The following is a 111690-nucleotide window of genomic DNA, read 5'->3' as shown; positions in this document are numbered from 1 at the left end:
TCGTCTCCGGTGAAAGCCCCGTCGCCATTCTTGTCGAAGGTCTGGATCAGCCAGTCGGAAACGGTCGGATCGAAAGTCCAGCTTTCGCCGATATGGGTGACCTTGCCGCTCTCCATGCCGACGAGCAGGCGGATCAGGATTTCGTCTTCCGGGTGCGCTGCGGACAATCCCGGCGCGAGCCCGATCAGGGCGGCGAGGGCGAAAGCGGCATGGCGGAGTGCGGCGCGGCGGATCATGGCTGAAAATCCGGTTTTTTGCTGCCGGGCGGGGCGGCGGGCGGTGGCGCGCCGAAGCTGGGGAAAGCATCGGCCTCGGGCACGGCGGCATCTGCGGCGGGCGCGTTCTCGGAGGCCGCGGTCGAGGGATCGGCATTCTTGGGCTTCAGCTTGCCGCCCATCAGCGCGACCCCGCCATAGAGCAGTCCGATCGCGACCAGCCAGCTGCCGACGATCCGGCCCGCGATCTCGAACCAGCGCGCCTGCCAGCTGCGCAGCACCAGATAGACCGCACCGATCAGCCAGACGCCCAGCCCGACCCCGGCGAAGAAGACCCACGGTTTGCCGCCATAGCTCGGGTCGGACAGCTTCACCGAGAGCGCATACATCACCCCCAGGACAAAGCCCGCAGGCACGATCAACGCGGGCCGCGACCACCGCCCCAGTGCGAGCGTCGCACCAATGGCGATGGCCGAGATCGGCATGGTCAGGAAGTGATGCGTGATCGCGCCGGGGAGTTGTTGCAACGCGGCCATCAGCTCGATGCGGAAGGTGAAGCCGAGCGCGATCCCGATGGCCCAAAGGAGCGCCGCGATCAGCGCCGCGCGCCGCCCGACCAAGGCCAGCGCGATCCCGAAGCCAAACAGAGGGAACAGCCGCTCGATCGCGACCGCGTCGCGTATCAGCCATGCGCCGGTCTCGCCGCGGTCCGCGGGCGGGATCACCGCCAGCACGATCAGGGCCGTCAGCCCGGCCAGCACCCAGAGGTGACGCAGCCAGCCGAGGCCGGAACGGTTATGCGATAAATCAATGGCCAAAGAGGCTTAGCCCACCTTGCAGGAACCCGAGCTGAGATTGCAGGTAACCTAGCGCCAATGCAAGGAAGCCGAGCCCGACCACTGCGATGATCGCACCCAGCCCGCGCGAGAGCTGCCCGCCCCGGATCGGCTCGAGCAGGAGCCCCACGCCGACGCCGATCACGTGGATCATCCCGGTCGCCAAGACGAAGCCGATCGCGAAATCCGCCGGGTCGGCGGCCAGCGGCAGTTCCGCGCCATGCGCATAGCCGTGATAGAGCGCGAAGACCGAGATGATCGCCAGCGCCACCCATTCGTAGGGTTTCCACCCGGCGGCGATGGCGAGGCCGAGGACCACGATCGACAGCGCGATCCCGATCTCGATCCCCGGCAGCGGCAGGCCGAGAATGCCGATCACGCCGCCCACGACCATGATCAGCGGAAAGGTCACCGGCAATTGCCAGACCTGCCGCCCGCCCATCTGCGCGCCCCAGAGGCCCACGGCGAACATCGCGAGGAAATGGTCATAGCCCGAGAGAGGATGCTCGAACCCCGCGGTGAACCCGCCCGAGCCGGTCGCGGTGATATGGGCGGCGGCGACCTGCGGCAGCATCAGGGCAACGAGGCCCGCGAGGGCGGCAAGGCGGCGATGGATCATGCGATGGTTCTCTGTCCCGTGATTGTTGGGCGGCATCTTCCGGATCGGGACGCGAAACTCAAGGCGGCAAATGGCTCACCGCGCCTCACCATCGATTGAAGGGGCTTGGCTGGAGGCTCAGCCCGCGCCGAGCAGCGCGGAAATCTGATAGGTCGCGAAGGCTGCGAGATAGGCCAGCGCGAACATGTAGACCACGGCGACCCACATCCATTTCGCCGAGCCTGCCTCGCGCCGGATCACCGCCAGCGTGGAGATGCATTGCGGCGCGAAGATATACCAGGCCAGCAGCGCCAGCGCGGTGCCGAGGCTCCATTGATCGGAGAGCGTGTGGATCAGTCCGTTCTCGCCGCCTACCGCGTAGACCGTCGCGAGCCCGGCCACGGCGACTTCGCGCGCGGCCATGCCCGGCACCAGCGCCACCGCGATATGCCAGTCGAAGCCTAGCGGATGCAGGATCGGGGCGACGAAATGGCCGATGATCGCGGCGAAGGAGTAGTTTATTGCGGGCTCCGTCGCGCCTTCTGGGGCCATCGGGAAGGTCGACAGGAACCAGATCACGACCATCGCCCAGAAGATCACCGTGCCCGCGCGGCGCAGGAAGACCCGCGCACGCTGGTAAAGCCCTAGCGCGATATTGCGCAGGATCGGCGTTTTGTAGTCGGGCAGGTCAAGCATCAGCGGGGCCGACCGCTCTTCGCGTGCGAAAAGGTAGCGCGCGACGAAAGCCACCGCGAGGACCGAGAAGACGCCCGCCGCATAGAGGCCGAACATCACCAGCCCCTGCAGGCTCAGCCCGCCGAGGACTTTCGTGTTCGGGATGAAGGCTGCGATGATCAGCGTATAGACGGGAATGCGCGCCGAGCAGGTCATCAGGGGCGCCACGAGGATCGTCGTCAGCCGGTCGCGTTTGTTGTCGATCACCCGCGCCGCCATGATGCCGGGGATCGCGCAGGCGAAGCTCGATAGAAGCGGGATGAAGGCGCGCCCGTTCAGCCCGGCGCGGCCCATGATCCGGTCCATCAGGAAGGCCGCTCGCGCCATGTAGCCGAAATCTTCCAGCAGCAGGATGAAGAGGAAGGTGAACAGGATCTGCGGCAGGAAGATGATGACCGAGCCGATGCCCGCGATCAGCCCGTCCGCGATGAAGCTCTGGATCAGCCCGTCCGGCAGCAGCTGCGTCACCGCCGCGCCAACGGAGGTAAACGCCCAGTCGATCGCATCCATGAACGGCGCGGCCCAGGAGAAGACTGCCTGAAACATCACGAAGAGGATTGCGAGCAGGATGATCGGCCCGGCGATCGGGTGCAGCACGACGCGGTCGATCTTGGCGGAGACCGTGTCCGGCTCTGGCGGCTGGATCACATGGGTCTTCACCAGCCGTTCCGCCTCGCGCATCGACACCCGCATGTCATGGGTGCTCGGCACAGCCCAGCTTGACGGTTGCGGTGCGTCGAGACCGGCTTCCAGCATCGGGTCCACGGCGGACCACAGCTCGTCCAGCCCGCCGCGGCGCACGGCGGTCGCGGGGATCACCGGGATGCCCAGCTCCTCGCTCAGCGCCACATGGTCGATCTGCAAGCCGCGATGGCGCGCGATATCGATCATGTTGAGGATCATCACGATCGGCAGGCCGATCTTCTTGAGCTCCGAGACCAGACGCAGCGCACCGCGCAGGTTGGTCGCGTCGCCCACGGCGAGGATCATGTCGGGGACACGCTCGCCCGGCCGCTGGCCCAGCAGTACGTCGCGGGTCACTTCCTCATCGGGGGAGCGGGCGCGCAAGGAATGGGTGCCGGGCAGGTCGATCAGTGCGAACTTGCGCCCCGCAGGCGTGGTGGCCACGCCGACTTTGCGCTCCACGGTCACGCCGGAATAATTTCCGACCTTCTGCGTCGCGCCGGTCATCGCGTTGAACAGTGCCGTCTTGCCGCAATTCGGCGCACCGACGAGCGCGGCCTCGATCGGCTGGGCGTCGGGGTCGGTCTGGGCTGCTTTGGGCTGGTTTATGGCAGGTGCCGACGTCATTCCGCGAGGATGGCCATCGCCTCGGCACGCCGCAGAGCGACGGTGGTGTCGTTCACGCGCACCGCAATCGGATCGTGTCCGAACGGCCCTTCGTGAAGGATGTGGACCGAAGCGCCCTCGATGAAGCCAAGCTCCAGCAGGCGCAGTTCCAACTCGTCCGCGTCATAGCCGTCATTCCCGGCGAGCGGGCAGACCGATACCAGAGTGCCCCGGAACCCACGACGGCACTGGCCAAGCGGCAGCGCGCATTTGCAGGTTTCGTTCTCGATAGGGCTGGCCTTCATGAGGGCACCTCCGTGATGGGTCGCGAGTTGGTCTTCGCTTCCTACAGATTGGAGATAGTCTGGAAATTGATCTCTGACAAATGAAGTCTGGTATTTTCCCGCCTTCGTGATCGATTATTTTAGTCAGGAATTTAGAAGGACTCTAAATTGTAGGATAAGTGTCTGAAAAGATTGTTTTCATATGGAAAGGCGCCGCCCCCTTGGGAGCGACGCCTTCAGGCCGGTTTTCCGCCGGATCGACCCCTCAATGCTCGCGGAAAGCGCGGTTCATCGAATCCACTACCGGTTTCGCGATGTATTGGGCGAAGGTTCGCGACGCGGTCTGGATCATCACTTCGACCGGCATCCCGGGCATCGGCGCGAAGCCCGGCACGCGGCGCAACTCCGAGGCGGGCAGGCGGATGCGGGCGATATAGACCTCGCGCGGATGCTCGCCCGAGCGCTCCACGATCGCGTCGGCGGAGATGTAATAGACCTCCCCGATCAGGATCGGCGTCGTGCGCTGGTTGAGCGCCGAAAGCCGCACCGAGGCCTCCTGTCCAACCTTGATCGCGTCGATATCGGTGCGTGCGATCATCGTCTCGATGATGAGCGGGGCTTCCGAGGGCAGAATCTCGGCGATCACCTTGCCCGCCTCGATCACGCCGCCCGCGCCGGAATAGTTCAGCCGCACCACGGTGCCCGAGACGGGGCTGTCGATCACGACGCGCTTCAGGATGGAGGTGGCCTTGCGCTCTTGTTCGCGCACGGAATCCAGCTCCGCCTGCACGGTCTCCAACTCGTCGAGCGCGGCCTGCTTGTGGGTTTCGATCGTCTGCGTGGTCTGCGCCTGATATTTCGCGCGCATCTCCTCGCTCTCGCCGATCTCCGCCTTGAGGCGTCCGATCTGCCCTTCCGCATCGGCCAGAGCGCGCAGAAGGGCGTTCAGTTCGGTCCGCCGGATCAGGCCGCTCTCGTAGAGTTTCGCCTTGCTCTCATGGTCCTGGGCCAGCAGGTCGCGCTGGGCCTCCGTGGCGGTCAGCTGCGCGCGATAGCCTTCCGCGCGGCTTTCCATGGCGGCGATATTGCGGGCCAGAAGGTCCAGCTCGCTCTGTACTTTCGCCCGTGTCACCTCGAAGGCGAGGCGCTGCGAGTCCATCATCGCGGCGATCTCCGCATCGCGCCGGGCCTCTTGAAGCCATTCCGGGAAGACCAGTTCGCGCCAGCCGTCATATTCGGCCTGAATCCGGGCCTCCATCGAAGTCAGTCGCGCACGGCGCAGAAACAGCGCGCGTTCATTGGCCAGAGCCGAGGTCTCGTCGAGGCGCAGGAGCGGTTGTCCCGCCGTGACGAAATCGCCCTCGGAGACGTTGATCTCCTTGATGATCCCGCCCTCGAGGTGCTGGATCATCTTGTTGCGGCCCGTGGCCACGAACGAGCCGGGTGCCATCACGGCCGCCGCGAGCGGCGCACTGAAGGCCCAGACGCCGAAGCCCCCGAAGGCCATCGCGAAGATCGTCAGGCCGATGATGACGAGCGTCTTGATGTTGCGCGGAACCTCGGTCGACCAGTCGCGGGTTTCGGCAGATTGGATCGGGTTGGTCAGAAGGAGTGTCATGCCGGCGCTCCTTGCATGGGTGCGTTGGCGGCGGTGGTGGCGGGTTGGGCCGCTGCGCGCTGTTGCTGGACCTGTTGAGTCTTGGCCTGCTTGCGCCGCTCCAGTTCCGCCAGCATCTGATCGCGCCAGCCGAACATCGCTATATTGCCGTCATTGAGCAGCATGATCTTGTCGACCGCGCTGAGCAGCGAGGGTTTTTGCGTGACCACGACCACCGTGATCCCGTTCGCCTTCGCATGGCCGAGCGCGCGCACGAGAGCCGCATCGCCTTGGGTGTCGAGGTTCGAGTTCGGCTCGTCCAGCACCACGAATTTCGGATCGCCGAAGAAGGCACGCGCCAGACCGATCCGCTGTTTCTGTCCGCCCGAGAGCGGCGAGCCATCCGAGGCCACGACCGTCTCGTAGCCCTGCGGCAGCGAGGCGATCATCTCATGCACATCGGCGAGCGCGGCGGCGCGGTGGATTGCGGCGTCGCTCGCATCCTCGCGCATCCGGGCGATGTTCTGCTTGATCGTGCCCGGGAACAGCTGCACGTCCTGCGGCAGATAGCCGATGCATTCCCCGAATTGCCGCGGGTCCCAGTTGCGGATGTCCATCAGATCCAGCCGCACAGCCCCCGAGGTCGGCAGAACCGATCCCACCAGCATCTTGCCGAGCGTCGTCTTGCCCGCGCCCGAATTGCCGATGATCGCCAGCTGATCGCCCGGCGCGAGCGAGAAGGTCAGCGCGTTGAGTACGACATGTTTGGTGCCCTGCGGGACATAGAGGAGACGCTCGATATCGAGCCGCCCCTCGACCTTGGGCAGGCGCAGTTTGTCGTTACGGGTCTTGGCCGAAGCCAGAAGCTGGCCGACGCGGTCATAGGCGCCGCGTGCCAGCAGAAACGAGTTCCAGCCCTCGATTGCCCCTTCGATCGGCGCGAGCGCGCGGCCCGCCACGATCGAGGCGGCGATCACCATACCGCCGGTGATCTGCCCGTCGAGCGCGAGATAGGCGCCCCAGCCGAGCATCCCGATCTGGGTGAACAGGCGGAACATCCGCGAGGCGGAGGCGGTGAAGACGTTGCGGTCCTGCGCCTCGGTCTGTGCGCGCAGCGAGGCGGCGGTATCGCGGCCCCAGATCGACACGGCCTCGGGGATCATCGCCATCGCGTTGATGATCTGGCTGTTGCGCGACATCGACTCGAGATGAAGGTTCGCCTTGGTCTGCGCGATATTGGCGCGGCGGAAGCCTTCCGAGGTGATCTTCTGGTTGATCCAGGCGAAGACCATCAGGATCAGCGCGGTGATCACCACGATCGTGCCGAGATGCGGGTGGATCAGGAAAACCGCGAGCACGAAGATCGGTGTGAAGGGCACGTCCAGAAAGGACAGAAGCGTGCCAGATACGAGGAAGCTCCGCAGCGCGTTGAGATCGCCCAGAACCTGATATTCGCGCCCGTTGGAATGCAGCGAGGCCTGCGCCGCCGCCGACAGAACCGGCGCGCCCAGACGGGCAGCCACATCCACCGCCGAGCGCATCAGCACCAACCTGCGCACTGCGTCGAGCAGCGTCTGCACCACGATCGCCCCAACGATCACGATGGTCAGCATCACCAGCGTATCGGTCGAGCGCGAGGTGAAGACCCGGTCGGAAATCTGGAACAGGTAGATCGGCACCGCGAGGATCAAGATGTTCGTGGCGCAGGTCATCAAAGCAACGAAGGCAATGTTCGCGCGCAGGCGCTTCTTCATGTCATGCAGCGTGCGGGTGAAATCCACCGGACCGAGGCGCTTGTGAAAGGTTGGAGTGGAGGGTGGCGCCGGTGGGGAGCCGGAGGCATTTTGCGCGGGGACACGACCCGCCTCCTTTTGGGTGTCAGCACCACCCTCCGTCCGGGCGGCGACTGTTTCGACAGTCCCCTCCGCGCCGGTCTCTTCGGCTTGCGTCTCCGCCTCGGGACCGTCTCCCGTGGTGGCTTCCGCCTGCCGTTTGTCTGTCGGATCGACCTCTGGCCGGTCCTCGTTCTGAGCCATCGCGTCATGACCATCTTGGCGGTGCGCCTGCCCCCCGGCGGCGTCGTCAGTCCTGTCTTTCATCGAAGTTCCCCTAGTATGTGTAGTTCCGCGCCCCCGTCAGGCCAGAACCGTGTGCAATGCATCGAGCGACCCGCTTCCCCCGTGGGAGCCCGGATGCACCTGGAATTCCTCATCGTCGTAATTCGGCGTGTTCTCGATCATCCCGTCCGCGAGGAAGGCGACCGCCTCCGAGGCGAGCGCCCCTTCGCTGGAACTCGTCGGACCCAGAGGATCACCGCTCCCGTCATCCATCATGCCCGCCTGCCAGATCACCGCGTCGGAATAGACGCCATCGGCGGCCATGATCGTGCTGTCGACGCCCGCGACGGTCAGCGACGCGACATTGCCAAGCGTGTTGCCGCCAGCCTCGACGCCGAACTCGCCCGGCCCGTCGATCGAAATCAGGTCGGCGTCATCGAGAATGTTGATCTGGGTGAAGTTGTCCCGGATGACGAGGTCGCCCTCGATATAGAGCACCCGCAGCGCCATCTGGCCGCCCAGAAGCTCATCGCCCAGAAGCCCTTCGACCGCGTCGAAGGCCGCGCCCGGAGGCATCGAACCGTCTTCGCCCGCGTTCGGACCGAGGCCGCCGTAAATCTTGGCAAGCTGATCGAGGACGCTCTGATATTGCGCGTCCATCTCCATGTACTGGTCGATGCCCACCTTGGTCAGATGCGCCTCGTTCCACAGCAAGTTATCCTCGCTCGACACATGGCCCGCGCCGCCATGCCCGACGCCGCCAGATCCGCTCATCACCAGATCGTCGTCGAGCAGCACGTTGATCTGCTCGAGCTGCGCGATCTCGTACATGTTGCCGCCGATCATGATCAGATCGAACTGCGAACCGATTTCCAGCAACAGCTGCAAGTTGACGGTCGAGTTGTCGCCCATCACGATCTCGGCGGAATAGGAGCCGAATTCGAAGCTCACCAGATCCCCGTCGGAGACCGCGTTCACCTGAGTCGTATGGTTATCGATGATCAGGTCGCCGCGAATTGCCGTCATTGCGATCAGGCTGCTGCCAGCAGGCATGACGAGATTGAGGAAGTTCGCGGGATTGGCCTCTTGGGTGTAGACTGCGACGTTGTGAGCCTGTGAGGCGAGCGGGTCATAGCCCCCCGCGTTTCCGAGGCCGTTCCCGCCAGCGCTGTTTCCGGTGCCGTGATGGCCCAGTCCGAGCTTCATATCCACGTCGCGCAGCACGTTGACCTGCGAGATCACCGAGAGCGAGGTCATAGAGCCGCCCACTGCGATGACCGGCGCATCGAGCCAGTCATGCACCGCCTGCGACTGGTTCAGCAGAAGGTTGTTGCCGGTGCTCAGGCTCTGCACGATTTCCAGCGCCAAGCCAGCCGGATCAACGGGCATGTCGGGGCTTTGGACCAGCCCGGCCGCACCGTCTTCGCCGCCGATCCCGTCGATCTCGACCTCGACCACACCTTCGCCAAACGGTGCGTCCTCGTCCTCAGACGGATCGCGCGCTTCCAGCCGCAGCGTCAGCGTCTCGGGCATCTCGTCCATGAGCTGCCCGTCGAACACCACTTGGCCGGAGAAGGCGGGCGGAAGGGGGGAGGAGGCCTCCGCTTCACCGCCCTCGAGGCTTTCGTTTTCCAGCTCGGTCATGGTTTCAGGATCGGAAGCGCCCGCTCCTGCTTCGTCTTCCACATCGGTGTCGGTGGGCGCGGCGAAGATCGTCTCGCTGCGGAACATCGCAGCCGTTGCGCCGCCGGGCACGGCCTCGGGATCGAGCGCGTCGATCTGGGCCATCAGCGTCTCTGTCTGCGCTTCGATGGTCGTGCCCACAGGCGCGGTGCTCACCGTCAGCGCATCGGCATAATCGGCCAGCGCCATCAGCTTCGACGCGGAGGCTTCAGGGCCGTATTCGTCCATCAGCTCCGCCGGCATCATGAAGGGCTTGTCGTAGAGCACGTCATGATCGTTCAGCGTGTTGATCTGCGAGGTGATGTGGAGCACCGACGAGGGCGGGGCCATTCCGAGGAACACCTGAAACGGCACCGGAACTGGCGGAAAATCATAGGGCGGGATCGCGAACTGGCCGGGCGGTAACCCGGGCGGTGCGATGTCGCGCAACTGGTAATCGTCGACGAAGGGCAGCCAGGGCGCGCCGGGCGGCGGCGCCAGTGGCAGTCTCAGCTGCAGCGACGGATCGAAATCTCCGAGCAGGTAATTCGAGTCGACGTTGACGGTGACGGAGAGCAAAACCCCCGGAGCAGGCGTGGAGGCCTGCAGCGCGCGGAAAGCGTCGTATTCCTGTCGGGCGACATAGGTCTCGGTCGTCTGATTGAAGGCACCGATGAAATGGGCGATGATTTCGGTCTGCCGGTCAAGCATCTTACTTCCCCCCTTCATGACGCTGGAGACCCGCGCTTGGATGCGGGTCGTCAGACTGTCGGTTCATCGCATCGGGCGGGCGAACGCCGCCGAGGTCAGGTCCGGGCGTGATGCGATGTGAAACGCCGGGAACGAGATGCGGCGCGCCTCCGGGAGAGGCGCGCCGCTTGAGCTATTAGGCCGTGGTGTCGTCGTCGCCGATATAGGTCGAGGACAGCGAGCCACCGACCACGGTGGTATCGACGGCGTTGCCGAGGATGTTCGCACCCATCACGATCGACTGGTTGAACGCGGTGGTGTCGATTGCACCGCTCGCATCGGCGTAGGACTGGCCGGTGACGATACCATCATCGCCATTGCCCGAACCCCAGTTGCCGAGGCTGCCGCCATTGCCGCCGCCGCCTGCGGTGACGTCGCCACCGCCGTTACCGCCGCCAGCGTAGCCGCCCGTCGCCCAGGAACCGCCGCCCGAGGCGTGCGAACCGGTCGAGGACCAGCCGTAGCCGTCGCCGCCAGCACCGCCGTTGCCGCCTTCACCGGCGCCGAGGCCCATACCATGGCCGACACCCATCGAGCCTGCGGTCGCGCCGCCGAACTCCATCGCACCGGCATCGCCGCCCGTCGCCAGTTCCGGCGAAATGATCGGAAGGATGTCCAGGCTGCCCGTGTCGCCGCCGCCAGCGATCGCACCGGCGCCGCCGTCTTGCGCTGCGGCACCCGAGGCGCCCACACCCAGCCCGACGCCGAGACCGAAGCCTGCGCCACCGTCACCGCCGTCATCGCCTTCACCCTCGGTGTCCGAGGCCGCGATCGACACGCCGCCGCCCGACAGGGCGATACCGCCACCGGCAAGTGCAGCGCCACCGGTCGAGCCGACATTTTCGGCACCGTCGCCGCCTTCGGAGGCCGCGTCGATCCCGTCATCCGCCTCTGCCGAATTGTCCTTGATCGTGGCGTCGACCTGGAAAGTCGAGTGGTTGGAAACGCTCGGATTGCTCAGCGTGTCGTTGTCGTTCAGGCTGTTCGACTGCGCGTTGATGAGCATGTTGTCGTTACCCGTGCCGTTGAGCACGTCGGTAAAGTTCATGTCATCGCCGGGATCATAGGCGTAGTTCATGTTGCCATCGGCCATCAGAACATCGCCGATGCTCGAAGATCCGCTCAGATCGAAATCGGCAAAGTCGTCATCGGACGGCTCGTAGCCGTCGAGGTTCAGACCGACCTGAACATCGACCGCAGTCAGGTTGGCGTTGAGGTTCGCATTGGCGTTGAGGTTGCCGTTGCCGTTCATATTCGTGTTGTCGCTGGAGCTATGAGCGCCAGCCCCTGCATGCGAACCGCTATGCGAGCCGGAATCGCTGTTCGAGCCGGAGCCCGCATGCGCACCGGCACCTGCTCCCGACATCGCGCCCGAACCCGCAAGGCTGCCAGCGCCCGATCCCGCCAGCGAACCGGAGTCGCTGCTGTTCTCGGTGGTCGAGTGCTGATACTGGCCCTGGCCCTGGCCCTGACCCTGCATTTCGGCCTGCGCCTGGCCCTGAGCTTCGGTCTGGCCCTGATTTTGACCCTGAACCTGGATGCTCGGGTCGAACCAGTTGTTCTTAAAGCTTCCCATTTTCTTACTCCCAGTTGATCGGTCCGGGATCCGTCACTCTGTCTAAAACGGATATGGTCGGACCTTCGTGATTAAGGGCTTTCGCCCCGGTGAATGTCCGCTTCCCCAACCGCTCGGCACCCCGATCCCGATCCCCGAATCGAGCGATTCGCAGGTGGGTCACCCTTTCCGGGCGGAGTGTGGAAACAGACGAGTCACAGCCCCCAGCTGCGACACCAACATCCTGCGCCCCGTGATCCTGAGGACCTAGCTAGCAAATGGGTCTAGCCGGTCGGGGCATCTTATTAACCGCCTGAAACGCATCCATTTTCTAAAATTCCGCGCGCAGAGGGCTGCGGAATCCCGGAGGAACGCGGTGATGTTCACAAAGCCGTTGCAAATGCAGAAATTGGGACAAGGTCTAGTGGCGAAGCCAATGCGCGCTACCACTTGAGCGCGCCAGTAAGTGCCGCAGCGCAGAAATCCCACCACTCGCGCGCCGATTCGAGTAAGATTACGCTACGTAAGAGAATCCTTACCATCGGGTAAACACTTCGGGTAACGCTGATCTCACTGGTCCGTGATATGGTTGATGCGGGCGGTATGACGTGGGGTTAACCGTCCGCATATTGAGTTCAGGGTAGGAGGAGGGGGCCGCCATGAATGCGTTGTATAAGAGTGAACCCGCGGGGAAACGTGTAATGCCGTCTTGCCGCAAACAGGATGCTGCGATCTGTTTTCTGGGCGCGTCGCAGATTTTTTCCGATACCGTATTGAGAACCGTCGATGCCGAGGTGGCACCGGCGACATGTCTGCGTCTGGATGATTTCGAAACGTTGCTCGAGGCGTTGCGGTCCGACGGTTGGATCGAGGATCACGGTGCGCTATGTTCCCTTATCGTCGATGAGGACCACGCTGATGGTCTTGTCGCGCTGGCCGAACGACGTGAGCCGCTTCTGTCGCGCGTGAAGCTGATCGTCGCGATCGAAGACGAGGCCTATGCGCAAGATTTGATGACGCGCCATAGCGCTGCGGTTCTGTCCCATCACATCAGTCTGCTGCCGATGAACGTCAATCTGACGACGTGGCTCTTAATCCTGCGGATGATCGTCTCGGGGGGGCACTATATCCCGCCCGCGCTTCTGCGCTGCCGTCCGGCAGATCCACCGATCTCGGCGCTGAACGGATCGGCTGCAGCCAACGCGTCGCATGCGATCGACGTATCGGGGCTGACGCCGCGCGAAACCGAGGTGCTCGAGATGCTTGCCTCGGGGCAGCCGAACAAGATCATCGCGGGGCAGCTGAACCTCTCCGAACATACGGTGAAGCTGCATATCCACCGCATCATCGGGAAGCTCGGCGTCACCAACCGCACCGAGGCGGCGATCTGGTATCACCGAAACCGAAGTGCCTAAAGATCCGCCCACGCCGACGGAGATGCGCCCGCCGGATTTCGATCAGTTCCTGATGCAGATCGGGCGCATCAACTACGCGTGGACCAATACCGAGAGCCTGCTGATCCATCTGATCGCGGGGCTCGCCGGGACCGACAAGGGCGTCGCGACGATTATCCATTTGACGCTGAACACGACGCGGGCGCGGCTCGATCTGGTGGATCGGCTGGCCAAGCGCGACGACTGCCCCTGTGCGCCGAAGGCCTGCGAACGGGTGCTGGCGGTGTCCGCGCGGATGAAGAAGGTCTCGGGGCTGCGTAATCATTTCAACCATTGCCTCTACGCCTTCGACGAGGGCGGAGGGCCGGTGCGCGCAATCCAGATGCGGATCGCGGATCGCAAGACCAGTCTGAGGATTGGAGAGGAAAGCGTTCTGGACCGCGCGACGCTTGCCGAGTTGGAAGCCGCGCTTGTGGAAATGCAGGCGATCAATGCAGAGATCTGGGCGATCGCCAAGGACTATGGAATGCCGCTGTAAAGCGGGCAGGGGGCGGCAGAAGATACGCCACGCCGAAGCTCAGTTGCGCATCTGGCGTCCCAGCGCTTCGGCCAGTTCCCACGGGTTCGTCGGCTTCGAGAAGACGGGAATTTCCGGCATGATCGACTGGAAGGCGAGCGGCAGCGGCTCGGCCGTGTTCACCACCAAGGGCACTTCGCGTTTCCACAGCTCAACGATCAGGGCTTCCGCCGATCCGTCGAGCAGGTTCATGTCGAGGATCGCGCCATCGACGTTCATCGAGCCGTCGGACAACGCGGCACGCGCGCGTGCCAAGGTCGCGAAGGGCCCGGCAACCTGACCGCCCGCCTCCTCGACCGAGAAGGCGATGTCGTAGGCAATGAATAATTCGTCTTCGACCACGAGGACATTGCTGCCCTCGAGGCAAGTCATACTGCTCTGTAACATGGGCTACACTACCCTTTTATCAGGTCCATTGGCACGGTCATGCGAGCTTGGAACCCGTCGGGAACCCATTCGGTTCCATAGGTTCCCCGCAATTGGCCCTGAATGGTCAGGTCGATGAGCTTGGATCCGAAGCCGCTGTTGCTTGGCTGCACCAGTTCTTCGGGATAGCCGCTTTCTCGCCAGTCGAGTTCGAGCTGGTCGGATGTGTCGCGCCAGGTCAGTTCCAGCAGTCCCGCATCATGCGAAAGCGCCCCGTATTTCACGGCGTTAGTCGCCAATTCGTGGATCACCAGCGCGAGGTTGGTCGACCCCGCATGGTTCAGCGCGACAGGAGGGCCGCTGAGGATCAGGCGCGGATCGTCGAGATTGGTGTAGGGCGAAAGCACGCCCAGCAACAATTCGCGCAACTCGACCATGCCGCGGAAATCGCGCTCGGGCGTGGCGGTCGGATTGATCAGCTCATGGGCGCGGGCCAGCGCGCCGATCCGCTCGCGCAGACCCCGCGCCATTTCGTCCGGCGTCTTCGCATGGCGCGCGGTCATGCCGACCAGTCCCGACATCATCGCGAAGGCGTTCTTGACCCGGTGGTTGAGTTCGCGCGTCAGCGTGTCGCGCGCTTTCGCGATCTGCCGCTCCTCGGTCACGTCGCGGAGATAGGCGAGGATCGCGCCGTGCTCGGGATAAAGGCGTGCCTCCAGAATGCGGCCGTCTCGCCCGTCCTGATCGGTGACCGTCGGGACGCCTGTGCGGCGGGCCTCTTCCAGAGCTTTTTCGAAATTGCTTCCGATCAGATGGGGCGCGGTCTCCCAAAGCGACCGCCCGACCGCCTGTGCTTCCGCCTCGGCTCCGACCGCGTCGCGGATGCGGGCGCGCATGACCGAATTGGCGAACCGGATTTTGTCTTCGCTATCGAGTTCGACAATCGCGTCGAAGGTGATTTCGTGAAAATGCGCGAGCCGCCGGTCGACTTCGGCCGCATGTTCGCGCGCCGCGTTCAGATCGGAAATATCGAGCGCGGTGGCCACGGCCACGGGCGGTTCGCTTTCGACCCGCTGCGCCGAGACCAGCAAATTGCGTTCCGGCCCGTCGTGGCGCACGCAGCGCAATTCCATATGGCTGATCGTCTCTTCGTTGCGCGCCGCGCGCACGATCGGAAACTCGCTCAGGCTGAGCTTGCGCCCTTCTGGTGTGTAAGCGTCGAAGGCGAGCTGCTTGGTCACGTCGCCGTCCGTCACGCCGAACATCTCGATCGCGGTGGCATTCAGATCGATAAGCCGACCGGTGCCCAGCTCGGCCACACCGACGCCGATCGGCATCTGATCGAGAACGGCGCGGAACCGGTTTTCCTCACGATGGGCGACGTTGATCTGGCGCCGAAGACGGATTTCCGCCTCGACCCCGGCGGCGATGTCGGACAGCGCCTCGTATTCTTCCTCGGTCCACTGCCTTGCCTCGCGGTCGATCAGGCAGAACGCCCCCAGCGGCTGCCCGTCGATCGTGCGCAGCGGCACCCCGAGATAGGCGGTCACGCCCAGATCGCGCACGGCACCATTGTCGCGCAGCACCGTGTCCTCGCGCGCATCGGGCACGTTCAGCGGCGCATCGGATTCGACGACATAGCGGCAGAAGGAATGGCTGAGCGGCGTCTCCGAAGGGGCAGCGGCGTCCAGTCCGGTTTGCGCCACGAAGACCTGCCGGTTCTCATCGACCATGGAAACCAACGAGACAGGCACGCCGGTCACCCGCGTGGCGAGCCGTGTCGCGCGCTCGAAGATTTCCGCAGGCGCACTCTCCAAAAGACCGGTCTCGCGCAACGCCCGAAGGCGCGCCGGATCGGCGAGTCTGGACCGTTCTTCACCGGTCAGCGGAGGGGGCATAGAGGTATTCATGCGCAGGCTCTCATAATTCCACCTATGCCCCGAAGAAACCCATTTCGCCCAGTGTCATATGACACGGTTGCGATCACGATTTCCGCCAAACACGATTTTCTTCAGCGTTTTTCGTGATGCGGTTGCGGTGTCGACGAATCGCAGAGCCAAGAGGTCGCGATCACCCGCATTCCGAAGGCGTCTTATGCTGAATTCGTAACGTGTTCTAATGGGTGACGTTAGGTAAGGATTCGCGCAGGTTTCAGCGAACCGGCAGGAACTGGCCGAGGCGCGCGACGAAGGCCCGTTCAGCAAGCGGTGGCGGGCGTCATCGTGCGTTGGTCGAGCAGGAAGTCGGTCACCATCGCGCCGATCCACATGCAGAACAGCGCCAGCCATGCGGTGCCTGCCAGAACCGAGGTGCCCGTCACGCCGTTGCCGATGGCGCAGCCGCCTGCAAGCATCGCACCGAAGCCCATGAAGATCGCACCGATCATCGAGCGCCGCATCACCGGCATCGAGTCGAAGCCCTGCCATGCGAACTGGCGCGAGAAAAGCGAGCTCAGGAAAGCGCCCAGAACCACGCCGGGCACGAGGCCCACGTCGAATTCCAGCACCGAGTTGCGGTCGAGGAAGAACATCAGCGTATTGGCCGAGGGGCCCGAGAAGGTGACCGAATTCACCGGCACCGGATCGAAAGCGACCTGGCTCAGCATGAAGGTCAGCACCCAGCCCACCGCGACGGCGAAACCGACGCCGGAGGCGAAGATCCACGTCTTCACGCCGATCTCGTTGCGCTTGGCCAGATACATGCCCGCGATGGCGAAGACGATGCCGACGGCCAGCCCGGTCCAGTTGGGCAGATGCAGCGCGTCGAGGATATTCACATTCTGCGCACCGGTGATCCAGAGGCTCGCCAGCCGGTCACGCAGTGGCGCGAGGATGCCCTTGAGGCTCATCGTGGCGGTCACCGCGAAGATCAGCCCCGAGACGACCGAGCGCAGGTTGCCCGTCGCCGCCAGCACGAGAAGCCGTCCCGAACAGCCGCGCGACAGCACCATGCCGACACCGAAGATCAGCCCGCCGATGATCGCGCCCGACCACGAGCCGGGCACCGACATCATCCGGCTGTCGGCCTGCCGGAACAGGTCCAGAAGCTGCGCGGCCTGCACCCAGACAAGCGCGGTCGAGAAGGTCAGGAACCACACCGCGACCTTGCCGCCCAGCTTGCCGCGGGCGAACTCCACCGTCGCGGCTCGCAGGCAGAAGTTGGATTTCTGCGCGGCCACGCCGAAGATAAGCCCGGTGATCACCCCGAAAAGCGCCGCCGTAGGGCCTTCGCCGATCCGCTCGATGAGTGCGATGATGTCCATGATACGATCTCCCGTTCGCGCACGGGTTCTGCCAGAAACCGCAGAAACGCACATTGATCTGAGTCAGGTTGCACCTTTTGCAGACTTGCCGCAGGCGCTGCCGTCGCGTCTAAGGAAGGCATGATGAAGTTCCGATCCGTCCCTCTCGACGAGGCCCACGAGCTGCCGCGCTGGCGCAGACCCGAGGCGCTGCTCTACGTCATGGCCACCGCCATGCCGATCTCCTTCGCCACCTGGTCGGCGCTGCTGAATAACTTCGTTATCGACGTGGTGAATTTCGACGGCGTCGATATCGGCTGGCTGCAGAGCTTTCGCGAAGTGCCGGGATTCCTCGCGATCGGGGTGATCGTCGTGCTCTGGGTGATGCGCGAGCAGACGCTGGCCATTCTGTCGCTGCTGCTTCTGGGCGGGGCGACGGCGGTGACCGCGCTGTTCCCGAGCTTCGCCGGGCTGATCATCGTGACGCTCCTGTCCTCGATCGGGTTTCACTATTTCCAGACGGTGAACCAGTCGCTGCAATTGCAGTGGATCGACAAGGCCAAGGCGCCGCAGACGCTGGGCCGGATCGTGGCCATCGGCTCGGGTGCCTCGCTCGCGGCCTATGCGCTGCTGGTGCTGACCTGGAAGACGTTCAACCTCAGCTACGAATTCGTCTACGCCACCGCCGGGATCGCGACGATGGTGATGATGGCGGCCGCGGCGCTGATCTATCCGCAGTTCCACACCCGCGAGCCGCAATCGAAGAAGTTCGTGCTGCGTCGTCGCTACTGGCTCTATTACGCGATCACCTTCATGGCGGGTGCGCGGCGGCAGATTTTCGTGGTCTTCGCCGCCTTCATGATGGTCGAGCGCTTCGGGCTGCGCGTGGATGAGATCACCGCGCTCTTCCTGATCAACTTCGCGGTCAACATGGCCGCCGCGCCTGCAATGGGCCGCTTTGTGCATCGCTTCGGTGAACGCCGGGCGCTGATCTTCGAATATGTCGGGCTGACGCTGCTGTTCCTCGCCTATGGCGGCATCTACTGGTTCGGCTGGGGTATTTGGCTGGCCTGCGCGCTTTACGTGGTCGATCATCTGCTGTTCGCTCTGGCCTTCGCGCAGAAGACCTATTTCCAGAAGATCTGCGACCCCGAGGACATCGCGCCCACCGCCGCTGTCGCCTTCACGATCAACCATATCGCGGCTGTCTTCCTGCCGGTGACGCTGGGCTATCTGTGGATGGTCTCGCCCGGTGCGGTCTTCGGGCTGGCGGCCTCGATGGCGGTGATCTCGCTGGGGCTTGCGCTCTTGGTGCCGCGTCACCCCTCGAAAGGCTACGAGACGGTGCTGCAAGGCCTCGGTCCGGTGCCCGCTTGAACTGGAAATTCCGCCGCTCCGCGCCTATCTGAGAGGGGCGCGAAAGGGAGATTTACCATGCTGTTCGGAAAACCCGCCACCATTCCCACCAAAGCCGACGCCCTGCCGGGGCGTGACGAAGCGATGCCTCTGGCAGAGCCGCATTTCCTCTGGGGCCGTGACCTGCGCTCGCCCGTGCCCGAGGGCATGGAAGAGGCGATGTTCGGCATGGGCTGCTTCTGGGGCGTCGAGCGCATGTTCTGGAACACCGACGGCGTCTGGCTGACCATGGTCGGCTATGCCGGGGGCCCCACGCCCAACCCGACTTATCGCGAGGTCTGCACCGGCATGACCGGCCATAACGAGGTCGTTCGCGTGCTCTACGACCCCGCCAAGGTCAGCTACGAAGACCTGCTGCGCGTCTTCTGGGAGGGCCACGACCCGACCCAAGGTATGCGTCAGGGCAATGACCGCGGCACGCAGTATCGTTCGGGCATCTACACCTACACGGATGCGCAGAAAGAGGCCGCCGAAGCCTCGCGCGACGCCTATGCCGAGCGCCTGCAGGCGGCGGGCTATGGCACGATCACGACCGAGATCATCGACGCGCCGCCCTTCTACTATGCCGAGGATTATCACCAGCAATATCTGGAGAAGAACCCCGGCGGCTATTGCGGCATCGGCGGCACCGGTGTGACCTGCCCGATCGGGCTGAACGCGTGATCTGATGCGTGTGCGCGCCGCTTGACGGCTCGCGCCCGCGGCCCTAAGCCCGGGCGCAACCATCCCGAGGAGCGCGCCCATGACCACCTTCACCGCCTTTACCACGCTGGCCGATCGCGAGGCCGCCGAGGCGCTGTCCGAACGTCTCGAAGAACTCGATCCCGGCCCCTACGGTACCGGCGTGTTCGAGATCGAGGACGGGTCGGGCCGTTACGAGGTTTCGGGCTATTTCCTCGAGGCCCCCGACGATGTGGCGCTGGACCTGCTGGCGATCTCGCATGGGGCGCAGCCCTTCGTTGTCTCGGAAATCCCGGAAACCGATTGGGTCGCCCATGTGCGGCGCGAACTGGCCCCGGTGCGCGCGGGCCGCTTCTTCCTCTATGGCAGCCATGACGAGGACAAGATCCCCGCCGATGCGATCGCGCTGCGGATCGATGCGGCGATGGCCTTCGGGACGGGCCATCACGGCACCACCTCGGGCTGCTTGACCGCGCTCGACGATCTGGCGAACGAGGGTCACACCTTCCACAACGTCGCCGATATCGGTTGCGGCACCGCCGTTCTGGCGATGGCGGCGGCGAAGCTCTGGCCCGAGCCGGTGCTGGCCTCCGATATCGATCCGGTCGCGGTAGAGACGGCGGCGGCGAATGTCGCGGTGAACGATCTTGAGGGCCGTGTGATCTGCATCGAGGCCGCCGGCTTCGGCGATCCGCGCCTGAAAGAGGCCGCGCCCTTCGATCTGATCTTCGCCAATATCCTCAAAGGCCCGCTCGTCGCGCTCGCCCCCGAAATGGGCCGCAACTGCGCCGAATCGGGCTTCGTGATCCTCAGCGGAATCCTCAATGAACAGGCCGATGAAGTGGTCGCCGCCTATCAGGCGCAGGGCTTTGTTTCCCATTCGCGTAAGGAATTCGGCGAATGGACGACATTGGCCATGCAGCGCGCCTAATCCGCCACAAATCCGCTCTGATTGCGGTAAGGATTGCTTTACCCTGACCTGAGAAATTGCCTTTGGGGGCATCGCAGTTAACGGGGTTTGCCATGCGCGATCCACAAATAGAGTCTTTTGAAAAGCGCCTGCATCGGATCGACCAGATCCATCAAGCAGGCGGTGCATTCGAGGCGTCCGGTGCATTGGGGCGCAGCTATTTCGATTCCATGCGCCCGAAATCGCGCCGCAGTATTCCGCTGCGCGGGGTGGCGCTGATCTTTGCCGGTATTCTGCTGGTGAAGGGCGCGATGCTGGCGCAGGTGGGCCAGGAGAGCTACGAGGCGCGTGTCGCAAGCCTCGCGGGTGGGTCGCAATTCGAACGGGTGGGGGCCTGGATCATGCATGCCGACCCGATCACCCGCAAGATCGCCGGGCTGCTCGCGCCGTATATCGGCTGAACGCCAAAGCCATTACGACATAAAGAAAGGGCTGCGCCGTTGCCGGGGCAGCCCTTTTCGCATGACCTGTCGGTTGCGTTAGCGCAGGCGCGCCACGTCGAGCCGGGTCAGGCCGATATCGTCCAGCGCGCGGTCGCTGAGCTTCATCAGAGCTTTGCGGGTGACGCGTGCGTCGTTCCAGTCGTGCAGGGCTGCGATCAGCGAGGTAAAGACGCTCGGTCGGGCGCTGCGGCTCATGCGGGTGTTGATATCCATCGAAGCCATGGGGAGGATCCTTCAGTTCACAAACTGCTCAAGTTTCGGGCATTACATCTTCTGAAGCGCAGATAAGACTGGCAGGGTGCGAAAACAATCTCAGTTTTGGCAGCCCCGCCATGCAGGAATCGCATGTGATATGAGGCCGGTTTTTGCATGCCCTCTGGCCGATGTTCCCTTTTCGTGCTAGTTCTTGCGAAACAACACGAGAACGAGGCAGGGCAAATGCGGGTGATCGGGATCGATCCGGGGTTACGCAATCTCGGATGGGGCGTGATCGAGATGGACGGATCGCGACTCAGGCATGTCGCGAACGGGATTCTCCACTCCGAAGGTAAGGATTTGGCAAAGCGCCTGCTGGTGCTGCACGAAGGGCTGAGCGCGGTCATCGCGACCCACGCACCCGAGGCGGCCGCGGTAGAGCAGACCTTCGTCAACAAGGACGCGGTGGCGACGCTGAAACTGGGGCAGGCGCGCGGCATTGCGCTTCTGGCCCCGGCGCAGGCCGGGCTCGAGGTTGGCGAATATGCCCCCAACGCGATCAAGAAAACCGTCGTCGGCGTCGGCCATGCCGACAAGACGCAGGTGCAGCACATGGTGCGTCATCAATTGCCCGGCGTGCAGTTCGAAGGGGCCGATGCGGCCGATGCGCTCGCCATCGCGATCTGCCACGCCTTCCACTTGCAATCGGCGGCTCGGATGAACGCGGCGCAACTTTCCCGCGATGCCTTGGGCACGACGCAACGGAGGCGCGCATGATCGGTCGCATCGCAGGAGTCATCATCCACCGCGCGCTCGACCACGTCATGATCGACGTGCGCGGCGTGGGCTATGTCGTCCATGTCAGCCAGCGCACCGCGCAATCGCTGCCGCCCGTGGGCGAGGCCTGCGCGCTCTATACCGACCTGCTGGTGCGCGAGGACCTGCTCCAGCTCTTCGGCTTCCCGACACTGCTGGAGAAGGAATGGCACCGGCTGCTGACCTCGGTGCAGGGGATCGGCGCGAAAGCTTCGCTCGCGATCCTCGGCACGCTCGGCGCGGACGGGCTGGGCCGCGCGATCGCACTGGGCGACTGGTCGGCGGTGAAATCCGCCCCCGGCGTCGGCCCGAAACTCGCGCAGCGCGTCGTGCTTGAGCTGAAGGAGAAAGCGCCGACCGTCATGGCGATGGGGGCGGAGTTCACCGTTGATGCCACCCCCGAGGTGATCGAGGACACGCCGGCCAAGAAGCCCGCAAAGAAAGCAGCCCCGGCCGCGACGCCGAAGGTAAACTTCACCGCCGAGGCAATCTCCGCGCTCACCAATCTCGGTTATGCGCCCTCGGACGCGGCCGGTGCCGTGGCGCAGGCCAATGACGACCCGGAGGTCACCGACACGGCCACGCTGATCCGCGCGGCGCTAAGGCTCCTGGCCCCGAAGGATTGACCTCTTCCTTTTGGGATAAATATCCCGGGGTGCGGGGCAGCGCCCCGCTTGCTCCCCTCCGCCAAAGGCGCGACAGTAAATGACGATGAGCGAACCTGATCCCACCCTGCGGCCCGACCGCCTGCCCGAAGACGCCGACCGCGCCCTGCGCCCACAGGCGCTGGAGGAATTTACGGGCCAAGCCGAAGCCCGCGCCAACCTGCGCGTCTTCATCGAAAGCGCGAAGATGCGCAGCCAGGCGATGGATCACACGCTGTTCCACGGCCCGCCCGGTCTGGGCAAGACGACGCTGGCGCAGATCATGGCGCGCGAGCTCGGTGTGAACTTCAAGATGACCTCCGGACCGGTGCTCGCCAAGGCGGGCGATCTGGCCGCGATCCTGACCAATCTCGAAGCGCGCGACGTGCTCTTCATCGACGAGATTCACCGGATGAACCCGGCGGTGGAGGAAGTGCTCTATCCCGCGATGGAGGATTTCGAGCTCGATCTGGTGATCGGCGAGGGGCCTGCCGCGCGCACTGTGCGGATCGAGTTGCAGCCCTTCACTCTGGTCGGCGCGACCACGCGGCTCGGCCTGCTGACGACGCCCCTGCGCGACCGCTTCGGCATCCCGACGCGGTTGCAATTCTACACCGAGGACGAGCTGGACCTGATCGTGACACGCGGGTCGCGGCTCTTGGGTATCCCGTCCGACCCCGCGGGCACCCGCGAGATCGCCAAGCGCGCGCGTGGCACCCCGCGCATCGCAGGTCGCCTGCTGCGCCGAGTCGTCGATTTCGCGCTGGTCGAGGGCGAGGGGCGGCTGACCCGCGAGATCGCGGACCGCGCGCTGACGCGGCTCGGTGTCGACAATCTCGGTCTCGACGGGGCGGACCGGCGCTACATGATGCTGATGGCCGATCATTATGGCGGCGGCCCGGTGGGGGTGGAGACGCTCTCGGCCGCGCTGTCAGAAAGTCGCGACGCGATCGAAGAAGTCATCGAACCCTACCTGTTGCAACAGGGCCTGATCAGCCGCACCCCGCGTGGTCGGATGCTGGGCGCGCGGGCGTGGCGGCATCTGGGGCTCGAGGCACCGAAACCCGCCACCCCGCAGACGGACCTCTTTGGCGATGGCTGACCCCTTGGCACGTTTCGAGATCACCGAGGCGGAGATCGACCGCGTCGTGGCGCGCTTCTACGAGCGCGTGCGCAGCCACGCGATGCTCGGTCCGGTCTTTGCGGTGCATGTCACCGACTGGCCCACCCATGAGGACAAGGTCGCGCGGTTCTGGAAGAACGCGATCCTGCGCAAACCGGGCTATGATGGCTCGCCCATGCAGGTCCACCGCGCGGCAGGCAATGTGCGCCCGGGAATGTTTTCAACCTGGCTCGCGGAATTCGACAAGGTGCTGATCGAGGAACTGTCGCCCGAACAGGCGGCGGGTTGGTCGGCGCTCGCCCATCGCATCGGCATGAGCCTGCGGCAGGGCGTGGTCGAGCGTGAGACGCTTCCGGGCGGGATTCCGAAGCTGAAATAGGCGAGGGGGCTCTGCCCCCGCTCCTTCGGAGCCCGCCGGGATACTTCTGCCAAGAGGAAGAGGCTCAGTCCTCTTTCTTCCCGAACACGCCCGTCAGAGACCGGCCGATCAGATTGGTCACGCGCGGCTTTTGCAGCTTCCGGAAGGGCATCGGGCGGCAGACCTCCAGCGCGGCGATCCCGACCCGGGCGGTGAGTGCCCCGTTGATCACGCCTTCGCCGAAGCGGCGCGAGAGTTTCGAGACCAGATGACCGCCGGTGACCGTCTCGATCAGATCGTCGCCCGCCGCCACCGCACCGGTCGCGACGAGATGGGTCATCACCGTGCGCGCCAGCCGGATCGAGCCGAGCGTGCCCGAGCGCCCGCCATAGATTTCCGCGATGCGCCGGATCATCCGGAGGTTTGCGGTGAGCGCGGTGAAGACGTCGGCCAGCGCCAGCGGCACGACGGCGGTCACCGTGGCGACGGTGCGCGCGGCAGCTTCGATCTCGAGCCGGGCGGCGGCGTCCAGCGGGCCCATCAGTTCAGTTTCTGCCAGTCCCATCAGCGTGTCGGTGTCGAGCACCTCGCCCGTTTGCTCGGCCAGCCGCTTGCGCGCCCAGTCCATCTCGGGCTGCGCGGCATAGAGGCCCGAGACATGCGCCGTGACTTTCCGCGCGCGGCTTAGGTCATCTTCGCTCAGCGCTTCCGACACTTCCTTATGGACCTTGTCGAGGCGGGCCAGCCTTGAAAACGCGGCGATTTCTCGTCCGGTGATCAGCAGCGCGCCAAGCGCGAAGGCCGCGACCAGCGCGGTTCCGATCCAGCCGAGGATCGGATGGGTGGCGAACAGCCCGTCGATGAAGCGCCAGAGCGCGACGGAGATTAGGAAGCCCATCAACGCCACGCTGGCGCGCCAGAAGAATCGTACGATGGGCGAGGTGCGGCGCGCCCCCAGCCGGGTCGCGATCTGCATGGCGCGGCCTTCCAGCCGCTCCTCGGTCGCGCTCGGCATATCCTCGATCGGCGCGGCCTCGGCGGGCGAGGGCGCGTCCTCGATCTCGATCATCACCGGTTTTTTCATAGCTTGTCCCCGATCAGGAAATCGGCCGCGCGGTCGAGCCGGATATGCGGCGGGCCTTCGCCGGGTCGCAAGATCACCGGGGCCGGGGCGAAGTTCATGATCGAATAATCCTCGTCGAGCCATGCGGAGGCCCCTTGCGCCGCGGGCGAGAGAAGCTGCGCTGGGTCGGCGGGCAATTCGCCGGGATAGAGCGCGACCGACTTGCCGTTCTCCAGCCGCCCGCGCACGGCCTGCAATTCCGCCCCGTCATGCGAGAGGGTTTCTTCCGTGGTGCTGCGCAGCGCCGCGATCGACAGCGCGAGAGTCTTCGCGCCCGCGAAATCGGCACGGTCCTTGGCCTCGCGCAGCAGTGCGCCGGTGATCGAGGTCAGGCGGGCGTGTTGCGTATGGTGCAGGTGATCCGCCTTGGTCGCGGCGAAGAGGATTTTCTCGACCCGCTTGCCGCCGATCAGCGAGGTCAGCCAGCTTGCGCGGCCCGGACGGAAGGCCGCCAGAATATCGGCCATCGCCTGACGCAGATCGTCGAGCGCGGCGGGCCCCGAATGGATCGCGCCCAATACGTCGACCAGCACCACCTGTCGGTCGATCTTGGCGAAATGATCGCGGAAGAAGGGGCGCACGACCTCGCGTTTGTAGGCGTCGTAGCGGCGCTCCATCTCGCGCCGAAGCGAGCCGCGCGGGGCGTCGCCCGCGGGCAGCGGCGCGAAGGTCAGGGCGGGCGATCCGGCCATCTCGCCGGGCAGCAGGAAGCGCCCCGGCGTGCAGTCAGAGAACCCCGCATCGCGCGCCTCGGTGAGGTATCGGGTGAAGCCCGCCGCCAGCGCCTTGGCTTGCGGCTCGGTGAATTCCGCGGTGCCGTCCGCCGCCTCGGATTGCGTCAGATATTCCGCGCCTTGCGGACGGTTCGGCAGACGCGCCAGCGCCTCTGCCGACCACTCGGCATAGCTTTTGTCCATAAGCCCGAGGTCGAGCAGCCACTCGCCGGGGTAATCCACGATATCGAGATGCACGACGCGCGGACCCCGCACCGCGCCCAGCATCCCGCGCGGCTGGATGCGGAAGGACAGCCGCAGCTCCGAGACGGCGCGCGTGCCCTCGGGCCAATGCGGCGAAGGGCCGGTCAGCGCGGCAAGGTGGCTCTCAAAGTCGAAGCGCGGCACGGTGTCGTCGGGCTGCGGCTGCAGATAGGCGGCGGTGATATCCGACGCCGATCCCAGCGCAGGCATCCGCCCGCGATCCAGCAGGTTCGCGACTAGCGAGGTGATGAACACGGTCTTGCCCGCGCGCGACAGACCCGTCACGCCGAGCCGGATCACCGGTTCGAACAGCGCCTCCGAGACCGAATGGCCCATGCCCTCGATCCCGCGCGTGATCCCGTCCGCAATGTCGGAAATGCCCAAAGCCCGGCCCCTCATTCTCATTCACGGACAAGATAAGCAGCGGTGAGTATTAATGAAAGAGAGGGCGGACACGCGGCCCGCCCTCTGAACTGTCCTTTCGCCTCGGCTCGGTCTCAGACCGCGAGACAGATATATTTCATCTCGAGATAATCCTCGACGCCGTGATGCGACCCTTCGCGGCCCAGACCCGATTGCTTTACGCCGCCGAAGGGCGCGACCTCGGTTGAGATCAGGCCGGTGTTCACGCCGACGATCCCGTATTCCAGACCTTCCTGAACGCGGGTGATGCGGCCCACGTCGCGGGCGTAGAAATAGCTCGCAAGGCCGAAGATTGTGTCATTGGCCTTGGCGATCGCCTCCTGCTCGGTCTCGAACTTGAAGAGCGGGGCGACGGGGCCGAAGGTCTCCTCATGCGAGACCTTGGCCTCCTGCGTGACCCCGGTCAGCACGGTCGGCTGGAAGAAGGTGCCGCCCATCTCGTGCCGCTCGCCTCCGGTGACGATCGAGCCGCCATGATCGAGCACGTCCTGAATATGCTCCTGCACCTTCTTGACCGCGTCCTCGTTGATCAGCGGGCCAGCCTCGACGCCTTCCTTGAGGCCGTCGCCCACCTTGAGGGCGTTGACGGCCTTGGCCAGCTTCTCGGCAAAGGCGTCATAGACCCCGGACTGGACGTAGATGCGGTTGGCGCAGACGCAGGTCTGACCGTTATTGCGGAATTTCGACGCCATCGCGCCTTCGACCGCGGCGTCGAGATCGGCGTCGTCGAACACGATGAAGGGCGCGTTGCCGCCCAGTTCCATCGAGCATTTCATCACCTGATCCGCCGCCTGACGCAGCAGGATACGGCCCACCTCGGTCGAGCCGGTGAAGGTCAGCTTGCGCACGGTGTGGTTCTCGCAGAACTCCTTGCCGATATCGGAGGCTTTCGCGGAGGTGATGACCGAGAGGATGCCTTTGGGCAGGCCCGCGCGTTCGCCCAGCACCGCCATCGCCAGCGCCGAGAGGGGCGTCTCGGAGGCCGGGCGGCAGACGAAACCGCAGCCCACCGCGAGCGCCGGGCCCGCCTTGCGCGCGATCATCGCGTTGGGGAAGTTCCACGGCGTGATCGAGGCTGCGACCCCGATCGGCTGCTTGATTACTGTGATCCGCTTGTCGCGCTGATGGCCCGGGATCGTCTCGCCATAGACCCGCTTGGCCTCTTCGCCGAACCACTCGATGAAGCCTGCGCCATAGGCGATCTCGCCCCTCGCCTCGGCGAGCGGCTTGCCCATCTCGGCGGTAAGGATCGCGCCCAGATCGTCCTGGTTCTCCATCATCAGGTCGTACCATTTGCGCATGATCTGCGCGCGTTCCTTGCCGGTGCGCGCGGCCCAGTCCTTCATCGCCTCCTCGGCGGCAGCGATGGCGCGGGCGGTCTCGGCGCGGCCCAGATCGGGCACGGTGCAGATCACGTCGCCCCGCGCGGGGTTGGTCACGTCGAAGGTGGTGCCGTCATCGGCATCGACCCATTCGCCCGCGACGAAGGCCTTTGTCGCCAGAAGCGAGGGATCCTTTAGGATGGATTTGAGGTCGGTCTTGTCGTCGAGCATGATGTCCTCCGAAGGGCTGGATGGGTCGTCCGGTCAATGCGCCGGGCTTTTTGATGTTCCGTAACGGCTGCGCCAGCAGGGCTGCAGATCGCCGGGTTGTTCTTTGGCTTCATAGATGGCGCGGGCGATGGCGCGGGCAAGCACGCAAGACGCCGCATGGCCAAGCTGGAACGGGTCGCGGACCGGATCGGCCAAGGGCTTCTCGCCGGTCGCGGCGGCGAAGATCAAATCGCCATCGAGCGGGGTATGCGACGGCACGATGGCGCGCGCCATGCCGTCATGGGCCGCCGTGGCCATGCGTTGCGCCTGCGCTTGGGTGAGGGCGGCATCGGTCGCGACGATGGCGATGGTGGTGGCTTCGCCCTGGCGTTTCATCGGTTCGGGCATCGCGCTCGGATCATGTTGGGGCGCAGGGCCGAAACCGCCGAACTCGCCCGCGATTTCCCAAGGCGCGGCCCAGAAATGCGGCCCCTCGCCGACGGTTACCGAACCGAGCGCATTCACCGCCACCAGCGCGCCCACGGTGAAGCCGCTCTCCAAGACCGCCGAAGCCGAGCCAAGCCCGCCTTTAAAAGTCCCGGTCATCGCGCCGAAGCCCGCCCCGGCGCTGCCGATCTCGAACCGCTCCGTGGCCGCCTCGAGCGCCGCGCGCCCAAGCCCGGGATAGGGCGTCTCCGCCCAACTCTTGTCACCGCCATTGAGCAGATCGAACAGGATCGCGCCGGGCACGATCGGCACGCGCTGATCGCCCACCGCGAAACCGCGCCCCTGCGCGCGCAGCCCTGCCATCACCCCGTCGCAGGCGCCAAGCCCGAAGGCCGAGCCGCCCGAGAGCACCAGCGCATCGACCTCCTGCACTAGCTTGTCCGGCGCGAGCAGGTCTGTCTCCCGCGTCCCCGGCGCGCCGCCAATTACCTGTACCGCCGCTGTGAAGGGGCGCGCGCCCAGCAGCACGCTCACACCCGAGCGCGGCCCCGCATCCTCGGCATTGCCCACGCGCAGCCCGGCGATATCGGTGATCAGATTGTTCGGCCCTGCCTTCATCTTCCTCTTGGTCCAAATATCCTGGGGGTTTGGGGGCAACGCCCCCAATTCAGCGCCCTGCGTTCAGATACAACGCCCGCCGTCGACCTCCATCGCGACGCCGGTGATCATGCTCGCCTCGTCCGAGCACAAAAACAGCGCCGCGTTCGCCATGTCCTCGGGCGTCGAGAACCGCCCCAGCGGGATGGTCGAGAGAAACTTCGCGCGGATTTCCGGCGTGTCCTCGCCCATGAAGCTTTTCAGAAGCGGGGTCTCCCCGGCGACCGGGTTGATCGCGTTGACGCGGACCCCGGAGGGCGCAAGCTCCACCGCCATCGCGCGGGTCGCGGTGATCATCCAGCCCTTCGAGGCATTGTACCAGCTCAGGTTCGGCCGCGGGCTGACGCCGGCGGTGGAGGCCACGTTCAGGATCGCGCCCGCGCCGCGGGCCTTCATCCCCGGCACGATATGGCGCGCGGTCAGATAGACCGATTTCGCGTTCACGGTGAGGACGCGGTCGAACTCCTCCTCGGTCACCTCCTCCATCGGCTTGGGCAGATGGGTGGTCCCTGCATTGTTCACCAGAATGTCGATCTGCCCGAACGCCGCGCGCGCCGCCTGCGCCAGTGCCGCGACATCCGCATCGCGGCTGACATCCACGGTGCAGGCCACGCCGCCGATCTCGTCCGCGATGGCCTGCGCGGCCTCGGCGTTGAGATCCGCGACCAGAACCCGCGCGCCCTCGGCGGCGAAGCGGCGCGCGATCCCCGCGCCGAAGCCCGAGCCCGCGCCGGTGACGATCGCGCTTTTGCCTTCCAGTCTCATCGGTGCTCCTCCTCGGGGCCTACTGTTGTCGCAGGACACATCGGGTGCAAGGGGGCTCTGCCCCCCGGTCTGCCGGCCCTTCGCTTGCGCTTCGGGCGTTCGTCGGGGCGTCCTTCCACTGGAAGGCCGCTGATCCCGCCTCACCCCCGGGATATTTCCGCCAAGCCGAAACCCTCAGCCATGCCAAGCGGCGACGGTTTTCAGGGTGGAGAAGCCGTAGAGCGCCTCGAACCCTTTTTCGCGCCCGTGCCCGGATTTGCCGATGCCGCCGAAGGGCAGCTCCACGCCGCCGCCCGCGCCGTAATTGTTCAGGAAGACCTGTCCTGCGCGCAGCCTCCGTGCGAGCCGCATCGTTCGTCCGCCATTCTCCGACCAGACAGACGCGACGAGCCCGTATTCCGTGCCATTCGCGATGGCGACGGCCTCTTCCTCGTCCTCGAAGGGAATGACGATCTGCGCCGGGCCGAAGATTTCCTCCTGCGCGAGCCGATGCGCACCGTGGCCGCCACCGATCAGGGTCGGCGCGACGTAATGGCCGCCTGCGGGGACATCCTCGGCGATCTGGCCTTGCGCCGCGATAGTGAGGTCGGAGGCGAGCGCCAGATAGCCCTCGACGATCTGTTTCTGCCGCCCCGAGATCAGCGGGCCGAGGTCGTGATCGCCAAGCGCGGGCCCCGCCGTCAGGCCGCGATAGCGCGCGGCCATTTTCTCCAGCACCTCGACATAGCGCGAGCGCTGCACGAGGATGCGCGATGAGGCCGAACAGGTCTGCCCGGCGTTCTGGATGCCTGCATTCACGAGGAAGGGTAGCGCGCGGTCGAGATCGGCATCGTCGAAGACGAGCTGCGGGGACTTGCCGCCAAGCTCCAGCGTGACGGGCACGGCATTCGCCGCGGCGGCGGCCTGAATGCGCTGGCCGACCGCGACCGACCCGGTGAAGGAGATATGCTGGATGCCGGGATGGGCCGAGAGCGCGGCCCCGGCCTCCTCTCCCAGACCCGGCACGATATTGAGCGCACCGGCTGGCATCCCCGCTTCTTGCGCGATCCGCCCGAAGGCCAGCGCGGTGAGCGAGGCTTCCTCGGCAGGTTTCACGACCGCCGCGTTGCCCATCGCCAGCGCCGCCGCGACAGAGCGCCCGATGATCTGCATCGGGTAGTTCCACGGCACGATATGCGCGGTCACGCCATGCGGCTCGCGCAGCGTGTAGGCGGTGTAGCCATTGAGATAGGGGATCGTCTCGCCCATCACCTTGTCGGCGGCCCCGCCATAGAATTCCAGATAACGCGCCAGTGCCGTCACATCGGCACGCGCCTGCGTCAACGGTTTGCCGACATCGAGCGCCTCGATCACGGCCAGGTCCTCGGCATGAGCCAGTACGAGGCCGGACATCTTCAGCAAGAGCCGCCCGCGTTCCGCTGCGCTCAGCCGTCCCCAGACGCCTGCAAGCGCCGCCTGTGCGGCCTCGACCGCCGCGTCGATCTCCGGCTTGCCGCCCCGGGCGATCTGCGCCATCTCGCGCCCATCCGAGGGGCATTCCACGGAAAGGCGCGCATCGGGCTTGCGCCAGACGCCTCCGATCAACATCTCCTCGGGGTCGAACCAAAGCGGCAAATTCATGCGCGGCACCTCCTCTTGTCACGCGATTTTGCAGCACGCTCCGCCCGCACGGGCGGAAAATCAAGGGGGCAGGAATCTGCCGGAGGCGGTCTGATCACATTCATGTGAGTGTGAGTGGAGGGAACTTTCCCCTATCTAGCCCCTTGAATGACGGAACCGGGCCGAAGGCCCACCGGAAAAAGAGACAGGAAAATTGCAAGTGACCGCGAGTTATTCGACGCTCAAACGCGCAATCCGCCCGGCCATGCTCTTCGGGCTGGCTGGCATCTTGGCAGCCTGCGCGAGTGCGCCGGAACAGCGCTATGCGCAACCGACCCAGTCGACGAAGGCCGTGCCCGCCGAATATCAGGCGCGCGAAGATGACGGGAAAACCATCCCGGCGATCAGTCCGAAATATCTGGTGGAGCGCAACCGCCGCCAGGTCGTGCCCTATCACGGGCCCGAGGCTGTCGGGACGATCGTCGTCGATCCCTATGCGCGTTTCCTCTACTACATCACCGAGCCGGGCAAGGCAGAACGCTACGGCGTCGCAGTCGGTCGCGACGGCAAGACCTTCTCGGGGGATGCCACGATCAAGCGCAAGCAGGAATATCCGAGCTGGACGCCGACGCAGAACATGATCCAGGAAGATCCCGACCTCTACGGGCCGCTGAAAGACGGTCTGCCGGGCGGTCTGGACAACCCGCTGGGCGCGCGTGCGCTCTATCTCTATCAGGGTAACCGGGATACCTATTACCGCATCCACGGTACGATGGATCCGTCCTCGATCGGGCGTGCGACGTCGGCTGGCTGTATCCGCCTGTTCAATCAGGACATCATCGACCTGTTCTCGAAAGTGCCGAAGGGCACGCCGGTGAAGGTGCGCAGCCGCGCCGAGAGCCTCGAGATGGAAGGCCCGGTCGTGCAGCTGCATTCGGGCTATGTGGTCTCCGCCTATAATCAGGTGGCGATCAACGAGGACGAGGCCGCGTGGAAAGCGGGCCAGATCCCCGATCAGCAAAAGGTCGAAGAAGAGCAGCATCAGGCTTCGGTCGCGATGGCCCAGGAAGTCGGCGGCTCGGGCGAGACCGCCAGCTCCACTGTCGATTGCGGCTATTCCGGCACCGGCACCTGCGTCGATACCACCAACTGATCGAGCCGATTTTCGAGATGACGATCACGGCGCGGGGGCAACCTCGCGCCGTTTTTCATGCGCTACGGCCTCTTCGGAACCGGGCCAAATCGCGCGATACGCGCCCCGATGCCGCAGCGTTTGCGCGTTCACGTCTTTCCTTGCGGGCCGGGTGACGCTAGGACTCGCGCGCAAGCAGATCAGGAGGATGCCATGAGCGTCACCGGAACCACGCGGCAGAAAATGCCCGCAGATATTCTCGCGATGAAGGGCGGCGCGCCGATCGTTTGCCTGACCGCCTACACCACGCCGATTGCGAAGCTGGTCGACAGCCATTGCGATCTCGTGCTGGTCGGCGACTCGGTGGGCATGGTGCTCCACGGGCTGCCCTCGACGCTGGGCGTGACGATGGAGATGATGATCCTCCACGGCCAAGCGGTCGCACGCGGCCTCTCGAATGCGCTGATGGTGATCGACATGCCGTTCGGGTCGTATGAGGAAAGCCCGGCGCAGGCGTTCCGCAATGCCTCGCGTCTGATGGCCGAGACCGGCGCGGGGGCGGTGAAGCTCGAAGGCGGGGCGCATATGGCCGAGACCATCGCGTTTCTGACCGCGCGCGGTATCCCGGTGCAGGCCCATATCGGGCTGACCCCGCAATCGGTGAACACGCTGGGCGGCTACAAGGTGCAGGGCCGCGGCGATAGCCGGGCGCGTCTGGTCAAGGATGCGAAAGCGGTGGCCGACGCGGGGGCCTTCTCGGTGGTGCTGGAAAAAGTGCCTCAGGGGCTGGCCGACGAGATCACCGCGATGGTCGCTATCCCCACCGTCGGCATCGGCGCAGGCGCGGGCTGCGACGGGCAGGTGCTGGTGGTCGATGACATGCTGGGCCTCTTCACCGATTTCAAACCCAAATTCGTCAAGCGTTTCGGCCAGCTCGGTCAGGAAGCCGAAGCCGCCGTCGCCGATTACGCAGCCGAAGTGCGCGACCGCAGCTTCCCGGCAGCCGAGCACAGCTTCGCCGACGAGGTGAAGAAATGACGCAGGTGATCCGCAAGGCCGCTGAACTGCGCGACAAGGTGGCGGCATGGAAACGCTCGGGGATGCTGGTCGGCGTGGTGCCGACGATGGGCGCGCTGCATGACGGCCACCTCAGCCTCGCTCGCGCCGCGCGCAAACAATCGGACCGCGTGATCGTGACGGTCTTCGTGAACCCGATGCAGTTCAACAACGCCTCGGATCTCGACAAATACCCGCGCGACGAGGCGCAGGATCTGGCGCTGCTGGAAGCGGAAGGGGTCGATGTGCTCTTTGCGCCGGGCGTGGACGAGGTCTATCCCGACGGCTTCGCCACCACCGTGTCCGTCGCGGGCATCACCGAGCCGCTGGAAGGCGCGTTCCGGCCCGGCCATTTCGATGGCGTGGCGACGGTCTGCTCGAAGCTCTTCGGCATGACGCAGGCGGGGCGCGCGTTCTTCGGCGAGAAGGACTGGCAGCAATTGCAGGTGGTCCAGCAGCTCACCCGCGATCTCAACATGCCGATCCGCATAATCGGCTGCCCCACGATCCGTGAAGAAGACGGTCTGGCGATGTCCTCGCGCAATGTGCGGCTGACGGAAGCCGAGCGCGCATTGGCGCCGCGCCTGCATTCGGTGATGCAGGAAGCGGCCGCTAAGATCCGCGACGGCGTACCGGTCGAAGGCGCGCTCAACGATGCGAAAACCGAGCTGAAAGTCGCGGGTTTCGGGACGCTCGATTATCTGGAGCTGCGCACGGTCGACGGGCTGAAACCCGCGACGGACCTGTCGCAACCGGCGCGGATGCTGGCCGCGATCTGGCTGGGCGATGTGCGCCTGATCGACAATATCGCAGTCTGATCTCTCGAGGGGGCGCTGCCCCCGCGACTGCGTCGCCCCCCGGGATATTTCGACAAGAGCGAAGAAGGAGGGAATGCTCCTTCCCCTTGGTCCAAATATCCCGGGGTGAGGCGCGGTACGCGCTGAGGGGCAGCGCCCCTAAGACCCCAGCAGTTCCGCCAGAACCAGCGCCATGACCTTCGCGCTGTCGGCCATATCCTCGATGCCGACCCATTCGTCGGGTTGATGGGCGAGCTCCAGTAGCCCCGGACCGTAGGCGATGCAATTCTGCAGCCGCCCGATCCGGTCGATATGTTTCTGGTCATAGGTGCCGGGCGAGACGACATAAGCCGCCTCCCGGCCCAGCACCGCCTCGATCGCCGCGGCGGTGGAGCGCACGATCGGCGCGCCCTTGTCGGTCATCGTGGGCTGCACCTCGAACAGGTCGCGGATTTCATAGCGGAAGCTCGGACGCTGGGCTTTCACGCGCTCCATCAGGTCGATGATCTCGGTCTTCACCTCGGCGAGGTCTTCCTCGATCAGAAAGCGCCGGTCGATCACGATGCGGCAGCGATCGGCGACGCAGGGCGTGGGCAGGCCTGTGTAATCGGCCCCTTCTTCCGGCGCGCCGCCATGGATCGAATTGACGTTCAGCGTCGAGGCCCGCGCGCCTTCGGGGATCACGGGCATCTCGGTCTGCTTGCCCAGAAGGAGCGGGTAGAGCGTCTCCTCCATCTCGCTGAGAACGGCGCTCATATGGCGGATCGCGCTGTCGCCGAGAAACGGCATCGAGCCATGCGCGATACGGCCATGGGTCTCTACCTCGGCCCACCAGACGCCGCGATGACCGAGGCAGATCTGGTCCTTGTGCAGCGGCTCGGGGATGATGACATGCTGCACGCGGGTCGGATCGAAGCGGCCCTGCTCGGCCAGATAGGCCACGCCGCCATAGCCGCCCGATTCCTCGTCGGCGGTGGCGGAAATCTCGATGCTGCCAGCGAAATCGGGGCAGGTGTCGAGGAACGCCTCCGCCGCGATCACTGAGGCCGCGAGCCCGCCCTTCATGTCGCAGGCGCCGCGCCCGTAGATGCGGTCTCCGTCGATCTCGGCCCCGAACGGATCGCGGGTCCAGCCATGGCCGATCTCGACCACGTCGTGATGCGAGTTGAAATGCACGCAGTCGCCGGGGCGCGTGCCCTCGATGCGGGCGACGAGGTTCCAGCGCGGATAGGTCTCGCTGTCGCCGGGCGCGCCATGGGCGCGGATCAGTTCGGTCGTGAAGCCGCGTTCGGAGAGATAGGCGGCGAGAAAATCGCAGACCTCGCGGTAATTGCGCCCCGGCGGGTTCAGCGTCGGAATGCGTATCAGTGCCTGCGTCAGCGCGATCAGATCATCGCGGCGCGCGTCGATGGCGGATTTCAGGCGAGTGGCGAGGTCCATACCCAAGGCTAGCGCCGGGCGCTGCCGCCGGCCAAGCGAAAACGCACGGTTTGAAAACACATGGCTTTTAGCACCCGCGCGCGCTATTGCGGTGCAAATTCCTACGGAGGGACCGGATGAACCTGTTCTTGGCCTTCGCGCTCGTGCTTTGCATTGCGGTCGGAGGGTGGCTGTCGAAATACGACTGGGCGAAGCTTTTGGCGCTGGTGCCCGTCGCGATGATCGTGCCTGCATTCTACATGACCGGCACCGCCTGCGGTGCGGGCTTCGTGCTGCATTTCTTCTCCGACACGGCGAGCTGCTCGAACGGCTATGTGCCGCGCCAGATGTTCGCTGCGACCTATGTGCTCGCGCTGATCCCGGTCGCGGCTTCGGCCATCGTGATCAAGCTGATCCGGATCGGCATGGCGCGCCGGAAGGGCTGATCTGGTCAACCGCGCCGCCGCGGCCTAGGCTTGCGACAGCGAGGGGCAAGGAGGGCGCGCGATGCTGGCCTTCATTCGACTGGCGATCTTCGGGCTGATCGTGCTGACGGTCCTGTTCTGGCTGGTGCGTCTCTATGCCCGGTCGGTCCGGCGCGAGGCGCTGGAAGAGGATTGGAACGAGGCCGCCGCCGAGGGCCGTGCCGAGACCACGCGCGATACCTTCGTCGAGGCCGGGATGCGGGACTATGAGAAAAGCCTGCTGCGCAAGCTGATCTGGCTGGTCTATGTCCTGCCGATCATCGTGGTGGGGCTCATTATCTATCTGATGAATTACAGGTGAGAATCCGATGCGTTACGTGAAATGGGGCTTCTGGCTGGTCGTGATCGGCTTCGTCGCGGTGTTCCTGCATTACAACCTGCCGCGCCATGACATCGTGCGGATCGTCGGCACAGAGGTGCGCCGCGTCGATTTCGGCGAGAACTCGATCTTCTGGGCCGCGCCTGACGTCGGCACCGCGAGTGCGACCAGCCGAGATGTGCGTTTCATCAACTCTGTGCGTCCCAACGGCAAGACGCTGGTCTTCCGCAACGAGGATACCGGCTGGGGCTGGCCGCCTTATTTCAAGCTCGACAGTTCGGACCTTCAGGCGCAGGCGGAGTCGCTGATCTCGACCTCGGCCGATCCGATCTGGGTGTCGGTGACGCGCTATGGCTGGCGCTCGCGCTGGCTGACGATCTACCCCAACGCGGTCGGGCTGAAGGTCGTGCCGGGGCCGGATACGCGGATCATTCCCTGGGGCAGCATCATCATCCTGACGCTTCTGGTGATCGTCTTGCTGACGATCCGGGCGATGTGGCGGCAGTTCCGCCAACGCTCGATCGATCCGCTATTCGAGGATGCGAGTGAGGCCTGGGACGACGCCGAAGAGGGCGCGAAGGGCTGGTTCGACCGCTTCATCGGGCGCAAGTGAGACGCGGTTGCCGGGCCGCGCCCAACTCGGACCGACGCTGAAACGCAAAAGCCCCGCCACTGGAGGGCGGGGCTTTCGATAATCAGGTGATCTGCGCTTATGCGTTCGCGGCGCGGATCTGCTCGGCGGCGTCCTTGTTGAAGCTCACGCCCTTGGTCTCGAACAGCTGATCCAGCTCGCCCGAGAGGGTCATCTCGGTAATGATGTCGCAGCCGCCGACGAATTCGCCTTTGACGTAGAGCTGCGGGATGGTCGGCCAGTCCGAATAGTCCTTGATGCCCTGGCGGATGTCCTGATCCGCGAGCACGTTGACGTCCTTGTAGGTCACGCCCATGAAGTTGAGCACGCCCGCGACGCGGCTCGAAAACCCGCATTGCGGCATGTCCTTGGTGCCCTTCATGAAGAGAACGACGTCATTCTCAGAGATTTGCTGGGCGATTTGGTCTTGCGCGTTCATCGCTAAATCCTTTCTCCGTCCCGCTTGGAGACGTGTGTGAAATCATTCGGGCGCTTTGGTGGTCAAAGCGAGCGCGTGCAGCACTCCGTTCGGCCCGTCCATCGCCCCTTTGAGCGCGGCATAGACCGCGCGCTGTTGCTGGACGCGGTTCTTGCCGCGGAAGCTCTCGTCGATGACCTCCGCTGCCCAATGATTCCCGTCCCCGGCGAGATCGGTGATCGTGATCTTGGCATCGGGGAATTCCGCCCGGATCAGGGCTTCGATGTCATGGGCTTCCATTGCCATAAATAGGGCTCCTCGTCCTTTGCCGCAAACTTAAGTGGCGCGGCGGCTGGCTGCAAGGGGATGCGCGGGGGCGCGGACCTATGCGGTGGCCGCTGGCGGGTGCAATCGCGACAGGAAAAACATGAGCGTCGCGATGGCGACGCTGCCGATGAACATCGCGGCGGCTCCGGCGGCCGTTACGGGCAGGGAGTGGCCCGGCGCGCCGATCTCTCCGGCGAGCAGGAAGCACATGTTGATGTCGATCCCCATCAGCGTGGTCCGAGGATGGGCGCGCAGCAGCGCACCGCCCGCGATGAAGGCGAAGGCGAGGATCAGAAGCTCGGTCTGATCGCCGCCCGACAAATGCGTGAGCCCGCGATAGGCGACCGCGGCGAGCACCCCAAGCGCGACACCGGGCACAAGGAAGCGCACGGCAGGGCGCGGATTCGGCATGGAGCCCAGCACCGAGGAGAAGACGATCACCGAAAGCGCGGCAGCGGTCGCTGCGGGGTGGGTGAAATGGGCGTCGATCAGCGTGGCCCCGCCCGTGAGGACCGCCACGGCGGCCATGCGCAGCCAAAGCTGCTGCACGAAATGCGGGTTCGGGCGCGGCGGCATTGGCGCGCGACGGGCGGGCGTGAAGAGCCAGTTCACCGCCGTCACCGAGATGACGCCCAGAAGCGTGCAGGCGACCCGGTCAAGCGCGAGCGGGATCGCATCCGCCCCCATCCCCAGCGCGGGCATCACCACCACGCCGATCGTGATCGCCATCAGCGTGAAGCCATAGGCCCAATGCGTCCCGATCCGATAGGCGATACCGACGCCGAGGGCCGCCGTGAGTGCCACGGTCAGCGCGATTCCCGGCACCGGAATCCATGTCAGAGCCGCGATCCCGATACCGGCACCGACCAAGGTGCCTGCGACCCGCAGCACCGCGCGCAGCGCCATGTCTTCGCGATGGGGTTGGATCACGACCCAGACGGGCATGGCCGCCCAATAGATATTGGTCAGGCCCAGTAGCCGGGCGGCAGTCAGGGCAAGCGTCGCGGCGAGGAACAGCCGGGCGGCATAGGCGAGGGTGGAACTGGTCAAAGCGGGAACCTGAAATCGGTGGATCGCCGCGACATTAGCTTGTGCGCGGGCGGTAAAAAACCGCCCGGCGCGCATGTCCGCCCTGCGTCAGGTCACAGAACTCAGGCGTCGATCGCCGCTTTGAAGGCCGTGCGATAGAGGTTCGACAGCTCCTCCAGCGGGGCGCTGTCCGAACCGAAGCCGACCGTGTCGCCGCCGAAGCGACCCACGGTGTAAAGCGGCACCTCGGCCTTGCGGGCGGCGACCATCAGCGCCTCCGCCTGGTCGAAGGAGCAGGCCACGAGGTAGCGGCCCTGATCCTCGCCGAAGAGCGTCGCGATGTCGTCAGCCTCGAGCGTGACGCCCAGACCGGCTTCTTCCGCCATCTCGAAAGCTGCGAGCGCGAGCCCGCCATCCGACAGATCGCTTGCGCCTTTGACCAGCGCGCGGTTCTCGCGCAGGAACTCGCCATTGCGTTTCTCGACGTCGAGATCGACCTCGGGCGCGTCGCCGGACTCGAGCCCGAAGGCCTCAAATGCCAGCGCGGATTGATCGAGGTGACCCTTGGTCTCGCCGATCACCATCGCCACGTCGCCCGCCGTCGGCAGGCCCGCGATCAGCTCGTCGAGCGAGCTCAGCAGACCGACCGCGCCGATGGTCGGCGTGGGCAGGATGCCGGTGCCGTCGGTCTCGTTATAAAGCGAGACGTTGCCCGACACGATCGGCATGTCGAGCGCGCGCACCGCGGCGTCGATACCTTTGATGGCGCCCACGAACTGGCCCATGATTTCGGGCTTTTCGGGATTGCCGAAGTTCAGGTTGTCGGTGGAGGCCAGCGGCTTGGCGCCCACGGCACTCAGGTTGCGATAGGCCTCGGCCACGGCCTGCTTACCGCCCTCGAACGGGTTCGCCTTGACGTAGCGCGGGGTCACGTCGGCGGTGAAGGCCAGCGCCTTGTCGGTGCCGTGCACGCGCACGACGCCCGCGCCGAGACCCGGACGGCGCACCGTGTCGCCCATCACCTGCGTGTCGTATTGCTCGTAGACCCAGGACTTATGCGCATAGTTCGGCGAGCCGATCAGCGCCTTGAGCGCGTCGATCGCACCGATCTCGGGCAGCGCCTCGCCAGCCGTCGCAACGGGCGTTTCGACCCAGGGGCGATCGTATTCGGGCGCTTCCGAGGACAGCTTCGACAGCGGCACGTCGGCTTTCACCTCGTTGCCATGCATGATCAGGAAGCGGTCTTCCGCGATAGTCTCGCCGACGATGGCGAAGTCGAGATCCCATTTCACGAAGATCTCGCGCGCGATGTCTTCCTTCTCGGGGTTGAGGACCATGAGCATCCGCTCCTGGCTCTCTGACAGCATCATCTCGTAGGCGGTCATCGCAGCTTCGCGCTGCGGCACCGCATTGAGGTTGAGCTTCACGCCCAACCCGCCCTTGTCGCCCATCTCGACCGCCGAACAGGTGAGGCCCGCGGCCCCCATGTCCTGAATCGAGATCACCGCGCCGGTTTGCATCAGTTCGAGGCAGGCTTCCATCAGGCATTTCTCGGTGAAGGGGTCGCCGACCTGAACGGTGGGGCGCTTTTCCTCGATCGTGTCGTCGAATTCGGCCGAGGCCATGGTCGCGCCGCCGACGCCGTCGCGGCCCGTCTTCGCGCCGAGATAGACGACCGGCATGCCGATGCCGGAGGCGGCGGAGTAGAAGATCTTGTCGGCATCCGCGAGGCCCGCCGCGAAGGCGTTCACGAGGCAGTTGCCGTTATAGGAAGGGTGGAAGCGCACTTCACCGCCCACATTCGGCACGCCGAAGCAGTTGCCGTAGCTGCCCACGCCCTCGACCACGCCTTTCACGACATGGGAGGTTTTCGGGTGGTCGGGCATGCCGAAGCTCAGGCTGTCCATCGCGGCCACCGGGCGCGCGCCCATGGTGAACACGTCGCGCAGGATGCCGCCCACGCCGGTCGCGGCGCCTTGGTGCGGTTCGATATAGGAGGGGTGGTTGTGGCTCTCCATCTTGAAGACCACGGCCTGCCCGTCGCCGATATCGACAACGCCCGCATTCTCGCCCGGACCGCAGATGACCTGATCGCCCTCGGTGTGCAGCGTGCGCAGCCATTTCTTCGACGACTTGTAGGAGCAGTGCTCGTTCCACATCGCCGAAAAGATCCCGAGCTCGGTGAAAGTCGGCTCGCGTCCGATGATCTCGAGGATCCGGTCGTACTCGTCGGGTTTCAGGCCATGGGCTGCGATGAGATCAGGCGTGATCTGCGGCTCGTTCATGAGGATCCTCCGGCATCGGCTTTGCCGCCCCTATTAGGCGAATATGTGCAGGGGGAAAAGAGAGGCCGGACGTTGCGGAAAGAAAAAACGCGAGGCCCGAAGGCCCCGCGTCGCAAAAGCGCGTATCAGGTGTCGCCCGGATTACGAGCGCATGTCCACCTGCGTCTCGAGATTGGTCAGCAGTTCCGACACGGTCCAGCCGAGTTTAACCTGACCATTGGCGGCTGCGCCTTTCGGCACGTTGATCTTGAAGAGCGACACGGTGGTGTCGAGCTTCGGCGAGGTGCGGATATAGACGGTGTCGTAGCCGTCATTCGCCTCGACCTTCTCGATCATGCCGATGATGTTGCCATCGACGCTCATTGCCTTGTCTTCGGCATTGGCGGCGGTCTTCATGCCCGTGATGCCGGCTTCGTCGGTCAGCTGGCGCTGCGCGGGGATCATTTCCTCCCCCATCGAGGTGCTGTCGAACATCGCGGTGCCGGTCTTCACGTCGGTGATGCCGTACTGGTCGGTCGACTCGAAGGTGTTCGAGGAGGTCACCGCGGGCGGCGTGCCCGTCGAGGTTTCCTGACCCGGCACCGCGCCAACACGATAGTCGGCGATGCCGTAATACTGGCCGTCACCATTGTTCGTGGAGGGCACTTTCGACAGGTCGAGGGCCGAAGCCGAACCTGCGATGGTCATCGCGCCAAGAAGAGCGGTCGAAGCGGCAAAGATGTTTTTCGCGGTAGTCATAACAGTATCCTTTCAACTGGTTACTCAAGTGCTGCGCCGTTGCTGGCGTCGGGAAAGGAACGGGCTGAGCTGCCGAAAGTTCACTGAAATTTTTGTGAACGAGATCGTGGAATTTTAAATGAACCTAAGGGGATAGTTGCGCGTAGGGCGGGGTTTGCGCGGTCGCGAGTGCGTGAGATTCCGTGAGTTCGGGGCTGTTGGGAGGGGCTCTCGCGCCCTGCGTGAAAGCCGCATCTGGGCGTTGGACAAAAAAAAGGCCGAGCAAAGCTCGGCCAAAGTCCAACAGGGAGGTAGAAGGTGCTGCGCCTTTCGGCACGGCCAACCCTTCTGAGCCTCATTTATGGGCAGTTTGTTAACGCATCAAGGGAAAACATGCTGCGGGCGCATCATGGCCGGTATGCGTTGCGGTAAAGTCGCGGTGCAACCCTAGGTTGAATCGCCCGCCTGGAAGCGCCGGTAGTTGGTGATTTCTTCCTGAATGAAGTCGCGGAAAGCGGTCACACGGCGCGAAGAGCGCAGCTCTTCCGGGTAAGCGAGGAAGATCGGGATCTCGACCGATTCCAGATCGGGCAGCACCCGCTGCAGGTCGTTGAAATCGGCGGTCAGGTAGTCGGGCAGGATGCCGATCCCGATATGGTTCAGCACCGCCTGCAGCACGCCGAAGTAGTTGTTCACCGTCAGCGTCGAGCTTTGATCGAAGGCCAGAACCTGACGCGCGAGCTGCGCGCCCGCCTGTACCTGCGGGGTGCGCGGGGTCTGACAGATCAGGCGATGCTTGCGCAGATCCTCGATCTTTTCGGGCGAGCCCCATTTCGCGAGATACTCGGATGTCGCGTAGAGCCGCATCCGGATGTTCAGCAGGCGCTTACGGATCAGGTCGGCCTGCGCGGGCTCTTTCATGCGCACGGCGACGTCGGCCTCGCGCATCGGCAGGTCGAGAACACGCTCCTCCAGCATGAGGTCGATCTTCAGGTCGGGATACTTCTCGTAAAGCTTGGTCAGGCGCGGCGCGAGCCACAGCGTGCCGAAGCCCGTCGTGGTGGTCACGCGCAGCTCGCCGAACACTTCTTCTTCGCTGTCACGAATGCGTGCGGAGGCGCTATCGAGCTTTTTCGCCATCGACGAGGTGGCCTCGAACAGCAATTCGCCCTGCTCGGTGAGAATCAGTCCGCGGGCGTGACGGTGAAAAAGAGTCGTTCCGAGGGCCTCTTCGAGCGCCCGGATCTGTCTGCTCACGGCAGATTGAGACAGATGCAGTGCGTCGCCGGCATGAGTCAAAGACCCTGCATCGGCCACTGCGTGGAAGATTCTGAGCTTGTCCCAATCCATCAAGGTCACTTTCGCTTTATCATCTGCTGTTCCGCGCAAGTTTCTTTACATTAATCTCGAGGATTTACGAAACCGCTAAGTAACAATTTTCCGCTTTCTAGGTCAGATATTATGACCTACCATGTCTCCATGCCCAGTTAGCAAGGGGAGGTGCTTAATGGGAAGGCAAGAAATATCCCTAGCGGATCGGTTCGACCTTACGAAATCTCCGGTTTTGCTGAACGGGACGCAGGCTTTGGTGCGTCTCGTTCTGGCTCAGGCCGCGCGCGACAAGGCGGCGGGACTGCATACGGCCGGCTATGTGACAGGCTATCGCGGTTCGCCGCTCGGCGCTGTCGATTTGCAGATGGCGCGCGCCAAAACCGTTCTGGAAGAGAGCGATGTTCGCTTCGAGCCGGGCCTGAACGAAGACCTCGCGGCCACCGCGCTGTGGGGCTCGCAGCAGGCGGAATTGCGCGGCGAAGGCAAGTATGACGGCGTTTTCGGCCTCTGGTACGGCAAAGGACCGGGCGTCGATCGCTCTGGCGATGTGATGCGCCACGCCAATATGGCGGGCACGTCGAAACATGGCGGCGTCCTCATGGCGATGGGCGACGATCACACCGGCGAATCCTCGACCGTGCTGCATCAGTCCGACTGGGCGATGGTCGATGCCTATATGCCGGTGCTGTCGCCCGCGGGCGTTCAGGAAATCCTCGATTTCGGGCTTTACGGCTATGCGCTGAGCCGCTTCGCCGGGGTCTGGGTGGGTTTGAAGACGATGAAGGATACGGTCGAAGCGACGGCAGTTGTCGACGGCGACCCCTTCCGTCAAGATTTCGTGATCCCTGACTTCAAGATGCCCGAAAGCGGGCTGAACATCCGTCTCGGTGATACGCCGGTGGCTCAAGAAGCGCGGATGATCGACTTCAAACGTTACGCGGCCGAGGCATTCGCCCGTGCGAACCGCATCGACAATCGCATCTGGGGCAAGCCCGGGGCGAAGATCGGTCTGGTGGCGGCAGGCAAGAACTGGCTCGACCTGACCCATGCGCTCTCACTTCTGGGAATCGACGAGGCCGAGGCCGAACGGCTCGGCATCACGACCTACAAGATCGGCCAGACCTTCCCGCTCGACATGACCTCGTTCCATGAATGGGCCGAGGGGCTGGAGCTGATCATCGTCGTCGAGGAAAAGCGCAAGCTGATCGAGGTGCAGGTCAAGGAGGCGATTTTCGACGACCGTCGTGGTCGCCGCGTCTATGGCTGGCACAAGGGCGACACCTGGGAGAATGGCCGTCAGGTGGAGCTGTTCCCCACGCGCTACGCGCTCGACCCGGTGATGATCGCGCGCAAGCTGGGCGACATCTTCATCGAAGAGGGCCGCGGCACGGATGCGATCAAGGCGGGTATCGAGAAGATCGAAGCCGCCCAACGCGCCGACAACGCGCCGGAGATCGCGACCCGAACGCCGTGGTATTGCTCGGGCTGCCCGCATAACAGCTCGACCAAGGTCCCCGAGGGCGAGCGCGCCTATGCCGGGATCGGCTGTCACTACATGGTGCAGTGGATGGGCCGGAACACCGAAGGCTTCACCCATATGGGCGGCGAGGGCGTGAACTGGGTCGGCGAGGCCCCGTTCTCCACGCGCGAGCACATGTTCCAGAACCTCGGCGACGGCACCTACAACCACTCCGGCGCACAGGCGATCCGGGCGGCTTTGGCGGCCGACACCAACATCACCTACAAGATCCTGTTCAACGATGCGGTCGCGATGACTGGCGGGCAGGAGAACGAGGGCGGGCTGACCGCGCAACAGATCGCGTCGGAGATCGTGGCGATGGGCGTGAAGCCGGTCGTGGTGGTCTATGACGAGAAGGAAGAGCTGGACCTGTCCACCTTCCCGGCGGGCGTCGAGAAGGTCGAACGGGCCGAATTGATGGCCGTGCAGAAGCGTCTGGCGAAGACGAAAGGCGTCTCGGCGCTGATCTATGTCCAGACCTGCGCCGCCGAGAAGCGCCGCCGCCGCAAGCGCGGCAAGTTCCCCGATCCGGACAAGCGCGTCTTCATCAACACGGATGTCTGCGAAGGCTGCGGCGATTGCGGGGTGCAGTCGAACTGCGTCTCCATCGTGCCGGAGGAGACCGAACTGGGCACCAAACGCGCGATCGATCAGTCCTCGTGCAACAAGGACTTCCGATGCCTCGACGGGTTCTGCCCGAGCTTCGTGACGCTGCACGGCGCGAAGGTGAAAAAGGCGGAAGCGCAGGCGCTCGATCTGCCGGACCTGCCCGAGCCCACGCTGCCCGCGATCGACGGCACCCATAACGTGGTGATCACCGGGGTCGGCGGCACGGGCGTCGTGACCATCGGCGCGGTGTTGGCGATGGCCGCGCATATCGACGGCAAGGGCGCGGGCATGATGGAGATGGCCGGTCTCGCTCAGAAGGGCGGGGCGGTGCATATCCACCTGCGCATCGCGAACAAGCCCGAAGATATCTCGGCGATCCGTGTCGCCGTGGGCGAGGCCGATTGCGTGATCGGCGGCGATCTGGTGGTCTCCGCCGGAGCCAAGACGCTGGGGCTGATGACGACGGGCCGTACCGGTGCCGTCATCAACAGCCACGAGATTGTCACCGGCGAGTTCACCCGCAATCGTGACTTCCGCCTGCCGGGCGAACAGCTTCGGCTGAGCCTCGAGGCGCGGTTGAAGGATCGCGTGGCCTTTGCCGATACGTCGGAACTGGCGCGGCAGATGCTGGGCGACTCGATCTACTCGAACATGGTCGTTCTGGGGGCTGCGTGGCAGCAAGGCTACGTGCCGCTGACCCTCGAGGCGATCTTCGAGGCGATCGACCTGAACGGTGCCAAACCGGCCGAGAACAAACGCGCCTTCGATCTGGGGCGCTGGGCGATGGCCTATCCGGCGGAAGCCGCGAAAGCGATGGCTGCTGAAGTGATGAAGGTCCCGGTCGATCCGGTCGAGTTCCGGGCTTCGCACCTCGTCGATTACCAGAATGCGCGTCTCGCGAAGCGTTTCCGCAAGCTCGTGGACGAGGCGCCGTCGGAGCTGCGTGAAGCGGTCGCGAAGGGCTATCACAAGCTTCTGGCCTACAAGGACGAATACGAGGTCGCGCGGCTGCATCTGTCCACGGCAGAGAAGGCGCGGGCCGAGTTCGAGGGCGATTTCGAGATGCACTTCCATCTCGCCCCGCCGATCCTGTCCAAGGAAGGCTCGGACGGTCGCCCGAAGAAGCGTGAATTCGGCCCCGGCATGGAGCGCAACTTCCGTCTTCTTGCGAAGCTGAAAGGGCTGCGTGGCACGCCGTTCGATCCCTTCGGCTATGCCGCCGAGCGCAAGATGGAGCGGGCGCTGATCAAGCAATACGAGGCCGACATGGCCGAAGTGCTGCCCAAGGTCACGCCAGACACGATGGAGATCGCGCGCGAACTGGTCGAGCTGCCGCTGACCATCCGGGGCTTCGGCCCGGTCAAGGCACAGGCCGAGCAAATGGCGGCGAAGCGGCGCGAGGAATTGCTCGCCGCTTTCCGCGCAGGCGGTACTCCGCAGAAAATGGCTGCCGAGTGAGGGCTGTCATCTGAGTGTCGTACCTTCGTGACATGGCGCTGGCATAGTGAAGCCAGCCCATGTTGCGGAGGTTCGAGATGACCGCCACCCCGATGCCCCCCCGGACGCCTGTCCGCCAGGCCACACAGGAAATATCCTATGCTTGGTCCGCGCGCTCGAAAGGCGCGCGGGTTCTGATCCGCGCGATGGAGAACGCGACCGGACGGATCGGGTTGATCCGGCGAGCACGCGGCTACGAGCACGACATCGCGCAAGGCGCGGATTTCTGGCAGGTGATGGCCGAGCGCTACGGGCTGCAGATCGACGTGACCCGCGGCGCGCTGGCCAATATCCCGCAGACCGGGCCGCTGGTGCTGATCGCCAACCACCCTTACGGCATTCTCGACGGGCTGATCATGGGCCTGCTGCTGTCGCGCATCCGCGGCGACTTTCGCATCCTCGCGCACAACGTTTTCAAGCGCGCCGAAGAGATCGACCGGATCATCCTGCCGGTGGATTTCTCCGAAACCAAAGAAGCCATGAAGGCCAATCTGCGCACCCGTTCGGACGCACTGCGCTACCTCCGCGATGGCGGTGCGATCGGAGTGTTTCCGGGCGGCACGGTCTCGACTGCGGCCAAGCCCTTCGGTGCGCCGATGGATCCGGGCTGGCGCAATTTCACCGCCAAGATGATCGCGAAATCCGATGCGACCGTGGTGCCGGTTTTCTTCGAGGGTCATAACAGCCGTCTGTTCCAGCTGGCGAGCCATCTGCATTACAGCCTGCGCATGGGGCTGATGATCCGTGAGTTCAAACGCCACGCCAATCGCCCGGTGCGGCTCTGCGTCGGTGAGCCGATCCCGCAGGTCGATCTCGCACCGCTGCGTGAGAGCCCGAAACAGATGATGGATTTCCTGCGCCGTGCGACGTATGACTTGTCGCCGACTCCCTTGAAGTCTTACGGCTATGGCTTCGAGTTCGAGGCGAAATATAGAAACTGACCGGCGCCCGATGCGGCCCGGACGGGCGAGGGGCGCGAGCATGGCAATAGGCGTTTTCGATTCAGGTCTGGGCGGGCTGACGGTCTATGATGCCTGCGCCAAGCGGCTGCCGGACATGGCCTTTTGCTATTACGGCGACAACGCCCATGCGCCTTACGGGGTGCGCGATGCCGATGACATCTTCAACCTGACCTGCGCGGGCGTCGAACGGCTCTGGGAGGAAGGCTGTGATCTGGTGATCCTCGCCTGTAACACCGCCTCTGCCGCCGCGTTGAAACGGATGCAGGAGACCTGGATCCCCGAGGGCAAGCGCGTGCTGGGGGTGTTCGTGCCGATGATCGAGGCGCTGACCGAACGCAAATGGGGCGACAACTCCCCGCCGCGCGAAGTGGCGGTGAAACATGTGGCGCTGTTTGCGACACCCGCGACGGTGGCGAGCCGCGCGTTCCAGCGCGAACTGGCCTTCCGCGCGATTGGCGTCGATGTCGAGGCGCAACCCTGCGGCGGCGTGGTCGATGCGATCGAGACCGGCGACGAAATTCTCGCCGAAGCGCTGGTGAAATCCCATGTCGAGGCGCTCAAGCGGCGGATGCCGAAGCCCGAGGCCGCGATCCTTGGCTGCACCCATTACCCGCTGATGCAGAAGACCTTCCAGGACGCGCTGGGCCCGAGCGTGGACGTCTACAGCCAAGCCAATCTGGTGGCCGAAAGCCTCGCGGATTACCTCGAGCGTCGCCCCGAATTCAGAGGCACGGGCACGGACTCGAAATTCCTGACCACCGGCGATCCAGCCTCGGTGTCGAGCCACGCGACGCAATTCCTGCGCTACGCGATCCGGTTCGAGGCGGCCTGAGCCGCCGCGCCTCAGGGGTCAGCCGAAACGGTTTTCGCCGTATGTGCCCCTGAGCAGCATGAAGACGAAGAGCATGATGCCCCAAACCAGCATCACAATGGCCCAGAGCATCGTCAGCATTCCCATCGACGCGAGAATGGCGTCCGGGTCTCGGATGCCCGAGGAGATGGCGAGGAAGGCGATCACGAAGCCCCCCAGGAAGCTCATCAGGATGTAAAGCCCGAACCACCAGCCAGAGCGGTTCGTGTCATGTAGTCGGCGCACCGTTACCGAGACCGAGGGCAGGAAGGTCGCGATGGAGATCACCGCGCTGATTGCGGCCCCGTCCTGACCCATCGAGGCCTCCGCAAAGCCGCCCGCGAACCCCGCCAGCGTGACGAACAGCACGAACCACCAATATTCCGACCGGCTCGCCCGGCCTTTGAAGGTCACGTATTTCCGGAAGCAGACCTTGATCGCCTCGAAGAAGCCGCGCGCAGGCGCCCCGGCATACATCCCGTCCGAGCCAATCCCGCGCTTCGCGCGCTCGCGTTCGATCGAGGCATCGGCATAGGCGCGGGGATCGGCGGAGGAGAGCTTGCCCTCCTGCTGATGGCGCTGCGCAATGCGGGCCGCGTAATTCGTCGCGCCGCTATGCGGGTCGGCGCCCGTGGCCGCAGTGTCCCGGGCTCGCCGGAAGAAGTGATCGCCCGCAGGCTCCCATCCTTCCATTCCGTCTTGCCAAACCATCGTTTCGGGCTTGATACGACCTGCCCGCACCATATCCATCATATGTTCTGCGGGGAACGGACCGACGGGATCTTTCCCATCGGCGTAATACCATTGCTCTGCCACGGCCTGCCTCGTTCACTGTCGGTCGTCACTCCGGTTCACACGGAGTTTATTTGAGTGTGAGCTTAGGGTAAGGGAGAGCCGAGCGACAAGCGCGGAGGTTGATATGACGAAGAAAATCGCGATTCTGGGCGCGTCGGGCTACACCGGCGCCGAACTCGTCCGGCTGATCGCCACCCATCCGAATATGGAAATCGTGGCCCTCTCGGGCGAGCGAAAGGCCGGTATGGCGATGGGCGACGTGTTCCCGCATCTGCGCCATCTGGGCCTCCCCGATCTGGTGAAGATCGAAGAGATCGACTTCTCGAATGTCGATCTGGCCTTCTGCGCGCTGCCGCATGCGACCTCGCAGGCGGTGATCAAGGAGCTGCCGCGCGATCTGAAGATCGTGGACCTCTCGGCCGATTTCCGGCTGCGCGATCCGGCCGAATACGAGAAGTGGTATGGCAAGCCCCATGCCGCGGTCGAGCTGCAGAAAGAGGCTGTCTACGGGCTGACCGAGTTCTACCGCGATGCGATTCGCGACGCGCGGCTGGTGGCAGGCACGGGCTGTAACGCCGCTGCGGGCCAATTCGCGATCCGTCCGCTGATCGAAGCCGGGGTGATCGACCTCGACGACATCATCCTCGATCTTAAGAACGGCGTGTCGGGCGCGGGCCGCTCGCTGAAGGAAAATCTGCTGCACGCAGAGCTGTCGGGCGGTGTCGCGCCCTATTCGCAAGGCGGAAAGCACCGTCACCTAGGCGAATTCGATCAGGAATTCAGCGCCTTGGCGCGCCGCCCCGTGATGGTGCAGTTCACCCCGCATCTGGCACCCTTCAACCGTGGCATCCTCGCCTCTGCCTATGTGAAGGGCGAGCCCGAGGCCGTCTACAAGGCACTGGCAGATCGCTACGCGGACGAAATCTTCATGGAGATGCTACCTTTCGGCGCAGTTCCGTCCACTAGGTCTGTAACTGGCTCCAATTATGCCCATATTGGTGTATCAGGAGACAGGATCCCCGGGCGCGCGCTCGTGGTCGTGGCCATCGACAACCTCTGCAAGGGGTCGTCGGGACAAGCGATCCAGAACGCGAACCTCATGCTCGGGCTGGAGGAAAGCGAAGGGCTGATGCTCGCCCCCGTCTTCCCTTGATCCGCGTCAATGGCACGGCCGGCGCGGTAAGGTAGACGAAGCGGCATCTGAGGAGGCGAAGAGATGAAGAGTCTGAAGAAGAAACGTCGTATCCAGGTGCTCAGCGTGGCCGCGCTGGCCTTGGTGATCGCGACCGGCACGATCGGGTACTCGATGCGCAGTGGCATCAACTTCTTCCGTGCGCCTTCGCAGCTTGCCACCGAACCGCCGCAGCCCGGCGAGGTGTTCCGCCTTGGCGGGCTTGTCGAGAAAGGCTCGCTCAAGCGCGGTCAGGGCGAGGTCATCGAATTCAAGGTCACCGATGGCGGCGCGACCGTCCCGGTGAAATTCGCGGGCGTCCTGCCGGACCTCTTCAAAGAGGGTCAGGGCATGATCGGTACGGGCAAGATGGAAGGCGACACGTTCGTCGCCTCCGAGATTCTCGCCAAGCACGACGAGAATTACATGCCCAAGGAAGTCGTCGATGCGCTGAAGGAACAGGGCGTCTACGAGGGCCCGTCCTCCTGATCGCAACCCCGGCGAACGCTCTCTTTTTGCCCTCTTAATCGCACGGCCCGAGCCTGCCTGACGTTGTCATCAACGGAGGCAGGCCATGAAATCGGTCACCCAGATCGCGGCGGAGATCGTCGCGCGCGAAGGCGGTTATGTCGATGATCCGGACGATCCGGGCGGTGCGACCAAGCACGGCGTCACGCTCGGAACCCTGCGCCGGTTGGGGCGCGATCTGACCGGTGATGGCCGGGTGGACGAGATGGATGTCCGCGCGCTCGACACCGCACAGGCCGCCGAGATTTTCATCGAGCATTACTACAAGAACCCGCACATCGACCGGCTGCCGCCCTCGGTGCAGACCTCGGTCTTCGACATGTATGTGAACGCAGGCGGCAATGCGGTCGTCATCCTGCAGCGTCTGTTGGGCGACATGGGCCAGCGAGTCGTGGTGGACGGGATCATCGGCCCGCAGACCATCGCCGCCGCCGAACTCGCCGATGCAGCCGCGCCCGGCTACTTCGCCGATGCCTACGGAATCGCGCGGCGCAACTACTACTACCGCATCGCCGATGCACGGCCGGCCAGCCGCAAATACGCAACGACGCGCGCGGGCGCGAAGGGCGGCTGGATCCGCCGCGCCGAGGAGTTCATCTCACCACGCTTTCACCTCACCGAGGGCGAGCATCGCAAGCGGGTGGCGAAATGGGCATGATCGAGAAACTGCTCGGCGGTGCGGGCACGGTGAAGGCGGCGGGCGAGGCGGCCAGCTCGGTGGCGGAGGTCTTCGTGCCCAATGCCACGAAGAAACTCGAGGCCGCGCAGGCCGCCTATATTGCGGCCCTTCAGGAGCACGGGGCCGAGTTCGAATATATCCGACCCGGTCGCTTCGATCGGATCGTGAACGGCCTCAATCGCCTGCCGCGCCCGGTGCTCGCCTTCGGGATCGTGGGGCTTTTCGTCTATGCGATGCTCGACCCGGTCGCCTTCGCGCAACGCATGGTCGGGCTGAGCTACGTCCCGGAGCCGCTCTGGTGGCTTCTGGGCGCGGTGGTCAGCTTCTATTTCGGCGCGCGCGAGGCGCATTACTTCCGGATGAAGACGGCTCTGCCGAAGCCGCCTGACGCTCTCGCGACGCCTCCGGTCGAGGAAAACGCGGCGCTCTCCGCTTGGCGGTCGCTCAAGAAACAGGACGAGTAGGGGGCTCTGCCCCCGCTCCCTGTGGGAGCCCCCCGGGATATTTCGAAAGAGCGAAGAAACGCGCGGGGGCTGTCTTCGCTCTTGGTCAAATATCCCGGGGTGAATTCGCGAAAGCGAAGAGGGGCAGAGCCCCTGATGCGTCTCAGTCGCGGGTGCCTGCGAAGCGTTCCTGCCACTCTTCGCGCTCGTCATCCGTGATCTTGCGGAAGAGCACCTCGGGCGTGGTGAAGGCGTGGCCTGCGGGCAGCGCTTCGAGCGCCGTTTTCACATCGCCCGGCCAGCCGCGATCCTCGTCGCCCATCGCCTCGAGCATGATCTTCGCCGCGTCGGGAATGAAGGGGGCCGAGAGCACCGCATAGATCGGGATCAGGTTGAGCGCGAGCCGTGCGATGGCCGCTGCCTGATCGGGATCGGTCTTGAACACAGACCACGGTGCCGATGCCTGCAGGTATTCGTTGCCCGCGACCCAGATTCCGCGAAGCTCCATCGCCGCCTTGCGGATATCCTTCTCTTCCATATGCGTCTCGTAGGCGCGGATGCGGGTGGTCAGATCCTCGATCAGGGCCGCTTCCTGCGCGCCCCAGCTGCCGCCTTCCGGGATCGCCTCGCCGAATTTCGAGCGGGTGAACTTGGTGATCCGGCTGACGAAGTTGCCCAGCACATCGGCGAGGTCCTTGTTCGCCGAGACCTGGAAGTTCTCCCAGGTGAATTCGGCATCCGCGCTTTCCGGCGCGTGGGACAGAAGCCACCAGCGCCAGTAATCGGCGGGCAGAAGCTCCAGCGCCTGATCCATGAAGACGCCGCGACCGCGCGAGGTCGAGAACTGGCCGCCATCGTAGTTCAGGTAGTTGAACGACTTGATGTAATCCACGAGCTTCCACGGCTCGCCCGAGCCGAGGATCGTCGCGGGGAACGAGAGCGTGTGGAAGGGCACGTTATCCTTGCCCATGAACTGGGTGTAGGTGACGTCGTCGGCGCCCTTGTCGGTGCGCCACCAGCGCTCCCAGTCGCCGCCGGTCTTCTCGGTCCATTCCTCGGTCGCGGCGATATATTCGATCGGCGCGTCGAACCAGACGTAGAAGACCTTGCCTTCCATGCCCGACCACGGCGCACCCTCGAATTGCGCGGGCACGCCCCAGCTGAGGTCGCGGGTGATGCCGCGGTCCTGCAGCCCGTCGCCGTCATGGAGCCATTTCTTCGCGATCGAGGTGGTCAGCACCGGCCAGTCGGACTTGCTGTCGATCCACGCATCCAGCCGATCCTTCATAGCCGACTGGCGCAGGAACAGGTGCTTGGTCCCGCGCATCTCCAGATCGGTCGAGCCGGAAATCGTGGAATGCGGGTTGATCAGGTCCACCGGGTCGAGCTGCTTGGTGCAGTTGTCGCATTGATCGCCGCGCGCGCTCTCGAAACCGCAATTGGGGCAGGTGCCCTCGATATAGCGGTCGGGCAGGAAGCGCCCGTCGGCCTTGGAATACATCTGGGTTTCCGAGACTTCGCGGATCAGCCCCGCCTCGGCCAGCTTCACCGCGAAATGCTGCGTCAGGCGATGGTTCTGCGGGCTGGACGAGCGCCCGAAGTGATCGAAGCTGAGCCGGAAGCCTTCCGCGATCTTCGCCTGCACCTCATGCATCTCCGCGCAATACTCGGCGACCGGCTTGCCCGCTTTCGCGGCGGCCAGTTCGGCGGGGGTGCCGTGCTCGTCGGTGGCGCAGATGAACATCACCTCGTTGCCCCGCGCGCGCTGGTAGCGGGCGAAGAGATCAGCCGGCAGCTGCGAGCCCACGAGATTGCCGAGGTGCTTGATGCCGTTGATATAGGGAATGGCCGAGGTAATGAGATGGCGCGCCATGTAGGACCCTCTTGCTGTGGAGCGTTTGAGCGCGGGTTTACTAGGGAATCATGGGAAGGGCTAGGGGGGAGCGCCGAGACGCACCGCTTGCGGCCTTGCGATCAGTCGAGCGTGTAGACCTTGCCGATCGCACCGTCGGTTTCACGCCATGTCTCGAAGCCCGCTTGGCCGTAATAGGCAAGCGCGGCGGCGTTCTCTGCGCCGATATAGGCTTCGATCTTCACAAGGCCTGCGCCGCGTGCCGCGCTGAGGCTCCAGGCCCACAATCGGCGCCCGACACCGCGCCGCGCGGCTGAGGGGCGTACATGCGTGCCGATGATGCCCCAGCCTTCCGGTGTGCCGTAGGGATTGCCCGCACGCGCATGTTTGAGCGATTGAAGGCCGAGGGCCTGGCCGTCTTCATCCTCGCAGATCGCGCAGCGGATGAGGTCGGGATGTTCCAGATAATGCGAGCGCACGAATTCCGCGTCGCTGGCTTTGCTGCGCTGGCCCGAGCTCACCAGCTCTTCGAGCACGTCGGCCAAGGCGGCGGCATCTGCGGGCGTGGCGTTTCGGGTTCTCACGGGCGGCTCCTATCAATTGACTGAAATCGCGCGTGACTGTGGAAGCGGGGCCTTTCGGGGGCAAATCACGAAACGAGGCGCCACGCGCCACGCCTCCAAGACTTGCTTTTGCGCGGGTGGCGTCGATAGTCGGGGCGAGGCGGAGCGAGCGTAGGGGGCAAGCGGTGCTGATACATGCCGGAGACGATCGGAGCGTTTCGATCGACCTCGCGCTGGCGGTCTGGCTGGCGCTGGTCGCGGGTGCGGTGAATGCGGCCGGGTTCCGGGCGCTCGGCTATTTCTCGGCCAATATGACCGGGAATGTCTCGACCGCGACCGACCTGCTCGCGCTGGGGCGGTTCGGCACGGCGATCTGGTTCCTGCTGCTGCTTCTGGCCTTCGTCTTCGGAGCCTTCGCCTCCGGGGTGCTGATCGATGTCGGGCAGCGCCGGAGGTTGCACGGGATCTACGCGCTGTCGATCCTGCTGGAGGCCGCGCTGCTGATCGTACTGACGATCCTCGACATGGTTTGGGCCGCGGCGATGAGCGAGCATCTGATGATGATCGGGCTCAGCTTCCTGATGGGGCTGCAGAACGCAGCGAGCACGAAAATCTCGGACGGGCGGGTGCGCACAAGCCATGTGTCCGGCATCGCGACCGATCTGGGGCTGGAGCTTGCGGCGCTTTTGCCGGGCGCACGCGATGCCGAGGCCAGGCAGGTGCTTCGCTCGCGGCTCCTGCTGCATGTCGCGACGCTGTGCTCCTTCTTCGCGGGCGGGATTGCAGGCGTGCTGGGATATGAGCGCATCGGCCCGATGGTCTTCGCGCTGGCGGCGGCGCTGCTGATCGTCATCGCCGTGCCGGAGCTGCGCAAGGTCTATCGCGGGGGGCGGTGAGCCTTGCCGCTGTGAGCGCAGGGGCGCGCATGAAAAAGGGCGCCCGCGAGGCGCCCTTTTCCGTAACAGTCATGCAGCTCAGGCTCAGAAGCCGAGGCCGGCATACTTGTTCTTGAACTTCGACACGCGACCACCGGTGTCCATGAGGCGCGACGAACCACCGTTCCACGCCGGGTGCGAGGTCGGGTCGATGTCGAGGGTGAGGGTGTCGCCCTCGGAGCCCCAGGTCGAGCGGGTCTGATACTCGGTCCCGTCGGTCATCTTGACGGTGATCGTGTGGTAGTCGGGATGGGTTTCGGCTTTCATCGTCCCGCTCCTTATTTCGCAGCTTTGGGCTTGTAGTGGGTGTCTTCGGCGATACGAGCCGACTTACCGCGACGAGCGCGCAGGTAGTACAGCTTGGCGCGACGCACGCGGCCACGGCGGACCACTTCGATCGAGTCGATGTTGGTCGAATAGAGCGGGAACACACGCTCCACGCCTTCGCCGAAGGAGATCTTACGCACGGTGAACGAAGCCGCCAGCGTGTCGCCGCCCTTGCGCGAGATGCAGACGCCTTCATAGGCCTGCACGCGCGAACGGGTGCCTTCGGTCACTTTGTAGCCGACGCGAATGGTGTCACCGGCTTTGAAATCCGGGATGGTCTTGTTGAGCTCGGCGATTTGTTCCGCCTCGAGCTGTGCGATCAGGTTCATCGCAACGTCCTTTCACATGCTCACGGTTTGTCCCGTGAAGGTTTCGCCGCCTCAGAGCTCCGCGTCTTCATCGGGTCCGGTCGCCTTTTCAGGTTCGCGCCCGCGGGAGGTTTCAGGTCGTCTTTCGCTTTTTGCGCCCTTCGCCGGTGCCGTGTCGCGGACCGAAGAAGGCTCCGCCGGGCAACAGAAAAAGGGTCCGAGGGCCGATTCCGGCTCCGGACCCGCGCGTATTACGGGGAAATGGGTAACGGATCAAGGGGGAAGTGGGGGTGGACGATGACTTGCCTTTAAGACGCCAACGTTTGCAAGACTGAAGTCACTCCCACGCTTTGGTCATTTCGTGCCATCGTTTCACATAGATTTTCAAGTCCTGCCGAGCCAGTCGCTCATGGGGTTTGTTGTGGTGGAAGATTTCAGTCAACAAGTCATAGCATCTATCAATTAAATTCTGAGCGTCATCCATTTGAAACCGAACGTCGAAGGCATCTGAAAGCGAATGAGCTACGATTTTATCTCTGACATTTTTTAGTTTACCTAAAAGCTCGGCTCTCATTAATTCATTTAATTTTATTTTGAGATCTTCGTTGAGAGCTATTGCGTCGTTGCCTAGGATGTTAGGTATCGAAATGCGTTCTGATTTACTTCCCTTCTTGTCAAATAGTCGAGCAAGCCCAAGTACAAGCATGTCTTTCAGTGCCTGCTCTTGAACTTCAAGGTTCACGCGCAATTCGTTGGGCAGCTGTGTTCTGTTAGAAAGGCGTATCGAGACGACACGTAACTGCATCAAAGATAAATCGGCATAAACGAGATTTTCTCTCAGCTTGCCAAAATATTCTTCCATTTCCATATTATGCGATGAATTATCCCTCTTCATTTTTCGAATTCCATAGGCCGCCGCTTCACTTTACAAAACTTTGAGAAATTGCAGTTTACAATCCTGCATGTTCTACTCCCCACGCTTCTCCCACAAATCCGGCCGCCGCTCCTGCGTGAGCTTTTCGCTCATCTCGCGGCGCCAGTCTTCGATCTTCTTGTGGTTGCCCGAGGTGAGCACTTCGGGGATCGAACGGCCTTCCCATTCGGCGGGGCGGGTGTATTGGGGATGCTCCAGCAGCCCGCTGGAATGGCTTTCCTCGACAGCGCTCTCGGCATTGCCCAGAACGCCCGGCAGCAGCCGCACGGTGGCGTCGATCAGCACTTGGGCGGCCACCTCGCCACCCGTCAGGACGAAATCGCCGATCGAGACTTCCTCGACGCCGAAATGTTCCAGCACGCGCTCGTCCACGCCTTCGAACCGCCCGCAGAGAAGCGTCATGCCGTCGGCCTCGGCAAAGCGGCGCGCCATCTCCTGCGTCAGCGGCTTGCCGCGCGGCGAGAGATAGACGACCGGCCAGCGCGCGCGGTCATCCGGCGTGCCGTGGGCGGCCTGCTTGAGCGCCTCGCCCACAACATCGGCGCGCAGCACCATGCCCGCGCCGCCGCCGGCGGGGGTGTCGTCGACGTTGCGGTGCTTGCCGATGCCGAAGGGGCGCAGGTCGATCGTCTCCAGCGCCCAGAGGCCCAGATCGCGGGCGCGGCCCAGAAGGCTCAGGCCCAGCGTGCCGGGGAAGGCTTCGGGGAATAGCGTGACGATCTTCGCGGTCCACGCGCCTTTCAGCCGCGGTGGCTCGTCCATAAGCGAACTGGGCTTGCGCGTCGGCGAGATCGTCAGGCGGCCATGCGACTTGGTCGCGAGCTTGGGTTTGTCGTCACTCATCGGATTTCGCCTCTGCCTCTTCGCGCCATGCTGCCCGCAATATGGCGCGCTTTTTCTCTTTTGTGGCCTCGCGCGGCAACCCTTCCGCGTTGATTGCGGCGAGTTGGTCGGCCAGCGCCGCCCGGTCCACGCTCCGGGGGCGCGCATTGGCCGTAATCCCGAGGCCCAGCGACGCGCGCACCTCTAGGGGGACGCCCATCAGATCGAGGAGCGGCGTCAGCGGGCCGTGGGGATTGTCGCGGGCTTCGTCGAGCATCACCCATGTCACCGGGGCGGGGTCCACAGTGCTCACGATCTCGCGCAGAACGGGGGCGAGGTCGAAGCCCGACAGCCGGGTGCGGAAGCTGTCGAGCGTGTCCGTCAACATGCCGCTGCGCACATGCTGCCAATGCAGGCTCTCGATCCACGCAGTCTTTTCGCGGGTGGTCAGAAACAGCTGCAACTCCAGCGCATCTTCGTATTTCGCGTGGAAGACTTCAGCCAAGGCGCCCATCAGTTCCGGCGTTGCCGAATAGTCCAGCACGCCATCGCGGCCCGGCATGTGGCCTGCGAGCCCTTCGATGGAAATCACAGCCTGCGTGGTGTCTTCGGGGAGAGCGTCGGCCCAACTGGCCAGCGCGGCCTGATAGAGCCCTAATTCGAACGGATCGCGGGTCAGTGAAAAGGCGCGGGCTGCGGCGGCTGCGTCGGGAATATCTTCGCGGAGCGCAATCGCCCAATCTGGCAGATGGGCGCTGACTTCGCGCAGTCCGGTCTGGATCGTGGAGGTGCCGGTCTTGTGAAAGCCCGGATGGACGATCACACGCATCCGCTCACAGATCCTCGGGCGGGTCGGCGACGATACGCTGCGCGGCGAGGTCCACGGTCGGCACGATGGCCTTGGTGAAGGGCAGTAGCAGCGCCTGTTTGCGCCCGGGCGCGAAAATTTCGAGAATGTCGCCCGCGCCGTGATTGTGGACCGCGCGCACGGTGCCGATCTTGGTGCCGCCGGTATCGACCACCGTCAGCCCGATCAGGTCGGCATGGTAGAATTCGTCGTCAGGAAGCGAGGGCAGCTTGTCGCGGTCGGCCCAGAGGGTCACGCCGCGCAGCGCATCGGCCTCTTCCTTGGTGGCCACACCCGACAGCCGTGCGCCAAGCCCGTTCTTCAGGCCCCGCGTCAGCGTCACGTCGAACTGGCGCGCGCCGTCTTCGGTATAAAGCGGGGCGTAGCCCACGATATCCTCGGGTTCGGCGCAGAAACTCTTGAGGCGCACTTCGCCCTGCACGCCGAAAGCTCCGGCAATGGCACCCACGCAGACGCGTTCGGGTTGGGTCATGATGCGATCCTCTGTGCTAGATCGGATGGGGCAGGGGCCGGGCACATATCGCGCCCGGCCCGCCAGCCATCCATAGCTGCCGATTATTCTTCGGCGGGTGCTTCTTCAGCGGCGTTCGCCTCGGCGGCCTTGGCGGCACGCTGTTCGGCGCGCTCCTGGGCTTTCTTGCCCGGAACGGCTTTCTTCATGTTGGCGCGGGTCGGCTTGCTGCGCTCGCCAGCGGCTTCGAGGAAGCGCGCGATGCGATCGGTCGGCTGCGCGCCCTGGTCGAGCCAGTACTTCACGCGCTCAATGTTCATCTTCACGCGGTCTTCGCTGTCTTTCGGCAGCAGCGGGTTGTAGGTGCCCAGCTTCTCGAGGAAGCGGCCGTCACGCGGCATGCGCGAGTCGGTAGCGACGATCGAATAGAACGGACGCTTCTTGGAACCCCCACGAGCGAGGCGGATTTTCATAGCCATGTCAGTTGTCTCCTTTGGATGGCTGGTGATGGGCCGGATGGCCCGTCATTTCTGGAATTTCTCGTGATGCCGGATCACTTCCGAAATCACGAAATTGAGGAACTTCTTCGCGAATTCCGGGTCGAGCCCGGAATCGCTCGCCAGCTTTTCGAGCCGGGCGATCTGCTTGGCCTCCCGATCGGGATCGGAGGGCGGAAGGTCGTGCTCTGCCTTCAGCTTGCCGACGGCCTGCGTCTGGGCAAAGCGTTCGGCCAGCGTGTAGATCATCACCGCATCGAGCCGGTCGATGCTGTCGCGATGCTCTTTCAGCAACTCAGCGGCACGGGTGGTTGAATCGCTCATGCGGCGGCCTCCTTCGGTGCGGGGTGACGCCAGACGACGATCGGCGGCTCCCCGGGATAGGCGGCCTGCGGGTCGGGGCGCGCGCCCAGACGCTCGGCCAACGCGGTCGAACGGGTGTTGTTCGGATCGATATAGCTGACCGCGGTCGACCAGTTCAGGGCGCCAAACGCATGCGCGATCACCGCGCGCGCGGCCTCGGCCACGTAGCCCTTGCCTTCGGCGTCCTGCGACCAGACCGACCAGGCGATCTCGGCCTCGGGCCAGCTCTCGGGCATCCAGGGGCCAAGCGCCCCGAAACCCTGATCCGAGCCGCGCTCGGTCATCACGAACATGCCCCAGCCGCGCAGAACCCAATGGCCGGTGATCGCAGCAAAACTGCGCCATGCGGCTTCCGGAGTCGGCTCCTTCACCGGGCGGAACCAGTGGCTGCGCTCGGACATGTAGAAATCGCGCCATGCTTCCCAGTCCGCAGCCTTCGGGGCGCGGAGCACGAGACGCTCGGTCTCGAGAACAGGGGTGGGGGAGAGCGCGACGGTCATCGGATCACTTCTTCTTGCCGAAACCCGACAGGCCCGGCGGCAGCGCGCCGCCCAGACCGGGCATGCCGCCCTTGGGCATCTTGCCGCCCATCGCCTTCGCCGCGGCTTCGACCTCGGCGGGATCCATGTTGGCCAGATCCGGCGCACCGCCGCCCTTGCCGCCCATCATCTTCATCGCCTGTTTCATCATGCCGCCCTTGCCCATCTTCGAGAGCTTCTTCATCGAGTCGGACATCTGGCGGTGCATCTTCAGCAGCTTGTTGAGGTCGGACACCTCAAGGCCTGCGCCCGCCGCGATGCGCTTCTTGCGGCTCGCCTGAAGGATCTGCGGGTTGGCGCGCTCTTTCTTGGTCATCGAGTTGATGAGTGCGATCTGGTGGGTGATCGTCTTGTCGTTCAGGCCCGCATCTTCGGCCTGCTTGGCGTATTTCGACATGCCCGGCATCATCCCCATGACGCCCTGCATCCCGCCCATCTTGATCATCTGCTCAAGCTGGTTCTTCATGTCGTTCATGTTGAACAGGCCCTTCTGGAAGCGCTTGGCCATGCGCTCCGCCTGTTCCTGTTCCAGCGTTTCCTGCGCGCGCTCCACGAGGGCGACGATATCGCCCATGCCGAGGATGCGGCCCGCGATGCGCTCGGCCTCGAAGGTCTCGAGCGCGTCCATCTTCTCGCCCAGGCCCACGAAGCGGATCGGCTTGCCGGTGACCGCGCGCATCGAGAGCGCCGCACCGCCGCGACCGTCGCCGTCCATCCGGGTCAGAACGACGCCCGAGACGCCGACCTTCTCGTCGAACTCGGTCGCGACGTTCACCGCGTCCTGACCGGTCAGGCCATCGACAACGAGGAGGGTCTCACGCGGGTTCGCGACATCGCGCACCGCCTGAACCTCGTCCATCAGCACTTCGTCGATATGCAGACGGCCCGCGGTGTCGAGCATGTAGACGTCATAGCCGCCGAGTGTCGCCTGCTGCTTCGCGCGCTTGGCGATCTGCACGGCGCTTTCGCCCTTCACGATCGGCAGCGTGTCGACGCCGATCTGGGTGCCGAGGATCTGCAGCTGCTCCATTGCGGCGGGGCGGTTGGTGTCGAGCGAGGCCATCAGCACGCGCTTGCCTTCGCGGTCCTTGAGACGCTTGGCGAGCTTGGCGGTCGTGGTGGTCTTACCCGAGCCCTGCAGACCGACCATCAGGATCGGCGCGGGCGGGTTGTCGATCTTCAGCGCATCGGCGGCCTCTTCGCCCGCGAGCATCTTGATCAGCTCGTCATGGACGATCTTGACGACCTGCTGGCCCGGCGTGACCGATTTGGTGACCGCAGCGCCGGTGGCCTTGCCCTCGACCGACTTGATGAACTGGCGGGCGACCGGAAGCGAAACGTCGGCTTCGAGAAGCGCGACGCGCACTTCGCGCATGGCCGTTTTCACGTCATCGGCGGAAAGCGCACCTTGTTTGGTCAGCCGGTCGAAGACGCCACCTAGGCGCTCTGATAGACTTTCGAACATGGGCCACCCTCCTGTGATTGGGGCCGGGACAAACGACAAGCGCACCAGTGGGCGCAACGCGCTGACTGGTGGCGATCCCGACCTCATGCCGGGACCGGAGGGATTCGTCCTCCGGGGAAATCTCGCGTGAACTATGACAAAGGCCCCGCGGAGTCAACCACGGGGCCAGTCGGGGGAGGTAGGGACGTCTTTGCAGACTGGAGATCAGGCTGCGAGTTCGATGATCTGGGTCTCGGCCTTGGCGATCGCCGCATCTTCGTCGAGGTTCACGCCCTCGGCTGCCACCACGGTCACGTCGGTGATGCCGATGAAGCCCAGAACCTGCTTGATGTAGGGCGTTGCGAAATCGAAGGCGGAGCCCTGCGGCACGCCGCCCGAGGAGTAGGCGATGACAACGCGCTTCGGACCGGCGAGGCCCTCGGGGCCAGCCTCGGTGTAGCGGAAGGTCTCGCCCACGCGGCAGACCATGTCGATCCAGTGCTTGAGCGGGCCGGTGACGCCGAAGTTGTAGACGCCGCAACCGATGACGATCGTGTCGGCGGCTTTCACTTCCGCGATCAGCTCGTCGGACAGGGCGAGCAGCTCTTTCTGCTCGTCGCTGCGCTGGTCGGCGGGGGTGTAGGCTGCGCCGATCCATGCTCCGTCGATGGTGGGAATGGTGGTCGCATCGCGGGTGGTGACGTCGCCGCCGAGACGCTCGACGATCTTGTCGGTGAGGCGTTTGGAGATCGACGCGTCGCCCTTGATGGAGCTGTCGATACGCAGGGTCTTGGTCATGGGGAGGACTCCGTAAAACGTGTTCGATGTGGGGTCGTGAATTTCGTTCTGCACCTTACTTGTCTCTTGCAATCCAGAACGCAACGGGCATGATCGAGCAGATTATGTTCACGGATGCACAGCATGAGCTTTGACAGTTGGGATGAAATTCGCACCGCTTTCCATGTGGCGCGGATCGGCACGGTTTCGGGCGCGGCCGAAGTCTTGGGGGTTCACCACGCGACGGTGATCCGCCATGTCGATGCCTTGGAAGACAAGCTGGGCACGAAGTTGTTCCAGCGCCATCCGCGTGGCTACACGCCGACCGAAGCGGGGCAGCAATTGCTCTCGGTCGGGCAGGCGACCGAGGACCAGTTCAGCCAGCTCGCCGCCCGGATCGCGGGCGCGGGCGACGAAGTCACGGGCGAATTGATCGTGACGTCGCTGACCGCGGTTTCGGTGCTTGTTCTGCCCGCGATGGAAAAGCTCTTGGGCGAATATTCCGGGCTGCGTCTGCGCTATCTCACCGATCAGCGCGTGTTCCGGCTGGAATATGGCGAGGCGCATGTCGCGATCCGCGCCGGTAACCGCCCGACCGAGCCTGACAACGTGGTGCAGTCGCTGGGCCGGATGCAGAACGCGCTCTACGCGAGCCACGCCTATGTCGAGCGCTTCGGGATTCCGCGCTCCAAGGAAGAGCTCGCCAAGCATCGCTTCGTCTCGAACGACAACCGCGACAGCCGCGCGCCGTTCTATCGCTGGCTGCGCGACAATGTGCCGGACGAGCAGGTCGTGTTCCGCGCGAACGAGCATGAAAGCCAGGTCGACGCGATCAAGGCGGGGCTTGGTTTGGGTTTCCTGACCGTGCCGATGGGCCGTGCCGATCCGACGCTCGAAGAGGTGGTGAAGCCCTACGATACCTGGGATACCAACCTGTGGCTGGTGACCCATGTCGACCTGCACCGGACGCCGAAGGTTCAGGCCGCCGTGAAGGCGATCAAGGAGCAGGCCGCACGTTCGGACGGTCTGATCCTGAGTTGACTTCAGAACTGAGCTATTCGGCTGCGTGCAGCCGTACGGGGGCCGGTGCGGGCTCCGCCTCTTCGCGCGCCTTCCGACGTCGCGCCACGGCCTTCGCGCCGAAATTGTCGCGCCCGTAGGCGAAGGCGAATTGCAGCGCGAGCCCGCCGAAGATCAGCAGCGTATCCTGCCAGAACCCGCCCGGATGCACCTGCTTCACCGTCTGGCCCGCGATTGCCAGCACCGTGCCGAGTGCGAAGATTGGCAGCGAGTGGCGTCCCAGCATCCGGATCGGCTCCAACACGCGCGCCTCGGCGATGCGCGGGATGAACCCCGGCAGCGACAGGATGTAGGCGAGCGCCAGCAGGTGCGACAGGCGAGGAAGCGACACGAAGGTCTTGTCGAAACCCGCGATGAAGAAGGGCACGTTCCACTGGCGCAACTGCCAGACCGCGTGGCCGAAATTCTTCAGCATCCAGCCGTTGTGAATCCAGACGAAGGTCAGCGCCAGCCAGCCCGCCGCGAGGGCGATGATCCAGCTTTTCACCGGCACGAGCCGCTTGCCTTGGCGCAGCGACAGCCCGGTCAGGATGCCGAGGCTGAACACGAGTTGCCACGCCAGCGGATTGAAGAACCAGCCGCCCTCCATCGGGTAGTTCGGCAGGTTCAGCCGGAACAGCCCCGTTGCCACCCAAAGCCCGACCGAGGTCGCCAGCAGCGCCAATTTGCTGCGCTGTCCGATCCGGATCAGCGCGGGCGCCATCAACAGGAGCGCCATATACATCGGTAGGATGTTCACATAGCCCAGCTGGTGGCCCAGCGTGGCAATCCCGATCAGGAAGCCGAACGGGTCGGTGCCATAGATCTTCATCGCGTTCTTGGACAGCATCGCCTCGTTGCCCCAGAACTGCACGGCGGCCGAGACGATCGCGATCGCCCAGACGGCGGTCAGGATATGCACGAGGTAGAGAAGCCACGCCCGGCCCCAGAGCCGCGAGGTGCCTTCCCAGCTCAGTCCCTTCGCCAGCGCCGGACCGTAAGCCAGCGCGGCGGCAAGGCCGGACATGAAGACGAAGCCCTCCGCCGCATCCGAGAAGCCCAGATTGCGGGAGGTGAAGTTCTCGTAGAGATTGCCCGGGATGTGATCGATATAGATCATCACCAGCGCGAGGCCGCGGAACAGGTCGATCCGCAGGTCGCGCCCGGGTTTCATCAGCGCGATGTTACGCATGTGCGGGGCTCCGGTGAGGGGCGTCCGCGAAACCGGCGCGGTCGCCCTCGGGGGCCGGGAAAGCGTTTTCCCAGCGGGTGAAGATCGCATCGTGCAGACGCAGGATGCGCGGCGTGTCGATTTCGCTGGGCACTAGCATCAGCTGCGAGCGCGACGGCTGCGACGACCACGAGATCAGCCACGGTGCGGCGATCATCGGCAGCCCCACCGGCAGCAGCCAGAACAGCAGACCCGGCGCGAGCCACCATGTGACGGCAAGGCCCGCAGCACCGATCGCCACGATCCACCACGCCGCGGTGAACCCGTCGGCCACGCTCAGCCGTCCGTCGCCGCGGTTGTTGGTGGGCCAGCCGCCATCCGCGCCGAAAAGCACTTGAAAGACCGAGCGCGTGGCAAAGGCCAGCAGCACCGGAGCCGTGAGCGAGGAGAACAGCAATTCGCTCAGCGTCGAAGCGAAGGCGATGTTGCCGCCGCCGAAACCGCGCGCTGTGCCGTTCATCGCGGCGCGCCCTGCGATCAGCAGTTTCGGCACCAGCAGAAGCCCGAAGATGCCGATGGCGAGGCCGATCGCTTTCGAGGCCTCCGACGGCGGGAAATAGGGGAAGGGCCAATAGGGCTCGGGGAAGTAATCCGGCGGCGGCATGAACAATGGCGCCGCGACCGAGGCCACGAGAAAGCCCAGCCAGAACAGCGGCGCGATATAGGCCATGATGCCCTGCGCAAAGACGAACCGCGACCAGCCGCGCAGCCCCGGTGCGCCGATGATGCGAGCATGTTGCAGGTTGCCCTGACACCAGCGGCGGTCGCGCTTGGCATGATCGACGATATTCTCGGGGCCTTCCTCGAACGAGCCCTCCAGATCGTCGTCGAGCCGCACGAGCCAGCCGTTGCGCGCCAGAAGTGCCGCCTCGACATAGTCGTGGCTCATCACATGCCCACCGAAAGGCGGCTGGCCCTTCAGCGCGGGCAGGCCGCAGCTTTCGGCAAAGGCGCGGGTGCGCACGATGGCGTTGTGGCCCCAGAACGGGCCGGTCTTGCCCTGCAGCATCGCAAGGCCACGCGCGAAAACGGGCGAGAAGAAGCTGGCCGAGAATTGCATCGCACGGGCGAAGCGCGAGCTTCCCCGCACCACTTTCGGCAGGGTCTGCAACAGGCCTAGGCGCGGTTCGGCCTCGATCCGGCGGATCATCTGCAGGATCGTTTCGCCTTCCATCAGGCTGTCGGCATCGAGGATCAGTGCGAAATCATAGGCCGCGCCGGAGCGGGTGATGAAATCCTCGATATTGCCGGCCTTCTTGCCCACGTTGTTGGTGCGGCGGCGATAGAAGAACCGGCCAAGCGCGTCACGCTCTTCGACGAGATGGGCGAAGACCTGCACCTCGCGCTGGGCGATGTCGTCCTTGCGGGTGTCCGAGAGGATCGCGAAATGCACCTCCGCGTCGTCGCCGGTCGCGGCGAGCGAGGCATCCATCGCGGCCACGCGCGAGAAGGTGGAGACCGGGTCCTCGTTATAGACCGGCACCAACACGACCGTACGGCCTTGGATGCGCGCATGCGGGTCCACGCGCGGCGGCGGCTCGGCGCGCGAGGTCAGCCCGATCAGCGCCTGCACCGCGCCCCAGGCGAGCCAGAGCGTCGAGATCAGGATCAGAAGCGCGCGCACAACGTCGAGCGTCTGCAAGCCGTCGGCCTGGCCGAACTGAATGAACAGAACGAAGGCGCCGATACCCGCAAGCGCAGCGAGCCCGAGCGCCAGAGCGCGCAGGCCGATCAGCAATGCGCCGCGAGGACGCGCGAGCGCGGACATGTCAGGTGCCTTCCCCGACCGGGCGGCGGGTCAGCATCCGGGCGAGCCGGGTACTCAGCCGAAGATCGGGTTCGATCTGTTGCGCAGGCATGGCCATCGGGGCCACCGGCAGCGCGGCGGGCCCGGCAACGAGGTCTTCGGGCGACAGCCGGCGCTGGGCGCGCGGCTGGTCGGTCAGCGCCGGCACTTCCGGCAGCGTCAAATGTGAAATCATGTTTTGGTCCACTGGTAGAGCCAGGTCTCGGAGAGGTTCCGTCCAAAACCAGCAAGAGTGGCAGAGAGTTCCACGGGCGCGTCGCCATCGGCGGAAATATCCAGAACGAGACGCCAGACATTGTCCTGTTCGACCTTCGAAAGGGTCTGCGTTTCGATCTTGCCCTTGTTCGCGTGGGTGACCGGTTTGATTTCGTCGACGGCCGAAGCCGGCAGGCGCGAAATCTCTCCGCCCTTGAAATCAATGACGAATTTCCGGGTGCCCTTGGTGTTTTCGACGCCCGAGACACCGCCGGTCCCGGCCCATGTCTGGTCCACATAGGCGCGCTGATCGCTCGGATCGGGGGGCAGATCGCCCCATTCCAGCCGATAGGCGAATTCCAGCGCATCGCCTGCTTTTGCCGGAGCTTCGGGCACCCAGAAGGCGACGATATTGTCGTTCACCTCGAGTTTCGAGGGGATCTCGACCAGCCGAACCATGCCCTTGCCCCAGTCGCCTTGTGGCGTCACGCGGACCGAGGGGCGGCGCTCGTAGCGGGCCGAGGCGTCCTGATAGTGATCGAATTCGCGCTCGCGCTGATAGAGGCCGAAGCTCTGCGGCGCGCTCTCGGCGAAATAGGAGGAGGCGAGCTTGTTCGGGTTCTGCAGCGGGCGCCACAGCTTGTCGCCATCGGCCTGTTCGATCGCCAGCCCGTCGCTGTCATGCACGCGCGGGCGGTAGTCGTCGAAATTATGCCGGTTGCGCGGTCCGTAGAGGAACATTGAGGTCAGCGGCGCGACGCCGAGCTGCTGGATATCCTCGCGGATGAAGAGCCGCGCGGTCACGTCGACCGAGGTCGCCTCGCCCGGGGTGATGACGAATTTGTAGGCCCCCGTCAGCGAGGCGGAGTGCATCTCGGCGAAGACGGTGATCGAGGTCGCGCCCGAGGTCGGCGTCTCGACCCAGAACTGGGTGAAACGCGGAAATTCTTCGGCGACTGAGACGCCGGTGTTCACGGCCAGCCCGCGGGCCGAAAGGCCATAGGCCGAACCCCGGCCGAGCGCGCGGAAATAGGACGCGCCCTGAAACGCGATCAGCTCGTCCATGACATCGGGGCGATTGAGCGGCGTGTTCAGCCGGAAGCCCGCGATGCCCGGCAGATCGGCATGTTCGGGCACGATCTTGCGGGCTTTGCTCTGGTAGATGAAATCGTCGGTCGAGAAATTCATCGGGCTCGCTTGCCCGTTCTCGACGCTGGAGAGATGCACCGGCTCTTTGAACAGCCAGCCCAGATGGAAGGCCTGCAACTCGAAGCGCGTGTCCTCGATATCCTCGAAGCGCGACTTGTCCGGATCGAAGCGGATCATCCGATAGCTGTCGTAGTCCAGCTTGCTCAGGAAATCGGCCGAGCTGGTCTCGGGCGGCACGGCGTCTCCCTTCGCGGCCTTCTGCATCCGTGCCGCGAGATCGTCGAAAGAAAACGGCGATTGCTGCGGTGCGGCGGGGGTCGGGGCGGGAGCGGTGGCGGGTTCGGCCGGGGCGGCGCTATCTTGCGCGAGCGCATGACCGGGCCAGCCTCCCGCGGCGGCGAACGCGCCAAAAGCGGAACCGGCGGCGAGGAGCTGCCGGCGGGAGAATTGGGGCACTTGCACAGTGCGGGGATTAGGCATCTGTTTCCCTGCGATTACAGTCGCTTCGCACGGAGAAAAACCGCCGTGCTGCAATTTGCATAGCCACATGCCCGGAAAAACTGCAAGAGGGTATGCGAGGCCCATCGGGCGGACAGGGCCGAGCCATGCGATTCTCGCATAACATCGCCCATCCATGCATCGAAAAGCGCGATTTCCCGCCGATTCAGCGACATTTGTGCCGCAGAATGCCGCATGTGCAAAATGGCGGGAGAAGGGTCGATCGCTGCCGCTTTGAGGCGGCCTCCGCACAATGCCTTGCGATTCTACTCAGGAAACGCCGTCGCGAAGCTTGACAGACATGCCCCCTGTGCGCAGGTAAAGTAATGCTTGCGCGGGGGGAGAGTGCGGTCGCATCCATCGCCCCAAGGCCCGCCAAAGAACGGACCGGAGAGAAGATGTCGCCTGCCTTGATCGCCGCTTTGCCCTTCCTGGGCGCAGCCATGCCGTCGATCCTTATCCGCACCGGACGCACCAATGCCGCCGCGGTTTCGGCCCTGTTCACGGGGCTGGCGCTGCTCGGGTTGTTGCTGAACCTGCCGACCGTGATGGCGGGTGGTGTCGTCGAGACCAAGATCGACTGGCTGCCCTGGCTGGGCCTGAACGTGAATTTTTGGATCGACGGTCTGGGGATGCTGTTCGCGACGCTGATCCTCGGGATCGGGCTGCTGATCATCCTCTACGCGCGGTTCTACCTGTCGAACAAGGACCCGGTCGGTCAGTTCTACACCTATCTGCTGCTGTTCCAGGGCGCGATGGTGGGCATCGTGCTGTCCGACAACATCCTGCTATTGCTGATCTTCTGGGAGCTGACCTCGCTTAGCTCCTTCCTGCTCATCGGCTATTGGAAGCACCTGCCTGCGGGCCGTCAGGGCGCGCGCATGGCGTTGACCGTGACCGGTCTGGGCGGTCTGTCGATGATCGCGGGGATGCTGATCCTCGGCAATATCGCGGGCAGCTACGACATCTCGGAGATCCTGCAGCACAAGGACGCCATTCAGGCGAGCCCCTATTACATCCCGGCGCTGCTGCTGATCCTCGGCGGCGCTTTCACCAAATCCGCGCAGTTCCCGTTCCATTTCTGGCTGCCGCACGCGATGGCGGCGCCGACGCCGGTCTCGGCCTATCTGCACTCCGCCACGATGGTGAAGGCGGGGCTGTTCCTGATGGCGCGGATGTGGCCGGTGCTCTCGGGCACGCCGGAATGGTTCTATATCGTGGCGAGCGTTGGCCTGATCACCATGCTGATCGCCGCGAAGATCGCGATCTTCAAACACGACATGAAGGCGCTGCTGGCCTTCTCGACCGTCTCGCATCTGGGGCTCATCACCTTCATGCTGGGACTAGGGACCGAGGCCGGGGCGCTGGCCGCCGTGTTCCACATCATCAACCACGCGACCTTCAAGGCGGCGCTCTTCATGTCGGCGGGCATCGTCGATCACGAGGCGGGCACGCGTGACCTGACCCGCGTCTCGGGGCTGCGCAAGCTGATGCCGATCACCTTCGTGATCGCGACCATCGCGGCGTTGTCGATGGCGGGCATTCCCTTCTTCAACGGCTTCCTGTCGAAAGAGATGATGCTGGAAGCCGCGGCCCATACGAAATGGCTCGACAATAGCTGGCTGATCCCGGTGCTGGCCACCATCGCGGCGCTGTTCTCGGCCACCTATGCCTTCCGCTTCATCAGCCACGGTTTCTTCGGCCCGCCGCCGCAGGATCTGCCGAAGACCCCGCATGATCCGCCCTTCGGCATGTGGATCAGCCCGGCCTTCCTCGCCTTCCTCGTGATCGCGATCGGTCTGTTCCCGATGGCGGTGGCGGGCGGCTATGTCCAGATGGCGACCAATGCAGTCGTCGGTGGCGGCTATCACATGCACGAGCTGAAGATCTGGCACGGCGTCACGCCCGCGCTGATCATGTCGGCCATTGCCGTCACCGGCGGTATCGCTCTGCTCGCCGCGCATCGCCCGTTCCAGCGCCTCTGGGACGCCACCCCGCGCCCCGAGGCCAAGGCGATGTTCGACTGGGTGGTCGTGAAGGTGCAGAGCCTTGCGGCCTGGATCACCCAAGGGCTGCATACCGGCGCGATGGCGCGTTACCTGATGCTGTTCACGATCACCGCGGTCGGGGTGGGGCTCTACGCCTTCATGAGCGGCACGCTGGGGCCGCAGACCCGCGCGCTGACGCCGGTGAACGGCGCGGCGGTGACCTCGTGGCTGCTGCTGCTGACCGCCACGATGTGTATCGTCGCCTTCCATCACAACCGCATCCTCGCGCTGGTGCTGATCGGGATCGTCGGCCTGACCGTCTCGATCTCCTTCATTTTCCTTTCCGCGCCCGACCTCGCGCTGACGCAGATCTCGGTCGAGATCGTGACGACGGTGCTGATGCTTCTCGCGCTGAACTTCCTGCCCAAGATCACCTCGATCGAATCCAGCCGGATGAAGATCGGCTTTGACGTCGGGCTTTCGGTCGCGGCGGGCGTCGCGGTCTCGGGGCTGATCTACGCGCTGCTGACCCGCGATTTCGCCTTCCCGACGATGTCCGGCTACATGCTCGACAACAGCTACAACCTTGCGGGCGGGGACAACGTGGTGAACGTGATCCTCGTGGACTTCCGTGGCTACGATACGTTCGGCGAGATCACGGTGCTGGGCATCGCCGCGCTGGTGATCTTCGCGCTGACCGAGGCGCTGCTGCAGGGCGCGTCCTCGCGCAAGCTGATCGCGTGGCGCCCCGACGTGCCGCGTGGCGGCGACAAGCACCCGCTGATGCTGCTGATCGTGACGCGGGTGATGATGCCGATCGCGCTGGTCGTGGGGCTCTATATCTTCTTGCGCGGCCACAATGCGCCCGGCGGCGGCTTCATCGCCGGTCTCGTGGTCGCGATCGCGCTGGTGACGCAATACATGGCCTCGGGCTTTGCGTGGACGCAGGCGCGCCAGAAGGTCTATTATCACGTGCTGATCGCGTCGGGCGTGCTGGTCGCAGGGATCACCGGGGCCGGGGCCTTCTTCAACGACATGCCCTTCCTCACCTCCGATTTCGGCTATGTGAAACTGCCCGGTCTCGACAAGTTCGAGCTGGCGACCGCTGCGGGCTTCGACCTCGGCGTGTTCCTCGGCGTCGTGGGCTCGGTGATGCTGGCGCTTGGCGGGCTGAGCCGCCTCGCGCGCCGCGCCGCAATGGGCGAGGAAGGCGGCGAGGAGGGCGCGCATATCGCGGCCGAGAAGCCGGAGGCCCGCGTGCTCGCGCCGCTCTCGGCCGGGCCCTATCCGCCCGAAGCCAAAGTGCCGCGCCGCTGGTGGAAGACCGCCCGCGCCGCGCGCGAAGCCACCCAGAACGAGCGTGACACCGTGCACGAGAACAAGAAGACCAACGGGGGCGATCACTGATGGAAGTGCTCGTTGCATCGGCCATCGGCGTGCTGACCGCCGCCGGCATCTACATGATCCTGCGTCTGCGCACCTTCCCCGTGGTGGTGGGCATGTCGCTGCTGTCCTACGCGGTGAACGTGTTCCTGTTCGCCACGGGCCGTCTGGTGATCAACCAGCCGCCGATCCTGCGCGACGGCGTGACCTCCTATACAGACCCGATCCCGCAGGCGCTGGTCCTGACCGCGATCGTGATCTCCTTCGGGATGACCGCGGTCGTGGTGATGCTCGCGCTTGGCGCCTTCATCGAGGCGGGCAATGACCGCATCGACCTCGAGGAAGAGGAGGACGGCCAATGATGGAGCATTGGATCATCGCGCCCGTCCTGATCCCGGCGATGCTCGCGCCGCTGATCGTGCTGTGGATGCGCTACGATCTGGTCACGCAGCGCGTGGCCTCGATCCTCGGCATGTCGGCGCTTCTGGTGCTGGCCATCGTGCTGATGGTGTCGGCGTCGATGGGCCCGCCCGAGGTCTATCGCCTCGGCAACTGGGAGCCGCCCTACGGCATCGTGCTGGTCCTCGACCGGCTGTCCGCGCTGATGCTGCTGCTGACCTCGATCCTCGGCCTCGTGATCGTGCTTTATGCGATCGGCTCGGGCTGGGACAAACGTGGCTGGCATTTCCACTCGCTGATGCAGTTCCAGATGATGGGGATTAACGGCGCCTTCCTTACGGGCGACGCGTTCAACCTGTTCGTCTTCTTCGAGGTTCTGCTGATCGCCTCCTACGGTCTGATGATCCATGGCGGCGGGCGCGCGCGGCTGAAATCGGGCGTACAATATGTGGTCTATAACCTCGCAGGCTCCACGCTGTTCCTCTTCGCGCTGGGGACCATCTACGCGACGGCAGGCACGCTCAACATGGCGGATCTGGCGGTGAAGGTGGCCGAGATGCCGACCGAGCAGACGGCGCTGATCAAGGTCGGTGCGGCGCTTCTGATGTTGGTCTTCGCGGTCAAGGCCGCGCTGGTGCCGCTGCAATTCTGGCTGCCCGCGACCTACACGAACGCGCCCGGCCCGGTGGCAGCGCTGTTTGCAATCATGACCAAGGTCGGCACCTACGCAATCGTCCGCGTCTATACGCTGATCTTCCCGATCACCGGCACGATCGGCACGCTTGCCCATGACATCCTGCTGCCTTCGGCCTTCCTGACGATCGCGATCGGGATGATCGGCATTCTCGGAGCTCGCGATATGGGCCGCACGGTCGCCTATGCGGTGATCGGCTCGGTCGGGACGATGATGCTGGCATTTGCGCAATTCACCCAAGGCGCCACTTCGGCGGGCCTTTACTACATGATCCACTCGACGCTGACCGCCGGCGCGATGTTCCTGATCGCCGATCTCGTGCGCGAGCGGCGCGGGCGTTGGGGGCTCGGCTTTACCGATGCGCCGCTGATGAAGAACCACGGGCTGATGGCGGGCATGTTCTTCATGGGCGCAATCGCGATGGCCGGGATGCCGCCGCTCTCGGGCTTCCTTGGCAAGCTGATGATCCTGGATGCGACGCGCGGCCAATGGGCGCTTTGGGCCACGGTTCTGGTGACCTCGCTGATCGCCATCGTGGGCTATGCCCGTGCGGGTAGTCAGGTGTTCTGGCGCTCCTACGCGGTCGAGGCCGAGGAGGACGATCTGCCGCCCGCGCCGAAGGATGCGAGCTCGCCGGGCCTCGCCTTTACCGCGACCGGCATCCTGCTGGCCGGATCGGTGGCGCTGACCGCGCTTGCCGGCCCTGCGAGCACCTGGCTGCAGGGCACCTCCGCGCAGCTTTTCACGCCGTCGCAATATATCGACGCGGTTCTCGCTGGCGCGGAAGAGCGCGCGCAGGAGGCGGCACGGATCGGGGCCCATGAGCACGGGCATATGGAAGTGAGCGAGGAGATGCAGGCCGAGGACGGCCATGGTGGCGACGCCAATGCCGCCGACCCGCATGCCGACACTCAGCCCGCCGATCAGACCGACACCCACACCGGAACCGAGACGGGGCAGGACGCCCCCGCCGCGGCGCATTGAGGGGAGCAAAGAGATGATCCGCAAGATCCTTCCCCACCCCTACCTGACCGTCACGCTGGTGATGGTCTGGTTGATGCTGGCCAATAGCTACACGCTCAATTCGCTGGTCTTCGCGATCCTCGTCGGGCTCGTGATCCCGTGGATCACCGCGCCCTACTGGCCCGCGCGCCCGCGTTTCGCGAAGCCGCTGAAGATCATCGAGTACATCTCCATCGTGATCTGGGATATCATCGTCGCGAATATCACCGTGGCGAAGATCGTGCTCTTCATGCCCAACTCCAAGCTGCACCCGGCCTGGGTCACGGTGCCGCTCGACATCGTCACGCCCGAGGCGGTGACGGTGCTGGCGGGCACGATCACGATGACGCCCGGGACGCTGACGGCGGAGCTGGCCGCCGACGGTCACTCGCTGCTGGTCCACGCGCTGCATGCGCCCGATGCCGACGAGGTGCGCGACGAGATCAAGTCCCGCTACGAGGCCCGCCTGAAGGAGATTTTCGAATGATCACCTATGCCCTGATCTTCGCCATCGCCTGCTATTCGCTGGCGCTGCTGTTCAACCTCTACCGGGTCGTTAAGGCGCCGGGCGTGACCGACCGGGTTCTCGCGCTCGACACGATGGCGATCAACGCGATCGCGATGATCGTGCTGTTCGGCATCTGGGAGGGCACGGCGCTCTTCTTCGAGGCGTCGATCCTTTACGCAATGACGGGCTTCGTGGCGACGGTCTCCTTCGCCAAGTTCATCCTGCGCGGCGACATTATCGAGTGAGGGCGTGATGGAACTGTTCTGGGATATCCTGATTTCCGCGCTGCTCGTGATCGGCGGCATCTTCGGCCTCGTCGGCAGCTTCGGGCTGGTCAAGCTGCCCGACCCGATGACCCGCCTGCACGCGCCGACCAAGGCTGCAACGCTGGGCGTGGGCGCGATCCTGATCGCCTCGATGGTCTGGTTCGCGGTGAAGCAGGGCCACCTGACCCTGCACGAGCTGATGGTCACCATCTTCATCTTCCTGACAGCCCCGATCACCGCGCATTTCATCTCGAAGGCCAATATCTTCCGCGACTGGCCGGCCGAGAAGCTGCCAAAGCCCGCAGGCGAGGGCGACTGGGCGGTGCACACAGCCGACGCCGATACCTCGAAGGGCGAACTGGCGGTCGATCGGGAAAAGAACATCCCGCACGAGAACGACTGACGACGAGAACGACTGACTGGCCCTGACGTTGCGAAACGCTTTGACGCGCGCGTAACCCGTGGCAGGCTGATCTCCGGAGGAGATTTCGGGAGACTTTCGCGATGCGGATGCGGCTGATGCTGTCCCATCTGTCGATCTGGGTGATGATCGCAGTCGTCGCCGCGGCGGCCTATTGGATCGCGCAGGGGCCTTGGTGGCTCTGGGCGGTCGCGCTGCTGGGGATCCCGGCGCAGATGCTCAACGAATACGGGCTCCACCGCTACATCTTCCACATGGCGCCGCCGAAGCGGCAATGGGCCTTCAACTGGCTCTACCGGGTGCATTACGGCCACCACGAATTCCCCACCTGCTGGCCGCTTCTGTTCGCGCCGCTCTCGGTGATCGTGCCGGTGCTCGTGGGCAATACCGCGCTGCTTTGGGCGGTGCTGTCGCTGATCGGCGTGCCTTATGCGTTCGATATCGCCGTGGCCGTCGTGCCGCTTGGCGGCGCTGCGACCTTCCTCGCCTATGAATGGTTCCACACCACCGCCCATGTCACCGTGAAGAAGACCGCGATCGAGCGCCATGTCTCGACGCTGCACAACCAGCACCATTTCCGCGACTTCTCGAAATGGTTTCATGTCACAGCAGGGGGCGAGGTGATCGACCGGCTGATGGGCACCGCGATTTCGCGCGATCAGCTCAAGACCCAAAGCCGCGTCGAGTTCATCCGGACCCTCGGCCTGCGCCCCGACGACCCGCGTCTGATCGCGGCACGCGAGAAATTCGCCCCGCGCTTCGGGATCACCGAGGCAGAGGTCTCGCGGGCGGGTCATGTCGGAGGGGGCGCTGCCCCCGCGCGCTGACGCGCGCCCCCGGGATATTTCCGCCAAGAGGAAGTTAAACCTTCCGTAACCAGAATCGCCTGACCCTGATCTCGCGGAACAGGCGGGGACGCCGATGGCCGCCCAAGGGGAAGCGCCCGGCCAGCCGCCCGCAACCGGGTTCGAGCCGGGCGTTTTTCTTCCTCTTGGGAGAAATATCCCGGGGGAGGCCGCAGGCCGGGGGCGGAGCCCCTTACAGGTTGTCGGTCACGCGGAAGCCTTCGGGGATCGTGTCGCGCCCCTCCAGCACTAGATCGACCATCACCTCAGCCACTTTCGGCGCCATGCCGAAGCCGATCTTGAACCCGCCATTGGCGATGAAATGCCCCGGACGGTCGGGCCAGACGCCCAGCATCGGCGCGCGCGACTTGGCGCGCGGGCGCACCCCGGCCCAACGGTCGATCACCGGGGCTTCGGCGAGGGGCGGGCAAAGCGCGCGGGCCTTCTCGATCAGCGCGTCGAGCTGCGCATCGGTCGTGTCGGGCGCGTCGAAGTCGCGCTCGGAGGTCGACCCGATCGCTACCGTTCCATCGGAATGGGGAATGATGTGGAGGCTCTCCGCGAAGAGCTGGGGCACGTCGCCAGCCGCGTATCGGAAGAGCGCCGATTGGCCCTTCACGCCGGTGCCGACGGTTTTGCCGACCACCGCGTTCAGCTCGGCCAATCCTTCGGCGCCGGTCGCGTGGATGACCGGACCAACCTCCTCGGCCTCGTCGATCACGATCTCCGCGCCCATCGCTTTGAGCGCCGCGACCAGCGCAGCCCCGGCGGCGCGCGGATTGGCGCGCGCCGTGAGCGTGTCATGGATCACGAGCCCGGTGGGCGAGGGAGGCGCGAAGGTGCCGAACTCCGCAGCCTCGGCCACGCGCCATGTGGCGAAGCCCTGCCACAGCTCGGCCGCCCCTGCCGCACGGTCCCTGGCGCGCGCGATCTGCGCCTCATCCGCCAGCGGCTGGAGCCGCCCGAGACGCGCATAGCCCGGATCGCCGCCACCGATACGCTGCACGTCGGCCCAGAAGGCTTCCGCCATGCGCAGGCTCTCGAACTGGAACTGTTTCTTGGGGTTCCAGTTCTCCGGCACATGCGGGGCGAGCGCGCCGACATGGCCGCCCGAACTGCCCGCGCCGATGCGGCTGCGCTCGATCAGCCGGACCTTCGCGCCGCGCTTCGCTGCCTGATATGCGATCGCGAGGCCGAAGATGCCGCCGCCGCGCACGGTTATGTCGTGTCTGCCGCTTGTCATTTCGCGCCTCCTGCTTCAAGGCTGGGCCGGAGACTGTGGACTATCCCCGATGAACGCCCCTGACCAGAGCAAAGCCGATCTCGATTGGCGCGATGACCTTGTGCCGGTCTCGCGGCGGTTCGACGATCCGTATTTCAGCCTTGCGGGCGGTCTGGACGAGACGCGGCATGTGTTTCTGGCGGGCAATGATTTGCCTGCGCAGCTGCGTCCGGGTTTTCACGTGGCCGAGCTGGGCTTCGGCACGGGGCTGAACCTGCTCGCGCTGCGGCTGGCCTGCCCCGAGGACTGCCCGATCCGCTTCACCTCCTTCGAGGCCTATCCGATGGAGGCAGACGAGATCGCACGGGCGCTGGACGCATTTCCGGAGGTCGCGCCCGTGGCCGGTCCTTATCTGGAAGCCTGGGCTGCAGGGCAGCGCCAGTTTCAACTCGGTCCGGTCGCGGTGGAGATCATCGAGGGTGATGCGCGCACGGCGCTTCCCGCTTGGGACAGCGTGGCCGATGCGTGGTTCCTCGACGGGTTCTCGCCCGCGAAAAACCCCGAGCTTTGGGGCGACGATCTGATGGCCGAGGTCGGCGCCCATACGTCGCCGGGCGGCACATTCGCGACCTATACGGCGGCAGGTTTCGTGCGCCGCGCCCTCGAGGCCGCGGGCTTCGAGGTCAACCGCAGTCCGGGCTTCGGGCGCAAACGCCATATGTCGCGCGGGGTGAAACATGGTTGAACAATCGACCCGCCGCGGCATCGCGCTGATGGTCGCGGTGACCTTCATTTTCGCGCTTCAGGACGGCATCTCGCGCCATCTGGCCGAGACCTATAACGTCTATATGGCGCTGATGGTGCGCTTCTGGTTCTTCGCTGCCTTCGTGCTGGTGATCGCAGCGCGCAGCCCCGGCGGGATCAAGCGGGCGACGCGCTCGGGCCTGCCTTGGGCGCAGGTGATCCGCTCGCTCATCTTGATCACCGAGGTGGTCGTGATGGTGCAGGCCTTCGTCTATCTCGGGCTCGTCCATTCCCATGCGGTCTTCGCTTGCTACCCGCTGTTGGTCGCGGCGCTTTCCGGGCCGGTGCTGGGCGAGAAGGTCGGCTGGCGGCGCGTGGCGGCGATCGGTGTGGGCTTCATCGGGGTGCTCATCATCCTCAAGCCCGGCTTCGGTGTGTTCTCTCCCTATGCGCTGATCCCGCTGGCGGCGGCGACGCTGTTCGCGCTCTACTCGCTAATGACGCGCTATGTGGGCCGCGTCGATCCGGCCTCGGTGTCCTTCTTCTACACCGGCGTGATCGGGGCACTGGTGATCACGGCGGTCGGCATCTGGCACTGGGAGAACATGATCGCGTCCGACTGGGCATGGATGGTCGTGCTGTGCTTCACCGCCGCGACCGGGCATTTCCTGCTGATCAAGGCCTATGAGGTGGCCGAAGCGTCGGCGATCCAGCCCTTCGCCTATCTTCAACTGGTCTTCGCCTCGACTCTGGGCGTCGTCGTCTTCGGCGAGTCGCTGGAGTGGAACGTGGTGATCGGCGCGGGGGTCGTGGTCAGCGCGGGGCTCTTCACGCTCTGGCGCGCGCGGGTGGCCCAAGAGGCGTGACCGCCTCTTTCGGCTTGGTGCAAATATCCCGGGGTGAGGCCGTCAGGCCGAGGGGCAGCGCCCCTCTCCTCTTTTCATTTGTCGCCCTGCGGCGACGGGGAGGCAGCGCCCCTCAATCCGTCACGTCACCGCGCAGGATGTCGGTGAATTTCACCTCACCCTTGCCCAGCCGCGCGCGGTAAGGCGGGATCGCCTCGGAGACGCGCATGACGTAGTTGCGGGTCTCGGTGAAGGGGATCATCTCGACCCAGTCGATCACGTCGACCGTGCCGATCCGCGGATCGCCGCGATCTTCCATCCAGTTGCGCGGACGTCCGGGCCCTGCGTTGTAGCCCGAGGCGACCAGCACCGAAGACGGCCCGAACTCGTCGCGCAGCTCCGCCAGATAGGCACCGCCGAGCTTGAGATTGTAGGTCGCATCCGTCGTCAGCCGCGCCTTCTCGTAGGGCAGGCCGGTTTTATCCGCCATCATCTTCGCGGTGCCGGGCATGAGCTGCATCAGACCCTGCGCGCCCACCGGAGAGCCCACGCCGATCGCGAACTGGCTCTCGCGCCGGGCGACCGCGAGGACGACTTCTTCCGGCACGCCCAGATCGTGGCTCGTCAGCCCCGGGATCGGCCAGAGCGCCTGCGCGATGATCTCGCCCTTCAGCGCGGCGCGTTTGCCGATGATCAGCGCGAGATAGGTGTCGTCCTCCTCAAGCGCGTACTTCGTGAGCGCGCCGAAATTGCCCGGCCCGAGGCTTTCCTCGAGATGCAGCACGAAGCGCGCGCCCAGCTCGTTTTCCCCGGCCTCGTAAAGCAGCTGCGCGGCCTTGAAGACGGAAGAATGACGCAGCTTGTAGCGCCGCCAGTCGGGCAGCTCGGGGCCCTTGGCGAAATTCGTGGGCAGGGACAGGTTCAGCCGCTCCGCCGACAGGAGGCCGTAATAGGCGTCCTGATTTTCCGCGCCTTTGCGCCATGCGGCCTTGGCTTCGTCGCTGCGGCCCAGAACCTCCAGCGCGCGGCCTTGCCAATACCATGCCCGCGACGACGAGATCGGCCCGTCCACCGCCTTTTCGAGATTGTGGAAATGGCTGTAGGCCGTATCGGCGCGGCCCAGTTTCAGCGCGGCATAGCCCGCCACCCACTCGAGGTCGGCGTAATCGGCCCCACCGGGTTCCAGATGATGCGAGGAGGCGAGATCATAGGCGCGCTGGGTATTGCCCGCGCGCAGGTCCCAGCGCGACTGATAGCCGCGGAGCGTCGCCCAAAGGTCGGGGTCTTCCAGATCGGTTGCGGATTTCGACCGTTCTAGGATCAACTCTGCCGCGCCGTCCTCCAGCCCGGCGCGCCAGCGCCACATCGCGCGGTCGCGGGCAAGCCCTGCGGAGCGTTCGACCATATAGCCGGGCACGGCGGCGACGAGATCGTCCACGCCATTCTCGCGCGCCTGCAGGGCGATCCGTGCCTCGGCCACAGCCTTGGTGCCCGGCGTGACCAGACCGACCATCCGGCGCGCATCCGACAGATGCCCGCGATCGAGCATGTTCTGCATCCGCCCGCCATGATCGGCAGAGATAAGCGAAGGGTAGTCGGCGAGAAATTTCGCCTGCTCGTCTCCGTCCATCGGCAGTTGGCGCCATGCGGTCTTGGCGACTTCAGCCGCCAGCGCCTTCTGCCCCAAAGCGAGATGCGCACCGATCAACGCCAGCGCGCCGGTGCCGGTCTGCGGCGGGCCAAGTTTGAAATAGGCGATCACCTCGCGCGGCGGGATGCCGTCGAGCGTGGCCTCGCCCTTCTCGCGCAGCCACGGCATGCCGGGCCAATCGGCGCGGCGGGTGGCGAAATCGAGATAGTCGGCGAAGTCTCCTTCGCCGTCGCGCAGGCGTTTCCACTCGATGACATCGAAGCCCAGGGGGCCGACGCGGCGCGCGAGATTTTCGGCCTCGTCCCAGTTCCCGGAATTGGCCGCGGCGAAAGCGTCGGACAGCGCCGAACTCGCGGCGCGAAGCGCGGCCGGCGAGAGCGCGAAACTCGAAGCCGCAAGCGCGGCGAGGAACTGGCGTCGGATCATCATGGCTGCTCGTGGTCGCGGGTTTGTCCCTTTGATACGGGCCTCTCACAGATGGGGATGAATCACAAGTTGGCAACCGTCGCGCAACCGCCTATAACCCGGCCGATTTCCGCCGGGACGACTCACCCCCCGGCCCAACCAAAAAAAGGAGCGTGTCATGTTCAAAGGGTCTCTTCCCGCACTGGTCACGCCGTTCAAGGACGGCGAACTGGATCTGGACACGCTCAAGAAACTCGTCGAGTGGCATATCGACCAGGGCAGCCACGGCCTCGTGCCGGTCGGCACCACCGGTGAAAGCCCGACGGTGAGCCATGCCGAGCATATGACCGTCATCACCGAGGTCGTGAAAGCCGCGAAGGGGCGTATCCCGATCATCGCGGGCGCAGGCTCGAACTCGACCGCCGAAGGCGTCCGTCTGATCCAGCACGCGGCCGAAACCGGGGCCGATGCGGCGCTCGTCGTGACGCCCTATTACAACAAGCCGACGCAGCGCGGCATGATCGAGCATTACCGCGCGCTGCACGATGCCTGCGAATTGCCGATCGTGATCTACAACATTCCCGGCCGCTCGGTGATCGACATGATCCCCGAGACGATGGGCGAATTGGCCAAGCTGCCGCGCATCGTCGGCGTGAAGGACGCGACCGGCAAGCTGGAGCGGGTCTCGATGCAGCGCGCGACCTGCGGCCCCGATTTCATCCAGCTGTCCGGTGAAGACGCGACCGCGCTCGGCTTCAACGCGCATGGCGGCGTGGGCTGCATCTCGGTGACCGCGAATGTCGCGCCGAAGCTTTGCGCCGAGTTCCAGGAGGCGACGCTTGCGGGCGATTACGCCAAGGCGCTGAGCTATCAGGACAAGCTGATGCCGCTGCACATGGCGATCTTCCTCGAGCCGGGCGTTGCGGGCGCGAAATACGCGATGTCGAAGCTGGGCATGTGCTCGGCCGAAGTGCGTCTGCCGCTGACCGAGCTTCTGCCCGAGACGAAGGCCGCGATCGACGCCGCGATGGCGCATGCCGGTCTGATCTGAGGTTCCGATCCAAGCGAAGACAAGAAAACGCCGGCGCGATGAGGATCGCGCCGGCGTTTTTCATTGATGATGGGGGTTATTGCAGAGCGCTGCGCAGATCGTCCATCGCGACGGAGCTGAATTTCTGCGGCTGTTCCGACGTGCTCGGCGCGGCGGGTGCAGCGGGCGCGGCAGCTTCGGGGGCGGCGTGTTCGACTGCCGGGGCCGGTTGCGGGGCCGCGGGCTCCGCATTCGCCTCGAGCCGCGGCGTCGCCGTATCGGTCGGCGCGGGCGCATCGGTTTTCGGATGAAGATAGGCGAGGGTCACGGTGATCCGGCGGTTGGAGGGATCGCGGGGCTCTGCCGGTTTCAGCGGATCGGTGTCCGAGAGGCCCGAGACGCGGGTGATACGCTCCGGAGCGACCCCAGCCGTCACGAGCGCCCGGCGCGTCGCATTAGCGCGGTCCGAGGACAGTTCCCAGTTTCCGTAAGTGCCGCCAGCTTTCTGATAAGGGACCGAGTCGGTGTGGCCCGCGATCAGCACGTCATTGGGCAGATCGGAGAGGGCGCGCCCGAGCTGATCCATCAGCTTCAACGTCGGCCCGTCGATCTTCGCGCTGCCCGAGGCGAACATGGCTTTGCCAGCCTGATCCACGACCTCGATATTCAGCCCGTCCGGCGTGCGGCGGAACAGCACGTTTTGCTGCAGCGGGCGGAGGTCCGGGACGTGCTGGATCGCTTGCGTGATCCGGGTCTGAAGCGTCTCGAAGCGGGCGTCGTCAATAGCATGCGGCGTGGCGGCGGCGGTCTTCGCGTCGGTCGCATCTCCGGCCTCAGTCGTTGCCATTGCCGCGGCTGCGAGCTCGTCTGTCGTCGCGTCGGGCGTGGTGTCTTTGGATTTGCCGGAGGCGTTGGCCATCTCGGTCGAGGGATCGGTCGCTTGTCCGACGCCGGGATTGGCGGGGATGGCATCATTGGCACGCGAGGCGTTCAGGACGCCTTTCGGCCCGATCGTCTCGCCAGCGAGCGGACCGGTGCCACCGGGCGCCTGCATCGAGATTTTCGCCGGCGCGAAGTAATCGGCGATCCCGGTCAGTTGGTTCTCGTCCGACACCGACAGGATCCACATCAGCAGGAAGAAGGCCATCATCGCGGTCATGAAGTCCGCGTAGGCGACTTTCCACGCACCGCCATGATGCTCGGATTCGTGATCGTCATCGCTCCGCTTCACAATGATCGGCGCTTGGTTCGACCGTGCCATGGATTGCCCTTTCCCACCTCGCCGACCGGAGCCAGCTGTATTCTCAGGGCATACGTCTTCTGCAGCCCCTGACTGTGGGTTGTCGGATTAAAAATGGGCCAAAAGAGGGCGATAATCGTTCATGATCTGGAAACAAAGCCGCGCAACGGTGGCTTTGGAACCGTTTTCGGGCGGCGGGCGTTGTGCGGCCCGCGCGCGCTCAGGCGTCGTGAAGCGAGGCTTCGAGGTCGTCGCGGCTGTGCTTGCCCAAGCCGACTTTCTTGGCATAGGCCGCTTTGCGCGCCGAATAGCTGGGCGCGACAAGCGGCATATCGGCGGGCAGATTGAACAGGGTCCGATATTCGTCTTCGCTCAGCCCGTGTTCCGAGCCGAGATGGCGTTTGAGCATCTTGAAGCCGCGCCCGCAGCACAGGCAGAAGACCTTATCCTCGGTCACCGCGTCTTCAATAGGAAGCGCGGGTTGCGGGCGTGCATGGCTGGCGTTCGCCGTGGCTGTGTCCGCTGCATGAGAGGCGCTTGCCTCGCCCAGCTCCTCGCCAAACTGCGCGGAGAGCTTCGCCACGAGGTCGACCACTTGATCCGCCGTTACATCCGCGCGGGCGGCATAGGCGGCAGCCACTGTCGCGATAATGTTAGCTGCATCCGTGGGCCGATCCTTCGACATGTGGTCTCTCCAATGCTTAAATTTTGCACTATCCCCGGATTAGTAGAGAAAGTTACGTGCAACATGCGTTTCTGTCAATAAACGCGAGTGTCTGTGCTTGGGTTTCCTGCAAATACATATTTTCTGCGCAGGATTGTTCTGTTGAGTGCTTCGACTGTCCTGGCGGTGATCAATGCAGTTTGTCGCACGTGCGCCAGCGCTGCTTGGCGAGCTGATAGTCCGGGGCGCTCGTGGGATAGTCCGGCGGCAGGCCCCATTTGGCGCGATATTCCTCGAAGGTCATTCCGAGCAGGTTTTTAAGATGACGCTTCAACATCTTGATCGGGCGGCCCGTCTCCAGGCAGATCAGCCGATCAGGAAAGACACTCTCCGAAATCGGCACCGCTGGGGGGCGGGAAGTCGCGGGCGCGCCGGCGCAAGCCGTGGATTGTTGCGTCATGTCTACTCTCACATGGTTTTGTTCTTAGGGGAAAGATTGAAGAAATTCTTAAAGTTAGGTCAAAGAAATCCAATTTTTCCGCTGAACGTCCGTCGATGCGTCCTATTTCAAGGCACAGGCTGGACTTGTCTGGCAAAAACACGTGAATTATCGCATATCGCAGGGATAATAATTCGAAAATGCAAAGATGTCAGGCTCGGCGGATTTTTGCTCTGCCATCCAATCTGACGCTCGGTGTTATTCGGAAGTGACGGTGCAACGGGGATGGGCGTGAGGCCTGAGTTTCGCCCCGAAAGCGCTGAGGGATACGGGGAGTTGCCTTTTGTTTGGCTCGGACGCCATGCGGAGACAGAACGTCATCATCGTAGCGGAAGAAGGCGCTAAGCAAGGACAGTTGGCCGACTTCTTTCGCGCATGCTGCGGCTGGGAGCCTTTGCCTTTCGCAACTGCGATTGAGGCCGAGCAATATATTCTGCTGCATGGAACCCCATGTATCTTGCTGATCAGCCTTGCCGACGCAGAGGGTGCCGCGGATCTGATCCGAACTGCGCGCGTCAGTACGAAGGAGAGCCTGATCTTCTTCGTCGACTCCACTCCGGACGGAGAGCTTGCTGCCGAGATGATTCTGGCCGGCGCCGATGATGTGATCCGAGAGCCTTATTCTCAGAGGGAATTGGTCGCGCGTCTCTGGCTTCGGGCGGGCAACAGCCTGCCCATCAGCTTCCCGAGCGAAGAAAAGCGGGTCGCTCGCCTCAAGATCGACGAGGAAAACCGCCTGACCGGCCCTGATGCCGTCGAGGCGGTGCAGCTTACCCCCACGGAGGGGGAGATCATGATCGAGCTGATCCGGAGCGGCGGACGAATCGTCACGCGGGACGCGCTGTCGCGACGAATCGACAACTGCATGTGGGTCTATGGTGATCGCAAATTCGACGTTCACATCACCAAGATTCGCAAGAAGCTGCGTGACGCGTTCGGCGAGAGATATGTCGTGGAAACAGTGCGTTCGGCTGGTTACTCGTTCTACGAGATTCCCGTCGGGAAGTCGCGCAGCCTTGCAACTTCAGATTGAGTTGTTGAGTCTCTGAGACTGTTTTAGCGGTAGTCGCTGTCAAGCTATTAATTGTTAACATCTCGGCGACTGATCGTGAGCACACAATCTGTGGTCGCACCATCGACAAGCTGTGGATGATTGAGGGGGTGTCCACAACCGATAGTGTTTGAACCTAAGAAAAATAGGCTTTCCAACACTTCGCCCGTTGTCGGTCTGGGGATAACTTGGCGGTCACGGGCTCGCCGCCTTCACGTAGAATTTATCCTTACTCGCCTTACGGTTTAACAATCCTTAACCTTACCGGATCGTGAATCGCTGGTAATCTGCCGTTACTGGAATTTGGGGACTCGGGGATTAGGGATGTCCATGAAAAATAACGATTTGTTAGCGCAGATTTGGGAAGGTTCGGTGACGCAAACGTCATCGGGCGCAGGGTCTCAGGGAAGTTTGGTGGCGGCTGCGCTTCTGCCTGCGCACAGTGTTTTGCTGCGCTCGACTCGCAAGGATGCAAGCTTGCTCGTGCTGCCCGAAGCCGAAGAGCTTCTGCCGGGAATCTCGCTTGGTGATATTCTTGCGGAAGAGCTTGGAATCGAGGTGCCTTATGGAAGCCTCGTGGTGATCGAGCCGACGCAAGTCGCAGGGGTGAAGCATGGTTTTGGGGACCGTGCGATCGACCTCCGGCTGCCGGCGATGGCGTCGCCCGCACGCGGTGGCTTTTCGCTGCACGAAGATGCACGGGATCGCAGCGCGACCGCGACGGGCAGTCACCTGTGAGCGCGAAGGCCGGGGAAAACGGTCGCGATGCGTTCTGCGCTCGGTTGGCGGACCGGGCCAGTCTGACAAAGTCATGAGAATGCCGCGCCGTCTCGAGAGGCGGCGCGGCCTCCCGCAGCATTAATCCGAGGTTAACCAGAAAAGCCTCCGATTAACTTGCCTTTAATCAAGTAAAGCTTTTTCCAAGCATGCCCCCGTGGTCTTCTGTTCTTCAAGGATAGAGCGGATAGAGGCGGAGTAATGTTTGCATTGAGCTTCCGTGCTGCACTTGATGCGCCATTTCTGAATGTTGAAGAAGAACGGCAGGCCATCTCGCGCTGGCAGGAATATGGGGATCGGGACTCGCTCGAAATTCTCCTGCGCTCGCATGTCCGTCAGGCCTATGCGCAGGCGCGTCGCTGGGCGACCAATCCGGTCGAGCTCGAAGACCTCGTGGCGGAAGGGATCATCGGTCTGATGCGTGCCGCCGAGAGGTTCGACCTGACGCAGGATGTTCGATTTTCCACCTATTCGCACTGGTGGGTGATGACCTGCGTCCTAAATGCGCTCGCCCGGATCAAGACGGTGATAGATGTGCCGGCGCGGGTCTATCTCGATGCGCGGATGGGGCGGCTCGACAATCCCGAGGCGAGCCAGCTTCTGACCGGACTGGTGGCGCTGGATGCCAAGTCGTTCGACGACAGCGATGCCGAGATGATGGAAATGATGCGCAGCCCGGACCTCACACCCGAGGAACAGACTCTGGCCGCATCCGCGGCGCGCGCGGCGCATGAGGTTCTGGAAGATGCGCTGGACGATCTGGATGCGCCGGATCGCGAGATGGTGCTGCGGCGCAAACTGCAGACGCCGCCGGAATCGCTCGACGATCTGGCCCGCGATCTCGGGATGAGCCGCGAGCGCGCCCGGCAGGTCGAAAAGCGCGCGCTCATCCGGTTGAAGCGATGCCTTGAAAAGCGCGGGTTCAGCCCTGCGATGCTGAACTGAGAGGGCTGGGATGGCACGTCATCTGATGATCGCAGGACATGGGCGCGCGGGCACGACACTGTTCTACAATATGCTGCGTGAGACCCTCAAAGGGTTCGAGATCCCGCCGCGCGAGACCAGCGCACTGTCCACGATCGGGCAACCGGGCGACTGGGTCAGCAAGCGGCCGCTGGATATCTTCCAGATCGCGAATATCGCGCGGGCCAATGTCCGCAACAAGCGGATCGATCTGATCGTGCCTCTGCGCGATCCGCGCGACATCCTCGTGAGCCGTCATTCGGCGGTGCCGGACGATTACTTCATCTCGGCAGATGCGATGTATTTCATCGGCGGCGCGGATGCGCCCGCGCCGGTCATGCCGGGGCTGCTGCAGATCCACGAGGCGATCGCGATCGTGCTGAAATCCGGCATTTTCCCGCAAGGCGTCTTCCTTCTGAAATACGAAGACCTTGCCGATGATCCCGACAGGATTCAGGAGAAGTTGCGCGATGCGCTCGATCTGAAGTTCGAGGGGCACTTCTCCGATTTCGGTGCGGCCGAGATCCCGGAGGATTTGAAAGGGCCGCTCAACGGCATCCGCCCGGTCGAGAAGGCCCGCGCGAAGTGGCGCGACGAAGAACATCGGGCGCGCATCTGCGATCAATTCTCGCGCTTCCCGGTGCTGTTCGATCTGCTCGAGCAGCTTGGCTACGAAAAGAACCGCGACTGGTTCGCGCCCTTCATGGAGTGGCAGGCGGCGTCGGGGCGCCGGAGCAAGCGCTTGGGTTTAGTGTGAAGAGGACGATGAGATGGACGCGATAGCTGCGACGTTGCTGAAGACGACGGCCTCTGGCGCAGGGGCCGGGCGGAAGTCGTCATCGGAGGCGACCGGCTTCGGATCGCTTTTGCAGGGCGCGCAACCGGATGCGGGCAGTGCCGCGAAGGCGGGGGCATCGCCTGCGGCCGCCTCGCCCAAGGGTGCGACAGCGGCGATCCTCGCGGAGAATCCCGCGCTTCAGGCCGAACTGGCCGGGAAGCTGCAGAAGGTTCGGGACGGTGCGCTGGCCGAATTGGCGCAGGGCAAGCCGATCGGGGCGGTGCTGAAAGAGCTGGGCACGTCGCTCGCGACAGTGCTCGCCGAATTCGACGCCGCGCATGGCACGAAATTGCAGGAAGCTCTCGCCCAAGCGCTAAAAGGGATGCCGCTGCAAACTGGCGGTACGGAGGCAAAGCCCGCTTCGGATCATGCGCACGACCAAAGCGACACGATCGACGAGGTCTTTGCGAGCCTTCTGGTCTCGCTCGGTCTGCAAGCGAAGCCACCTGCGGCTGCATTGCCGCAAAAGGGCGGCGCGCGGACCCAATCGGTCGCCGGTCTCATGCCCGCGCCCTCCGCTGGCGACCAGTCATCTCTGACGAAACAGCCGAAGCCTGAGGCACCGCAGACGCAGTCGCAGATCATCACATCCGTTCCGCAGGGGCTGGCCGGGGCAGTGCCCGCGCCACTTGCGCCGGAGGTCCCGCAGAACGACATGGACCCGCGCGTGCGCGCCGTTCTGGAAGCGGCCGCGAAAGGCGCGGGGAAGACCGGCAAGGCCGAGGCGCAGGCCGCACTGCTGCCCGCCGCGCCGAGCAAAGCCGACCCCAGACCGACACAGCCATTCGCCGAGGCCGCCCGCGCCGGGGCGCTGCCCGATGCGGCCGTGGCACGGCTCACGCAGCATGACGCAAGTCACGCAGCCCGCAGCGAGGCTGCGGCGCAACCGGGGCAGACGGCCCAGCCCTCGCCGCGCTTTGCGGCCTTTGTCGCGACGCAGCTCCGCCGCGCCGATCTGCAGGAGGGACGCACCCGCGTGGCCCTGACCCCGCGCGGTCTGGGCGATATCGAGATCGACGTGGAGCGCGACAAGCGCGGTCAGGTCAACGTGGTCGTTCGGGCCGAAAGTCCGGCGGTGCTGAGCGCATTGCGCGGGGATCGCGAGACGCTCGCGGCGATCCTGGCGGGGCAGGGCTTGCAGATGGATAGCGGCACGCTCGATTTCGAGCAATTCGGCGGTCATGACGAAGGCGAAGAAGAACGCTCCTCCGGCCAAGGCGCGAGCATTGACGAAGAGGTCCCCGTGCTGGGCGCCGATTGGCAGCCCACCATCGACGACGGACAACTGGATATCAGGACCTGAGGAGCTACAGATGAGCATTTCCCCGACAAGCACCACGCCGACCGCGGCCACGACCGATGCCGCGACGAACACCGCGCAGTCGAAGCTCTCGGCGGATTACAACAGCTTCCTCCAGCTGCTGACGGCGCAGATCAAAAATCAGGATCCGCTGAAGCCGATGGACTCGACGCAATTCGTCTCGCAGCTGGCGCAGCTCAGTCAGGTCGAGCAATCAGTGCAGACCAATACCAACCTCAAGACCATCGACGCCAAGTTGAGCGCGATCGGCGGGATGTCGGATGTGGCCCTGATGGGCAAGACGGTGTCGCTCGCCTCCGACCGGATCGAGCTGCGCGACGGTCAGGCCAGCACCAGCTACGAGCTTGCCGCACCCGCCGACAAGGTGACCGCGATCATCAAGACAGAGGACGGGACCGAACTGCGCCGGATCACAGGCCTGCCCGGACGTTCGGGCGAGAAGATCGCGCTGAATTGGGATGGGCGCGATTCCGCGGGGCTGCCGGTGCCCGATGACACGTTCCGGGTCGAGATCGACGCGCAGGATACCAATGGCAATGCGGTTTCCTATGACACCTATCCCAGCACGCAGGTCGAGCAGGTGCGGTTCTCGTCGCAGGGGCAGTCGTTGGTTCTGCGCAACGGCGAGGAAGTGCCCAGCTCGCTCATCGTTGCGGTGTCGGGCTGACGCGAGTGTCCCCCGGCGCGGTGCGCGGCGGGGGCTTTCCTATCCTTGCTTGAATGGCGCCGCGCTGTTCGCCTTCGCCGCCTCTAAGCCGGACACACGGTCCTTGAGGCCACGCTCGAGCAGCGGGACGAGCTCGTCAGGCGTGACCGTATCGGGGTCGAAGATCCGATTATCCGCGAGTCTGGTCAGCAGATCGAGCGTCTCGTCGCGCAGTTTTGGCACGAGCGCCGGACCATCGGGAAGCTCTTTGCCCTTCAGCACCAGCGTCACATCGACCGTCAGATAGCTGACCTCGCGGGCCCGGAAGATCGGAACCGTGATCGCCCCCAACGCGATGTCGCGCGGGGCAGGCTCGGGCGGGGCTTCGGGCGCTTTGGGCCCCGGCGCGATCTGGCTGCCGCCAAGATAGCCCAGGCCCGCCGCGACGATCGGCACCACCACTATGAGCAGCACGAGTGTTCTCCAGCGCGGCATCGGTCGCGCTCAGTAGGGCAGGACGACGTCGAGCGCGTCTTCCCCGTAGCGGGGCTGTTGCACCTTGCTGATCTGGCCGCGCCCGCCATAGGAGATGCGCGCCTCGGCGATCTTCTCGTAGGGGATGGTGTTGTCCATCCGGATGTCTTCGGGACGGATGATCCCGGCCACACGCAATTCGCGCAGCTCGTGATTGACCTTCACCTCCTGGCGTCCGGCGATCACGAAATTCCCGTTTTGCAGCTTCCGGATCACGAGGGCTGCGACCTTGAGGCTGATCGTCTCGTTGCGCTTGATCGAGCCGCTTCCGTTGGAGGTCGATTGCGAGCTGAGATCGACGATGTTGCTGCCCGTGGGCAGGTCTTTCTCGCTGACGCCGGGCAGGATCTTCGCGATCTTGCCGCCATAGCCGAGGAAGGTCGGGAAGCCGACGCTCTGGCTGCCGTCGCGGCTGCGCTGGGAAGCGTTCTGAAGCTGCGCCTCGTCGTTGATGTCGATATCGACGGTCAGCAGGTCGCCCACCTTGTCGGCGCGCTGATCGCCGAAGAAGCCGGTGGAGCCGGTCTGCCAGAGCGACGCGGCCTCGGCCCGTTGCGGTATGCGCGTAGGCTCCAGTGGCGGCATCGGAACGCTGACCCGGTTCACTTCTGGGATCGTGTCTCCATCGACGACCATGTCGCTCACTTTCGGGTCGCGCTCGAAGGCCGTGCCGGGACCGCAGGCGGCCAGCGCGAGCATCGGCAGGATGTAGAACGGATGTCTCACTTCTGAATCTCCACTTTGCCGTCGGGCTTGGCGATGCCTTCGACAATCTTGTTGCTTACGAGATTGACCACGCGCACCGACTGATCCGCATGGGCGTCGGAGATCGCCTTGCCGGGCGCGGTCAGCGACATCGGGCCTTTCGAATATTCGATCGAGACCGGGTCGCCGCGCGAGATGATGACTGGCTCGGTGATCGACTGGCTCATCACCGGGCGTCCGCGCGCCAAGACGCGCCGAACCTGCATCCCGGCCAGGTGGTCGAGCTGTGTCACGGCATAGGCGCCGACTTGGCCATAGGGGAGGTCGACCATCTGGAAATCGTCGCCCGACAGGATCGCGCCGGGGAGGATCTGCTGCGTCGGGACAGGAACGGGCACGTTTAGCAGTGCAAGCCCCGCGAGGCGGCGCACGTCGCCCGACGCCTCCACCGCATTCGCGAGAAACTGCCCCGTGGAGCGGTCCATCCAGAAATCGCTGATCATCTCTGCGTCGCCCGGATCGCTGTCTTGCAGCGTGATCTCGAAATGGCCGCTCGGCGGCATCTCGAGGCCCCAGGACTGCTCCGCCTTCTCGGCGATGAGTACCCGCACGGATTCCGCGCTCGCGGGACCGGCGAGAAGCGCGGTGACGAGCGTGGCGAGAACGGCAGTCGCAGAGGCGAATTTCGGGATCATGGCATCACTTGATCTGGTTCGAGGTGGACATCATCTGGTCGGCCGTCTCGATCGCCTTGGAGTTCATCTCATAGGCGCGCTGCGCCGAGATCAGGTCGGTGATCTGCTGGATGATGTTGACGTTGGAGCTCTCAAGGTAACCCTGACGCAGGATGCCGACGCCCGGATCGCCCGGCAGCGCCTCGGTCGGATCGCCCGAGGCGGTCGTCGCCTGTAGAAGGTTGTTGCCCAGCGGTTTCATCCCCGCCTCGTTGACGAAGGTCGACATCGTGATCTGGCCGATCTGCACCGGGGTCGGGTCTTTGCCGACATAAGCCATCACGAGGCCCTGCTGGTTGATCTCGACATTGGTGGTGTTGGCTGGAACGTTGATGCCGGGCGCGACCTCATAGCCGTCCATCGACACGATCTGGCCCTCGGGGCTCAGCTGGAAGGTGCCGGCCCTGGTGTAGGCCTGACTGCCATCGGGCATGTTGAGGGTGAAGTACCCGCCGCCGTCGATCGCGAGATCGAGCTGGTTTTCGGTCTGCACCAGACCGCCTTGCGTGTTGAGCCGCACCACGCCCGCGCTTTGCACGCCGAGGCCGATATCGACGCCTACAGGGCGCGCGGTCCCGTCGGCGGAGGTCAGCGAGCCTTCGCGTTGCAGCGACTGGTAGACCAGATCCTGAAACGCGGCGCGGCTGCTCTTGTAGCCGGTGGTGTTCGCGTTCGCGATGTTATTCGAGATCACGTCCACATTGGTCTGCTGGGCCAGCATCCCCGTCGCGGCAATTCCAAGTGCTCTCATGGTTCAGCTCCTTTTCGCGCCGGTCAGACTTTGCCAAGCCTGCGCAGTGTTTCCTGACGAAGGGTGTTCTGTTCATCCATCAACTTCACCGCCCGCTCGTAGGAGCGCTGGATGTCCATCATCCGGGTCATCTCGACCACCGGTTGAACATTGCTCTCCTCAACGAAGCCCTGCGCGACCTGCGTCGTGTCAGACGGGGTGAAGGCGGGGGCGGCACCTCCGGGCGCGGCAAAGAGGCCGCCGCCCAGCCGGTTGAAGCTTTGGATGTCGGGCACGGTGAACATGCCCAGCGTGCCGATGGTGCCGCTATTGGGCCCCGAGATCGTGCCGTCGCGGGAGATCGTGATCTTCTCGCCCGGCGGGATCGCGATCGGCGCGCCGCCCCGGTCGAGAACCTTATTGCCCGTCAGCGTCACGAGATTGCCCTGCGGGTCTACGGCCAGCCGCCCGTCGCGGCCAAACGCCGTCTGGCCCTCGGGCGTGGTATAGGCGAGCCAGCCGTCCCCGTTCAGCGCGACATCGAGCGGGTTGGACGTCTTGGTCAGCGAGCCCTGGCGGTCATCGAGATAGGAGCCCTTGTCGAGCACGTAGCTCACGTCATCCTCGGGGCCCGCATTGCCCTTCGAGTTGTAGCTCTCGGTCAGCGAGCGTTCCGCCTTGAAGCCAGCCGTGTTGGCATTGGCCATGTTGTTGGCCGAAATGTCGAGGCTGCGCCACAGCGTCGAGGCGAGGGATAGAGAGACGTAATTTGAGCTATCCATGAATTTCCGTCCGCGAGAATGGATCTTGTGGCTTTGTGCTTGGATCGCTGCCAATTTCCACTCAATAATGTTTGCTAATCTTAGAATAATCAATACTATTCTTTAATACGCAAAGGAATTCTGATGCGTTTGGGCAAGAGGTGATGGAATTGCGAGGCGGTTTTCCCTTCATGGGCGGCGTTTTGGCGCTCTGTCTTCTGTGCGGCGGCGCTGCGGCGGAGACGCTGCCCGCGCCTCCTCCTTTCGATTTCGCGCAATACACACAGGCGGGGTTCCTAGCGGATCGCGATGCGCTGGCCGCTGGCGTTGCCGCAGCCGAGCCGGGACCCTCGCGCGCCATTGCGCGGCTCGATCTTGCGGAATTCTATCTCGCCCATGTCATGCTTCCCGAGGGGCGCTCGCTGCTGGGCGACGAGATGCCCGACGGTTTGATCCCGGCAGAGCAGGCTCGCTGGCGCGCGATTGCGGCCGGGTTCAGCATCATGGAAGGGACGGGGGTGCCGACTGGCACCCTCCTGCCGAATGCCGACTGGGCGAACTGGCAGGACTATCACCTCTGGGCGGCGCTGAACGCGATCACGCAGGGCGACGCGGTAGAGCTTGAAGGCAATCTCGCGGGTGCGGCTGACCGACTTCCGACCAATCCGCCCGTTTTCGTCGAGGCCTGCCTGCCCGCGCTTCTGGAAGGCGCGATCGCGGTCAGGAAATGGCCGCTGGCCCAGCGGCTGAGCCGGGATTTCGATAACTACCCCGAGCTGAAATCGCAGCCTGTCTATAGCTTCCTTATTGGGCGAGTGGCGGAGCAATCGCATCATCCCGACAAGGCCTATGCCGCGTATCGCGAAGCGGCGAAGGGGCAGGATCGTTACGCGCAGCGGGCGCGGCTTGCGTTGGTCAGTTTGGGGCTCGAGCATGGAGCGCTGACGCCCGACCAAGGTTTGTCGATGCTCGCCGAGGCTAACCTTGCGTGGCGCGGCGACAGGTTCGACCTTCAGGCGCTCGAACAGCGCGCGCATCTGGGCGAGACTTCCGGCCACGATGTGGATGCGCTGATTGCCTATGGCGAGATCCTTACCCGGTTTCCCGAGCGTCCGCAGGCGCGCGCGGCGGCGCAGGCCGCCGACAAGCTGCTCAAGGCGTTTTATGCGAAGGGCGCGGCGGGGAAGATTTCGCTCACGGATTTTGCCGAGGGGCATCAGCGGTTGGAGGCCTATTACGAGGTCCGTCCCGATTTTCAGGCCTATGCCGAGCAATACGCGGATCGCCTGCTGGAGCTGGGCGCGACGACGCAGGCCGCCACGGAATATCGCAAGATCCGGGAAGCGCTGAGCGCACAGCGCAAGGACAACCCCGAGGCGGTGTCGCAAGACAGGATGGCTTATCTGGCGCTGCGCGAGGCGGAGGCGCTTGCGCGCGGGGGGCAATTCGCCCGCGCTGCCAAGGTGTTGGAGGCCTCCGAGCGCCCCGCCGATGCGCAGGAGCTGAACCAGTTCAACGCGCTACAAGCCCGCGTTCTGGCCGAGGCCGGGAAGACCGACGCGGCCTTGGAGGCCAAGGTGACCTCGCACTCGGCCGATCATCTGCGGCTTCAGGCGCGGCTCCACTGGAAGAAGGGCGATTGGAAGGCGGCGACCCAGTCCTATCGCGAGTTGTGGAAGAAGGCCCCGGACGATTTCTCCGAGACCGACGCGGTCGAGTTGCTGCTGGCCGCCTACCGGTCGGGCGACCTGACCACCGCCCGCAGCGTTGCCGAGGTCTTCCCGCGTCTGGCGGGGCGTGAGGATCTGAACAAGCTCGTCGCAAGCCTTCTGGCGGAGCCCGCCAAGCTCAGCCCACTGATGGACTCGGCTGCGCGGGACCGGCTGCGCAAGGCGAATGACGCGCTTGAGATGGTTGGGTCGGAGGCGAAGCAAGCTGGCGGGTAGATATCTTTGCTATGCATTGCCCCTCACCAACATCGTCAAAGACAAAACGCAGATATTTTTAACTCCAGTTAAACATCAGTCGCATATCTCCTAGATAGGACCCCCTTCTCTTCGGACATGAGAGGATAAAACCATGAGTATTTCGAGCGCGATGCAGACCGGCGTGAGCGGCCTGAACGCAAACTCCGTCGCCGTTGGCGAAATTTCCGAGAATATCGCGAATGCGAATACCACGGGCTACAAGCGCAGCTTCGCCCAGATGGTGACCATGACGCCGAGCGGCGGGCTCGATGCACCCTCGGGCGTCAATGCTGTCGTGTCCTCCGACGTGACGAACGGGGGGGCGGTGATCCCCACCAGTTCCGCAACCGATTTCGCGGTGAACGGGAACGGGTTCTTCGTCGTGTCTGACAGAGCCAATACGAGCGTCGAGTCCGATTACGTCCTGACGCGCGCCGGGTCGTTCAAGCCCGACGAGAATGGCGATCTTGTCAATTCGGCAGGCTATTTCCTCTCGGGCTACCCCTATACCGACGGCACGCTCGGCTCGATCGACGGCAACAGCTTCAATGGGCTGAAGACGGTGAACGTGACCGATGCAACGCTGAGCGCGAAGGCGACGACCACGGTCAGCGTGCAAGGCAATCTGCCCTCGCAGGAAACCGGAAACGCGACGCCGGGCGCGCCCTTCACCTCGTCCTCGCAATATTTCACGCCGCTCGGTGCGGCGAAGCGGCTCGAATATTCCTGGCAGCCGACCGCGACCCAGAACCAGTGGGACGTCACCGTGTCCGATGGCGACGGCGTTCCCTACGGTCAGGTCACGGTCGATTTCGCCGCCAGCGGGCCGAATGCGGGCGCCCCGGTCAGCTATTCCGGCGTGACCAATCTCGCCACGGCACCCGGTGCCTTCTCGATGGACACGACCACGGGCGTCATGAGCCTGACGATGAATGACGGTGGCACGACCCAGCCGATCGACGTCGGGCTCGGTGCGCTGAACAGCTTCGACGGGATGACTCAGTTCGCTGGTGATTTCACCCCGCAGAAATTCGACACCGACGGCTCGTCCGCCGGCGCGCTGACCCGGATGGAGGTCGATGATACCGGCACGATGTACGGGATCTTCGATAACGGCCAGCGGCAGGCGCTCTACAAGATCCCGCTCGCCCATGTGGCGAACCCGAACGGGATGCAGGAGGTCGATGGCGACGCCTATCGGCTGACCCGCAACAGTGGCGACTTCACGATCCACAAGGCGAACGAGGGCCCGGTGGGCACGATTTCCTCGGGGACGCTTGAAGGGTCGAATGTCGATATCGCGCAGGAATTGAGCGATCTGATCCGCACCCAGCGCGCTTATTCCACCAACGCGAAGATCGTCACCACGATGGACGAGATGCTCGACGAGACCACGCGTCTCAAACGCTGATCGTCACGCTGAGAACGGAGTAAGCCGATGAGCCTCACGGGCGCCCTCCAGGCGAGCACGAGCGGTCTGCGCACGGCGCAGATGCAATCGGAAGCGACCTCGCGCAACATCGCGAATGCGAGCACCGAAGGCTATGTGCGCAAGGAGTTGCCGCAGGTCACGACCTCGGGTGGCCTCGTGCAAACCGGCGAGGCGCGGCGCGAAGTCGACGCCTCGCTCAACCGCATGTATCGGCAGCATTCCTCGGCGATGGCGCGCGAGCAGGCGATCTACGAGGCGGTGGGCGAATATACCGCGACCCTCGGTCAGCCGGGCGACGGTCTGTCGCCCGCGGACCGGCTGACCGACCTGCGCAGCTCGATGATCGCGCTGGTGAACAATCCCGGCAGCAACGCCGCGCAAAATGGCGTGGCGGCCTCCGCGCAGGAGATGGTGACCTCGCTGAACCAAAGCAGCGTCATGCTCGCGCGGGTCGGTGGCGAGGTCGATATGGAGATCAAATACGACGTCTCCGATTTCAACGAGACGCTGCACAAGATCACCTCGCTCAACAAGCAGATCTCGGACGCGCCACCCGGCTCGCTCGGTGCAGCCGATCTGGGGGACCGGATGGATGTGCTGGTGGAAAAGGCGTCGAAGCTGATCGACATGCAGGTACGCCGTTCCACCGACGGGCGCGCGACGCTCTACACGGCCGGGGGCACGCCGCTCGTCGATGGGAATCAGGCCAGCTACATTACCTATGATCAGGTGGCCGGAAAGCTGTTCGCAGGCAAGACGGAGATCACCCCGGACTCTACCGACGCGCGCGGCTTCCAGAATGGCAGTCTCGCCGGTCTGTTCGCAGTGAAGAAAGACGTTCTGCCGCGCTTCCAGCTTCAGCTCGATGAGATGGCGCGGGGGCTCGTGCAGGGCTTCGAGAGTGCGGATGCCTCGCTCGCGCCGGGGCAGGCGGGGCTCTTCACGGATGCAGGCGCGGCCTACGATCCCGCAAATCTCCAAGGGTTGGCGGGTCGGATTTCGGTCAATGCGGCGGTGGACCCGGCGCAGGGCGGGCAGCTGTCGCGCCTGCGCGACGGGATCGGCGCCACCGCGCCGGGTGCCGCAGGCGACTCGACCCAGATCGAAGCCTTCGTTTCGATGTTCGACGATCCGCTTTCGGCGGACCCGGGCACGGGGCTGGAGACGTCGCTGTCGCTGCGCGATTACGGCAGCAACATGATCTCGGCGCAGGAATTCGAGGGCACCCGTGCTCAGGAACGGTTTGCCGCCGCGCGCACCGCCGCCGAGACGGTGAACGGCACGCGCCAGGGCATTCAGGGTGTGAACATCGACGATGAGATGCAGAAGCTGATAACGATTCAGCAAAGCTATGCCGCGAATTCAAAGATGATGACTGCCGTCATGAAGATGATGGATACGCTGCTCGAAGCCGTCTGAGGAGACTGAACGATGATCCCCCTAATCCGGAATTCGCTGTCGACCTTGCAGATGAGCTTGATCTCGCGGCGATCGGTCAGCCGCACCACGGCAGAGCTGCAACGGACGAGCGACGAGGTCGCGACCGGCCGCAAATCCGATGTCTATGCGGATATGGGGGCGAAATCGGCCTTCGTGCTCGCGCTGGAAGATCGCGCGACGACCAACTCGCATTTCATTACCTCGAACAAGCTCCTCGGGAGCAAGCTGGATATGATCGCATCCAGCGCGTCGACGGCGCGCGGGGCGGCGCAGGATGTGCTCGGTCTCGCCGTCGGGAACCTCGAGCGCCCCGGCGCTTCGGCGGCGACCCTGCAGCAAAGCGCGCGCGCCGCCCTCGACACCATCATGACGAGCCTGAATGTCTCGCTCGACGGGGAGCATCTGTTCTCCGGGGTGGCTTCGGACAAGGCAGCGCTGCGGGGCTATGACGCGACGAACGGTGCGACGGGTCTCTCGGCGGGGGATGTCCTGTCGGGGATCGTGGGCAGCGGCCCCGCAGATGCGACCCAGGCCGCGGCGATGCTGTCGCAGATCGACAGCGTGTTCGATGACACCAATGCCGATCCGGCCAAACGCTACAGCTCGACCTTCTTCCAGGGCGATGCGACAGCCGGGACGCCGCGCAAAACGGCGCTGATCGGGGATGGCGAGACGCTCGATTACGGGATGCAGGCGGACGATCCCGAGTTCCGCAACCTGATCAAGGGGCTTGCGTTGTTCGCTTCGACCGACGTGTCGAAGATCACTGATCAGGATGCCTATAAAAGCTGGGTGGCAGCCGGCGTCAAAGCGCTGAGCGATGGCGTCGAAGGGCTGCGCAATTCCGAGACTGCGCTGGGTGCGAAGCAGAAGCGGCTCGACATCAAACTCACGCAGCAGCAATCGATGGATTCGGTGCTGAACAGTCGTCTGTCGGATTACGTCTCGGTCGATCCCTATGAGGCCGCGACCCGGATGACCGCGCTCCAGACGCAACTCAGCGCGAGCTACAGCGTAGCCGCGCAGATGTCGAAACTGTCGATCCTGAATTATCTCTGAGCCGCGCGTTTATCGCGCGGCTACCGTGCCCCGCGCGTCGGTTTGCTCATAGGCTGCGAGCTTCACGTCTCTCGTGCTTTCCAGCTCGCTGAACTTGTAGCCACGACCGTAGACCGTCTCGATATATTGGTGGCCGCTATCGGCCGCATCGGCGATCTTCTTGCGCAGCTTGCAGATATAGACGTCGATGACCTTGTCGAAGGGCTGGTCGTCGCTCATCCCGTAGACCGCGTCATAGATCGCGCCTTTCGCAATCACCTTGTTCGCGTTAAGCGCCAGGTGCTGGAAGATCGCGTGCTCACGGTTCGACAGCTTCAGCCGCGCGCCGGAGACCAGCGGATCGCGCCCGTCGAAGAAGGCGGTGATCTCGCCGACACTGATGCTCTCGGCAGCGTGGCCATAGGAGCGGCGGATGATCGAGTTGATCCGCGACAGTGCCTCGATCCCCTTGATCGGGCTGACCATGACGTCGTCGGCCCCGGCATCGAGCGCTTCCGAGGCATCGCGTGAGTTCTTGAAATCGCGCATCACCAGAACCGGATTGCGGCAGCCGCAACTCCGGATGGCCCGGATATAGTCGGTCACTTCCGGGCAGTCGCCGATCAGGATCGCCCGCGTGTCGACGCCCTTCTGGTTCAGCGTGCTGAGATCGGACGCGAAGAAGGATGCGGGGACGAGGACGGGTTGCAGCCCAACGCTCTCCAGCTCGCTGAGCAGGCCGCGAACGCGGCCATCGCGAGGCTCAAAGACGTAAATATTCATGCAGGCCTCCATCCCGGGCAAGTTTCTCGCACAAGCGGCAAGATCACGCTAAGTTGCCACAAAGGATTAGTCAAGAATAGTACTGATTTATATTGGACACTATTTATGTTTTGCTTTAATTTGGCGGAATGTGCTGGTGATGTGAGGAAACTATGCTTGCTTCTTTGCGCCGAAAAGGTAATCGGGCGTCGTTTTCTCGCGCCGGGGTGCGTGGGGCGCTCGTCGCGCTCTCCGTCATTGCAGGGACGCTCTGCGCGATCCCGGCCGCCGCACAGGTTCGCATCAAGGATATCGCCAGTTTCGAAGGCGTGCGCGAGAACCAGCTCGTGGGCTACGGTCTCGTGGTCGGCCTGAACGGCACCGGCGACACCCTCAACGGCAGCCCCTTCACCAAGAAGTCGATCGAGGGGATGCTCGAACGGCTCGGGGTCGGCAATCTCTCCGGCGATGCGATCAAGACGAAGAACACGGCCGCGGTGATGGTGACGGCAAAGCTGCCGCCCTTCGCCCGCCGTGGTTCGACGATCGACGTGACGATCTCCTCGCTCGGCAATGCGGACAGCCTGCGCGGCGGCACGCTGATCGTGACGCCGCTCGTCGGGGCGGATGGCGAGATCTACGCCGTGGGGCAGGGGCCGATCTCGGTCGCGGGCTATAGTGCGAAGGGCAATGCGGCGAGCATCGTGGACGGCGTGCCGACCGTCGCGCGGATGGAGAACGGCGCCATCGTCGAGAAGGAAATCGCATTCGAATTGAACTCGATGAATTCCGTGCGCCTGTCCCTCCGCGAGCCCGATTTCACGACCGCATCGCGCGTCGCCGGGGTGATCAACGACAAGCTGGGCCACAACACCGCGCAGATGCTCGACCCCTCCACCATCGAGGTGCAGGCGAAGGGCAAATACGGCGTGCCGGAGCTGCTGGCGATGATCGAAAACCTGCCCGTCACGCCCGACTCCGTTGCCAAGGTGGTGGTCGACGAGAAATCCGGGACCATCGTGATCGGCTCGAATGTTCGGATCGATCAGGTCGCGATCAGTCAGGGCGGTCTGACCGTGAAGGTCAAGGAAAGCTACGCGGTCAGCCAGCCGAAGCCGATCTCTATCGGGGAGACTGTCGTAGTGCCCGAAACGGATGTGCAGGTCGAAGAGAGGAACACCCAGTTCAGCGTGCTCCAGGGGGGCGATGTCAGCCTTCAGGACCTCGTGGACGGCCTCAATGCGATTGGCGTGGGCGCGCGGCAGACGATCTCGATCCTGCAGGCGATCAAGGCCGCGGGTGCGCTTCATGCCGATCTGGAGATCATCTGATGAATCCGCTCGATCCGTCGAAGCCGTCGCTTTCGGCCGCATCGCTCAACGCGCCTGCCGCTACCGGTGCAAAGACGCAGGACGCGAAGGAGATCGCCAAGAATTTCGAGGCGACCTTCCTGCAGCAGGCCGTGGGCGAGATGATGAAAACCGTGAAGATGGGCGGTCTCGATGGTGGCCACGCCGAGGAGATGTGGAAGTCCTTCCTCGCACGCGGCATCGCCGACGAGATCGCCGCCTCCGGTCGGACCGGGATCGCGCAGAGCGTCGAGCGGATGATCGGCGTCTACAACTCGAACGGAGATGACCATGGCTGACGAGACCCCGTCGCGTTTTCGCAAGCGCATGCAGGCCCGGCGCGAAATTTCCGCCGAGGGTCCTGTCCTCACGGAACAAGACGACGCCAACCTCGCCGCTTTCGAGGCGAATATCGATGCGACGCTCGATCTGTTGCATGAGGAAATCGCGGCGGTCGAGGCGGGGCATTTGGATCGCGTCACCGAGCTTTATGATCGCAAGGCGGACCTGCTGAAGCGGATCGAGTTGAAGATCCCCGTGATCGAGCCATTCCTCGAAGCGTCTGAGGATGCTGCGCCCGCGCTTCGCGAAAAGCTCCGCCAACTGAAGACCGCCGTGCAGGACAATAGCGTTCTACTGTCGCGGATGTCCGAGGCGACCCGCGAGATCGTGCGCGAGATCGAGAAGATCCGGAACCGGCACAGTCTCGATGGCCTCTATGGAAAGAGTGGCAAACCGGTCACAGGACAGGACGGTCCGCAGATGCATATCGATAGGGAATTCTAGGTTTCCTGCATTCGTTAACCTGCGCTTAATCTTCGGCCCAAAATTCCTCTCCACGGCTCGCGCCGTTTTTCTGTCAGAAGACGAAAACAAATATCTTTCAGAATGAGGAGTGACTAGAAATGTCGTCCATTCTTACCAATACCTCCGCGATGAATGCTCTTGCGACCCTCCGTGGGGTCAACAAGGGTCTCGAAGACACGCAGAACCGCATTTCGACCGGCAAGAAGATCAACTCGGCGAAAGACAATGCCGCGTATTTCTCGATCTCGGAATCGATGAACAGCGACAGCGGCATGTACAAGTCGATCAACGAAGGTCTGACCCTGACCAAGAACTCGGTTTCGACCGCGCGTCTTGGTGCAGAGTCGGTGAAGGATCTCGCCCAGCAGTTCGTCGAACGTGTTTCGTTCGCTCAGGGCGACGCGGTTGATCATGCTGCGGTCCAGAAGGAACTGCGCAGCATCGTCGATCAGATCGGCACCACGATCAGCCAGGCGACCTTCAACGGCGACAGCCTCGTCGACGGTTCGGCCAACGTGACGGTCGTCACCGGGATCAGCCGCGCAAGCGGTTCCTTCGCGACCACGTCGATGACCTTCCAGGCGGTCGATCTCTCTACGCTTCAGGCGACGCTGAGCGGGATCGATATCTCTGGTGGTTCGGCGGCGGTTCTGACCAGCGCGCTGACGAGCGCCCAAAGCGCCCTGTCGACGGCCATCGACAACGCGACCTCGCTCGGTGTTGCGGAGAAGTCGCTGGAATCCCAGCAGGACTTCCTCGGCAAGCTGACCGACAAGCTCGACACCGGTGTCGGCAACATGGTCGATGCGGACATGGAGAAGGAGGCGGCTCGCCTGCAGTCCTACCAGGTCCAGCAGCAGCTCGCGACGCAGTCGCTCTCGATTGCGAACCAGGGCCCTCAGAACCTTCTGAGCCTGTTCCGCTAAATCGTGGCGATGAACTGAATGGAAAGGCCCCGTATGTTGCGGGGCCTTTTCTTTTGCCGCGCTTGGGTTGTCTTTTCCGGCAAAGTTTAAAAACGCCTTTAACCGCGCCGTGCTAAGTTCGGCGAAAGAGAAGAAAAGAATATCGAGAGGAGAGCTTGCATGAGCGTCGCCGCGTATAAGCGAACCATTTCCGAAACCGAGTCTCCGCGGCAGATCGAGCGTCGTATCCTGTCCCGCGTCACCGGCGAGCTGGAAGCCTTTCTGGCCGACTATGACAGCGCGTCGCAGGCCGGGCGAGGGGCGGTCCTCGCGCAGGGTCTGCGCACTGCGCTCTGGGAGAACGAGCGCATCTGGACCGCACTGCGCGATGACCTCGCGGAGCCGGCGAACCAGTTCCCCGCCGAGCTGAAAGCGGCGCTGATTTCTCTCGCGCTCTGGGTCGAGCGGGAGACGCAAGTCGTGATGGGTGGCGGTGGCACGGTCTCGCCCCTCGTCGAGGTGAATCGCAACATCATCCGTGGGCTCAGCGGCGACGCTGGCGAGCCGGTGGCTGCGGAATAAGAAGGGGCGCGGATCATGGCATTACGACTGACGTTGAAACCGAACGAGCGGATCGTGGTCAATGGATGCGTGATCCGAAATGCCAACCGTCGCCAGACGCTTCAGATCGAGAACACCGCCGACGTGATCCGGGCCGAAGATTTGCTGGATGAAAACTGCGAGCCGACCCCGGTGAAGCAGGCCTACTTCCTGATTCAGACGGCGCTGATCCGCGCCGATACGCGCGACACGCTGGTGCCGGTTGTTCAGGAAAAGCTTGCCGATCTTGCCACGATTTTCAGTGCCCCCGTGGTCGGCGGCGTCTTCGAGGCAGCGAACTGGGTCTCCCAGGGCGATTACTACAAGGCGTTGAGCGCGCTGCGCCCGGTCATGCGACGCGAAGAGGAACTTTTCGCGCGCCTCTCCGGAGATGCGAGCCCGGCGGTGGCGCTGGAGGGGGAAGAATGCTGACGATTTCGGGAATGAGCAGCCGCCTCGCGCTGAACCTGATCGACCGGACTCAATCCAAGCAGCTCGATCAGCTGGCGAAAGAGCCGCAACATGCCCGCGCGATCAGCCGTTTCCGCGAGAATATCGCCAATATCCACACTGCAGCCGATCTGGTGGACAATTACGACGCCTATAGCTTCGTGATGAAAGCCTTCGATCTGGAAGACCAGATGTTCGGTAAGGCGATGATGCGCGAAATCCTGTCGAGCGATTCCGCCGACAAGACCTCGCTTGTGAACAAGCTCACCGATCCGCGCTTCCGCAAGCTCTACGATGCGCTCGGGTTCACCAACGGCGGGACGGCGAATACGAATACCTCCTCGACCGCGTGGCAGGACAAGATCGTCGATCAATATGTCAGCCGGCAGTTCATCAATGGTGAAGGCGAGCAGAACGCGACCGTCGGGTCCGTGCTCGAATTCCGCCAGAAGCTCGATGGCGTCAAAACGTGGTATTCGGTCCTGAAAGACAAGGACACGGCACAGTTCATGCGCACGGCCCTCGGTATCCCGAATGACGTGGTGAAGCTCGATGTCGAGCGGCAGAAACAGATCTTCGAGGACAAGTTCGACATCACGAAGCTCAAGGACCCTAAAGAGGTCGACAATCTGATCTCTCATTTCGTCGCCGTGTCCGATGCGCAGAGTTTCGCAACGAATGGCGCGGGGAATGCTGCGGTGACGCTGATGCAAAGCGCGGTGCAGGGCGGCTCGGGCCAGTTCGTGCCCGCGACCTTCGATCTGACCGCGATCGCAACCTTCTCGGCCTCGCGCTACCGGTAAGCCTGCCTTAGATCGCGGCTGACCTCAGTCGATAATCACGTCATCATCGTCGAGCGGGATGCGGATCTCGTCATCGCGCGACAGCTCTAGCGCATAGTCCACCAGCGCGGATTGCGCCTCTTGCACTTCGCGCCCGCGCACTGGGCCCATCGCAGTCATTTCCTCGTTCAGCATGTCGCGCGAGCGGGCGGGCAGGGCGCTCAGGAAGTAATCGCGCACCTCCTTCTTCGCCCCGCGCAAGGCGAGCGGAAGCGTTTGCCCTTCGACCCCGCGCATGACTTTGACGAGGCTCTGCTGGTCGAGCTTGCACAGATCGTCGAAGGTGAACATCTTCGCCTTGATTGCGCCGAAGGCATCCGGGATGCGCTTCTCCAGACGCTGGGTGATGTCGTCGAACAGCTTGCTGTCGAGCTTGTTGAAGAGATCGGCCATGCGCTGCTGCGGGTCCGGCCCGGTGTTGCGCGTCGCCGAGCTCATGAACTCTTTCTGCAGCGTCTCCTCGATATTCTGGAAGACGTAGCGCGGCACGGTGTCGATGCCGATCATCCGCTCCAGCACCTCCATCATGCGCTCCTCGCCCAGAAGCGGCAGCACTTTCGAGGCCACCTCGGGTTTCACTTTGCTGAGGATCGCCGCGACCGTCTGATCGTGCTCTTCCTTCAGGTAATTGGCGATGACCTGTTCGTTGAGCGCGGAGAAGTTCTCCCAGATATTGCGGCCTACCAGCGGGCCCTGGATCTCCTGCATGATGTCGCTCACCCGATCCTCGGGCAGGAACCCCTTGAGCATGCTTTGGGCCATTTCCATCGACCCGACGATACCGCCGCCATCGCCTGCGGTTTCCATGAACTCGCTCATCACCTCTTCCACGACATCGGCCGGGATCGTACCCAGAGACGAGATCGCGTGGGTGATCGAGTGGATGTCGTAATCGTCGAGCCTCTGCATCAGCCCGGCGCCATGCTTCTCCCCAAGGCAGAGGAAAAGGATTGCCGCCTTCTCGGGGCCGCGCAGTTTCTTGTAATCCCGGGAGGTTTTCATCGTCGGCGCTCGATCTGTTCTGAGGTCTCGGCGAGAATAGCAGTCTATCCTTGTATTCTCAATCAGGATCGCACTCTATTCTTTGAGGTTAGGCGTTTTCTAAGGATAGGGGCGGCACCGAGCCTTAGCCGCCCCCGCCATAGGCAACATAGGATTGCATCATGCTCCCTGCGAGCATGTACCAGCCGTCGATCAGTACGAAGAAGATCACCTTGAAGGGCAGCGAGATCATCACCGGCGGCAACATCATCATGCCCGCGCTCATCAACACCGAGGCGACGATGAGGTCGATCGCGATGAAGGGCAGGTAGATCAGGAAGCCGATCGTGAAGGCGCGCCGCAGTTCGGAGATCATGAAGGCGGGCACGAGGGTGCGCCAGCTCGCCTCCTCTGCCGTAGCGGGGGCGGGTGTCTCGGGCGCGGGCTCGGCGTTTTGCCCTGCTTCGTTGTTGCGGACGAGATCGGCAAAGAGCTTCAGATCCTTCGGGCGCGTATTGGCAAACATGAAGGCCTTGAACGGCGCGCCGATCCCGACGAGCGCCTGTTCCTCGGTCACCGTGTTGTTCAGAAGCGGCCGCAGCCCGCCGGTCCAGGCATCGTCGAAGACCGGCTGCATGACGAAGAAAGTCATGAACAACGCCATCGCGCTCAGCACCATGTTCGGCGGCGTCTGGTTCAGTCCCAGAGCGGAGCGGAGCATCGAGAAGACGATCACGAAGCGGGTGAAGCTGGTCATGACGACGAGGACGCCCGGCGCGATGCTCAGCACGGTCATCAGCGCGATCAGCTGGATGATCCGCCCGCTCAGGCTGGCCGCGGCGTCGCTGCCCGGGGCGGCGTTGTTGAGCCCCTGCGCCAGATCGCCAAGCAAGCCGCCCGCCTCCTGCGCCTCGGCGCCGCCGCTGAACGCGAGCGACGCGGCGAGGGTCAGGACAAAAAGCGGCAGGCCAGCCTTCGCCGTCAAATATCGCTGCGCGAGGGTGGTCATCGTGTCGGGACGTAGTCTTTGACGATCTCGGTCAGGGTGACGCCGAGGCGGTTCTCGCCCACCTTCACCAGATCGCCGCGCGCGACGAGCCGGTCATTGATCACCACGTCCACCGGCTCGCCGATCTTCTTCTCCAGCTCGATGACCGAGCCGCGGCTCAGGTTAAGAAGCTGCGAGATCGGGATGCGGCTCTGGCCCAGCACGATCTGAACCGAGAGCCCGACATTGAGCATCGCGTTGACGTTCTGCCCGTCACCATCGCTCGCGGCCTGCTTGCTGGCGAGGCTGTGCAGCAAGCTCTCCGCCGCAGCCGCGCGGGCTTCGTCCTGCGTCGGCTGCGCTTCGGTTTCCGGCGTCTCAGGCGGTTGCGTGGATTCGGGCGTATCGTTGTCGGACATTTACACGGCTTTCCTGATTGGTGTGGCTTGGGGCGAGACGGTCTGACGCAGAGCGATGAGGATGCTGCGGCAGACCGTCTCGAAGCTGTAGTCCATCACGCCGTCATCCCAGTCGGCATGAATGCCGCCATCGGCAAGCGCCGGGTCCGCGACGATGTTCAGGGCGGGGCTGTTCGGCCCGGCGCTGGCCTCGATCACCGGCGTCAGCCTCGCGACATTGGCGGGGGAGAGGCGGATCGTGAGCCGCGGTTTGCGCAGCGCGATTTCCATCGCCCGCCGGATCTGCGTCTCGACCCGCGCGGTCGAGCAGCTCTCGATGAATTCGGGGAAGACCTTCTCGCAAACGCGCAGCGCGAAGCCGCAAAGGTGCCGCTCCAGCGCGGCCTGATGGGCCAGCTGATTGCCCAGAAGCGTCGCGATCTCGGGGGCGAATTTCTCCAGCGCCTCGGTCTGGCGGGCCTCGAGCGATGCCGTGATCTCGGCGGTGGCCTCATCGCGTCCCTGCGCGCGGCCTGCCTCGAAGCCTTCGGCGCGCGCAGCCGCCGCTGCCGCATCGAGATCGGCCTGGGTGAAGACCTTCAGCCGTTCGGCGGCGCGGCGGGCATCTTCCGCCTGCATCTCTTCATCGAAATCGCGCTGGAAAACCGTCATCTCACGCCTCGTTCAACAGCCAGCCGCGCAGGACCTTGAGGGCCTCTTGCGGCTCGTCTTCGGCGATCTTCTGGATCGCGGAGACCTTGCGCTTCAGGATCGCACCGCTGATCGCGAAATTGGTGATCAGTTCCTCGTCCCCGGCGGGGTCGTAGCGCTCCGCACGTTGAACGGGCGCTGCGGGCTCGGCGGCCTCCTGCGTGCGGGGCGCGACGGCGTTGGCGGGCGTTGCGGGCAGGTTGTTACTCGCCGGCGCCGCTGCTTCCGCCTCGCCCTCGGGGGCTGCGAGCGCCCCGGCGCCGGTCGCCTCGCTCAGCCGCGCGCGCTCGCGGTCGGCCCGGTTCAGCAGGGGGCGCAGACCGAAGACAAGCACCGCGACCACGATCAGCAGGGCGAAGACCCAGCGCAGGATCGAGACGATATTGTTCGACAGCCGCTGCATCAGCGTCGGGCCAACGGGGCCGCCGACCTCCATCGAGTAATCGATGAAGCGCAGGCTATCGACAGAGACGGTATCGCCACGGTTTTGGTCATAGCCGATCGCCGATTTCACCAGCGCGGTGAGGCGCGCGATTTCTTCCGGCGAGCGCTGTTCGTATTTCAGCGAGCCGTCGTCCTGCACGTTGTAGATGCCGTTCACCAGCACCGCGACCGAGACGCGTTGCACCGCACCGGCTTCGGTCGTGGTCTCGCGCCGGGTGTTGCCGATCTCGTATTGCACCGACTCGCCGTTCTTGCTGCGGCTGTCGGTCGTGCTGCTCGCACCCGGACCGCCAAGCGCGCCGGGGATGTTGTTGCCGGTGTTCACGCCGGAATCGCCGTTCTGCACGCCCTTCTGCTGCTCGGCATTGTTCTGGGTGGAGCGCACGACCTGCTGATCGGGGTCGAAGCTTTGCTGCACCACGACTTCGCGCTGGTTGGACAGGTCGACATTCACCTGCACGCGGGCGTTCCCCGCGCCGACGCGCGCCGTCAGGATCTGCTCGATCGAGCGCGCCATCCGGTCTTCGGTCGCGGCCTTGTTCGACTGCAGCGTCGCTTGCCCGGCCGCGTCGGAATTCTCCGCGAGGATCGTCTCGCCGCTGGCCGAGAGCACGGTCACCCGGTTGCCGTCGAGATTGGGAACTGCCGCCGCAATCAGGTTACGAATCGCCAGCGCTTCCTTGCGGCTGATCCCGCGAGAAGAGGCGGCGCGGACGATGACGCTCGCGCTCGGATCGGGGCTGGTGCGCGAGAAGGCTTCGCGTTCGGGCAGAACGAGATGGACGCGGGCGCTGCGCACCCCGTCGATGGTCTGGATCGAGCGTGCCAACTCGCCCTCCATCGCGCGCAGCCGGTTCACATGCTGCATGAAGGTGTTCATACCGAAGCCGCTCGCATTGTCGAACAGCTCCCAGCCGGGTTCGCCATCCACGGGCAGGTTCTTCTCGGCCAATGCCATGCGGGCGCGGGCAATATCCCCTTCGGGCACCGACACCGAGCTACCGTCTGCGGAAAGCTGCGTCTTGAACCCTGCCTGTTCGAGCGTGTCGACGATTCCGGCGGCGCTGGAGGGCGAAAGCTGGCTGTAGAGCAGCTTGTAGCTCGGGGCCGTCACGACCGAGAGGCCGAAGACCAGCGCGAGAACGCTGACGACACCGACAGCCCCAAGCATCAGGAGCTTGCGTCGTCCCAAGGATTGAAGGTTCTGCAAGAATTGCTGCACGGCGAACACCAGTTATTCTTAATCGATCCTGTAGAAGCTATTCTATCTTTGTATTGCAAGTAAAGTGCTGATGTATATACTTCACAATATCCAGTTGAGATCGGATTTTATCTTTAAATTCGACGAAGAGAGGCGCGATAGCCGATGATTGATGCGGCCATTGATGAAGAAGAGGTTGCCGAGGCGCCCGGAACGCGCTGGCGGACCTTGCGCGACCATAAGCGTCTCGTGATGGCCGCGGGCGCGCTCGCGGTCGTCGCCATGTTCTGCGGTGGCTTCGTGGCCTTCGGCGGCGTCTCGGCGCTCACCGGGGGAAGCGCTGCAGAGCCGGCCGGGCATGGCGCTTCGGGCGCAGCCGGTGCGGATGCGCTGCTGGATTTCGACGACATCGTGGTGAACATCACCGAGACGACCGCCGACGGCACGCCCGCTGCGCGCTACCTCAAGATTCACCTCGCGCTAGTCTATCCCGAATCGCCGGATGCCGAGGCCAAGATGGCCGAGAAGAAGCCCTTCATCCGCGACACCTTCACCGGGTTCCTGCGTCAGATGACGGTCGAAGACCTGCGCGGCAGCATCGGCCTCATCAAGCTCAAGGCGGAACTGCTCAAGCGCGCCCGCGCGGTCGTGGGCGACGACACGCCGAGCGAAATTCTCATCAGCGATCTGGTGGTGCAGTGACGATGGCGGAGCAGGCGGACATGGCGATGGCGGCCACGACGACGGCAGAGGTCGAAGACGAGATCATCCGCATGTCGATGCTCAATTACGAGCGTCTGCCGATGCTGGACGTGATCTTCGAGCGCTTCGTTCTGTCCTTCTCCAGCTCACTTAAATCGCTGACCGGCTCGGTGCTGGATGTGACGCTGGGCGAGGTCGAATACCTGCCCTTCGCCGACGCGATGAAAAGCCTGCCCAAACATGGTTTGATCGCGGTTGCGCAGGCCGATCCCTGGGATGACCAGTTTATCCTTTCGCAGGATCCGGTCTTCCTGTTCTCCGCGCTCGAACTGATGCTGGGCGGACAGCCGTCGGGCCGGGCGAAGGATGCCAAGCACGGCTTCACGACGATCGAGCGCCGGATGGGCGAGCAGGTCGCCGAACGTATCCTTGCCGATATGGCGGTGGGTTTCCGGCAGATTTGCGAGGTCTCCTTCCAGGTCGACCGGATGGAGAGCAATCCGCAATTCGCCAATATCGCCCAGCCCAACAGCCCCACGGTCCGCGTGCCGCTCAAGGTCAGTCTCGAAGGTTATCATGGCGAGGTTCACTTGATCCTGCCCTACGCCACGCTCGAGCCGGTGCGCCCGCTGCTCACCAAGATCTTCTTCGGGGATCGGCTCGGGGCGGACAGCTCGTGGCGCACGCAGCTGAAACAGAAGATCGAAGGGTCTTCGGTGGCGCTTACCGCGCAACTGCACGAACTGGTGGTGCCGATGCGCGAGATTCTGGACTGGAAAGTGGGCGACACGCTCGATCTGCGGATCGACGACAGTCATCCGGTCCTGTTGCTCTGTGCCGGGAGCCCGGTTCTCGAAGGCGA

Annotated in this window: 114 protein-coding genes (2 of these 114 cut by a window edge); 54 read left to right on the top strand and 60 right to left on the bottom strand. The window is 64.2% G+C overall.

Translation table 11 applies throughout. From position 1 onward, the window contains the following. The 9 genes from BMI91_RS20020 to BMI91_RS07065 all read right to left on the bottom strand — a co-directional run. On the bottom strand, positions 1–236 hold the start of the coding sequence (locus BMI91_RS20020) for a DUF1007 family protein (RefSeq protein ID WP_158522114.1). 370 nt of this gene lie to the left of the window's left edge; 236 of the gene's 606 nt are visible here — the first part of the coding sequence; it begins with the start codon at positions 234–236; its stop codon lies off the left edge, out of view. Continuing rightward, positions 233–1033, bottom strand: coding sequence for a hypothetical protein (locus BMI91_RS20015; RefSeq protein WP_158522113.1), 801 nt, complete (start codon positions 1031–1033; stop codon positions 233–235). Before BMI91_RS20015 ends, BMI91_RS20020 begins: the two co-directional genes overlap by 4 nt. Then, the gene (locus tag BMI91_RS07095; RefSeq protein WP_078604401.1) at positions 1023–1670 is read right to left on the bottom strand and encodes a HupE/UreJ family protein; all 648 of its coding nucleotides are present in this window, start codon (positions 1668–1670) and stop codon (positions 1023–1025) included. Before BMI91_RS07095 ends, BMI91_RS20015 begins: the two co-directional genes overlap by 11 nt. A 117-nt stretch (positions 1671–1787) precedes the next feature. Then, complete coding sequence (feoB, locus tag BMI91_RS07090; RefSeq protein ID WP_078540349.1) at positions 1788–3695, bottom strand: ferrous iron transporter B; 1908 nt, start codon at positions 3693–3695, stop codon at positions 1788–1790. Next, complete coding sequence (locus BMI91_RS07085) at positions 3692–3979, bottom strand: FeoA family protein (protein ID WP_078604400.1); 288 nt, start codon at positions 3977–3979, stop codon at positions 3692–3694. The genes feoB and BMI91_RS07085 overlap by 4 nt, the downstream gene beginning before the upstream one ends. Before the next feature lie 244 nt (positions 3980–4223). Next, complete coding sequence (locus BMI91_RS07080; RefSeq protein ID WP_078604399.1) at positions 4224–5576, bottom strand: HlyD family type I secretion periplasmic adaptor subunit; 1353 nt, start codon at positions 5574–5576, stop codon at positions 4224–4226. Continuing rightward, positions 5573–7654: a type I secretion system permease/ATPase gene (locus BMI91_RS07075; protein WP_093476900.1), complete on the bottom strand. Its 2082-nt coding sequence runs from the start codon at positions 7652–7654 to the stop codon at positions 5573–5575. Before BMI91_RS07075 ends, BMI91_RS07080 begins: the two co-directional genes overlap by 4 nt. Positions 7655–7690: 36 nt before the next feature. Continuing rightward, positions 7691–9985, bottom strand: coding sequence for a hypothetical protein (locus BMI91_RS07070; protein WP_078604398.1), 2295 nt, complete (start codon positions 9983–9985; stop codon positions 7691–7693). Positions 9986–10160: 175 nt separating this feature from the next. Continuing rightward, positions 10161–11600, bottom strand: coding sequence for a hypothetical protein (locus BMI91_RS07065; protein WP_078604397.1), 1440 nt, complete (start codon positions 11598–11600; stop codon positions 10161–10163). Positions 11601–12280: 680 nt separating this feature from the next. Here BMI91_RS07065 and BMI91_RS20220 point away from each other — a divergent pair. Further along, entirely contained in the window at positions 12281–12994 is a 714-nt protein-coding gene (locus BMI91_RS20220) for a helix-turn-helix transcriptional regulator (RefSeq protein WP_244176570.1), read from the top strand. After that, positions 12987–13511, top strand: coding sequence for a hypothetical protein (locus BMI91_RS07055; RefSeq protein ID WP_244176569.1), 525 nt, complete (start codon positions 12987–12989; stop codon positions 13509–13511). The genes BMI91_RS20220 and BMI91_RS07055 overlap by 8 nt, the downstream gene beginning before the upstream one ends. Positions 13512–13550: 39 nt before the next feature. On the opposite strand, the gene BMI91_RS07050 is transcribed toward BMI91_RS07055, so the two are convergent. From BMI91_RS07050 to BMI91_RS07040, 3 genes are all read right to left on the bottom strand, one after another. Next, entirely contained in the window at positions 13551–13937 is a 387-nt protein-coding gene (locus tag BMI91_RS07050) for a response regulator (protein WP_134330188.1), read from the bottom strand. Between the two features lie 8 nt (positions 13938–13945). Next, positions 13946–15826 carry a GAF domain-containing protein gene (locus BMI91_RS07045; protein ID WP_078604396.1) on the bottom strand — a complete coding sequence of 627 codons (1881 nt, stop codon included), beginning with the start codon at positions 15824–15826 and terminating at the stop codon, positions 13946–13948. Positions 15827–16113: 287 nt separating this feature from the next. Beyond that, entirely contained in the window at positions 16114–17178 is a 1065-nt protein-coding gene (locus tag BMI91_RS07040) for a YeeE/YedE family protein (protein WP_078604395.1), read from the bottom strand. Between the two features lie 123 nt (positions 17179–17301). Here BMI91_RS07040 and BMI91_RS07035 point away from each other — a divergent pair, with 123 nt between their 5' ends. The 4 genes from BMI91_RS07035 to BMI91_RS07020 all read left to right on the top strand — a co-directional run bounded on the left by BMI91_RS07035 (position 17302) and on the right by BMI91_RS07020 (position 20625). After that, a complete protein-coding gene (locus BMI91_RS07035; protein WP_078522071.1) occupies positions 17302–18534 on the top strand; it encodes an MFS transporter in 1233 nt (410 codons plus the stop codon). Between the two features lie 57 nt (positions 18535–18591). After that, positions 18592–19236: a peptide-methionine (S)-S-oxide reductase MsrA gene (gene msrA, locus BMI91_RS07030; protein WP_078604394.1), complete on the top strand. Its 645-nt coding sequence runs from the start codon at positions 18592–18594 to the stop codon at positions 19234–19236. A gap of 79 nt (positions 19237–19315) precedes the next feature. Continuing rightward, positions 19316–20185 carry a 50S ribosomal protein L11 methyltransferase gene (locus tag BMI91_RS07025; protein ID WP_078604393.1) on the top strand — a complete coding sequence of 290 codons (870 nt, stop codon included), beginning with the start codon at positions 19316–19318 and terminating at the stop codon, positions 20183–20185. A 92-nt stretch (positions 20186–20277) separates the two neighbouring features. Further along, positions 20278–20625, top strand: a complete 348-nt coding sequence (locus BMI91_RS07020) for a hypothetical protein (RefSeq protein ID WP_078540338.1) — start codon at positions 20278–20280, stop codon at positions 20623–20625. 78 nt (positions 20626–20703) lie between these two features. Here the strand turns inward: BMI91_RS07020 and BMI91_RS07015 are convergent, their stop codons facing one another. Beyond that, the gene (locus BMI91_RS07015) at positions 20704–20889 is read right to left on the bottom strand and encodes a DUF1127 domain-containing protein (protein WP_078522067.1); all 186 of its coding nucleotides are present in this window, start codon (positions 20887–20889) and stop codon (positions 20704–20706) included. Positions 20890–21105: 216 nt separating this feature from the next. Between BMI91_RS07015 and ruvC the strand changes: the two genes are divergently transcribed. From ruvC to BMI91_RS06995, 4 genes are all read left to right on the top strand, one after another. Continuing rightward, positions 21106–21639, top strand: coding sequence for a crossover junction endodeoxyribonuclease RuvC (gene ruvC, locus BMI91_RS07010; RefSeq protein ID WP_078571579.1), 534 nt, complete (start codon positions 21106–21108; stop codon positions 21637–21639). Next, a complete protein-coding gene (gene ruvA / locus BMI91_RS07005; RefSeq protein ID WP_078604392.1) occupies positions 21636–22304 on the top strand; it encodes a Holliday junction branch migration protein RuvA in 669 nt (222 codons plus the stop codon). Before ruvC ends, ruvA begins: the two co-directional genes overlap by 4 nt. An 85-nt stretch (positions 22305–22389) precedes the next feature. Then, complete coding sequence (gene ruvB / locus BMI91_RS07000) at positions 22390–23424, top strand: Holliday junction branch migration DNA helicase RuvB (protein ID WP_078604491.1); 1035 nt, start codon at positions 22390–22392, stop codon at positions 23422–23424. Then, the gene (locus BMI91_RS06995) at positions 23417–23824 is read left to right on the top strand and encodes a group III truncated hemoglobin (RefSeq protein ID WP_078602163.1); all 408 of its coding nucleotides are present in this window, start codon (positions 23417–23419) and stop codon (positions 23822–23824) included. The genes ruvB and BMI91_RS06995 overlap by 8 nt, the downstream gene beginning before the upstream one ends. A gap of 64 nt (positions 23825–23888) precedes the next feature. Here the strand turns inward: BMI91_RS06995 and BMI91_RS06990 are convergent, their stop codons facing one another. From BMI91_RS06990 to BMI91_RS06965, 6 genes are all read right to left on the bottom strand, one after another. Beyond that, positions 23889–24887, bottom strand: a complete 999-nt coding sequence (locus BMI91_RS06990; protein WP_244176568.1) for a YcjF family protein — start codon at positions 24885–24887, stop codon at positions 23889–23891. Continuing rightward, a complete protein-coding gene (locus tag BMI91_RS20215) occupies positions 24884–26287 on the bottom strand; it encodes a YcjX family GTP-binding protein (protein ID WP_158522112.1) in 1404 nt (467 codons plus the stop codon). The genes BMI91_RS06990 and BMI91_RS20215 overlap by 4 nt, the downstream gene beginning before the upstream one ends. Positions 26288–26400: 113 nt before the next feature. Continuing rightward, positions 26401–27879 (bottom strand): NAD-dependent succinate-semialdehyde dehydrogenase, encoded by a 1479-nt coding sequence (locus BMI91_RS06980; RefSeq protein ID WP_078604390.1) that lies wholly within the window; start codon positions 27877–27879, stop codon positions 26401–26403. 33 nt (positions 27880–27912) lie between these two features. After that, complete coding sequence (locus BMI91_RS06975; RefSeq protein WP_078604389.1) at positions 27913–28923, bottom strand: P1 family peptidase; 1011 nt, start codon at positions 28921–28923, stop codon at positions 27913–27915. 63 nt (positions 28924–28986) lie between these two features. After that, positions 28987–29727: an SDR family oxidoreductase gene (locus BMI91_RS06970; RefSeq protein WP_078604388.1), complete on the bottom strand. Its 741-nt coding sequence runs from the start codon at positions 29725–29727 to the stop codon at positions 28987–28989. Positions 29728–29901: 174 nt separating this feature from the next. Beyond that, on the bottom strand, positions 29902–31347 hold the full coding sequence (locus BMI91_RS06965) for an aldehyde dehydrogenase family protein (protein ID WP_078604387.1): 1446 nt from the start codon (positions 31345–31347) through the stop codon (positions 29902–29904). Positions 31348–31546: 199 nt separating this feature from the next. On the opposite strand from BMI91_RS06965, the gene BMI91_RS06960 reads away from it, so the two are divergent. The 3 genes from BMI91_RS06960 to panC all read left to right on the top strand — a co-directional run bounded on the left by BMI91_RS06960 (position 31547) and on the right by panC (position 34332). Further along, a complete protein-coding gene (locus BMI91_RS06960) occupies positions 31547–32479 on the top strand; it encodes a L,D-transpeptidase (RefSeq protein WP_341853193.1) in 933 nt (310 codons plus the stop codon). A 192-nt stretch (positions 32480–32671) separates the two neighbouring features. Further along, on the top strand, positions 32672–33496 hold the full coding sequence (panB, locus tag BMI91_RS06955) for a 3-methyl-2-oxobutanoate hydroxymethyltransferase (RefSeq protein WP_078604386.1): 825 nt from the start codon (positions 32672–32674) through the stop codon (positions 33494–33496). Then, a complete protein-coding gene (gene panC / locus BMI91_RS06950; RefSeq protein WP_078604385.1) occupies positions 33493–34332 on the top strand; it encodes a pantoate--beta-alanine ligase in 840 nt (279 codons plus the stop codon). The genes panB and panC overlap by 4 nt, the downstream gene beginning before the upstream one ends. Before the next feature lie 138 nt (positions 34333–34470). Here the strand turns inward: panC and BMI91_RS06945 are convergent, their stop codons facing one another. Beyond that, on the bottom strand, positions 34471–35751 hold the full coding sequence (locus BMI91_RS06945) for an acetylornithine deacetylase/succinyl-diaminopimelate desuccinylase family protein (RefSeq protein ID WP_078604384.1): 1281 nt from the start codon (positions 35749–35751) through the stop codon (positions 34471–34473). A 116-nt stretch (positions 35752–35867) separates the two neighbouring features. On the opposite strand from BMI91_RS06945, the gene BMI91_RS06940 reads away from it, so the two are divergent. The 3 genes from BMI91_RS06940 to BMI91_RS06930 all read left to right on the top strand — a co-directional run bounded on the left by BMI91_RS06940 (position 35868) and on the right by BMI91_RS06930 (position 37147). Continuing rightward, complete coding sequence (locus BMI91_RS06940; RefSeq protein WP_078522055.1) at positions 35868–36176, top strand: hypothetical protein; 309 nt, start codon at positions 35868–35870, stop codon at positions 36174–36176. A gap of 61 nt (positions 36177–36237) precedes the next feature. Then, a complete protein-coding gene (locus BMI91_RS06935; RefSeq protein WP_093476897.1) occupies positions 36238–36516 on the top strand; it encodes a hypothetical protein in 279 nt (92 codons plus the stop codon). Positions 36517–36523: 7 nt separating this feature from the next. Continuing rightward, the gene (locus BMI91_RS06930) at positions 36524–37147 is read left to right on the top strand and encodes a DUF1523 family protein (protein WP_078602154.1); all 624 of its coding nucleotides are present in this window, start codon (positions 36524–36526) and stop codon (positions 37145–37147) included. A gap of 97 nt (positions 37148–37244) precedes the next feature. Here the strand turns inward: BMI91_RS06930 and grxD are convergent, their stop codons facing one another. The 6 genes from grxD to BMI91_RS06900 all read right to left on the bottom strand — a co-directional run bounded on the left by grxD (position 37245) and on the right by BMI91_RS06900 (position 43291). After that, positions 37245–37604 (bottom strand): Grx4 family monothiol glutaredoxin, encoded by a 360-nt coding sequence (gene grxD, locus BMI91_RS06925; protein ID WP_078522053.1) that lies wholly within the window; start codon positions 37602–37604, stop codon positions 37245–37247. A gap of 42 nt (positions 37605–37646) precedes the next feature. Next, complete coding sequence (locus BMI91_RS06920) at positions 37647–37889, bottom strand: BolA/IbaG family iron-sulfur metabolism protein (protein WP_075775791.1); 243 nt, start codon at positions 37887–37889, stop codon at positions 37647–37649. Positions 37890–37967: 78 nt separating this feature from the next. Then, complete coding sequence (locus BMI91_RS06915) at positions 37968–38960, bottom strand: FUSC family protein (RefSeq protein ID WP_158522111.1); 993 nt, start codon at positions 38958–38960, stop codon at positions 37968–37970. A gap of 101 nt (positions 38961–39061) precedes the next feature. Continuing rightward, complete coding sequence (gene purL / locus BMI91_RS06910) at positions 39062–41224, bottom strand: phosphoribosylformylglycinamidine synthase subunit PurL (RefSeq protein WP_078604382.1); 2163 nt, start codon at positions 41222–41224, stop codon at positions 39062–39064. 141 nt (positions 41225–41365) lie between these two features. Beyond that, positions 41366–41962 carry a hypothetical protein gene (locus BMI91_RS06905; protein WP_078571559.1) on the bottom strand — a complete coding sequence of 199 codons (597 nt, stop codon included), beginning with the start codon at positions 41960–41962 and terminating at the stop codon, positions 41366–41368. Between the two features lie 426 nt (positions 41963–42388). Continuing rightward, positions 42389–43291 carry a LysR family transcriptional regulator gene (locus tag BMI91_RS06900; protein WP_078522049.1) on the bottom strand — a complete coding sequence of 301 codons (903 nt, stop codon included), beginning with the start codon at positions 43289–43291 and terminating at the stop codon, positions 42389–42391. A 157-nt stretch (positions 43292–43448) separates the two neighbouring features. Between BMI91_RS06900 and BMI91_RS06895 the strand changes: the two genes are divergently transcribed. From BMI91_RS06895 to murI, 3 genes are all read left to right on the top strand, one after another. Continuing rightward, complete coding sequence (locus BMI91_RS06895) at positions 43449–46859, top strand: indolepyruvate ferredoxin oxidoreductase family protein (RefSeq protein ID WP_078604381.1); 3411 nt, start codon at positions 43449–43451, stop codon at positions 46857–46859. A 77-nt stretch (positions 46860–46936) separates the two neighbouring features. Further along, on the top strand, positions 46937–47839 hold the full coding sequence (locus BMI91_RS06890) for a lysophospholipid acyltransferase family protein (protein WP_093476894.1): 903 nt from the start codon (positions 46937–46939) through the stop codon (positions 47837–47839). A gap of 40 nt (positions 47840–47879) precedes the next feature. Next, a complete protein-coding gene (murI, locus tag BMI91_RS06885; protein ID WP_078604380.1) occupies positions 47880–48692 on the top strand; it encodes a glutamate racemase in 813 nt (270 codons plus the stop codon). Positions 48693–48710: 18 nt separating this feature from the next. On the opposite strand, the gene BMI91_RS06880 is transcribed toward murI, so the two are convergent. Beyond that, entirely contained in the window at positions 48711–49526 is an 816-nt protein-coding gene (locus BMI91_RS06880; protein ID WP_078604379.1) for a DUF805 domain-containing protein, read from the bottom strand. A 103-nt stretch (positions 49527–49629) separates the two neighbouring features. Here BMI91_RS06880 and argC point away from each other — a divergent pair, with 103 nt between their 5' ends. The 4 genes from argC (at position 49630) to BMI91_RS06860 (ending at position 52347) form a co-directional block, all read left to right on the top strand. Continuing rightward, positions 49630–50658 carry an N-acetyl-gamma-glutamyl-phosphate reductase gene (gene argC / locus BMI91_RS06875; RefSeq protein WP_078604378.1) on the top strand — a complete coding sequence of 343 codons (1029 nt, stop codon included), beginning with the start codon at positions 49630–49632 and terminating at the stop codon, positions 50656–50658. A 63-nt stretch (positions 50659–50721) separates the two neighbouring features. Further along, on the top strand, positions 50722–51165 hold the full coding sequence (gene ccmE / locus BMI91_RS06870; protein WP_078522044.1) for a cytochrome c maturation protein CcmE: 444 nt from the start codon (positions 50722–50724) through the stop codon (positions 51163–51165). 85 nt (positions 51166–51250) lie between these two features. Next, positions 51251–51862, top strand: a complete 612-nt coding sequence (locus BMI91_RS06865; RefSeq protein WP_078604377.1) for a holin-associated N-acetylmuramidase — start codon at positions 51251–51253, stop codon at positions 51860–51862. Then, positions 51853–52347 (top strand): holin family protein, encoded by a 495-nt coding sequence (locus BMI91_RS06860; protein ID WP_078604376.1) that lies wholly within the window; start codon positions 51853–51855, stop codon positions 52345–52347. Before BMI91_RS06865 ends, BMI91_RS06860 begins: the two co-directional genes overlap by 10 nt. Positions 52348–52489: 142 nt before the next feature. Here the strand turns inward: BMI91_RS06860 and metG are convergent, their stop codons facing one another. Next, on the bottom strand, positions 52490–54199 hold the full coding sequence (gene metG, locus BMI91_RS06855; protein ID WP_078604375.1) for a methionine--tRNA ligase: 1710 nt from the start codon (positions 54197–54199) through the stop codon (positions 52490–52492). A gap of 101 nt (positions 54200–54300) precedes the next feature. Continuing rightward, a complete protein-coding gene (locus tag BMI91_RS06850) occupies positions 54301–54762 on the bottom strand; it encodes a GNAT family N-acetyltransferase (RefSeq protein WP_078604374.1) in 462 nt (153 codons plus the stop codon). Between the two features lie 164 nt (positions 54763–54926). Here BMI91_RS06850 and BMI91_RS06845 point away from each other — a divergent pair, with 164 nt between their 5' ends. Further along, the gene (locus BMI91_RS06845; RefSeq protein WP_158522110.1) at positions 54927–55637 is read left to right on the top strand and encodes a YoaK family protein; all 711 of its coding nucleotides are present in this window, start codon (positions 54927–54929) and stop codon (positions 55635–55637) included. An 84-nt stretch (positions 55638–55721) separates the two neighbouring features. Here the strand turns inward: BMI91_RS06845 and rpmE are convergent, their stop codons facing one another. The 11 genes from rpmE to BMI91_RS06790 all read right to left on the bottom strand — a co-directional run bounded on the left by rpmE (position 55722) and on the right by BMI91_RS06790 (position 63027). Continuing rightward, positions 55722–55943, bottom strand: a complete 222-nt coding sequence (gene rpmE, locus BMI91_RS06840; RefSeq protein WP_078522037.1) for a 50S ribosomal protein L31 — start codon at positions 55941–55943, stop codon at positions 55722–55724. Positions 55944–55954: 11 nt separating this feature from the next. Further along, positions 55955–56332, bottom strand: a complete 378-nt coding sequence (gene rplS, locus BMI91_RS06835; protein WP_075775806.1) for a 50S ribosomal protein L19 — start codon at positions 56330–56332, stop codon at positions 55955–55957. 316 nt (positions 56333–56648) lie between these two features. Further along, positions 56649–57179 (bottom strand): AbiU2 domain-containing protein, encoded by a 531-nt coding sequence (locus BMI91_RS06830; RefSeq protein WP_078604372.1) that lies wholly within the window; start codon positions 57177–57179, stop codon positions 56649–56651. 99 nt (positions 57180–57278) lie between these two features. Then, the gene (gene trmD, locus BMI91_RS06825; protein WP_078604371.1) at positions 57279–58088 is read right to left on the bottom strand and encodes a tRNA (guanosine(37)-N1)-methyltransferase TrmD; all 810 of its coding nucleotides are present in this window, start codon (positions 58086–58088) and stop codon (positions 57279–57281) included. Further along, complete coding sequence (locus tag BMI91_RS06820) at positions 58081–58896, bottom strand: hypothetical protein (RefSeq protein WP_078604370.1); 816 nt, start codon at positions 58894–58896, stop codon at positions 58081–58083. The genes trmD and BMI91_RS06820 overlap by 8 nt, the downstream gene beginning before the upstream one ends. Before the next feature lie 4 nt (positions 58897–58900). Further along, positions 58901–59407, bottom strand: a complete 507-nt coding sequence (gene rimM / locus BMI91_RS06815) for a ribosome maturation factor RimM (RefSeq protein ID WP_078522034.1) — start codon at positions 59405–59407, stop codon at positions 58901–58903. An 83-nt stretch (positions 59408–59490) separates the two neighbouring features. Beyond that, the gene (gene rpsP / locus BMI91_RS06810; RefSeq protein WP_078540310.1) at positions 59491–59865 is read right to left on the bottom strand and encodes a 30S ribosomal protein S16; all 375 of its coding nucleotides are present in this window, start codon (positions 59863–59865) and stop codon (positions 59491–59493) included. 45 nt (positions 59866–59910) lie between these two features. After that, entirely contained in the window at positions 59911–60207 is a 297-nt protein-coding gene (locus BMI91_RS06805) for a chorismate mutase (RefSeq protein ID WP_078545072.1), read from the bottom strand. Continuing rightward, on the bottom strand, positions 60204–60746 hold the full coding sequence (locus BMI91_RS06800) for a GNAT family N-acetyltransferase (RefSeq protein WP_078545075.1): 543 nt from the start codon (positions 60744–60746) through the stop codon (positions 60204–60206). The genes BMI91_RS06805 and BMI91_RS06800 overlap by 4 nt, the downstream gene beginning before the upstream one ends. 4 nt (positions 60747–60750) lie before the next feature. Next, positions 60751–62250, bottom strand: coding sequence for a signal recognition particle protein (gene ffh / locus BMI91_RS06795; protein ID WP_078545077.1), 1500 nt, complete (start codon positions 62248–62250; stop codon positions 60751–60753). A 204-nt stretch (positions 62251–62454) separates the two neighbouring features. Continuing rightward, complete coding sequence (locus BMI91_RS06790) at positions 62455–63027, bottom strand: FMN-dependent NADH-azoreductase (protein ID WP_078604369.1); 573 nt, start codon at positions 63025–63027, stop codon at positions 62455–62457. Positions 63028–63150: 123 nt separating this feature from the next. On the opposite strand from BMI91_RS06790, the gene BMI91_RS06785 reads away from it, so the two are divergent. Further along, positions 63151–64047 (top strand): LysR family transcriptional regulator, encoded by an 897-nt coding sequence (locus BMI91_RS06785; RefSeq protein WP_078540305.1) that lies wholly within the window; start codon positions 63151–63153, stop codon positions 64045–64047. A 13-nt stretch (positions 64048–64060) separates the two neighbouring features. On the opposite strand, the gene BMI91_RS06780 is transcribed toward BMI91_RS06785, so the two are convergent. From BMI91_RS06780 to BMI91_RS06765, 4 genes are read right to left on the bottom strand one after another with little or no spacing between them, the layout of a single operon-like run. Further along, positions 64061–65257, bottom strand: coding sequence for an OpgC family protein (locus BMI91_RS06780; protein WP_244176567.1), 1197 nt, complete (start codon positions 65255–65257; stop codon positions 64061–64063). After that, the gene (gene mdoH, locus BMI91_RS06775) at positions 65250–67064 is read right to left on the bottom strand and encodes a glucans biosynthesis glucosyltransferase MdoH (RefSeq protein WP_078604368.1); all 1815 of its coding nucleotides are present in this window, start codon (positions 67062–67064) and stop codon (positions 65250–65252) included. The genes BMI91_RS06780 and mdoH overlap by 8 nt, the downstream gene beginning before the upstream one ends. Before the next feature lies 1 nt (position 67065). Further along, positions 67066–67278 (bottom strand): hypothetical protein, encoded by a 213-nt coding sequence (locus BMI91_RS06770; protein WP_078540302.1) that lies wholly within the window; start codon positions 67276–67278, stop codon positions 67066–67068. Then, a complete protein-coding gene (locus BMI91_RS06765; RefSeq protein WP_078604367.1) occupies positions 67275–68927 on the bottom strand; it encodes an OpgD/OpgG family glucan biosynthesis protein in 1653 nt (550 codons plus the stop codon). Before BMI91_RS06765 ends, BMI91_RS06770 begins: the two co-directional genes overlap by 4 nt. A 416-nt stretch (positions 68928–69343) precedes the next feature. On the opposite strand from BMI91_RS06765, the gene BMI91_RS06760 reads away from it, so the two are divergent. The 7 genes from BMI91_RS06760 to BMI91_RS06730 all read left to right on the top strand — a co-directional run bounded on the left by BMI91_RS06760 (position 69344) and on the right by BMI91_RS06730 (position 76433). Further along, entirely contained in the window at positions 69344–72340 is a 2997-nt protein-coding gene (locus BMI91_RS06760) for a monovalent cation/H+ antiporter subunit A (RefSeq protein WP_078604366.1), read from the top strand. Next, complete coding sequence (locus BMI91_RS06755; protein WP_078522021.1) at positions 72340–72678, top strand: Na+/H+ antiporter subunit C; 339 nt, start codon at positions 72340–72342, stop codon at positions 72676–72678. Before BMI91_RS06760 ends, BMI91_RS06755 begins: the two co-directional genes overlap by 1 nt. Next, a complete protein-coding gene (locus tag BMI91_RS06750) occupies positions 72678–74393 on the top strand; it encodes a monovalent cation/H+ antiporter subunit D (protein ID WP_078604487.1) in 1716 nt (571 codons plus the stop codon). The genes BMI91_RS06755 and BMI91_RS06750 overlap by 1 nt, the downstream gene beginning before the upstream one ends. A gap of 13 nt (positions 74394–74406) precedes the next feature. Further along, positions 74407–74898, top strand: a complete 492-nt coding sequence (locus BMI91_RS06745) for a Na+/H+ antiporter subunit E (protein ID WP_078604365.1) — start codon at positions 74407–74409, stop codon at positions 74896–74898. Continuing rightward, positions 74895–75164 (top strand): K+/H+ antiporter subunit F, encoded by a 270-nt coding sequence (locus tag BMI91_RS06740; protein ID WP_078522019.1) that lies wholly within the window; start codon positions 74895–74897, stop codon positions 75162–75164. Before BMI91_RS06745 ends, BMI91_RS06740 begins: the two co-directional genes overlap by 4 nt. Positions 75165–75171: 7 nt before the next feature. Beyond that, positions 75172–75588: a Na+/H+ antiporter subunit G gene (locus tag BMI91_RS06735; RefSeq protein ID WP_078571533.1), complete on the top strand. Its 417-nt coding sequence runs from the start codon at positions 75172–75174 to the stop codon at positions 75586–75588. A gap of 116 nt (positions 75589–75704) precedes the next feature. Further along, complete coding sequence (locus BMI91_RS06730) at positions 75705–76433, top strand: sterol desaturase family protein (protein ID WP_244176566.1); 729 nt, start codon at positions 75705–75707, stop codon at positions 76431–76433. Positions 76434–76644: 211 nt separating this feature from the next. Here the strand turns inward: BMI91_RS06730 and BMI91_RS06725 are convergent, their stop codons facing one another. Beyond that, on the bottom strand, positions 76645–77694 hold the full coding sequence (locus BMI91_RS06725; protein ID WP_078604363.1) for an NAD(P)/FAD-dependent oxidoreductase: 1050 nt from the start codon (positions 77692–77694) through the stop codon (positions 76645–76647). A 49-nt stretch (positions 77695–77743) separates the two neighbouring features. Here BMI91_RS06725 and mnmC2 point away from each other — a divergent pair, with 49 nt between their 5' ends. Then, on the top strand, positions 77744–78418 hold the full coding sequence (gene mnmC2 / locus BMI91_RS06720) for a tRNA (5-methylaminomethyl-2-thiouridine)(34)-methyltransferase MnmC2 (protein ID WP_078604362.1): 675 nt from the start codon (positions 77744–77746) through the stop codon (positions 78416–78418). After that, positions 78411–79283 (top strand): DMT family transporter, encoded by an 873-nt coding sequence (locus BMI91_RS06715; protein ID WP_078604361.1) that lies wholly within the window; start codon positions 78411–78413, stop codon positions 79281–79283. The genes mnmC2 and BMI91_RS06715 overlap by 8 nt, the downstream gene beginning before the upstream one ends. Positions 79284–79395: 112 nt before the next feature. Here the strand turns inward: BMI91_RS06715 and BMI91_RS06710 are convergent, their stop codons facing one another. Then, a complete protein-coding gene (locus BMI91_RS06710; protein WP_078604360.1) occupies positions 79396–81342 on the bottom strand; it encodes a lytic transglycosylase domain-containing protein in 1947 nt (648 codons plus the stop codon). A 154-nt stretch (positions 81343–81496) separates the two neighbouring features. On the opposite strand from BMI91_RS06710, the gene dapA reads away from it, so the two are divergent. Beyond that, the gene (gene dapA / locus BMI91_RS06705) at positions 81497–82369 is read left to right on the top strand and encodes a 4-hydroxy-tetrahydrodipicolinate synthase (protein WP_078545113.1); all 873 of its coding nucleotides are present in this window, start codon (positions 81497–81499) and stop codon (positions 82367–82369) included. A 76-nt stretch (positions 82370–82445) separates the two neighbouring features. On the opposite strand, the gene BMI91_RS06700 is transcribed toward dapA, so the two are convergent. The 3 genes from BMI91_RS06700 to BMI91_RS06690 all read right to left on the bottom strand — a co-directional run bounded on the left by BMI91_RS06700 (position 82446) and on the right by BMI91_RS06690 (position 84712). Further along, positions 82446–83609, bottom strand: coding sequence for a flagellar motor protein MotB (locus BMI91_RS06700; protein WP_078604359.1), 1164 nt, complete (start codon positions 83607–83609; stop codon positions 82446–82448). A gap of 199 nt (positions 83610–83808) precedes the next feature. Next, complete coding sequence (locus BMI91_RS06695) at positions 83809–84273, bottom strand: Ros/MucR family transcriptional regulator (RefSeq protein WP_078545118.1); 465 nt, start codon at positions 84271–84273, stop codon at positions 83809–83811. A 169-nt stretch (positions 84274–84442) separates the two neighbouring features. After that, positions 84443–84712, bottom strand: coding sequence for a MucR family transcriptional regulator (locus tag BMI91_RS06690; protein ID WP_078604358.1), 270 nt, complete (start codon positions 84710–84712; stop codon positions 84443–84445). A 322-nt stretch (positions 84713–85034) separates the two neighbouring features. Here BMI91_RS06690 and BMI91_RS06685 point away from each other — a divergent pair, with 322 nt between their 5' ends. From BMI91_RS06685 to BMI91_RS06660, 6 genes are all read left to right on the top strand, one after another. Continuing rightward, positions 85035–85784, top strand: a complete 750-nt coding sequence (locus tag BMI91_RS06685) for a winged helix-turn-helix transcriptional regulator (protein WP_078604357.1) — start codon at positions 85035–85037, stop codon at positions 85782–85784. A 348-nt stretch (positions 85785–86132) separates the two neighbouring features. Beyond that, complete coding sequence (locus BMI91_RS06680; protein ID WP_146684022.1) at positions 86133–86540, top strand: hypothetical protein; 408 nt, start codon at positions 86133–86135, stop codon at positions 86538–86540. Positions 86541–86780: 240 nt separating this feature from the next. After that, positions 86781–87524: a sigma-70 family RNA polymerase sigma factor gene (locus tag BMI91_RS06675; protein WP_078604355.1), complete on the top strand. Its 744-nt coding sequence runs from the start codon at positions 86781–86783 to the stop codon at positions 87522–87524. A gap of 10 nt (positions 87525–87534) precedes the next feature. Further along, positions 87535–88299 carry a sulfotransferase family protein gene (locus tag BMI91_RS06670; RefSeq protein WP_078604354.1) on the top strand — a complete coding sequence of 255 codons (765 nt, stop codon included), beginning with the start codon at positions 87535–87537 and terminating at the stop codon, positions 88297–88299. 13 nt (positions 88300–88312) lie between these two features. Then, positions 88313–89683, top strand: a complete 1371-nt coding sequence (locus BMI91_RS06665) for a flagellar hook-length control protein FliK (protein WP_078604353.1) — start codon at positions 88313–88315, stop codon at positions 89681–89683. Positions 89684–89693: 10 nt separating this feature from the next. Beyond that, entirely contained in the window at positions 89694–90368 is a 675-nt protein-coding gene (locus tag BMI91_RS06660; RefSeq protein ID WP_158522109.1) for a flagellar hook assembly protein FlgD, read from the top strand. Positions 90369–90407: 39 nt separating this feature from the next. Here the strand turns inward: BMI91_RS06660 and BMI91_RS06655 are convergent, their stop codons facing one another. From BMI91_RS06655 to flgF, 5 genes are read right to left on the bottom strand one after another with little or no spacing between them, the layout of a single operon-like run. Then, positions 90408–90842, bottom strand: coding sequence for a hypothetical protein (locus tag BMI91_RS06655; protein WP_146684020.1), 435 nt, complete (start codon positions 90840–90842; stop codon positions 90408–90410). 9 nt (positions 90843–90851) lie between these two features. Continuing rightward, the gene (gene flgH, locus BMI91_RS06650) at positions 90852–91607 is read right to left on the bottom strand and encodes a flagellar basal body L-ring protein FlgH (RefSeq protein ID WP_341853191.1); all 756 of its coding nucleotides are present in this window, start codon (positions 91605–91607) and stop codon (positions 90852–90854) included. Then, positions 91604–92281 (bottom strand): flagellar basal body P-ring formation chaperone FlgA, encoded by a 678-nt coding sequence (flgA, locus tag BMI91_RS06645; protein WP_078545138.1) that lies wholly within the window; start codon positions 92279–92281, stop codon positions 91604–91606. The genes flgH and flgA overlap by 4 nt, the downstream gene beginning before the upstream one ends. Before the next feature lie 4 nt (positions 92282–92285). After that, entirely contained in the window at positions 92286–93071 is a 786-nt protein-coding gene (gene flgG, locus BMI91_RS06640; protein ID WP_078571508.1) for a flagellar basal-body rod protein FlgG, read from the bottom strand. Positions 93072–93094: 23 nt separating this feature from the next. Then, a complete protein-coding gene (gene flgF / locus BMI91_RS06635; RefSeq protein WP_078604350.1) occupies positions 93095–93832 on the bottom strand; it encodes a flagellar basal-body rod protein FlgF in 738 nt (245 codons plus the stop codon). Positions 93833–93975: 143 nt separating this feature from the next. Here flgF and BMI91_RS06630 point away from each other — a divergent pair, with 143 nt between their 5' ends. The 4 genes from BMI91_RS06630 (at position 93976) to BMI91_RS06615 (ending at position 99709) form a co-directional block, all read left to right on the top strand. Next, positions 93976–95757 carry a tetratricopeptide repeat protein gene (locus tag BMI91_RS06630; protein WP_078604349.1) on the top strand — a complete coding sequence of 594 codons (1782 nt, stop codon included), beginning with the start codon at positions 93976–93978 and terminating at the stop codon, positions 95755–95757. 133 nt (positions 95758–95890) lie between these two features. Next, positions 95891–97189: a flagellar hook protein FlgE gene (locus BMI91_RS06625; protein ID WP_078604348.1), complete on the top strand. Its 1299-nt coding sequence runs from the start codon at positions 95891–95893 to the stop codon at positions 97187–97189. Positions 97190–97216: 27 nt separating this feature from the next. Next, positions 97217–98629, top strand: coding sequence for a flagellar hook-associated protein FlgK (gene flgK, locus BMI91_RS06620; RefSeq protein ID WP_078604347.1), 1413 nt, complete (start codon positions 97217–97219; stop codon positions 98627–98629). Between the two features lie 12 nt (positions 98630–98641). Then, positions 98642–99709, top strand: coding sequence for a flagellin (locus BMI91_RS06615; RefSeq protein WP_078604346.1), 1068 nt, complete (start codon positions 98642–98644; stop codon positions 99707–99709). A gap of 9 nt (positions 99710–99718) precedes the next feature. On the opposite strand, the gene BMI91_RS06610 is transcribed toward BMI91_RS06615, so the two are convergent. After that, positions 99719–100471, bottom strand: a complete 753-nt coding sequence (locus BMI91_RS06610) for a response regulator transcription factor (RefSeq protein ID WP_078547203.1) — start codon at positions 100469–100471, stop codon at positions 99719–99721. A gap of 206 nt (positions 100472–100677) precedes the next feature. Here BMI91_RS06610 and BMI91_RS06605 point away from each other — a divergent pair, with 206 nt between their 5' ends. From BMI91_RS06605 to BMI91_RS06575, 7 genes are all read left to right on the top strand, one after another. Further along, positions 100678–101781, top strand: a complete 1104-nt coding sequence (locus BMI91_RS06605; RefSeq protein WP_244176565.1) for a flagellar basal body P-ring protein FlgI — start codon at positions 100678–100680, stop codon at positions 101779–101781. Next, positions 101781–102098: a rod-binding protein gene (locus tag BMI91_RS06600; protein WP_078604344.1), complete on the top strand. Its 318-nt coding sequence runs from the start codon at positions 101781–101783 to the stop codon at positions 102096–102098. Before BMI91_RS06605 ends, BMI91_RS06600 begins: the two co-directional genes overlap by 1 nt. Beyond that, a complete protein-coding gene (locus tag BMI91_RS06595) occupies positions 102091–102585 on the top strand; it encodes a hypothetical protein (protein WP_078604343.1) in 495 nt (164 codons plus the stop codon). The genes BMI91_RS06600 and BMI91_RS06595 overlap by 8 nt, the downstream gene beginning before the upstream one ends. 119 nt (positions 102586–102704) lie before the next feature. Further along, the gene (locus tag BMI91_RS06590) at positions 102705–103532 is read left to right on the top strand and encodes a flagellin N-terminal helical domain-containing protein (protein WP_078604342.1); all 828 of its coding nucleotides are present in this window, start codon (positions 102705–102707) and stop codon (positions 103530–103532) included. A gap of 159 nt (positions 103533–103691) precedes the next feature. Beyond that, on the top strand, positions 103692–104093 hold the full coding sequence (locus tag BMI91_RS06585; RefSeq protein ID WP_078602110.1) for a flagellar biosynthesis regulator FlaF: 402 nt from the start codon (positions 103692–103694) through the stop codon (positions 104091–104093). A 15-nt stretch (positions 104094–104108) separates the two neighbouring features. Further along, a complete protein-coding gene (locus tag BMI91_RS06580) occupies positions 104109–104543 on the top strand; it encodes a flagellar biosynthesis repressor FlbT (protein WP_078604341.1) in 435 nt (144 codons plus the stop codon). Beyond that, positions 104537–105364 (top strand): DUF1217 domain-containing protein, encoded by an 828-nt coding sequence (locus BMI91_RS06575; protein WP_078604340.1) that lies wholly within the window; start codon positions 104537–104539, stop codon positions 105362–105364. Before BMI91_RS06580 ends, BMI91_RS06575 begins: the two co-directional genes overlap by 7 nt. Before the next feature lie 24 nt (positions 105365–105388). Here BMI91_RS06575 and BMI91_RS06570 read toward each other — a convergent pair whose 3' ends face one another. From BMI91_RS06570 to fliF, 5 genes are all read right to left on the bottom strand, one after another. Further along, complete coding sequence (locus BMI91_RS06570) at positions 105389–106405, bottom strand: flagellar motor switch protein FliG (RefSeq protein ID WP_078521974.1); 1017 nt, start codon at positions 106403–106405, stop codon at positions 105389–105391. A 124-nt stretch (positions 106406–106529) separates the two neighbouring features. Continuing rightward, the gene (fliP, locus tag BMI91_RS06565) at positions 106530–107393 is read right to left on the bottom strand and encodes a flagellar type III secretion system pore protein FliP (protein WP_078604339.1); all 864 of its coding nucleotides are present in this window, start codon (positions 107391–107393) and stop codon (positions 106530–106532) included. Then, a complete protein-coding gene (locus BMI91_RS06560; RefSeq protein ID WP_078604338.1) occupies positions 107390–107791 on the bottom strand; it encodes a FliM/FliN family flagellar motor switch protein in 402 nt (133 codons plus the stop codon). Before BMI91_RS06560 ends, fliP begins: the two co-directional genes overlap by 4 nt. Then, positions 107792–108442 carry a FliH/SctL family protein gene (locus tag BMI91_RS06555; RefSeq protein ID WP_078604337.1) on the bottom strand — a complete coding sequence of 217 codons (651 nt, stop codon included), beginning with the start codon at positions 108440–108442 and terminating at the stop codon, positions 107792–107794. Between the two features lies 1 nt (position 108443). Next, positions 108444–110096: a flagellar basal-body MS-ring/collar protein FliF gene (gene fliF, locus BMI91_RS06550; RefSeq protein ID WP_244176564.1), complete on the bottom strand. Its 1653-nt coding sequence runs from the start codon at positions 110094–110096 to the stop codon at positions 108444–108446. A 195-nt stretch (positions 110097–110291) separates the two neighbouring features. Here fliF and BMI91_RS06545 point away from each other — a divergent pair, with 195 nt between their 5' ends. Together BMI91_RS06545 and BMI91_RS06540 are read left to right on the top strand one after the other, a co-directional pair. Beyond that, positions 110292–110828 carry a flagellar basal body-associated FliL family protein gene (locus tag BMI91_RS06545; protein ID WP_078604336.1) on the top strand — a complete coding sequence of 179 codons (537 nt, stop codon included), beginning with the start codon at positions 110292–110294 and terminating at the stop codon, positions 110826–110828. A 2-nt stretch (positions 110829–110830) separates the two neighbouring features. Continuing rightward, positions 110831–111690, top strand: partial view of a flagellar motor switch protein FliM gene (locus tag BMI91_RS06540; RefSeq protein ID WP_078604335.1) — the 5' portion only. 94 nt of this gene lie beyond the right edge of the window; only the first 860 of its 954 coding nucleotides appear in the window; its start codon is at positions 110831–110833; its stop codon lies off the right edge, out of view.

It is taken from the genome of Thioclava sediminum (assembly GCF_002020355.1).
GTDB classification, from domain to species: domain Bacteria; phylum Pseudomonadota; class Alphaproteobacteria; order Rhodobacterales; family Rhodobacteraceae; genus Thioclava; species Thioclava sediminum.
This window is presented reverse-complemented; position numbering and strand designations above follow the sequence as displayed.

Bases quoted from the DNA above. Each gene is read 5' to 3' on its own strand.
- BMI91_RS07095 (WP_078604401.1), bottom strand. From the start codon at position 1,670: ATGATCCATCGCCGCCTTGCCGCCCTCGCGGGCCTCGTTGCCCTGATG.
- feoB (WP_078540349.1), bottom strand. From the start codon at position 3,695: ATGACGTCGGCACCTGCCATAAACCAGCCCAAAGCAGCCCAGACCGAC.
- BMI91_RS07085 (WP_078604400.1), bottom strand. From the start codon at position 3,979: ATGAAGGCCAGCCCTATCGAGAACGAAACCTGCAAATGCGCGCTGCCG.
- BMI91_RS07080 (WP_078604399.1), bottom strand. From the start codon at position 5,576: ATGACACTCCTTCTGACCAACCCGATCCAATCTGCCGAAACCCGCGAC.
- BMI91_RS07075 (WP_093476900.1), bottom strand. From the start codon at position 7,654: ATGAAAGACAGGACTGACGACGCCGCCGGGGGGCAGGCGCACCGCCAA.
- BMI91_RS07070 (WP_078604398.1), bottom strand. From the start codon at position 9,985: ATGCTTGACCGGCAGACCGAAATCATCGCCCATTTCATCGGTGCCTTC.
- BMI91_RS07065 (WP_078604397.1), bottom strand. From the start codon at position 11,600: ATGGGAAGCTTTAAGAACAACTGGTTCGACCCGAGCATCCAGGTTCAG.
- BMI91_RS20220 (WP_244176570.1), top strand. From the start codon at position 12,281: ATGCCGTCTTGCCGCAAACAGGATGCTGCGATCTGTTTTCTGGGCGCG.
- BMI91_RS07050 (WP_134330188.1), bottom strand. From the start codon at position 13,937: ATGTTACAGAGCAGTATGACTTGCCTCGAGGGCAGCAATGTCCTCGTG.
- BMI91_RS07045 (WP_078604396.1), bottom strand. From the start codon at position 15,826: ATGAATACCTCTATGCCCCCTCCGCTGACCGGTGAAGAACGGTCCAGA.
- BMI91_RS07040 (WP_078604395.1), bottom strand. From the start codon at position 17,178: ATGGACATCATCGCACTCATCGAGCGGATCGGCGAAGGCCCTACGGCG.
- BMI91_RS07035 (WP_078522071.1), top strand. From the start codon at position 17,302: ATGAAGTTCCGATCCGTCCCTCTCGACGAGGCCCACGAGCTGCCGCGC.
- msrA (WP_078604394.1), top strand. From the start codon at position 18,592: ATGCTGTTCGGAAAACCCGCCACCATTCCCACCAAAGCCGACGCCCTG.
- BMI91_RS07025 (WP_078604393.1), top strand. From the start codon at position 19,316: ATGACCACCTTCACCGCCTTTACCACGCTGGCCGATCGCGAGGCCGCC.
- BMI91_RS07020 (WP_078540338.1), top strand. From the start codon at position 20,278: ATGCGCGATCCACAAATAGAGTCTTTTGAAAAGCGCCTGCATCGGATC.
- BMI91_RS07015 (WP_078522067.1), bottom strand. From the start codon at position 20,889: ATGGCTTCGATGGATATCAACACCCGCATGAGCCGCAGCGCCCGACCG.
- ruvC (WP_078571579.1), top strand. From the start codon at position 21,106: ATGCGGGTGATCGGGATCGATCCGGGGTTACGCAATCTCGGATGGGGC.
- ruvA (WP_078604392.1), top strand. From the start codon at position 21,636: ATGATCGGTCGCATCGCAGGAGTCATCATCCACCGCGCGCTCGACCAC.
- ruvB (WP_078604491.1), top strand. From the start codon at position 22,390: ATGAGCGAACCTGATCCCACCCTGCGGCCCGACCGCCTGCCCGAAGAC.
- BMI91_RS06995 (WP_078602163.1), top strand. From the start codon at position 23,417: ATGGCTGACCCCTTGGCACGTTTCGAGATCACCGAGGCGGAGATCGAC.
- BMI91_RS06990 (WP_244176568.1), bottom strand. From the start codon at position 24,887: ATGAAAAAACCGGTGATGATCGAGATCGAGGACGCGCCCTCGCCCGCC.
- BMI91_RS06980 (WP_078604390.1), bottom strand. From the start codon at position 27,879: ATGCTCGACGACAAGACCGACCTCAAATCCATCCTAAAGGATCCCTCG.
- BMI91_RS06975 (WP_078604389.1), bottom strand. From the start codon at position 28,923: ATGAAGGCAGGGCCGAACAATCTGATCACCGATATCGCCGGGCTGCGC.
- BMI91_RS06970 (WP_078604388.1), bottom strand. From the start codon at position 29,727: ATGAGACTGGAAGGCAAAAGCGCGATCGTCACCGGCGCGGGCTCGGGC.
- BMI91_RS06965 (WP_078604387.1), bottom strand. From the start codon at position 31,347: ATGAATTTGCCGCTTTGGTTCGACCCCGAGGAGATGTTGATCGGAGGC.
- panB (WP_078604386.1), top strand. From the start codon at position 32,672: ATGAGCGTCACCGGAACCACGCGGCAGAAAATGCCCGCAGATATTCTC.
- panC (WP_078604385.1), top strand. From the start codon at position 33,493: ATGACGCAGGTGATCCGCAAGGCCGCTGAACTGCGCGACAAGGTGGCG.
- BMI91_RS06945 (WP_078604384.1), bottom strand. From the start codon at position 35,751: ATGGACCTCGCCACTCGCCTGAAATCCGCCATCGACGCGCGCCGCGAT.
- BMI91_RS06940 (WP_078522055.1), top strand. From the start codon at position 35,868: ATGAACCTGTTCTTGGCCTTCGCGCTCGTGCTTTGCATTGCGGTCGGA.
- BMI91_RS06935 (WP_093476897.1), top strand. From the start codon at position 36,238: ATGCTGGCCTTCATTCGACTGGCGATCTTCGGGCTGATCGTGCTGACG.
- BMI91_RS06930 (WP_078602154.1), top strand. From the start codon at position 36,524: ATGCGTTACGTGAAATGGGGCTTCTGGCTGGTCGTGATCGGCTTCGTC.
- grxD (WP_078522053.1), bottom strand. From the start codon at position 37,604: ATGAACGCGCAAGACCAAATCGCCCAGCAAATCTCTGAGAATGACGTC.
- BMI91_RS06920 (WP_075775791.1), bottom strand. From the start codon at position 37,889: ATGGCAATGGAAGCCCATGACATCGAAGCCCTGATCCGGGCGGAATTC.
- purL (WP_078604382.1), bottom strand. From the start codon at position 41,224: ATGAACGAGCCGCAGATCACGCCTGATCTCATCGCAGCCCATGGCCTG.
- BMI91_RS06905 (WP_078571559.1), bottom strand. From the start codon at position 41,962: ATGACTACCGCGAAAAACATCTTTGCCGCTTCGACCGCTCTTCTTGGC.
- BMI91_RS06900 (WP_078522049.1), bottom strand. From the start codon at position 43,291: ATGGATTGGGACAAGCTCAGAATCTTCCACGCAGTGGCCGATGCAGGG.
- BMI91_RS06895 (WP_078604381.1), top strand. From the start codon at position 43,449: ATGGGAAGGCAAGAAATATCCCTAGCGGATCGGTTCGACCTTACGAAA.
- BMI91_RS06890 (WP_093476894.1), top strand. From the start codon at position 46,937: ATGACCGCCACCCCGATGCCCCCCCGGACGCCTGTCCGCCAGGCCACA.
- murI (WP_078604380.1), top strand. From the start codon at position 47,880: ATGGCAATAGGCGTTTTCGATTCAGGTCTGGGCGGGCTGACGGTCTAT.
- argC (WP_078604378.1), top strand. From the start codon at position 49,630: ATGACGAAGAAAATCGCGATTCTGGGCGCGTCGGGCTACACCGGCGCC.
- ccmE (WP_078522044.1), top strand. From the start codon at position 50,722: ATGAAGAGTCTGAAGAAGAAACGTCGTATCCAGGTGCTCAGCGTGGCC.
- BMI91_RS06865 (WP_078604377.1), top strand. From the start codon at position 51,251: ATGAAATCGGTCACCCAGATCGCGGCGGAGATCGTCGCGCGCGAAGGC.
- BMI91_RS06860 (WP_078604376.1), top strand. From the start codon at position 51,853: ATGGGCATGATCGAGAAACTGCTCGGCGGTGCGGGCACGGTGAAGGCG.
- metG (WP_078604375.1), bottom strand. From the start codon at position 54,199: ATGGCGCGCCATCTCATTACCTCGGCCATTCCCTATATCAACGGCATC.
- rpmE (WP_078522037.1), bottom strand. From the start codon at position 55,943: ATGAAAGCCGAAACCCATCCCGACTACCACACGATCACCGTCAAGATG.
- rplS (WP_075775806.1), bottom strand. From the start codon at position 56,332: ATGAACCTGATCGCACAGCTCGAGGCGGAACAAATCGCCGAGCTCAAC.
- BMI91_RS06830 (WP_078604372.1), bottom strand. From the start codon at position 57,179: ATGGAAATGGAAGAATATTTTGGCAAGCTGAGAGAAAATCTCGTTTAT.
- trmD (WP_078604371.1), bottom strand. From the start codon at position 58,088: ATGAGTGACGACAAACCCAAGCTCGCGACCAAGTCGCATGGCCGCCTG.
- BMI91_RS06820 (WP_078604370.1), bottom strand. From the start codon at position 58,896: ATGCGTGTGATCGTCCATCCGGGCTTTCACAAGACCGGCACCTCCACG.
- rimM (WP_078522034.1), bottom strand. From the start codon at position 59,407: ATGACCCAACCCGAACGCGTCTGCGTGGGTGCCATTGCCGGAGCTTTC.
- rpsP (WP_078540310.1), bottom strand. From the start codon at position 59,865: ATGGCTATGAAAATCCGCCTCGCTCGTGGGGGTTCCAAGAAGCGTCCG.
- BMI91_RS06805 (WP_078545072.1), bottom strand. From the start codon at position 60,207: ATGAGCGATTCAACCACCCGTGCCGCTGAGTTGCTGAAAGAGCATCGC.
- BMI91_RS06800 (WP_078545075.1), bottom strand. From the start codon at position 60,746: ATGACCGTCGCGCTCTCCCCCACCCCTGTTCTCGAGACCGAGCGTCTC.
- ffh (WP_078545077.1), bottom strand. From the start codon at position 62,250: ATGTTCGAAAGTCTATCAGAGCGCCTAGGTGGCGTCTTCGACCGGCTG.
- BMI91_RS06790 (WP_078604369.1), bottom strand. From the start codon at position 63,027: ATGACCAAGACCCTGCGTATCGACAGCTCCATCAAGGGCGACGCGTCG.
- BMI91_RS06785 (WP_078540305.1), top strand. From the start codon at position 63,151: ATGAGCTTTGACAGTTGGGATGAAATTCGCACCGCTTTCCATGTGGCG.
- BMI91_RS06780 (WP_244176567.1), bottom strand. From the start codon at position 65,257: ATGCGTAACATCGCGCTGATGAAACCCGGGCGCGACCTGCGGATCGAC.
- mdoH (WP_078604368.1), bottom strand. From the start codon at position 67,064: ATGTCCGCGCTCGCGCGTCCTCGCGGCGCATTGCTGATCGGCCTGCGC.
- BMI91_RS06770 (WP_078540302.1), bottom strand. From the start codon at position 67,278: ATGATTTCACATTTGACGCTGCCGGAAGTGCCGGCGCTGACCGACCAG.
- BMI91_RS06765 (WP_078604367.1), bottom strand. From the start codon at position 68,927: ATGCCTAATCCCCGCACTGTGCAAGTGCCCCAATTCTCCCGCCGGCAG.
- BMI91_RS06760 (WP_078604366.1), top strand. From the start codon at position 69,344: ATGTCGCCTGCCTTGATCGCCGCTTTGCCCTTCCTGGGCGCAGCCATG.
- BMI91_RS06755 (WP_078522021.1), top strand. From the start codon at position 72,340: ATGGAAGTGCTCGTTGCATCGGCCATCGGCGTGCTGACCGCCGCCGGC.
- BMI91_RS06750 (WP_078604487.1), top strand. From the start codon at position 72,678: ATGGAGCATTGGATCATCGCGCCCGTCCTGATCCCGGCGATGCTCGCG.
- BMI91_RS06745 (WP_078604365.1), top strand. From the start codon at position 74,407: ATGATCCGCAAGATCCTTCCCCACCCCTACCTGACCGTCACGCTGGTG.
- BMI91_RS06740 (WP_078522019.1), top strand. From the start codon at position 74,895: ATGATCACCTATGCCCTGATCTTCGCCATCGCCTGCTATTCGCTGGCG.
- BMI91_RS06735 (WP_078571533.1), top strand. From the start codon at position 75,172: ATGGAACTGTTCTGGGATATCCTGATTTCCGCGCTGCTCGTGATCGGC.
- BMI91_RS06730 (WP_244176566.1), top strand. From the start codon at position 75,705: ATGCTGTCCCATCTGTCGATCTGGGTGATGATCGCAGTCGTCGCCGCG.
- BMI91_RS06725 (WP_078604363.1), bottom strand. From the start codon at position 77,694: ATGACAAGCGGCAGACACGACATAACCGTGCGCGGCGGCGGCATCTTC.
- mnmC2 (WP_078604362.1), top strand. From the start codon at position 77,744: ATGAACGCCCCTGACCAGAGCAAAGCCGATCTCGATTGGCGCGATGAC.
- BMI91_RS06715 (WP_078604361.1), top strand. From the start codon at position 78,411: ATGGTTGAACAATCGACCCGCCGCGGCATCGCGCTGATGGTCGCGGTG.
- BMI91_RS06710 (WP_078604360.1), bottom strand. From the start codon at position 81,342: ATGATGATCCGACGCCAGTTCCTCGCCGCGCTTGCGGCTTCGAGTTTC.
- dapA (WP_078545113.1), top strand. From the start codon at position 81,497: ATGTTCAAAGGGTCTCTTCCCGCACTGGTCACGCCGTTCAAGGACGGC.
- BMI91_RS06700 (WP_078604359.1), bottom strand. From the start codon at position 83,609: ATGGCACGGTCGAACCAAGCGCCGATCATTGTGAAGCGGAGCGATGAC.
- BMI91_RS06695 (WP_078545118.1), bottom strand. From the start codon at position 84,273: ATGTCGAAGGATCGGCCCACGGATGCAGCTAACATTATCGCGACAGTG.
- BMI91_RS06690 (WP_078604358.1), bottom strand. From the start codon at position 84,712: ATGACGCAACAATCCACGGCTTGCGCCGGCGCGCCCGCGACTTCCCGC.
- BMI91_RS06680 (WP_146684022.1), top strand. From the start codon at position 86,133: ATGAAAAATAACGATTTGTTAGCGCAGATTTGGGAAGGTTCGGTGACG.
- BMI91_RS06675 (WP_078604355.1), top strand. From the start codon at position 86,781: ATGTTTGCATTGAGCTTCCGTGCTGCACTTGATGCGCCATTTCTGAAT.
- BMI91_RS06670 (WP_078604354.1), top strand. From the start codon at position 87,535: ATGGCACGTCATCTGATGATCGCAGGACATGGGCGCGCGGGCACGACA.
- BMI91_RS06665 (WP_078604353.1), top strand. From the start codon at position 88,313: ATGGACGCGATAGCTGCGACGTTGCTGAAGACGACGGCCTCTGGCGCA.
- BMI91_RS06660 (WP_158522109.1), top strand. From the start codon at position 89,694: ATGAGCATTTCCCCGACAAGCACCACGCCGACCGCGGCCACGACCGAT.
- BMI91_RS06655 (WP_146684020.1), bottom strand. From the start codon at position 90,842: ATGCCGCGCTGGAGAACACTCGTGCTGCTCATAGTGGTGGTGCCGATC.
- flgA (WP_078545138.1), bottom strand. From the start codon at position 92,281: ATGATCCCGAAATTCGCCTCTGCGACTGCCGTTCTCGCCACGCTCGTC.
- flgG (WP_078571508.1), bottom strand. From the start codon at position 93,071: ATGAGAGCACTTGGAATTGCCGCGACGGGGATGCTGGCCCAGCAGACC.
- flgF (WP_078604350.1), bottom strand. From the start codon at position 93,832: ATGGATAGCTCAAATTACGTCTCTCTATCCCTCGCCTCGACGCTGTGG.
- BMI91_RS06630 (WP_078604349.1), top strand. From the start codon at position 93,976: ATGGAATTGCGAGGCGGTTTTCCCTTCATGGGCGGCGTTTTGGCGCTC.
- BMI91_RS06625 (WP_078604348.1), top strand. From the start codon at position 95,891: ATGAGTATTTCGAGCGCGATGCAGACCGGCGTGAGCGGCCTGAACGCA.
- flgK (WP_078604347.1), top strand. From the start codon at position 97,217: ATGAGCCTCACGGGCGCCCTCCAGGCGAGCACGAGCGGTCTGCGCACG.
- BMI91_RS06615 (WP_078604346.1), top strand. From the start codon at position 98,642: ATGATCCCCCTAATCCGGAATTCGCTGTCGACCTTGCAGATGAGCTTG.
- BMI91_RS06610 (WP_078547203.1), bottom strand. From the start codon at position 100,471: ATGAATATTTACGTCTTTGAGCCTCGCGATGGCCGCGTTCGCGGCCTG.
- BMI91_RS06600 (WP_078604344.1), top strand. From the start codon at position 101,781: ATGAATCCGCTCGATCCGTCGAAGCCGTCGCTTTCGGCCGCATCGCTC.
- BMI91_RS06595 (WP_078604343.1), top strand. From the start codon at position 102,091: ATGGCTGACGAGACCCCGTCGCGTTTTCGCAAGCGCATGCAGGCCCGG.
- BMI91_RS06590 (WP_078604342.1), top strand. From the start codon at position 102,705: ATGTCGTCCATTCTTACCAATACCTCCGCGATGAATGCTCTTGCGACC.
- BMI91_RS06585 (WP_078602110.1), top strand. From the start codon at position 103,692: ATGAGCGTCGCCGCGTATAAGCGAACCATTTCCGAAACCGAGTCTCCG.
- BMI91_RS06580 (WP_078604341.1), top strand. From the start codon at position 104,109: ATGGCATTACGACTGACGTTGAAACCGAACGAGCGGATCGTGGTCAAT.
- BMI91_RS06575 (WP_078604340.1), top strand. From the start codon at position 104,537: ATGCTGACGATTTCGGGAATGAGCAGCCGCCTCGCGCTGAACCTGATC.
- BMI91_RS06570 (WP_078521974.1), bottom strand. From the start codon at position 106,405: ATGAAAACCTCCCGGGATTACAAGAAACTGCGCGGCCCCGAGAAGGCG.
- fliP (WP_078604339.1), bottom strand. From the start codon at position 107,393: ATGACCACCCTCGCGCAGCGATATTTGACGGCGAAGGCTGGCCTGCCG.
- BMI91_RS06560 (WP_078604338.1), bottom strand. From the start codon at position 107,791: ATGTCCGACAACGATACGCCCGAATCCACGCAACCGCCTGAGACGCCG.
- BMI91_RS06555 (WP_078604337.1), bottom strand. From the start codon at position 108,442: ATGACGGTTTTCCAGCGCGATTTCGATGAAGAGATGCAGGCGGAAGAT.
- fliF (WP_244176564.1), bottom strand. From the start codon at position 110,096: ATGCTTGGGGCTGTCGGTGTCGTCAGCGTTCTCGCGCTGGTCTTCGGC.
- BMI91_RS06545 (WP_078604336.1), top strand. From the start codon at position 110,292: ATGATTGATGCGGCCATTGATGAAGAAGAGGTTGCCGAGGCGCCCGGA.